The organism is Nitratireductor pacificus pht-3B (genome assembly GCF_000300335.1).
GTDB classification, from domain to species: Bacteria; Pseudomonadota; Alphaproteobacteria; order Rhizobiales; family Rhizobiaceae; genus Nitratireductor; species Nitratireductor pacificus.
In genome coordinates, this window is sequence record NZ_AMRM01000011.1 from 1 (window position 1) to 111,451 (window position 111,451).

105 protein-coding genes, 1 tRNA gene and 2 pseudogenes (1 of these 108 cut by a window edge) are annotated in these 111,451 nt (G+C 66.2%); 54 read left to right on the forward strand and 54 right to left on the reverse strand.

From position 1 onward, the window contains the following. From NA2_RS10975 to NA2_RS10990, 4 genes and pseudogenes are all read left to right on the forward strand, one after another. Nucleotides 1-587 (forward strand): annotated as a pseudogene (locus tag NA2_RS10975) (SAF domain-containing protein); the annotation flags it as partial. 116 nt (nt 588-703) lie between these two features. After that, nucleotides 704-1,738: a thiamine pyrophosphate-dependent dehydrogenase E1 component subunit alpha gene (locus tag NA2_RS10980; RefSeq protein WP_008596888.1), complete on the forward strand. Its 1,035-nt coding sequence runs from the start codon at nt 704-706 to the stop codon at nt 1,736-1,738. A 1-nt stretch (nt 1,739) separates the two neighbouring features. Next, nucleotides 1,740-2,750 carry an alpha-ketoacid dehydrogenase subunit beta gene (locus NA2_RS10985; protein ID WP_008596890.1) on the forward strand — a complete coding sequence of 337 codons (1,011 nt, stop codon included), beginning with the start codon at nt 1,740-1,742 and terminating at the stop codon, nt 2,748-2,750. Between the two features lie 2 nt (nt 2,751-2,752). Beyond that, the gene (locus NA2_RS10990; RefSeq protein ID WP_008596892.1) at nt 2,753-4,069 is read left to right on the forward strand and encodes a pyruvate dehydrogenase complex dihydrolipoamide acetyltransferase; all 1,317 of its coding nucleotides are present in this window, start codon (nt 2,753-2,755) and stop codon (nt 4,067-4,069) included. Between the two features lie 75 nt (nt 4,070-4,144). Here NA2_RS10990 and NA2_RS10995 read toward each other — a convergent pair whose 3' ends face one another. Next, on the reverse strand, nt 4,145-4,831 hold the full coding sequence (locus NA2_RS10995) for an HAD family hydrolase (RefSeq protein WP_008596894.1): 687 nt from the start codon (nt 4,829-4,831) through the stop codon (nt 4,145-4,147). A 48-nt stretch (nt 4,832-4,879) separates the two neighbouring features. Next, the gene (locus NA2_RS11000; protein ID WP_008596896.1) at nt 4,880-5,527 is read right to left on the reverse strand and encodes a hypothetical protein; all 648 of its coding nucleotides are present in this window, start codon (nt 5,525-5,527) and stop codon (nt 4,880-4,882) included. 197 nt (nt 5,528-5,724) lie between these two features. Here NA2_RS11000 and NA2_RS11005 point away from each other — a divergent pair, with 197 nt between their 5' ends. From NA2_RS11005 to ptsP, 5 genes are all read left to right on the forward strand, one after another. Then, on the forward strand, nt 5,725-6,168 hold the full coding sequence (locus NA2_RS11005) for a transcriptional regulator GutM (protein WP_040677532.1): 444 nt from the start codon (nt 5,725-5,727) through the stop codon (nt 6,166-6,168). 77 nt (nt 6,169-6,245) lie between these two features. Continuing rightward, entirely contained in the window at nt 6,246-6,986 is a 741-nt protein-coding gene (gene srlA / locus NA2_RS11010) for a PTS glucitol/sorbitol transporter subunit IIC (RefSeq protein ID WP_008596899.1), read from the forward strand. 13 nt (nt 6,987-6,999) lie between these two features. Further along, a complete protein-coding gene (gene srlE / locus NA2_RS11015; protein WP_008596900.1) occupies nt 7,000-8,004 on the forward strand; it encodes a PTS glucitol/sorbitol transporter subunit IIB in 1,005 nt (334 codons plus the stop codon). 71 nt (nt 8,005-8,075) lie between these two features. Continuing rightward, complete coding sequence (locus NA2_RS11020) at nt 8,076-8,456, forward strand: PTS glucitol/sorbitol transporter subunit IIA (protein ID WP_008596901.1); 381 nt, start codon at nt 8,076-8,078, stop codon at nt 8,454-8,456. A 34-nt stretch (nt 8,457-8,490) separates the two neighbouring features. Beyond that, nucleotides 8,491-10,464 (forward strand): phosphoenolpyruvate--protein phosphotransferase, encoded by a 1,974-nt coding sequence (gene ptsP / locus NA2_RS11025; RefSeq protein ID WP_008596903.1) that lies wholly within the window; start codon nt 8,491-8,493, stop codon nt 10,462-10,464. 37 nt (nt 10,465-10,501) lie between these two features. Here ptsP and NA2_RS11030 read toward each other — a convergent pair whose 3' ends face one another. Then, on the reverse strand, nt 10,502-11,230 hold the full coding sequence (locus tag NA2_RS11030; RefSeq protein ID WP_008596904.1) for a hypothetical protein: 729 nt from the start codon (nt 11,228-11,230) through the stop codon (nt 10,502-10,504). Nucleotides 11,231-11,389: 159 nt separating this feature from the next. Between NA2_RS11030 and NA2_RS11035 the strand changes: the two genes are divergently transcribed. From NA2_RS11035 to amaB, 3 genes are all read left to right on the forward strand, one after another. Next, the gene (locus NA2_RS11035; RefSeq protein WP_008596905.1) at nt 11,390-12,406 is read left to right on the forward strand and encodes a sugar-binding transcriptional regulator; all 1,017 of its coding nucleotides are present in this window, start codon (nt 11,390-11,392) and stop codon (nt 12,404-12,406) included. Nucleotides 12,407-12,486: 80 nt separating this feature from the next. After that, a complete protein-coding gene (locus NA2_RS11040) occupies nt 12,487-13,383 on the forward strand; it encodes a LysR family transcriptional regulator (protein WP_157188205.1) in 897 nt (298 codons plus the stop codon). 185 nt (nt 13,384-13,568) lie between these two features. After that, the gene (gene amaB / locus NA2_RS11045; RefSeq protein ID WP_008596908.1) at nt 13,569-15,083 is read left to right on the forward strand and encodes an L-piperidine-6-carboxylate dehydrogenase; all 1,515 of its coding nucleotides are present in this window, start codon (nt 13,569-13,571) and stop codon (nt 15,081-15,083) included. Between the two features lie 96 nt (nt 15,084-15,179). On the opposite strand, the gene NA2_RS11050 is transcribed toward amaB, so the two are convergent. The 3 genes and pseudogenes from NA2_RS11050 to NA2_RS11055 all read right to left on the reverse strand — a co-directional run. Then, nucleotides 15,180-15,443, reverse strand: a complete 264-nt coding sequence (locus NA2_RS11050) for a DUF2312 domain-containing protein (protein WP_008596910.1) — start codon at nt 15,441-15,443, stop codon at nt 15,180-15,182. A gap of 222 nt (nt 15,444-15,665) precedes the next feature. Further along, the gene (locus tag NA2_RS22300; RefSeq protein ID WP_338009983.1) at nt 15,666-16,031 is read right to left on the reverse strand and encodes a DUF1244 domain-containing protein; all 366 of its coding nucleotides are present in this window, start codon (nt 16,029-16,031) and stop codon (nt 15,666-15,668) included. After that, nucleotides 16,005-16,784 (reverse strand): annotated as a pseudogene (locus NA2_RS11055) (N-formylglutamate amidohydrolase); the annotation flags it as partial. The gene NA2_RS22300 and the pseudogene NA2_RS11055, both read right to left, overlap by 27 nt. Before the next feature lie 207 nt (nt 16,785-16,991). Between NA2_RS11055 and NA2_RS11060 the strand changes: the two are divergent. Together NA2_RS11060 and pyk are read left to right on the forward strand one after the other, a co-directional pair. Beyond that, on the forward strand, nt 16,992-17,465 hold the full coding sequence (locus NA2_RS11060; RefSeq protein ID WP_008596913.1) for a DUF1036 domain-containing protein: 474 nt from the start codon (nt 16,992-16,994) through the stop codon (nt 17,463-17,465). Further along, complete coding sequence (gene pyk / locus NA2_RS11065) at nt 17,462-18,898, forward strand: pyruvate kinase (RefSeq protein ID WP_008596915.1); 1,437 nt, start codon at nt 17,462-17,464, stop codon at nt 18,896-18,898. Before NA2_RS11060 ends, pyk begins: the two co-directional genes overlap by 4 nt. 227 nt (nt 18,899-19,125) lie before the next feature. Here the strand turns inward: pyk and NA2_RS11070 are convergent, their stop codons facing one another. Then, nucleotides 19,126-19,716 (reverse strand): tetratricopeptide repeat protein, encoded by a 591-nt coding sequence (locus NA2_RS11070; RefSeq protein WP_008596916.1) that lies wholly within the window; start codon nt 19,714-19,716, stop codon nt 19,126-19,128. 82 nt (nt 19,717-19,798) lie between these two features. Beyond that, complete coding sequence (gene ykgO / locus NA2_RS11075; protein ID WP_008596917.1) at nt 19,799-19,924, reverse strand: type B 50S ribosomal protein L36; 126 nt, start codon at nt 19,922-19,924, stop codon at nt 19,799-19,801. 248 nt (nt 19,925-20,172) lie between these two features. On the opposite strand from ykgO, the gene NA2_RS11080 reads away from it, so the two are divergent. Continuing rightward, the gene (locus NA2_RS11080) at nt 20,173-20,532 is read left to right on the forward strand and encodes a lysozyme inhibitor LprI family protein (RefSeq protein ID WP_008596919.1); all 360 of its coding nucleotides are present in this window, start codon (nt 20,173-20,175) and stop codon (nt 20,530-20,532) included. A 70-nt stretch (nt 20,533-20,602) separates the two neighbouring features. Here the strand turns inward: NA2_RS11080 and NA2_RS11085 are convergent, their stop codons facing one another. From NA2_RS11085 to NA2_RS11095, 3 genes are all read right to left on the reverse strand, one after another. Then, on the reverse strand, nt 20,603-21,682 hold the full coding sequence (locus NA2_RS11085) for a 5-(carboxyamino)imidazole ribonucleotide synthase (protein ID WP_008596921.1): 1,080 nt from the start codon (nt 21,680-21,682) through the stop codon (nt 20,603-20,605). 2 nt (nt 21,683-21,684) lie between these two features. Further along, complete coding sequence (gene purE, locus NA2_RS11090) at nt 21,685-22,176, reverse strand: 5-(carboxyamino)imidazole ribonucleotide mutase (RefSeq protein ID WP_008596922.1); 492 nt, start codon at nt 22,174-22,176, stop codon at nt 21,685-21,687. A 222-nt stretch (nt 22,177-22,398) separates the two neighbouring features. Continuing rightward, nucleotides 22,399-22,602, reverse strand: coding sequence for a YdcH family protein (locus NA2_RS11095; protein WP_040677569.1), 204 nt, complete (start codon nt 22,600-22,602; stop codon nt 22,399-22,401). 235 nt (nt 22,603-22,837) lie between these two features. On the opposite strand from NA2_RS11095, the gene NA2_RS11100 reads away from it, so the two are divergent. After that, complete coding sequence (locus NA2_RS11100; RefSeq protein WP_008596927.1) at nt 22,838-23,017, forward strand: YdcH family protein; 180 nt, start codon at nt 22,838-22,840, stop codon at nt 23,015-23,017. Nucleotides 23,018-23,153: 136 nt separating this feature from the next. Here the strand turns inward: NA2_RS11100 and NA2_RS11105 are convergent, their stop codons facing one another. Both NA2_RS11105 and NA2_RS11110 read right to left on the reverse strand, forming a co-directional pair. Continuing rightward, on the reverse strand, nt 23,154-24,407 hold the full coding sequence (locus NA2_RS11105; RefSeq protein ID WP_008596928.1) for an MFS transporter: 1,254 nt from the start codon (nt 24,405-24,407) through the stop codon (nt 23,154-23,156). Between the two features lie 230 nt (nt 24,408-24,637). Further along, nucleotides 24,638-24,832 (reverse strand): DUF1192 domain-containing protein, encoded by a 195-nt coding sequence (locus NA2_RS11110; protein WP_008596930.1) that lies wholly within the window; start codon nt 24,830-24,832, stop codon nt 24,638-24,640. 146 nt (nt 24,833-24,978) lie between these two features. On the opposite strand from NA2_RS11110, the gene NA2_RS11115 reads away from it, so the two are divergent. Continuing rightward, complete coding sequence (locus tag NA2_RS11115) at nt 24,979-25,986, forward strand: NAD(P)H-quinone oxidoreductase (protein ID WP_192814175.1); 1,008 nt, start codon at nt 24,979-24,981, stop codon at nt 25,984-25,986. Between the two features lie 59 nt (nt 25,987-26,045). Here NA2_RS11115 and NA2_RS11120 read toward each other — a convergent pair whose 3' ends face one another. After that, the gene (locus NA2_RS11120; protein ID WP_008596933.1) at nt 26,046-28,244 is read right to left on the reverse strand and encodes an esterase-like activity of phytase family protein; all 2,199 of its coding nucleotides are present in this window, start codon (nt 28,242-28,244) and stop codon (nt 26,046-26,048) included. A 322-nt stretch (nt 28,245-28,566) separates the two neighbouring features. On the opposite strand from NA2_RS11120, the gene NA2_RS11125 reads away from it, so the two are divergent. Beyond that, nucleotides 28,567-29,271 (forward strand): DUF1013 domain-containing protein, encoded by a 705-nt coding sequence (locus NA2_RS11125; RefSeq protein WP_008596934.1) that lies wholly within the window; start codon nt 28,567-28,569, stop codon nt 29,269-29,271. Between the two features lie 219 nt (nt 29,272-29,490). Here NA2_RS11125 and NA2_RS11130 read toward each other — a convergent pair whose 3' ends face one another. The 5 genes from NA2_RS11130 to NA2_RS11145 all read right to left on the reverse strand — a co-directional run bounded on the left by NA2_RS11130 (nt 29,491) and on the right by NA2_RS11145 (nt 33,784). Further along, entirely contained in the window at nt 29,491-30,201 is a 711-nt protein-coding gene (locus NA2_RS11130; protein ID WP_008596935.1) for a helix-turn-helix transcriptional regulator, read from the reverse strand. Nucleotides 30,202-30,213: 12 nt separating this feature from the next. Continuing rightward, a complete protein-coding gene (locus NA2_RS11135) occupies nt 30,214-30,588 on the reverse strand; it encodes a VOC family protein (RefSeq protein ID WP_040677571.1) in 375 nt (124 codons plus the stop codon). A 189-nt stretch (nt 30,589-30,777) separates the two neighbouring features. Further along, nucleotides 30,778-30,939: a hypothetical protein gene (locus NA2_RS21940; RefSeq protein ID WP_157188206.1), complete on the reverse strand. Its 162-nt coding sequence runs from the start codon at nt 30,937-30,939 to the stop codon at nt 30,778-30,780. A 61-nt stretch (nt 30,940-31,000) separates the two neighbouring features. After that, a complete protein-coding gene (locus tag NA2_RS11140; protein WP_008596937.1) occupies nt 31,001-31,795 on the reverse strand; it encodes an SDR family NAD(P)-dependent oxidoreductase in 795 nt (264 codons plus the stop codon). An 87-nt stretch (nt 31,796-31,882) separates the two neighbouring features. Continuing rightward, nucleotides 31,883-33,784: a propionyl-CoA synthetase gene (locus NA2_RS11145; RefSeq protein WP_008596938.1), complete on the reverse strand. Its 1,902-nt coding sequence runs from the start codon at nt 33,782-33,784 to the stop codon at nt 31,883-31,885. Nucleotides 33,785-33,936: 152 nt separating this feature from the next. On the opposite strand from NA2_RS11145, the gene NA2_RS22170 reads away from it, so the two are divergent. After that, a complete protein-coding gene (locus tag NA2_RS22170) occupies nt 33,937-34,098 on the forward strand; it encodes a hypothetical protein (protein WP_086005964.1) in 162 nt (53 codons plus the stop codon). 88 nt (nt 34,099-34,186) lie between these two features. Here the strand turns inward: NA2_RS22170 and NA2_RS11150 are convergent, their stop codons facing one another. The 7 genes from NA2_RS11150 to tkt all read right to left on the reverse strand — a co-directional run bounded on the left by NA2_RS11150 (nt 34,187) and on the right by tkt (nt 43,410). Further along, nucleotides 34,187-35,209, reverse strand: coding sequence for a class I fructose-bisphosphate aldolase (locus NA2_RS11150; protein WP_008596941.1), 1,023 nt, complete (start codon nt 35,207-35,209; stop codon nt 34,187-34,189). 149 nt (nt 35,210-35,358) lie between these two features. Then, a complete protein-coding gene (locus tag NA2_RS11155) occupies nt 35,359-36,561 on the reverse strand; it encodes a phosphoglycerate kinase (protein WP_008596943.1) in 1,203 nt (400 codons plus the stop codon). 179 nt (nt 36,562-36,740) lie between these two features. Then, nucleotides 36,741-38,549, reverse strand: a complete 1,809-nt coding sequence (locus NA2_RS11160) for a potassium/proton antiporter (protein WP_008596945.1) — start codon at nt 38,547-38,549, stop codon at nt 36,741-36,743. A 142-nt stretch (nt 38,550-38,691) separates the two neighbouring features. Further along, a complete protein-coding gene (locus tag NA2_RS11165) occupies nt 38,692-39,297 on the reverse strand; it encodes a hypothetical protein (protein ID WP_008596946.1) in 606 nt (201 codons plus the stop codon). Beyond that, on the reverse strand, nt 39,294-40,130 hold the full coding sequence (locus tag NA2_RS11170; RefSeq protein ID WP_008596948.1) for a hypothetical protein: 837 nt from the start codon (nt 40,128-40,130) through the stop codon (nt 39,294-39,296). The genes NA2_RS11165 and NA2_RS11170 overlap by 4 nt, the downstream gene beginning before the upstream one ends. Before the next feature lie 141 nt (nt 40,131-40,271). After that, complete coding sequence (gap, locus tag NA2_RS11175; RefSeq protein ID WP_008596949.1) at nt 40,272-41,279, reverse strand: type I glyceraldehyde-3-phosphate dehydrogenase; 1,008 nt, start codon at nt 41,277-41,279, stop codon at nt 40,272-40,274. A 136-nt stretch (nt 41,280-41,415) separates the two neighbouring features. Next, nucleotides 41,416-43,410, reverse strand: coding sequence for a transketolase (tkt, locus tag NA2_RS11180; RefSeq protein WP_008596950.1), 1,995 nt, complete (start codon nt 43,408-43,410; stop codon nt 41,416-41,418). Between the two features lie 444 nt (nt 43,411-43,854). Between tkt and NA2_RS11185 the strand changes: the two genes are divergently transcribed. The 6 genes from NA2_RS11185 to trmD all read left to right on the forward strand — a co-directional run bounded on the left by NA2_RS11185 (nt 43,855) and on the right by trmD (nt 47,477). Then, nucleotides 43,855-44,127, forward strand: a complete 273-nt coding sequence (locus NA2_RS11185) for a DUF4164 domain-containing protein (protein ID WP_008596952.1) — start codon at nt 43,855-43,857, stop codon at nt 44,125-44,127. 8 nt (nt 44,128-44,135) lie between these two features. Further along, nucleotides 44,136-44,510: a cell division protein ZapA gene (locus tag NA2_RS11190; protein WP_040677537.1), complete on the forward strand. Its 375-nt coding sequence runs from the start codon at nt 44,136-44,138 to the stop codon at nt 44,508-44,510. 174 nt (nt 44,511-44,684) lie between these two features. Then, on the forward strand, nt 44,685-45,713 hold the full coding sequence (locus NA2_RS11195; protein ID WP_008596954.1) for a hypothetical protein: 1,029 nt from the start codon (nt 44,685-44,687) through the stop codon (nt 45,711-45,713). Between the two features lies 1 nt (nt 45,714). Beyond that, nucleotides 45,715-46,194 carry a hypothetical protein gene (locus NA2_RS11200; RefSeq protein ID WP_008596955.1) on the forward strand — a complete coding sequence of 160 codons (480 nt, stop codon included), beginning with the start codon at nt 45,715-45,717 and terminating at the stop codon, nt 46,192-46,194. 12 nt (nt 46,195-46,206) lie between these two features. Then, complete coding sequence (gene rimM, locus NA2_RS11205; RefSeq protein WP_008596957.1) at nt 46,207-46,779, forward strand: ribosome maturation factor RimM; 573 nt, start codon at nt 46,207-46,209, stop codon at nt 46,777-46,779. After that, complete coding sequence (gene trmD, locus NA2_RS11210) at nt 46,776-47,477, forward strand: tRNA (guanosine(37)-N1)-methyltransferase TrmD (protein ID WP_008596958.1); 702 nt, start codon at nt 46,776-46,778, stop codon at nt 47,475-47,477. Before rimM ends, trmD begins: the two co-directional genes overlap by 4 nt. Before the next feature lie 12 nt (nt 47,478-47,489). Here trmD and NA2_RS11215 read toward each other — a convergent pair whose 3' ends face one another. Continuing rightward, a complete protein-coding gene (locus NA2_RS11215) occupies nt 47,490-47,834 on the reverse strand; it encodes a cupin domain-containing protein (RefSeq protein ID WP_008596960.1) in 345 nt (114 codons plus the stop codon). A 387-nt stretch (nt 47,835-48,221) separates the two neighbouring features. Here NA2_RS11215 and rplS point away from each other — a divergent pair, with 387 nt between their 5' ends. Together rplS and NA2_RS11225 are read left to right on the forward strand one after the other, a co-directional pair. Next, nucleotides 48,222-48,746 carry a 50S ribosomal protein L19 gene (gene rplS, locus NA2_RS11220; RefSeq protein WP_008596962.1) on the forward strand — a complete coding sequence of 175 codons (525 nt, stop codon included), beginning with the start codon at nt 48,222-48,224 and terminating at the stop codon, nt 48,744-48,746. A gap of 168 nt (nt 48,747-48,914) precedes the next feature. Next, the gene (locus NA2_RS11225; protein ID WP_244423629.1) at nt 48,915-49,157 is read left to right on the forward strand and encodes a hypothetical protein; all 243 of its coding nucleotides are present in this window, start codon (nt 48,915-48,917) and stop codon (nt 49,155-49,157) included. A gap of 263 nt (nt 49,158-49,420) precedes the next feature. Here NA2_RS11225 and acs read toward each other — a convergent pair whose 3' ends face one another. Further along, nucleotides 49,421-51,376 (reverse strand): acetate--CoA ligase, encoded by a 1,956-nt coding sequence (gene acs / locus NA2_RS11230; protein ID WP_008596966.1) that lies wholly within the window; start codon nt 51,374-51,376, stop codon nt 49,421-49,423. Between the two features lie 295 nt (nt 51,377-51,671). Between acs and NA2_RS11235 the strand changes: the two genes are divergently transcribed. Then, nucleotides 51,672-51,944 (forward strand): usg protein, encoded by a 273-nt coding sequence (locus NA2_RS11235; RefSeq protein ID WP_008596968.1) that lies wholly within the window; start codon nt 51,672-51,674, stop codon nt 51,942-51,944. Between the two features lie 101 nt (nt 51,945-52,045). On the opposite strand, the gene NA2_RS11240 is transcribed toward NA2_RS11235, so the two are convergent. Beyond that, on the reverse strand, nt 52,046-53,080 hold the full coding sequence (locus NA2_RS11240; RefSeq protein ID WP_008596969.1) for an aldo/keto reductase: 1,035 nt from the start codon (nt 53,078-53,080) through the stop codon (nt 52,046-52,048). Between the two features lie 105 nt (nt 53,081-53,185). Then, complete coding sequence (locus tag NA2_RS11245) at nt 53,186-54,373, reverse strand: MFS transporter (protein WP_008596970.1); 1,188 nt, start codon at nt 54,371-54,373, stop codon at nt 53,186-53,188. A 135-nt stretch (nt 54,374-54,508) separates the two neighbouring features. Here NA2_RS11245 and NA2_RS11250 point away from each other — a divergent pair, with 135 nt between their 5' ends. Then, nucleotides 54,509-55,432, forward strand: coding sequence for a LysR family transcriptional regulator (locus NA2_RS11250; RefSeq protein WP_008596971.1), 924 nt, complete (start codon nt 54,509-54,511; stop codon nt 55,430-55,432). A gap of 149 nt (nt 55,433-55,581) precedes the next feature. Then, entirely contained in the window at nt 55,582-55,965 is a 384-nt protein-coding gene (locus NA2_RS11255) for a hypothetical protein (RefSeq protein WP_040677540.1), read from the forward strand. Between the two features lie 12 nt (nt 55,966-55,977). Here NA2_RS11255 and NA2_RS11260 read toward each other — a convergent pair whose 3' ends face one another. Beyond that, nucleotides 55,978-56,640: a YggS family pyridoxal phosphate-dependent enzyme gene (locus NA2_RS11260; RefSeq protein WP_008596974.1), complete on the reverse strand. Its 663-nt coding sequence runs from the start codon at nt 56,638-56,640 to the stop codon at nt 55,978-55,980. Between the two features lie 110 nt (nt 56,641-56,750). Here NA2_RS11260 and leuS point away from each other — a divergent pair, with 110 nt between their 5' ends. The 3 genes from leuS (at nt 56,751) to NA2_RS11275 (ending at nt 61,086) form a co-directional block, all read left to right on the forward strand. After that, entirely contained in the window at nt 56,751-59,369 is a 2,619-nt protein-coding gene (gene leuS, locus NA2_RS11265) for a leucine--tRNA ligase (protein WP_008596975.1), read from the forward strand. Nucleotides 59,370-59,387: 18 nt separating this feature from the next. Then, entirely contained in the window at nt 59,388-59,954 is a 567-nt protein-coding gene (locus NA2_RS11270; RefSeq protein ID WP_008596976.1) for an LPS assembly lipoprotein LptE, read from the forward strand. Nucleotides 59,955-60,177: 223 nt separating this feature from the next. Continuing rightward, complete coding sequence (locus NA2_RS11275) at nt 60,178-61,086, forward strand: GNAT family N-acetyltransferase (RefSeq protein ID WP_008596979.1); 909 nt, start codon at nt 60,178-60,180, stop codon at nt 61,084-61,086. A 216-nt stretch (nt 61,087-61,302) separates the two neighbouring features. Here NA2_RS11275 and fsa read toward each other — a convergent pair whose 3' ends face one another. Further along, nucleotides 61,303-61,956, reverse strand: coding sequence for a fructose-6-phosphate aldolase (gene fsa / locus NA2_RS11280; protein WP_008596980.1), 654 nt, complete (start codon nt 61,954-61,956; stop codon nt 61,303-61,305). Between the two features lie 109 nt (nt 61,957-62,065). On the opposite strand from fsa, the gene NA2_RS11285 reads away from it, so the two are divergent. The 9 genes from NA2_RS11285 (at nt 62,066) to NA2_RS11325 (ending at nt 71,728) form a co-directional block, all read left to right on the forward strand. After that, the gene (locus NA2_RS11285) at nt 62,066-64,264 is read left to right on the forward strand and encodes a primosomal protein N' (RefSeq protein ID WP_008596982.1); all 2,199 of its coding nucleotides are present in this window, start codon (nt 62,066-62,068) and stop codon (nt 64,262-64,264) included. Between the two features lie 80 nt (nt 64,265-64,344). Continuing rightward, complete coding sequence (locus tag NA2_RS11290; protein WP_008596983.1) at nt 64,345-64,770, forward strand: VOC family protein; 426 nt, start codon at nt 64,345-64,347, stop codon at nt 64,768-64,770. Nucleotides 64,771-64,849: 79 nt separating this feature from the next. Beyond that, nucleotides 64,850-65,245: an AGROH133_08824 family phage infection protein gene (locus NA2_RS11295; RefSeq protein WP_040677575.1), complete on the forward strand. Its 396-nt coding sequence runs from the start codon at nt 64,850-64,852 to the stop codon at nt 65,243-65,245. 226 nt (nt 65,246-65,471) lie between these two features. After that, entirely contained in the window at nt 65,472-66,032 is a 561-nt protein-coding gene (locus NA2_RS11300) for a F0F1 ATP synthase subunit delta (protein WP_008596985.1), read from the forward strand. Then, nucleotides 66,032-67,561, forward strand: a complete 1,530-nt coding sequence (gene atpA, locus NA2_RS11305) for a F0F1 ATP synthase subunit alpha (protein ID WP_008596986.1) — start codon at nt 66,032-66,034, stop codon at nt 67,559-67,561. The genes NA2_RS11300 and atpA overlap by 1 nt, the downstream gene beginning before the upstream one ends. Before the next feature lie 12 nt (nt 67,562-67,573). Beyond that, nucleotides 67,574-68,452 carry a F0F1 ATP synthase subunit gamma gene (locus tag NA2_RS11310; protein ID WP_008596987.1) on the forward strand — a complete coding sequence of 293 codons (879 nt, stop codon included), beginning with the start codon at nt 67,574-67,576 and terminating at the stop codon, nt 68,450-68,452. A 78-nt stretch (nt 68,453-68,530) separates the two neighbouring features. Beyond that, nucleotides 68,531-70,105, forward strand: a complete 1,575-nt coding sequence (gene atpD, locus NA2_RS11315; protein ID WP_008596989.1) for a F0F1 ATP synthase subunit beta — start codon at nt 68,531-68,533, stop codon at nt 70,103-70,105. 109 nt (nt 70,106-70,214) lie between these two features. After that, nucleotides 70,215-70,622 carry a F0F1 ATP synthase subunit epsilon gene (locus tag NA2_RS11320; RefSeq protein ID WP_008596990.1) on the forward strand — a complete coding sequence of 136 codons (408 nt, stop codon included), beginning with the start codon at nt 70,215-70,217 and terminating at the stop codon, nt 70,620-70,622. A gap of 98 nt (nt 70,623-70,720) precedes the next feature. Further along, nucleotides 70,721-71,728 carry a M23 family metallopeptidase gene (locus NA2_RS11325; RefSeq protein ID WP_008596991.1) on the forward strand — a complete coding sequence of 336 codons (1,008 nt, stop codon included), beginning with the start codon at nt 70,721-70,723 and terminating at the stop codon, nt 71,726-71,728. Between the two features lie 127 nt (nt 71,729-71,855). On the opposite strand, the gene NA2_RS11330 is transcribed toward NA2_RS11325, so the two are convergent. The 13 genes from NA2_RS11330 to NA2_RS11395 all read right to left on the reverse strand — a co-directional run bounded on the left by NA2_RS11330 (nt 71,856) and on the right by NA2_RS11395 (nt 83,808). Then, a complete protein-coding gene (locus NA2_RS11330; protein ID WP_008596993.1) occupies nt 71,856-72,383 on the reverse strand; it encodes an RNA pyrophosphohydrolase in 528 nt (175 codons plus the stop codon). Beyond that, nucleotides 72,380-73,567, reverse strand: coding sequence for a divergent polysaccharide deacetylase family protein (locus NA2_RS11335; RefSeq protein WP_008596994.1), 1,188 nt, complete (start codon nt 73,565-73,567; stop codon nt 72,380-72,382). The genes NA2_RS11330 and NA2_RS11335 overlap by 4 nt, the downstream gene beginning before the upstream one ends. Before the next feature lie 102 nt (nt 73,568-73,669). After that, nucleotides 73,670-74,995 (reverse strand): S41 family peptidase, encoded by a 1,326-nt coding sequence (locus NA2_RS11340; protein ID WP_008596995.1) that lies wholly within the window; start codon nt 74,993-74,995, stop codon nt 73,670-73,672. Then, nucleotides 74,985-76,298, reverse strand: coding sequence for a peptidoglycan DD-metalloendopeptidase family protein (locus tag NA2_RS11345; protein WP_081582663.1), 1,314 nt, complete (start codon nt 76,296-76,298; stop codon nt 74,985-74,987). Before NA2_RS11345 ends, NA2_RS11340 begins: the two co-directional genes overlap by 11 nt. Before the next feature lie 280 nt (nt 76,299-76,578). Further along, entirely contained in the window at nt 76,579-77,061 is a 483-nt protein-coding gene (rlmH, locus tag NA2_RS11350) for a 23S rRNA (pseudouridine(1915)-N(3))-methyltransferase RlmH (RefSeq protein WP_040677545.1), read from the reverse strand. Nucleotides 77,062-77,118: 57 nt separating this feature from the next. After that, complete coding sequence (gene rsfS, locus NA2_RS11355) at nt 77,119-77,493, reverse strand: ribosome silencing factor (RefSeq protein WP_008596999.1); 375 nt, start codon at nt 77,491-77,493, stop codon at nt 77,119-77,121. A 161-nt stretch (nt 77,494-77,654) separates the two neighbouring features. After that, on the reverse strand, nt 77,655-78,248 hold the full coding sequence (locus NA2_RS11360; protein WP_040677546.1) for a nicotinate-nucleotide adenylyltransferase: 594 nt from the start codon (nt 78,246-78,248) through the stop codon (nt 77,655-77,657). A 50-nt stretch (nt 78,249-78,298) separates the two neighbouring features. Further along, nucleotides 78,299-79,588 (reverse strand): glutamate-5-semialdehyde dehydrogenase, encoded by a 1,290-nt coding sequence (locus tag NA2_RS11365; RefSeq protein ID WP_040677548.1) that lies wholly within the window; start codon nt 79,586-79,588, stop codon nt 78,299-78,301. Continuing rightward, nucleotides 79,589-80,743 (reverse strand): glutamate 5-kinase, encoded by a 1,155-nt coding sequence (gene proB / locus NA2_RS11370; protein WP_008597003.1) that lies wholly within the window; start codon nt 80,741-80,743, stop codon nt 79,589-79,591. Between the two features lie 6 nt (nt 80,744-80,749). After that, complete coding sequence (gene obgE / locus NA2_RS11375) at nt 80,750-81,787, reverse strand: GTPase ObgE (RefSeq protein WP_008597005.1); 1,038 nt, start codon at nt 81,785-81,787, stop codon at nt 80,750-80,752. Between the two features lie 246 nt (nt 81,788-82,033). Next, entirely contained in the window at nt 82,034-82,621 is a 588-nt protein-coding gene (locus NA2_RS11385; RefSeq protein ID WP_008597007.1) for a GNAT family N-acetyltransferase, read from the reverse strand. A gap of 121 nt (nt 82,622-82,742) precedes the next feature. Next, on the reverse strand, nt 82,743-83,012 hold the full coding sequence (rpmA, locus tag NA2_RS11390; RefSeq protein WP_008597008.1) for a 50S ribosomal protein L27: 270 nt from the start codon (nt 83,010-83,012) through the stop codon (nt 82,743-82,745). Between the two features lie 142 nt (nt 83,013-83,154). Next, nucleotides 83,155-83,808, reverse strand: a complete 654-nt coding sequence (locus NA2_RS11395) for a 50S ribosomal protein L21 (RefSeq protein WP_008597010.1) — start codon at nt 83,806-83,808, stop codon at nt 83,155-83,157. Nucleotides 83,809-84,071: 263 nt separating this feature from the next. On the opposite strand from NA2_RS11395, the gene NA2_RS11400 reads away from it, so the two are divergent. The 4 genes from NA2_RS11400 to NA2_RS21265 all read left to right on the forward strand — a co-directional run bounded on the left by NA2_RS11400 (nt 84,072) and on the right by NA2_RS21265 (nt 86,569). Next, nucleotides 84,072-84,161, forward strand: a tRNA-Ser gene (locus NA2_RS11400). Nucleotides 84,162-84,359: 198 nt separating this feature from the next. Then, a complete protein-coding gene (locus tag NA2_RS11405) occupies nt 84,360-85,172 on the forward strand; it encodes an APH(3')-I family aminoglycoside O-phosphotransferase (RefSeq protein ID WP_008597011.1) in 813 nt (270 codons plus the stop codon). A gap of 228 nt (nt 85,173-85,400) precedes the next feature. Next, nucleotides 85,401-86,024, forward strand: coding sequence for a lipase chaperone (locus NA2_RS11410; RefSeq protein WP_008597012.1), 624 nt, complete (start codon nt 85,401-85,403; stop codon nt 86,022-86,024). Continuing rightward, on the forward strand, nt 86,021-86,569 hold the full coding sequence (locus tag NA2_RS21265) for a hypothetical protein (RefSeq protein WP_008597014.1): 549 nt from the start codon (nt 86,021-86,023) through the stop codon (nt 86,567-86,569). Before NA2_RS11410 ends, NA2_RS21265 begins: the two co-directional genes overlap by 4 nt. Before the next feature lie 560 nt (nt 86,570-87,129). Here the strand turns inward: NA2_RS21265 and NA2_RS11420 are convergent. Both NA2_RS11420 and NA2_RS21945 read right to left on the reverse strand, forming a co-directional pair. Further along, nucleotides 87,130-88,437 (reverse strand): hypothetical protein, encoded by a 1,308-nt coding sequence (locus NA2_RS11420; RefSeq protein WP_008597015.1) that lies wholly within the window; start codon nt 88,435-88,437, stop codon nt 87,130-87,132. A gap of 141 nt (nt 88,438-88,578) precedes the next feature. Then, nucleotides 88,579-88,812, reverse strand: a complete 234-nt coding sequence (locus tag NA2_RS21945; RefSeq protein WP_157188209.1) for a hypothetical protein — start codon at nt 88,810-88,812, stop codon at nt 88,579-88,581. Nucleotides 88,813-89,012: 200 nt separating this feature from the next. Between NA2_RS21945 and NA2_RS11425 the strand changes: the two genes are divergently transcribed. Next, entirely contained in the window at nt 89,013-89,327 is a 315-nt protein-coding gene (locus NA2_RS11425) for a hypothetical protein (RefSeq protein ID WP_157188210.1), read from the forward strand. Nucleotides 89,328-89,564: 237 nt separating this feature from the next. Here the strand turns inward: NA2_RS11425 and NA2_RS11430 are convergent, their stop codons facing one another. After that, nucleotides 89,565-90,506, reverse strand: a complete 942-nt coding sequence (locus tag NA2_RS11430) for an alpha/beta fold hydrolase (RefSeq protein ID WP_008597018.1) — start codon at nt 90,504-90,506, stop codon at nt 89,565-89,567. Nucleotides 90,507-90,881: 375 nt separating this feature from the next. Here NA2_RS11430 and NA2_RS11435 point away from each other — a divergent pair, with 375 nt between their 5' ends. Further along, complete coding sequence (locus NA2_RS11435) at nt 90,882-96,347, forward strand: alpha-2-macroglobulin family protein (protein WP_008597019.1); 5,466 nt, start codon at nt 90,882-90,884, stop codon at nt 96,345-96,347. Between the two features lie 223 nt (nt 96,348-96,570). Further along, entirely contained in the window at nt 96,571-98,658 is a 2,088-nt protein-coding gene (gene pbpC / locus NA2_RS11440; RefSeq protein ID WP_008597021.1) for a penicillin-binding protein 1C, read from the forward strand. Between the two features lie 12 nt (nt 98,659-98,670). Here the strand turns inward: pbpC and NA2_RS11445 are convergent, their stop codons facing one another. Together NA2_RS11445 and NA2_RS21270 are read right to left on the reverse strand one after the other, a co-directional pair. Then, nucleotides 98,671-99,594, reverse strand: coding sequence for a sugar kinase (locus NA2_RS11445; RefSeq protein ID WP_008597022.1), 924 nt, complete (start codon nt 99,592-99,594; stop codon nt 98,671-98,673). A gap of 172 nt (nt 99,595-99,766) precedes the next feature. Further along, a complete protein-coding gene (locus NA2_RS21270) occupies nt 99,767-100,999 on the reverse strand; it encodes a sugar transferase (RefSeq protein WP_244423631.1) in 1,233 nt (410 codons plus the stop codon). Nucleotides 101,000-101,443: 444 nt separating this feature from the next. Between NA2_RS21270 and NA2_RS11455 the strand changes: the two genes are divergently transcribed. Then, a complete protein-coding gene (locus NA2_RS11455; protein ID WP_008597025.1) occupies nt 101,444-102,349 on the forward strand; it encodes a DMT family transporter in 906 nt (301 codons plus the stop codon). 81 nt (nt 102,350-102,430) lie between these two features. On the opposite strand, the gene serA is transcribed toward NA2_RS11455, so the two are convergent. Together serA and NA2_RS11465 are read right to left on the reverse strand one after the other, a co-directional pair. Then, nucleotides 102,431-104,029 carry a phosphoglycerate dehydrogenase gene (gene serA / locus NA2_RS11460; RefSeq protein WP_008597026.1) on the reverse strand — a complete coding sequence of 533 codons (1,599 nt, stop codon included), beginning with the start codon at nt 104,027-104,029 and terminating at the stop codon, nt 102,431-102,433. Between the two features lie 71 nt (nt 104,030-104,100). Further along, the gene (locus NA2_RS11465) at nt 104,101-105,276 is read right to left on the reverse strand and encodes a phosphoserine transaminase (RefSeq protein WP_008597027.1); all 1,176 of its coding nucleotides are present in this window, start codon (nt 105,274-105,276) and stop codon (nt 104,101-104,103) included. 236 nt (nt 105,277-105,512) lie between these two features. Between NA2_RS11465 and NA2_RS11470 the strand changes: the two genes are divergently transcribed. Continuing rightward, the gene (locus tag NA2_RS11470; protein WP_008597029.1) at nt 105,513-106,811 is read left to right on the forward strand and encodes an adenylosuccinate synthase; all 1,299 of its coding nucleotides are present in this window, start codon (nt 105,513-105,515) and stop codon (nt 106,809-106,811) included. 73 nt (nt 106,812-106,884) lie between these two features. Next, the gene (locus tag NA2_RS11475) at nt 106,885-108,411 is read left to right on the forward strand and encodes a hypothetical protein (protein WP_008597030.1); all 1,527 of its coding nucleotides are present in this window, start codon (nt 106,885-106,887) and stop codon (nt 108,409-108,411) included. A gap of 87 nt (nt 108,412-108,498) precedes the next feature. On the opposite strand, the gene rpoH is transcribed toward NA2_RS11475, so the two are convergent. Further along, a complete protein-coding gene (gene rpoH, locus NA2_RS11480; RefSeq protein ID WP_008597032.1) occupies nt 108,499-109,422 on the reverse strand; it encodes an RNA polymerase sigma factor RpoH in 924 nt (307 codons plus the stop codon). A 197-nt stretch (nt 109,423-109,619) separates the two neighbouring features. Further along, nucleotides 109,620-110,669 carry an RluA family pseudouridine synthase gene (locus tag NA2_RS11485; protein WP_040677553.1) on the reverse strand — a complete coding sequence of 350 codons (1,050 nt, stop codon included), beginning with the start codon at nt 110,667-110,669 and terminating at the stop codon, nt 109,620-109,622. 28 nt (nt 110,670-110,697) lie between these two features. On the opposite strand from NA2_RS11485, the gene NA2_RS11490 reads away from it, so the two are divergent. Continuing rightward, on the forward strand, nt 110,698-111,069 hold the full coding sequence (locus NA2_RS11490; RefSeq protein WP_008597035.1) for a hypothetical protein: 372 nt from the start codon (nt 110,698-110,700) through the stop codon (nt 111,067-111,069). A 3-nt stretch (nt 111,070-111,072) separates the two neighbouring features. Continuing rightward, nucleotides 111,073-111,451, forward strand: the 5' portion of a protein-coding gene (locus NA2_RS11495; RefSeq protein ID WP_008597037.1) for a VOC family protein. It continues 29 nt past the right edge of the window; 379 of the gene's 408 nt are visible here — the first part of the coding sequence; it begins with the start codon at nt 111,073-111,075; the stop codon falls past the right edge of the window.

Below are 111,451 nucleotides of genomic sequence, written 5' to 3' on the forward strand. Positions count from 1 at the left end.
CCGACAAGCCGGGCATGCACGGCCCCAAGGCGACGCTGGACGAGCTGTCCTCCGTGCTGGTGCCGGAAAAGGATGGCGGCGTGCTGTCGCGCGTCGGCGTGGTGGACTATTCCATCGGCAAGGGCGTTGCGCCCGGCGTCTTCGTCGTCGCCGACATGTCGCATCCGCGCATTTCGGAGCGCATGGAAGACCTGAAGATGGGCAAGGGTCCCTATTTCACCTTCCACCGCCCCTATCACCTGACCTCGCTCGAGGTGCCGCTGACCTGCGCCCGCGTTGTGCTCTACGGCAAGGCGGACATGGTGCCGCTCGACAAGCCGGTCGCCGAGGTCTGCGCCGTCGCCAAGAAGGACATGCAGCCGGGCGAGACGCTCGATGCGATTGGTGAATACTGCTACCGCGCCTGGATCATGACGGTGCCGGAAGCGCGCGCCTCCAGGGCGATCCCCTGCGGCCTGCTTCAGGGCGGCACGGTCACCAAGCCCATCAGGAAGGGCGAACTCATCACGTCCGACAACGCTGCCCCGCCGGCCGGTTCCAAGATCGCCGAGCTGCGCGCGCGTCAGGACAAGCTCGTTTACGGCTAGATCGCCGCGCGTCCGCGCGACGCGCACAGGAACGATCCGATTTATCGAGGGAGCCTCGGACCAACCGGAAACCGGTTTCCACTTTCCGGTCCGAAGCCCCAGACAGGAGCGTGAATATGTCGGCCACGGCCAGGAAGAGCGCCTCGAAAACCGAGGGCGCCAATCAGCCTTTCATCTACAGGCAGTTCGATCAGGACAAGCTGCGCGATGCGCTGCGCAAGATGTATCTGATCCGCCAGTTCGAGGAGGGCGCGGAAGAAAGCTACATGCGCGGCCTGATCCATGGCACGATGCACCTGTCCATCGGCCAGGAGGCGAGCGCCGTCGGCATCTGCCTCGGCCTTTCCGATGAAGACCAGATCACCTCCACGCATCGCGGCCATGGCCACTGCATCGCCAAGGGCGCCGACGTCTCGCGCATGTTCGCCGAGTTCTTCGGCAAGACGACGGGTTATTGCCGCGGCCGCGGCGGCTCCATGCACATCGCCGACGTATCGACGGGCAATCTCGGCGCCAACGGCATCGTCGGTGGCGGCCTGCCGATTGCCGTCGGCGCTGCCCTGACCGCCAAGAAGATGAAGACCGGCAATGTCGTCGTCTGCTTCTTCGGCGACGGCGCGAACAATGAGGGCGCGTTCCACGAGGCGCTCAACATGGCGGCCATCTGGAAGCTGCCGGTCGTCTTCGTCTGCGAGAACAACGGCTACGGCATGTCCACCTCCGTGGCCCGCGCGACGGCGGTTCCCAACATCGCCGACCGCGCCGCCGCCTATGCGATGCCCGGCGTGATCGTCAACGGCAATGTCGTTTCGGATGTGGCCGAGGCAATGCACGAGGCGAGCGAACGCGCCAGGCGCGGCGACGGTCCGACGCTGATCGAGTGCAAGACCTACCGCTATCGCGGCCACTCCAAGAGCGACCGCAACCGCTATCGCAGCAAGGAAGAAATCGAGGAGTGGATGACCGAACGCGATCCGATCGAGGCGTTCGAGGCCGAACTCGTCGAGTTCGGCGTCATCGACGCCGCCGGCATCGAGGCGATCCGCGCCGATGTCGCCCGGGAGATCGCCGCCGGCATCGAGTTCGCCAAGGAAAGCCCGATGCCGGATGTCGCCAACCTCGAAAAATACGTCTACACGGAGCAGGCTTGATATGGATGCGCAGGTCGAGACAGCCACGCGTGAACTGAGCTACGCGCAGGCCATCCAGGAGGCCATGGCCATCGCCATGGAGCGCGACGAGCGCGTGTTCCTGATGGGCGAGGATATCGGCGTCTACGGCGGCGCGTTCCAGGTGACCGGCGACCTCGTCGAGCGGTTCGGCCCCGAGCGGGTCATGGACACGCCGATCTCGGAGCTGGGCGGCGCCGGCATCGCGGTCGGCGCGGCCGTCACCGGCATGCGGCCGGTCTTCGAGTTCCAGTTCTCCGATTTCGCGACGCTCGCCATGGAGCAGATCGTCAACCAGGCCGCCAAGATGCGCTACATGCTGGGCGGCGCCGTTTCGGTTCCTGTCGTCATGCGCTTTCCGGCCGGCTCCGGCACGGGTGCTGCCGCGCAGCACAGCCAGAGCCTGGAAGCCTGGCTCGGCCACGTGCCCGGCCTGAAGGTGATCCAGCCGGCGACGCCGCACGACGCCAAGGGCCTGCTGCTGGCGGCGATCGAAGACCCGGACCCGGTGATGATCTTCGAGCACAAGCTGCTCTACAAGATGAAGGGCGCGGTGCCCGAGGGCTACTACACGGTGCCGATCGGCAAGGCCGATGTGCGCCGCGAGGGCCGGGACCTGACCATCGTCGCCACGTCGATCATGGTGCACAAGGCGTTGGAAGCGGCCGAGACGCTTTCCGGCGAGGGCATCGACATCGAGGTGATCGACCTGCGCACCATCCGTCCGATGGACCGGCAGACGGTGATCGAGAGCGTGCGCAAGACGTCGCGCCTGATGTGCGTCTATGAGGGCGTGAAGACGCTGGGCATCGGCGCCGAGGTTTCGGCGATGATTGCCGAGAGCGAGGCGTTCGACTATCTCGACGCCCCGATCGTGCGGCTGGGCGGCGCGGAGACGCCGATCCCCTACAATCCGGAGCTGGAAAAGGCGACGGTTCCGCAGGTGGACGGAATCGTCAGAGCGGCGCGCGACCTCGTGACGGGAGCGCGCTGACCATGCCCGTCGAAGTCATTCTGCCGAAAGTCGACATGGACATGGCGACGGGCCGGATCTCGGCCTGGCTCGCCGAGGAAGGCGCGACGGTCAAGAAGGGCGACGTGCTGTTCGAGATCGAGACCGACAAGGCGGCGATGGAGATCGACGCGCCGGCAAGCGGCATCCTGCGCAACGTGACCGGCAAGGAAGGCGTCGACATTCCCGTCGGCCAGGCCGTGGCCTGGATCTACGAGGAAGGTGAGGCCGTGGCCGATGCGCCGGCTTCTGCGCCTGCCGAAGCCGTGGCCGAAGCGTCCGCAAAGGCCGAAGCGCCGGCTCCCGTTGAAACCGCAGCGCCTGTCGCGGCTGCTCCGGCGGCAACTGCAGAAGCATCCTCGGGCGTTCGCGCCTCTCCGCTTGCCCGCCGTCTGGCGAAGGAAGCTGGTCTCGATCTTTCCGCCATCGCCGGTTCTGGCCCGAAGGGCCGGATCGTCAAGGCCGATGTGGAAGCCGCCGGCAGAAATGGCGGTGCGCAAGCAGTTGCAGATGCACCGGCAGCAACCACGGTCCCGGTTGCGCCTCAGGCTATGTCCGACGACGCCGTGCTGAAGCTCTTCGAGGAAGGCTCCTACGAGCTGATCCCGCATGACGGCATGCGCAAGACCATCGCCCGCCGTCTGGTCGAGGCGAAGTCCACCATCCCGCATTTCTACCTGACGCTCGATTGCGAGATCGACGCGCTTCTGGCGCTGCGCAAGCAGCTCAACGATGCCGCGCCGATGGTGAAGACCAGGGAAGGGGAAAAGCAGGCCTACAAGCTGTCGGTCAACGACATGGTCATCAAGGCCCATGCCAGGGCGCTAGCCATGGTGCCGGACGCCAATGTGTCCTGGACCGAGAATGCGATGGTGAAGCACAGGCATGCCGATGTGGGCGTCGCCGTGTCGATCCCGGGTGGCCTGATCACGCCGATCATCCGCCGCGCCGACGAGAAGACGCTGTCGGCCATCTCCAACGAGATGAAGGACCTGGCCGCGCGGGCGCGCTCGCGCAAGCTGAAGGCGGAAGAGTATCAGGGCGGCAACACCGCCGTTTCCAATCTCGGCATGTTCGGCATCAAGGATTTCGCCGCCGTCATCAACCCGCCGCATGCGACGATCCTCGCGGTCGGCGCGGGCGAGAGCCGAGCCGTGGTCAAGGATGGCGCGGTGAAAGTTGCAACGGTGATGTCAGTGACCTTGTCGACCGATCACCGGGCAGTGGACGGGGCGCTGGGTGCGGAGCTTCTGGCGGCCTTCAAGCAGGTGATCGAGCACCCGATGGCCATGCTGGTGTAGGCCGTTTCACGGAATACCGTGCAACTCGGCGCTGTCCGCGTTCAGATGTTGGCAGCGCCATTTTTTTGCATGTCGTCAGCCTTCGGCGTGCGCGCCGGCGATGAAGCCGCGCCGCGCCAGTTCGCGCTCGACGCCCGGCCAGTCGGTGCAGATGGCATGCGCGCCAGCTTGCGTCAGTTTCTCTGCATGGCCGGAGTAAGTGTGGCTGCCGCCGGTGAAGCCGATGGCCGTCATGCCGGCTGCGACGGCTCCCTGAACGCCGAAGGGCGAATCCTCGATCACCACCGATGAGGATGGCTCGGAACCAAGCCTCTCGGCGGCGAAGAGGAAGATGTCGGGCGCCGGCTTGCCATGCTTCACCATCGCGGTGCTGAAGACCTCCTCGCCGAAGAAGCTGGCGAGACCGGTCACCTCCAGGCTAAGCGCGATGCGCTTCATCGAGGAGGAGGAGGCGACGCAGCGCGGCCCCCGGAGGCTCTGCAGGAAGGGGAGGATGCCGCGCGTCGGCTCGAGGTCTTCGGCGAACAGCGCCTGCGTCTCCACCCAGAAGTCGCCGGTGGCGTGTTCGGGGAAGGCATGTCCGGTCAGCTCGTGAATCCGGGTGATGATGTCCGCCTGCTTCATGCCGATGCACTGGCCGACGATGTCGGTCGTGATGGTCATGCCGTGCTTGCGGTAGACGCGCTCGAAGGCGATGGCCGCCAGGGGTTCGCTGTCGACGAGAACGCCGTCGCAATCGAAGATGATCAGGGGACGCTGCATGGAGGCTCCGGGTCTGTGAGGCGTTTCGGTAAGCTGGGCCTGCGCCGTTCAGGCGATGGAATCGGGCGTGGCCCGCGGCGATTGCAGGGCGGCGCTGCCGGCTTCGATGGCCCGGCGCATGGCGAGCCGTCCCTCGACCAGATCGGGCGCGACCCAGTTGGGTTCGCCGCCCAGGAAGCGGTCGAGAAAGGCCACGGCGGAGGCCGGCATCTCGCGCGTATTCTCGCGGTAGGACCACCAGGTTCGCAAGTCGTCGGCACAGCGATCGAGCAGCGGCGTCTGGCCGAACTCCTGCTCGAAGATGGCGGCGATCGCGCAGACGCAGTAGTTCGTATAGAGGAAACCCTCCGGCCAGAAGCGGACGATCTCGGAGCTGGCGGCACTGCCGGTGACCGTGCTGCCCGGGCTCACGCTCGCCGGCGCCCGGCGGATCATCTCCTTCAGCGCCAGCCCGGCGGCGTAGACGATGAAATCGGCGCGGTCGAGCCGGGCGAAGTCCTTGCGGGCGTCGATCATCTCGACCCAGTCGAGGAACACGCGGGTGAGCTTTTCCTCGTCGATCTCGAACGCGACGCCGTAATGCGCCGTCACCGCCCGCGCGTTGCCGCGAAAGGTGGCGCGGAACCAGCGCAGCTGCCGCAGCCTGTGGCGCAGGTCGGGCATTACCGCCAGCTCGTTCTTGAAGTCCAGATCCACGTTTGCAGCTCCTTTGCGGGAATCATAGCATGCGGGCGGCAGCTTCCAATCGGATATGCCGGACCGCGGGCCAGCGCCGCTCCCATGAATATACAATTTGACATTTCAAAAAACAAATGTTCTTAATTTCCTGTTCCCGTTGCGCGGATGCTGGCTTCGCAATCACCGGGAACAGGCGGTTTGGGAGGAGTTGCCTGATGGCATTGTGGCAATGGGGGCTTTTGCTCCTGGCTTTGGTCTGGGCGCTGCAGTCCTACGGGGTGTGGCTGCAGATGCGGCACTATTCCGACGTCTTCAAAGGCATCACGCAGAAATTCACAGACGGTTATGTGGGCACGGGCGCGTTTCACGGCCGCTTCCTGAAGAAGGGCGCCATCGCCATCGTGGTCATCGCGCCGGACCTGACGGTGCGCCGCATCCTGACGATGAGCGGCCGCTCGGTCTTCGCGAAGTTCGTCCGCCACGAGGAATTCGAGGGCATGACGCTCGACCGGCTGCGCGCCGAGCCGGCCCTGTTCGGCCCTGACGCGCCGGGCCTGACGGCGGCGATCACCCAGGCGGTGGCGCAGATCGACCGCACGCGGTCGGGCGACGAACCGCCGCTCAGGGAATCGCTGGTGGCGACCAGTCCGCAGACATGAACGGCAAGATCCGGAGCCGGCCGAGAAGCCGGCAGGACCACTGAAGGAGAGGGAGGAAAATGTCAGTCATTTCACTCATGGCGCAACACGCCGACACGGCCATGCAGGGGTTGCATATGGCCGGGTCGTTCGCTGGCGACGCCGCGCTGCATGGCAAGCTCGCCATGAAGGGGGCGTCGCATGATCTCGTCGTCCTCGCGCAGGCGAGCGGCGACATATCGGTCGAGGAGTTCCGCGAGAAGCTGAACACCGTCGCCCAGGAGGAACAGCTCGGCTGGCTCACCGCCGCCGGCAAGTACTTCATCGGCATCTTCCAGAAGGGCGGCGAGGTTTTCGCCGGCTTTGTCACCGGCATCATTCCGACGCTGGTGGTGCTGATGACCGCCTTCTACGCCATCACCGAACTGGTCGGCGAGAAGCGCGTGCACGGTCTCGCGCAGAGCGCCGGCCGCATCGCGCTCACCCGCTACACCGTGCTGCCGGTGCTGGCCGTGTTCTTCCTGACCAACCCGATGGCCTACACCTTCGGCTCGTTCCTCGAGGAGAAGCACAAGCCCGCCTTCTACGATGCGGCGGTCTCCTACGTGCATCCGCCGCTCGGCCTGTTCCCGCACATCAATCCGGGCGAGTACTTCGTCTGGGGCGGCATTCTCGTGGCGCTGCTCGAGCTGGAGCGCACCGGCGCCGTGCCGGGCGGTTATCATATCACCGTGGCGATCTGGTACGCCATCGTCGGCCTCGGCGTGATCCTGCTGAAGGGCATGCTGACCGAGCGGATCACCGCGATCATGGCGCGCCGCCAGGGCGTTGAGCTCTAGGGGAGGGGCGGACATGGCAAATTCATACAAGGCGGTCAGGATTTCCAAGGGCGCGTCCGGCTGGGGCGGCCCGCTGGTGATCGCACCGACGGCCGAACGCAACAAGATCGTCTCCGTCACGGGCGGCGGCATCCACCCGGTGGCCAAGCGCATCGCCGAGATGACGGGCGCGGAAGCGGTCGATGGCTTCAAGAGCCCGCCGCTGGAAAGCGAGATGGCCGTCGTCGTCGTCGATTGCGGCGGCACGGCGCGCTGCGGCGTCTATCCGCGCAAGCGCATCCCGACCGTCAACCTGACCCCTGTCGGCCAGGCCGGGCCGCTGGCGCAGTTCATCACCGAGGACATCTATGTCTCGGGCGTCACGCCGGAGAGCATCGAGATGGCCGACGGGAGCGCTGCCGCGACGGTTGCCGGCGGCGCGGCTTCTTCGGACGGCTTTGCGGCGGCGAATGCGGCCGCTCCGGCGGAGATGCCGAGCGAGGGCGGACTGATCGGCCTGATCAGCAGCGTCGGCCGGGTGATGGGCCGGGTCGTCGGCATCTTCTTCAATGCCGGCCGGCGGACCATCGACCAGGTGGTGCGCAACGTGCTGCCGTTCATGGCCTTCGTGACCATGCTGATCGGCCTCATCCTCTATACGGGCATCGGCGACGTGCTGGCCCAGCCGATGGGACCGCTGGCCAACAACATCATCGGCCTGCTGATCATCTCGGCCATCTGCGGCCTGCCGTTCCTGTCCCCTGTGCTCGGGCCGGGCGCGGTCATCGCGCAGGTGATCGGCGTCGCCATCATCGGTCCGCAGATCGCCAACGGCACGATTTCGCCGGCGATGGCGCTGCCGGCGCTGTTTGCCTACAACACGCAGGTGGGCTGCGACTTCGTGCCCGTCGGCCTGGCGCTGGGCGAGGCGAAGCCGAAGACGATCGAGATCGGCGTCCCGGCCGTGCTGATCAGCCGCCAGATCATGGGCCCGGTCTCGGTGCTCATCGCCTGGCTGGTGAGCCTGGTGGTGCTTTAGGAATCCGGAGGGGCGGCGTTGCTGCCGCCGCCCTTCCAACTGTTTGCATGGTGTTTTCTGGGAGTTTTTGAATGCCGGTGTTTCTCAAGACGCGCATTACCGCGATTGGACCCGAGGTGGCCGAACTGGCCGAGGGCGGCGTGCTGATCCTGTTCGCCGACGGTGCGCCCGAGGAACTCGCCGAGGTTTCGGTCCTGCACGCGACGCAGGAGGGGCCTGCCCCTGACGCGCCGGGCGCCGGCACGCCGGTCCGCGTGGGAACGGTTTCCGCAGAGATCACGGCCATGGGCGACGCCGCCTGGAACAAGGTGCGCGAGATCGGCCATGTGGTGATCAATTTCAACGGCGCCGATGCGGTGGAGCGTCCGGGCGAGATCTGCGCCTCGGAGATCGAGCCGTCCGTTCTGGTCGCCGCGCTTGAGACCGGCGCCGTCATCACCATCGGCGAATAGCGCCGCACGTTCACGCAGAGTATACGAGAAGCCTATGGAACGCTCGACCATCGTCCGAGTGCAGGAAGGCCTGCACGCCCGACCCGCGACCCGCTTCGTGCGGCTTGCCAAGGGTTTCGAGAGCGACGTGGAAATCGTCAAGGGCGGCAAGGCCGTGAGCGCGAAAAGCTCGGTCAAGCTGATGCTGCTCGGCGTGAAGGAGAATGACGAGGTCACCATCCGCGCGGAAGGGGCCGATTCCATCGAGGCGGTCGAAGCCCTGATCGCCTATCTGGACAACCCGCTTTCCGGCGTGGAGGAGGCTCCCGCCGAGGCAGCCGCCGCGCCGGCGGTGGCGCAGCCTGCGCCGGCGGCGCGGCAGGCGGAGCCGGACCTGCCGGGCGGTCTCAGGGGCGTTCCGGCCAGCGCCGGCGTGTCGCTGGGGCCGGTGTTCGCGCATTTCCCGCCGCAGATCACGCCGCGCAACGAAACGCTTGCGCCGGCGCAGATCGGGCCTGAGAAGGCGCTGTTCGAGGATGCGGTGGCGCGTCTGCAGGAGCGGCTCGACCGGTCGCTCGCGGATGACGGCATGCAGGAGAGCGACCGTGCCATCGTCGCGGCGCTGCGCGATATCGCCGCCGATGACGCCCTGCGCGACGAGACGCTGAAGGCCATCGACGGCGGGCTCGACGCCGTTTCGGCGGTCATCGCCGCGTCGTCGCGGCTTGCCGCCGAGTTCCGCGCGCTCGACGACGCCTATCTCAGCGCCCGTGCCGAGGACCTAGACGCGATCGCCCGGCAGATCTGCCTGACGCTGCTTGGCCAGGAAGACGCGCGGCTCGACGACATCGCGGACGGCGCGATCCTGGTCGCCGAGGACATCGGCGCCTGGGACCTGGCGCGTGCGCCGCTGAAGCGCCTGGGTGGCGTGGTCTGCGGCCATGGCGGGGCAACCTCGCATGTGGCGATCATCGCGCGCACCCACGGCATTCCGGCCGTCCTCGGCCTGGGGGACGCCGTGCACGCGCTTCGCGAGGCGGACGAAGCGGCGGTGGACGGAGATGCCGGCCTTGTGTTCGCTGCTCCCGACGGCGCCACGCGCCAGCGCTTCGCCGACATGATCGGTGCGGCCAACAGGGAGAAGGAGGCGCTGAAGGCCTACAGGGACGTGGTGCCGCGCCGGGGCGACGGAACGGTCGTCCATGTGGCGGCCAATCTGGGCGCGCTCGAGGAGATCGAGGCCGCGCAGGCGGCGGGTGCCATGGGCGTCGGCCTGTTCCGCACGGAACTCCTGTTCATGCGACACATGCACCTGCCGTCCGAAGACATGCAGGCCGAGACCTATTCGGCGCTGGCGCAGGCGTTTCCCGACCACCCGGTGATCGTGCGCACGCTCGACATCGGCGGCGACAAGCCGATTGCGGGCGTCGAGTTCCCCGAGGAGGAGAACCCCTTCCTCGGCTGGCGCGGCATCCGCATGTGCCTCGACCGGCCCGACATCTTCAAGGTGCAGCTCCGGGCGCTGCTGCGCGCCGCGGTGCACGGCAATCTGCGGGTCATGCTGCCGATGGTGTCGGATGTGGACGAGGTCCGGCGCACGCGGAGGCTGATCGAGGAATGCGCGGCCGAGCTTTCCGCCGAGGGCGTGGCCCATGCGGCCTTCCCGCTCGGCGTGATGATCGAGACGCCGGCCGCCGTTTTCGGTGCGCGGGCACTGGCGAAGGAAGTCGCCTTCTTCTCCATCGGCACGAATGACCTGACGCAGTATGTGATGGCGGCGGACCGGCTGAACCCGGCCGTGGCCTCGCTCAACGACGCGGCGCATCCGGCTGTGATGGCGGCCGTCGCGCAGGCGGCGCAGGCGGCGGTGGAAGCGGGGATCGAGATCGGCATGTGCGGCGAGGCCGCGGCGCGGGAGGATCTCGTCGCCGAGTTCATCCGCATGGGGCTGACCGAGCTCAGCATGAGCCCGGCATCGGTGCAGCGCGTGAAGAAGCAGCTTTCGGAGCTGTTCGACGCGGGGACGTAGGCCCGGTTCTCCCAGCCCTGGCCTTGACGCGGCCGTGTTAGGGCAGATGCGTCAGCAGGCTGTCGAAGATCGCGGCGAGATCGGCGATGGGCCGATCCGCCTGCAGGCTACGCGCCATGCGCTCGCTGCGGGCAGCGATCGCGAGTGCGGCGATCTCCAGCAGGTCTTCCGGCTCGACGTTTTCGTCGGCCGTCAGGAGCGCCGAGGCTAGGAGGCCCGGCGCGAAGCAGCGGATGCAGGCCTGCCGGCTGGCCGGTGTCGCAGGCGCCCCGTCGAGCGCCTGACGGCAGATTTCCTGAAGCAGTGCGGCCAGCACGCCGGCCATGGCGGCGCGGGCTTCGGCCGACGCCGCGCCGCGCAGCACGAGCAGGCGATGGCCGTGCCGGCGGCGCACGGCGGCGTGGGCGCCGGTGAAGAAGGTTTCGCGGATCATCGGCGGAGAATCAGTCTCCTGCGTTGCCGCCAATCGCCCGGCCACACGGTACATGTGGCGGCGGAAGGCGGTCTCTCCCTCCACCGGGTCCGGCGCGAAATAGCCGGCGAGCGGACGGAGGTCATGCGCGCCGATCCGGGGGCGGGGCAGCACCGCATGCGAGACGGATTCGGCGAGGGTCAGCGTGTCGTCGACGACGCTGACAGCGCGGCCGATGACGCCCTCCACCTCGGACAAGCGCCCCCGCGGCCGAATCGGCAGGCGCTGGTCGTGGCGGTGCGCGCGCAGAAAATCGCGCATGTCGCGCAAGCGGTCCTTAAGATGAACCGCCATCTCTTCTGAAGCGTCTCTAAGCATAAGGTGGCATCCTCAAGTAACCGGTTTTCCGCCAAGCGCCATTGACCGGGAGACCACATCATTGTTTTGGTCTGTCGGGAAATCAAGCGCGGCGGTGGCTGCGGGCAAATACAGGCGGGGGAAGGCCGGGTGAGCATGGCGAAGGATCGAAAGCAGGCGAAGGGCGGGAACGGCTCGGGAGAAATCGCCGTCGCGTCGCCTAGGGGCGGCGTGATCGGCAACAAGGCCGACCGCCTGCGCGTGCGCGCCGCCTGGATGTATTTCGTCGAGCAGAAGACGCAGAACGAGATCGCCGAGATCCTCGGCATCGGCCGGGTCAGCGTGGTGCGCATGCTGGCCGAGGCGCGCTCGCGCAACGAGGTCAAGATCACTATCGAGGGGGATCTGGCGGAGATCACCAGCATCGAGCGGGCGCTCGAGGAGCGTTTCGGCCTGGAACGCGCCGTCGTGGCGCCGCTGTCGCAGGCCGGGGCCGATCCGATCCCGGCCATCAGCGCGGCAACCGGCAGTTTCGTTTCCGACGTCATGGAGGCGGGCATGTCGGTCGGCGTCGGCTGGGGGCGCACCCTGTTCGGCTCGCTGCCCTTCATCCGCGCCCGTCCGCTGGCCGATTTCAAGGTGATCTCGCTGCTCGGCGGCGTCGGCGTGGCGCGGCGGTTCAACCCGGCGGAGTTCGCCTGGCGCTTTGCCCGCGCCTTCCAGGGGGACGGCTACCTGATCCCGGCGCCGGCCGTCGTCGACAGCGTGGAGACGAAGACGGCGCTGATCGAACGCTGCGGCCTGCACGAGATCCTGACGCTCGCCGACACGCTGGACGCCGTGCTGGTCTCGGTCGGCGGCATCGCCTCGGCGACCACCTTCTATCGCGGCGGCTATCTGAGCGAAGGGGTGCGCGAAGCGCTGTCCGGCGAAGGCGCGGTCGGCGACATCCTCTATCATTTCTACGACCGCGACGGCGCGCTGGTGAACCACCCGATCAACGACCGGGTCATGTCGGTCGATGTCGACAGGCTGCGCCGGGCGCGCATGCGCATCCTGACCTCCGGCGGCGCCGACAAGATCGATGCGCTGATCGGCGCGATGAAGCTCGTCGAGCCGACCGTGTTCATCACCGACGAGGAAAGCGCCCGACAGGTCCTGGCGCTGGCCTAGGCGGCCCGGAGGCGGCTATAAGGCTTGGGACATTCTCCGGCTCACCCTGCAGCAAAGGACCCCCCGGGGCGCAAACGATGATGGTGGAAGACAAGTTCGCGCGGCGGTTCCTCCCCTCCTTCTCCGTCCTGCGCAGTTTCGCATCCGCCGCGCGCCACCAGAGCTTCACTCTCGCGGCGGAGGAACTGAACCTGACGCAAAGCGCGGTCAGCCGGCATATCCGCGACATGGAGGCGGCGCTCGGCTTCAGCCTGTTCCGCCGTGTCGGGCGGCGTGTGGTGCTGACCCCGGCGGGCAAGAATCTCGCCGATGCGCTGGAAGACGATCTGGGCCGGATCGCGCAGACGCTGCACCGGGCGATCGCCGCCGGCATGTCGGGAACGGTGCTGAACGTCGCCAGCCTGCCGACCTTCGCCGCGCGCTGGCTGATCCCGCGCCTGCCGGATTTCGAGCGTGCGCATCCCGGCGTCGGCGTCAACCTGACGGCGCGCATCAACCCGTTCGACCTGGCGCATGAGCGTTTCGACGTGGCGATCCATTTCGGCCGGGAGAACTGGCCCGACGCGAAGCTCACCAAGCTGTGCGACGAGGAGATGGTCGCCGTCGCCGCGCCGCGGTTTGTCGAACAACATGGCATCGGCGGCCCGGAAACGCTGTTCGATGCGCCGCTGCTGCACCTGCAGAGCCGGCCGGGCGCCTGGGCCGACTGGATGCGCGAGGCGGGCGTCGGCGCGGTGCCGGCTCTGCCGGGCAAGCAGTTCGACCAGTTCACCATGGTCATCGCCGGCGTGACGGCGGGACTCGGCGCCGGACTGGTGCCAACCTACCTGATCGAGGAGGAGTTGCGTTCGGGCGCGCTGGTCCAGCTTGGTCAGACCGTGCTGAAGACGGCCAACAGCTATTTCCTCGCGCAGCCGCTCGGCGCCGACAACCCCTCGGCGGACGCCTTCGTCTCGTGGGTCGTCAGGCAGGTCTGACACCGGGATTCCTGCGGAAAAGTCGTCGATTCCCGGCAGATGCATGACCGGTCATCATCAATACAGTCCGATTTTCCGTTTCCATTGGGACGGGCCCGCCCCTACATTCCGGCCAAAGGGCGCGCTGCCCGCTTGCGCGGCGCATTGTGTGCCATCGAAGCCAATTTCCAGGGAGCCAAGCACCCATGAGCATCAAGACCGAGACGAGCGACATCCTGAAGCGGCTGGGCGTCGATCCGAAGACCCTGTCCGGCGGCGACCTTGCCGTCCGCACCCCGGTGACGGGCGAGCAGATCGCCGAGATCGCCTCCATCTCCGCCGCCGAGACCGGCGCGGTCATCGACCGGGCGCACGAGGCGTTCAAGGCCTGGCGCGACGTGCCGGCGCCGCGCCGCGGCGAACTGGTGCGCCTTCTGGGCGAGGAACTGCGCGCGGCGAAGGACGATCTCGGCCGCCTCGTTTCGATCGAGGTGGGCAAGGTCCGCTCCGAGGGCCTCGGCGAGGTGCAGGAGATGATCGACATCTGCGACTTCGCCGTCGGCCTGTCGCGCCAGCTCTACGGCCTGACCATCGCCACCGAGCGGCCGGGCCACCGGATGATGGAGACATGGCATCCGCTCGGCGTGATCGGCATCATCTCGGCCTTCAACTTCCCGGTCGCCGTATGGTCGTGGAACGCGGCGCTGGCACTGGTGTGCGGCGACAGCGTGGTGTGGAAGCCTTCGGAGAAGACGCCGCTGACGGCGCTCGCCTGCGCGGCGATCTTCGAGCGCGCCGCCAAGCGCTTCGGCGCCGATGCGCCGGCCAATCTGATGACCGTGATCATCGGCGACCGCGCGGTCGGCGAGGTGCTGGTCGATCACCCCAAGGTGCCGCTGGTTTCTGCCACCGGCTCGACACGGATGGGCCGCGAAGTGGGGCCGCGCCTTGCGAAGCGCTTCGCCCGGGCGGTTCTGGAACTGGGCGGCAACAATGCCGGCATCGTCTGTCCCTCGGCCGATCTCGACATGGCGCTGCGCGCCATCGCCTTCGGTGCCATGGGCACCGCGGGTCAGCGCTGCACGACGCTGCGCCGCCTGTTCGTGCATGATTCTGTCTACGACGCGCTGCTGCCGCGCCTGCGCAAGGCCTATGGCTCCGTTTCCGTCGGCAGCCCGCTGGCGACGGACGCGCTGGTCGGTCCGCTGATCGACAAGGCGGCCTTCGACAACATGCAGAAGGCGCTTCAGGCCGCCAAGGAACTGGGCGGCACGGTCACCGGCGGCGGCCGCTTCGACAGCGGCGATGCCGATGCCTACTACGCCCACCCGGCCCTGGTGGAGATGCCGAAGCAGGATGGCGTGGTGCTCGAGGAGACCTTCGCGCCGATCCTCTACGTGATGAAGTACAGCGATTTCGACGCGGTGCTCGAAGAGCACAATGCCGTGGGCGCCGGCCTCTCGTCGTCGATCTTCACCACCGACATGCGCGAGGCGGAGGAGTTCCTGAGCGCCCGTGGTTCGGATTGCGGCATCGCCAACGTCAACATCGGTACCTCGGGGGCCGAGATCGGCGGCGCGTTCGGGGGCGAGAAGGAGACGGGCGGCGGCCGCGAATCTGGTTCCGACGCATGGAAGGCCTATATGCGCCGCGCCACCAACACGGTGAACTACTCGAAGGCCCTGCCGCTGGCGCAGGGCGTGTCATTCGACATCGAATAGAACCGGCGTCCGAGCCAAACAAAAAAGGGTGGCCATTGGCCGCCCTTTTCCGCGTTTATGCGGATGTCAGGTGATCCCACCCGACTGCAAAACGCTCTATTCCATGCCGAGCGCGGCCATGTAGAGGTCTAGGATTGCCTCTTCTTCCTGGCGCTCGGCCTGATCCTTCTTGCGCAGCCGCACCAGCGTGCGCACCGCCTTGGTGTCGAAGCCATTGCCCTTCATCTCGGCGTAGACTTCCTTGATGTCCTCGGCGATCGTCTTCTTGTCTTCCTCAAGACGCTCGACGCGCTCGATAAAGGCGCGAAGCTGGCCGGCGGCCACGGTCTCTGACGTCTCGGTGGTGATATCGTCGGCCATGCGAAACTCCAGTTCATGGATCGAATACCCGCGACTCGGCGCGCGGGGTGGTTGCAGGTTCGATGCCTCAGCGAGGGCTTAGGGTCAAGGGGCGAAACGGGCGGAGGCCTGCGCTTTCGCGGCTTGGAGCATCGGACCAAAAAGTGGAATCCGGATTTCGTTGTTCCGATGCTCAGTCAATGATGCAGATCGTCCTTTGTGCGTCCGAAAGGACGCGGCCATCTAATGGTCCTTCGGGCGGTTCGCCTCGAAGGATGCCTTCTGGTCGTCGGTCGCCTCGGTCTGGTGCAGCGCGCGCCACTCCTCATAGGGCATGCCGTAGACGATCTCGCGCGATTCGTCCTTGCTCAGCGCGATGCCGTCGGCCTCGGCCGCCTCGCGATACCAGTTCGACAGGCAGTTCCGGCAGAAGCCGGCGAGATTCATCAGGTCGATGTTCTGCACGTCGCTGCGTCCGCGCAGGTGCTCGACCAGGCGGCGAAAGGCGGCCGCCTCCAGGTCGCGTTTCTGGTCGTCGGTCAGCGTCGTCATGATGGGGTCCTCATCCTGTCCGGTCGGTGGCGAGCCGAAGTGTCTCACCTCATGCATATCGGGCCGGGCGTTGAGCGCGTCAAGGATGGGCGCCAGGCGCTCGGCCCAGGCCCGCGCGCCTGCCGGTTCGGCGATCAGGTCCTGCCGGATCTCGATCAGCGCATGCGCCAGCCCGTTCATGGTCGCATGGCGGTGCATCGTGTCGCCGGGGAGGGCGCCGTCATAGGGTTCGTTGTCGCCGATGACCAGGGTTTCGTCGGCGGCGAGCGCGGCGATCAGCGGCGCGACCGCACGGTCGTCGCGGTCCCACAATATCCCGGCATGCCAGGGGCGCGGCCGCCCCTGCATCACGGGGGTGAAGGAATGCACGGAGATGATGAGGGGCGCGGCGCCGCTTTCCCTGGCGACCTCGTCGATCAGCGCCGCAACCGCATCGTGGTAGGGATGGTAGAACAGGTCGAGCCTGCGCCGCCGTTCCTCCGGCGAGATCGGATAGTTCCCCGGCACGATGGTGCCGTCATAAAGCTGCCGGATCAGGGTCGGATCGTTCTCGCTGCGGTTGGGATCGATCAGGAGCCGGGAAAAGCCGCACAGCACCGCCGGGGCGCCGGTCAGCGAAGCAAGCCCGCGCGTCACCGCCTCGACGCCGATGTCATAGGCGATGTGGCGCTCGAACTCCGCATCCGGCAGGCCGAGCTGGCCATAGGATAGCGGCAGGGCGCGCCGGGCGTGATCGGCGATCAGCACGAGGCCGTGGGCGGCATTGCCGGAAATGCGTTCGAACGGGGCTTCGAAGGGGGTAGCATTCATCAGGGGCGGGCTTAAAACGATTGGATCGGGGTTCTGTCGCGGTTGTGTCACCAGTCCTTTCATGAAGTGCGGTCAACCGCAATGCCTGGGTTGAAAACATCAATTGGCCGCGGATGGCGCGTTGACAGGGGGGCGGACATTGCCGAAAAGGAAAATATGCTCAAGTTGCGATCAGGGTGTCGGGAAATGCTTCGTCGGGCGTCGCGCATGAACTGCCGGGGGGCTTTTCTGCTTGCTGCCGTTGGACTGGGGGGCGTGCTCGTTTCGCCAGGTCCGGCGCTCGCCGACTTTCGCGTCTGCAATTCGACGCAGAACCTGGTCGGTGTGGCCATCGGCTACCGGACAGCCAGCGGCTGGGTCAGCGAGGGCTGGTGGCATATTGAGAAATCGAGCTGCAAGACGCTGATCGAGGGATCGCTCGAATCACGCTTCTATTACATCTATGCGGAAGACGCCCAGAGCGGCGGGCGCTGGGAGGGCGAGACCCAGATGTGCATCGCGCTCACGGAATTCAAGATAGCCGGCACCAACGACTGTTTCGCGCGCGGTTTCCAGCGCGCCGGCTTCCAGGAATACGACACGCGGGAGCAGGAAAACTGGATGGTTGATCTGACCGATGGCCCGGCCGATGGCCGCACGATCACGGGTACCAATGCAGGCACCAATGGCGGCGCGCAATGAGGCGTAACCGCAAGGTGAAGATCCTCGCCACGCTCGGTCCGGCCTCTTCGGACGAAGCGATGATCGAGCGCCTGCTGAGGGCGGGCGCGGATGTCTTCCGTATCAATATGAGCCATGCCAGCCACGATCTGATGCGCACGCTGGTCGAGCGCATCCGCTCGGTGGAAAAGAAGGTCGGGCATCCGATCGGTATCCTCGCCGACCTGCAGGGGCCAAAACTGCGCGTCGGCACGTTCGCCGACAAGAGCGCGGCGCTCGAGGTGGGGCAGAAGTTCGTGCTGGACGACAATCCGGCACCGGGCGACGCCAGCCGCGTGCACCTGCCGCACCCTGAAATCCTGAAGTCGGTTGAGCCTGGCCACAGGCTCCTGATCGACGACGGGCGGCTGCAGCTCAAGGCGCTGAAGAACAACGGCAAGTCGATCACCTGCGAGGTGGTGGCAGGCAGCAAGATTTCCGACCGCAAGGGCGTCAGCCTGCCGGACACCGACCTGCCGATGGGCGCGCTGACGGAGAAGGACCGCAAGGACCTCGACGCCGTGCTGGCGGCGAATGTCGACTGGATCGCGCTTTCCTTCATCCAGCGGCCCGAGGACCTTGCCGAGGTGCGCAAGGTGGCGCGCGGGCGGGCGCTGCTGCTCGCCAAGATCGAGAAGCCGCAGGCCGTGAAGCGGCTGGCTGAGATCATCGAGCTTTCCGACGCCCTGATGGTGGCGCGCGGCGATCTCGGCGTCGAGATGCCGCTCGAGGCGGTTCCCGGCATCCAGAAGCAGATCACCCGCGCCTGCCGGCGCGCCGGAAAGCCGGTCGTCGTGGCGACGCAGATGCTCGAATCGATGATCTCGGCGCCGGTTCCGACCCGTGCCGAAGTGTCGGACGTGGCGACTGCGGTGTTCGAGGGCGCCGACGCGATCATGCTGTCGGCGGAGTCCGCGGCGGGCGAATATCCCGCCGAGGCGGTGACGACGATGGACGCCATCGCCACGCAGGTGGAGCGCGACCCGACCTATGGCGGGATCATCAACGGCCAGCGCAGCGAGCCGGAGGCGACAGGCGCCGACGCCATCTCCATGGCGGCGCGGCAGATCGCCGAGACGCTCAACCTCTCGGCCATCATCACCTACACCTCGTCCGGAACGACCGGCCTGCGCGCCGCGCGCGAGCGCCCGCACGTGCCGATCATCGCGCTGTCGCCGGTGGTCGAGACCGCGCGCCGTCTGTCGCTGGTGTGGGGCACGCATTGCGTGGTCACGGCGGATGCCAGCGATCTGGACGACATGGTCGACCGCGCCTGCCGGATCGCCTTCGAGGAGAAGTTCGCGAAGCCTGGCGACCGCGTGATCATCACCGCCGGCGTGCCGCTGCGCACGCCCGGCGCGACCAACATGCTGCGCATCGCCTATATCGGCTCGGACGGGCTGGGCGGAATCTAATGCATGTCGCTTTCAAATGAATTCATTTGAAAGACAACGAACATGCATCATTTCAAAGTGCTACAGCGTCCTTTGCGCGTCTTATAAGACGCGCGGCGCTGTGGGTCTTTGTTTCTCGCGTTTATGCGGTCGTCAGGTGATTCCATCTGATCGCAAAACGCTATGACCGCCTCTTCTATGCGGGTATGCGGGATGCCGGGCGGACCGCCCAGGGCCTGAGCCTGCCTCTATATTCCCTGGCCCGCCAGTTCGTCGGAAAGCTCGGCGACGGCCTTCTGCGCGCTGCGCAGCATCGGGTAGACGTCGAGAACGCGTTCATAGGCGCCCAGTGCCTGTTCACGCCGGCCCGTTGCCTGGAGGATCCGCGCCATGCCCGCCAGCGCGCCGAAATGGCGCGGCTCCAGCTCAAGCGTGCGCGAAATGTCGGCCATGGCGCGCGCATAGTCGTTCATGGTGAAGTGCAGGGTGGCGCGCCGGTTCCACGCTTCCGCGTAGTCGGGATAGAGCAGGACGAGCTGGTCGAGGAAATCGAGGGCGACGGAGACCTTCTTCTCCTTGATCGCCTCGTTGGCCCATTGCATCAGCAGGGCGGCGGTGGCGCTGCCGGGAGTGTTCCAAGCCTCGCCGATGCGCGCGGCGATGCGCCGCGCGGCCTGCTCGTTGCGTTCGTGCTTGAGGTCCTGGAAAAGCGCATCGAGCCTGGAGGGCGTTTCCTGCGCCGTCTGTGCGGGCGGAGGCACCTGCAACGGCTCGTCGGCCCGGTTGGCCGGGACGAAGGCAAGCAATGCCGTGCAGAAAGCTGCGATGAATCGGATCATGGCGCGATCATACGCGCGCGCCGGGATCAGGAAAACTGAATTTCGCGTGAACCGCGCCCCGTCAGGCGGGGCAGGCGGTCGGTCAGCCCTGCCGTGCCTTGAAGCGCGGGTTGGACTTGTTGATGATGTAGATGCGGCCCTTGCGGCGGACCATGCGGTTTTCCCGGTGGCGGCTCTTCAGCGCCTTGAGCGAATTCTTGATCTTCATCGGTCTTGTCCGTGGTTGGGCCATGTGGCCCGGAAATGACAAGGCGCGCCATCCCCGCGCGCCACAAGTTGCCCGGCTCATAGACGAGGATGCTCGTCCGTGTCAACCTTTTGCACCTGTTTGCGCCATGCGCCGTTGCGACAGACCGTCGAATCGGGGTGAACTGACAATTCACGAGAACCCGGAGCAAGAACATGTCCGTTACAAGGTCGTTGCGTTTGACCGCCTGTTGCCTCGCAGGATGGGTCATGACCGCAGCCGGTCCATCCCTCGCCCAGGAAGCGGACTGCCGCGACCCGCAGACGCAGACGGATATGAGCCTCTGCGCGGCGCAGGCCTACAAGAAGGCCGACGAGGCCTTGAACGCGAGCTACCGGAAACTGACGCAGCGCTATGGCGGCGATGACGACGCCAAGGCCGGGCTTCTGGCGGCGCAACGGGCGTGGATCGTCTTCCGCGACGCCGAATGCGATCTGACGGCGCTGGGCGTGAAGGGCGGCTCCGCCTATCCGATGGTGCGGGCCATGTGCCTGGAAGCGCTGACGACGGAGCGGACCGGTCAGCTCGACGACCGCCTGAACTGCGAGGAGGGCGACCTCAGCTGCTAATGCATGTCGCTTTCAAATGCATTCATTTGAAAGACAACGAACATGCATCCTTTCAAAGGACGCTGTAGGATCAGGACCTGCTGATGCGGGTGAAGTGGCCCATCTTGCGGCCTGGCCTGATCTCCGTCTTGCCATAGAGATGCAGCACCAGGTTCGGCTCGCGCAGTAGCTGCGGCGCCCGTAGGACCTCATCGCCGATCAGGTTCTCCATGACGCAGTCCGAGTGCCTGCGGGGATTGCCGAGTGGCAGCCCTGCGACAGCCCGGATATGCTGCTCGAACTGGGAGATGGCGCAGGCCGCCTCCGTCCAGTGGCCGGAATTGTGCACGCGCGGCGCGATCTCGTTGACCAGGACCTCGCCGCTTTTCAGAACGAAGAACTCGACGCCGATGACGCCCACATAGTCGAGCGCGGCGAGAATGTCGGTCGCCGCCCGCCGGACGGCTTCCGTCGTCTGCGGGCCGATCGCCGCGGGTACGGTCGAACTGTGCAGGATCCCGTTCCTGTGCCGGTTCTCGACCGGGTCGTAGACCGCCATTGCGCCATCGGCGGCGCGCGCGGCGATGACCGAGACCTCCCGCTCGAACGGCACCAACCCCTCGAGGATCAGCGGCACGGCGCCCATCTCCCGGTATGCGCCCTCCGGGCTCGACGGCTTGTCGGCGCGGAAAACGCGCTGGCCCTTGCCGTCATACCCCATGCGGCGCGTCTTCAGGACGCCGCTGCCGGCGAAACGCTTGAGGCCGGCCTTCAGCTCATCGTCGCTGTCCACAGAAACGAAGGGGGCTGTGGATATCCCGGCCGCGTTCAGGAAGATCTTCTCCGCCAGGCGGTCCTGCGCGGTCTCCAGCGCGTCCGGCGGCGGAAAGACGGGGCGCTCCTCGGCGAGCGTGCGCGCCGTGGCGACGGGAACGTTCTCGAACTCGTAGGTGATCACGGCGCACAGCGACAGGAGCCGGCGCCGCGCAACCGCATCGTCATAGGGGGCCTTGATGAAGATGTCGGCAAGCTGGGCGGCTGGACTGTCCTCGACAGGATCGAGAACGGCGGTGCGGTAGCCGAGCCTGGCGGCGGCCATCGCCAGCATGCGCCCGAGCTGGCCGCCGCCGAGAATCCCGATCGTCGCGCCGGGGGCGAGTGTATGCTGCATGATCAGTCCACCGGATGCTCGGCCACTTGCGCGGTCTGCGCGGCCCGCCACATGTCCAGGCGCTCCGACAGCGCCTCGTCATGGAGAGCCAGGACGGCTGCCGAAAGGAGCGCGGCGTTGACGGCCCCGGCCCGGCCGATGGCCAGCGTCCCGACCGGGATGCCGGCGGGCATCTGGACGATGGAGAGCAGCGAGTCCTGGCCGGACAGGGCCTTCGATTCCACGGGAACGCCGAACACCGGAAGCGGCGTCAGGGCGGCGGTCATGCCGGGCAAGTGGGCAGCGCCGCCGGCACCGGCGATGATGGTCTTGTAGCCCTCGTCGCGTGCGCTGCGGGCGAATTCATAGAGGCGCTCGGGCGTGCGGTGGGCGGAGACGATCAGCGCTTCGTAGTCGATGCCCAGCGCATCGAGCGTGTCGGCGGCATGGCGCATTGTCGCCCAGTCCGACTGGCTTCCCATGATGATCGCTACCGGTGCGGATCGTTCAACCATGCCGTTCCCCAATCCCTGGCGCCGTCGACGGCCGGTCGACGCTCGGCGGCGCCGATTCCCGTCGGCGTCTCTTGTTCTGTCGCAGAAAAATGCGGATGTCAGACCTTACCGAAGGCAGCGTGTAGTCAAAAGCGCCCGCGGCCGCAAGGCTGGATGGCCACGTGGCATTTCGGACGCACCAGGGACGATCCAAATTATTGATGGCGCATCGGACAGCCGGCATCAGGCGATGATATCGGGGATGATGCGGTCTTCCAGTTCCTGGAGGCGGTCTTTCAGGGCGAGCTTCTTCTTCTTCATGCGCTGGATGCGCAGGGGATCGCAGGCGGTGGCGATCATCGCCTCAATTGCGGCATCGAAATCCGCGTGATCCTGTTTGAGGCGAGCGAATTCAAGACGAATTTCGGCCTGTTCCTGTTCCGATATCACCACGGCCAGCTGATCCATGACTCTGCATTTCCGGCGCAAATCGCCGTGTCGGGCGCGCTGTCGGAGACGTCGGACAGCACCTTCATGAATAGCATATTCACATCGTCCGGGAAATCCTACCAGCTTCTATTCGACAAGCCACAATTGCGGTGGCAGACTGCCTGATGCCGCCGGGAAAACCGGGCGGGTTCGATCCCGGCGCGTATTCGAGGAAGCTAAGGAGATCCAAATCATGTCTCTTGAATCCCATCTTGCGGAGTTGAAGCGTAAACACGGCGAACTGGAGCGCGAACTGGACGATGCCAGGCTCCACCCATCGGTCGACGAGGCCGACATCGCTTTGCTCAAGCGGCGCAAGCTGGCTATCAAGGATGAAATGGAGAAACTGCGGGCGGGCTGGACCCGTCACTGAAGCGGGCATTCCGCTCTTCCATTAATCTGCTGCATTCGCGCCAGTTCGGTAATTTGAGCCGGGCTGAGAAGCGGGTTCGGGCCAGAACGTCAGCGGTTCCTCCGGAGCCGCTGATGTTTTTCCGGCTCCGAAACAATCATTCCTCCGTCTCGCCATCCGTGTCGCTGCGCGGATCGAGCACCGCGGCCTGCGGGGTCGCGGCGCGCTCCGAGGGCAGCGTCTTGAACGCCTCGCGGTCCTCGACCGGCACGGGGGCGCGACGGGTGATGCGCAACAGCGTATAGGCGCCGAGCGCGAAATGCGCGAGCGCCGTGGTCAGGAACAGGCTTTCCGCGTCCATCCGCTCCATCAAGACGCCGCCGGCGAGCGGCCCGAGCATGGTTCCGAAACCGTAGAGGAACAGGAGACCGCTCGAGACCTTGACGAAGTCCTCGGGCGCGGCGTGGTCGTTGGCATGGGCGACGATGATCGAATACAGCGTATAGGCAAAGGCGCCGTAGACCGCCGTCATGACGATGACGACCGTGCCGCTGCGCGGGGCCGTCAGGAGAATGAGCAGGCCGATCAGCCCGGAGCCGAAGGCGGCGGCCGCGATAACGAAACGGCGGTCGATGCGGTCGGAGAGGCGTCCGGCGGGGAGCTGAAGGGCCGCGCCCGCCAGGACGGCCAGGCTCATCATCGTGGCGATCTGAAGGGTCGAGATGCCGATCTCGCCGCCATAGACCGCGCCGAGCGTGCCCCAGGCGCCGTTCGCCACGCCGATCAGGACGCAACCGACGAAGGCCACCGGCGAATTGGCGTAGAGGCCCTTGAGGTCGAGCGAGACCTCGGCCAGGGGCTGCGGGGTGACCGCCTTGGAGACGGCCGTCGGAATGAGGGCCAGGCAGAACAAGATGCCCGTGGTCATGAACAGAATGGTGTTCGACACGTCGCCGAAAGCCACGGCCATCTGGCCGGCGGTCAGGGCCGCGTAGGTGACCATCATGTAGATGCCGAAGACCGTGCCCCGGTTCTCGTTGGTCGATCTCTCGTTGAGCCAGCTCTCGATGACCATGAAGGCGCCGGCCATGATGAAGCCGGTGAAGACGCGCAGCACGATCCAGCCGACGGATTCGATCCACATGCCGCTCAGCAGTGCGATGATGGCGCCGAGCGCGGCGAAGGCGCCGAAGGCCCGCACATGGCCGGCGCGGCGGACAATGCGCGGACCGAGGAAGCAGCCGGCGACGAAGCCGATGGCCCATGCGGTGCCGAGCGCGCCCAGAGCCGCGGTCGAGAAGCCCTCCGCCTGGCCGCGCAGCGGCAGGAGCAGCCCGTGCAGGCCGGAGGCGGTCAGCAGAAACGCGGTTCCGCAGAGAAGGGCGACGATGGAGCCGAGGCGTGACAGCATGGGCAGGTTCCGCGTGGTGGTCGCTTTTCAGCCTGTGGCCGGCGGGCGATTGTTGTGGATTGCCTTCACCTACGTACGGGGCTCAAGCGTGATTCGTCCGGCAGAAGCCGAGTCGTCGTCTGACCGATGAAACGCACTATGCGCAAACAAGCAACGCGATGGTGGCAGAAATCCGCCGTCAAACGTCCGATTTGCGCATGGGACGCGCAAAGGACGCTGTAACACTTTGATCAGTCCCGGCGGAACAGGGCTTCTGCGGCGTTCTTGGTGGCGCCCTTGCTGGCGATCTCCTGCTCCAGCCGGGCGATTTCTTCCTTCATCCGGCCGATACGGCTGTGCAGCTCGTCCACGGAGAGCAGGGACAGGTCCTGGCCGATCCGGTGGCCGCTCCCGGGCTTCGCTTCCTCTTCGTCGAAGATGCTCATGGCGTTTCTCCCGTTGCCTCCCGCCTGCAAGACGATACATAACCATTGGCCAGATCGGCGCGGATCCGCTTCTTGCGGTTCCGTTCCCGCCAATTCCCCGTCCGGCGATGGTGCCGTGGGGCGGACCTCAAATCAACAGGGGCGTCATGAATCAGAAAGCACTTCCCGAGAAGATGACCGCCGTGGCGATTACCGAACCGGGCGGGCCGATGGTCCTGAAGCCGGAGCAGCGGGAGATGCTGCAGCCGGGCGAGGGAGAAATCCTGATCAGGGTGCGCGCCGCAGGGGTCAACCGGCCGGATGTCATCCAGCGCAAGGGACTGTACCCGCCGCCGCCCGGCGCCTCCGACCTGCCCGGCCTGGAAGCGGCGGGCGAGGTGGTCATGGTCGGCGAAGGGGTCAGGCGCTGGCACGTGGGCGACCGGGTCACGGCGCTGACGCCCGGCGGTGGCTACGCCGAATACTGCCTGACGCACGAAACCAACGCGCTGCCCGTGCCACATGGCTTCACCTTCACCGAAGCGGCGGCCATCCCGGAGACCTATTTTACCGTCTGGCACAACGTGTTCCAGCGGGGCGGACTGAAGGAGCGGGAAACGCTTCTCGTGCATGGTGGCTCGTCGGGCATCGGCACGACGGCGATCCAGCTCGGCACGGCGCTCGGCGCGCGGGTGATCGCGACCGCCGGTTCGGCGGAGAAATGCGCCGCCTGCACGGCGCTCGGCGCAGTGCGCGCGGTCAATTACCGCGAGGAGGATTTCGTCGAGGCGGTCCGGGAGGAGACGGACGGCAACGGCGCCGACGTCATCCTCGACATGATCGGCGGTGACTATATCGACCGCAACTACGCGGCGGCGGCGATGGACGGCCGCATCGTGCAGATCGCCTTCCTCAACGGCGCCAAGGCGACGGCGGATTTCTCGCAGGTGATGCGCAAGCGGCTGATCCACACCGGCTCGACGCTCAGGCCGCGTTCCGTGGCCTTCAAGGGACGCATCGCCACCGAGCTCGAGGCGCATATCTGGCCGCTTCTCGCCGCCCGCAAGATCGCTCCCGTGATGGACATGATCTTTCCGCTGAAGGAGGCCTGGCGGGCGCATGAGCGGATGGAGGAAGGCGCGCATATCGGCAAGATCGTTCTCGACGTTTCCTGAATGTGAAAACCCCGGCTTCGAGGAAGCCGGGGTTCTCCGCCCTGGGAGGCTGCGTCAGGTCAGTTCAGGGCGTCGAGCGGGCCGAGATTGACGAAGATCGTTTCGCCGGAGGAATCGTCGACGCCGTCATTGTCGGTGACGAAATAGGCCGTGCCACTCGCATCAATGGCGAAACCCTCAACCTTGTCGACCGCGTAGCCGTTGTTGGCCGAGACCATGTCGGCAAGGATGTCGCGCACGAGCACCTTCCCCACCACCGGCAGGTCGGAACCGAGTGCCGCCGGGCTGAAGCCTTTGAGCGAGACAGTGTAGAGCTTCTTGATCTTCGCCGCGGCGCCGATCTGGTTGTCGCGCTCGACGATGTAGAGCTTGCCGTTGTGCGCCGTGATCTCCGACAGGCCGACCCAGCCCCTTTCACCCGCATCGAGCGGATAGCGGACGGCCGACCATTCCTTTGCAGCGGGCTTGTAGGCGAGAAGCTTCACATGGCCCTTGGGGTCGTCCTTCCATTCGCGCTGAACGGCCATCACCAGCATCTGCTCGTCGCCCTCGCCGGTCACGGTGATGCCTTCCAGGCCGAAGCGGGTTTCGTGCGCCAGAAGCGCGGCAGGGAGGGCGATCTCCTTGCGGATGCGACCTTCGGCATCCACCTGGAACAGGGCATGCGGGGTCAGCTTGTCGCTGTTGCCTTCCGAGGCGAGCCAGAAGCCGCCCTTGCCGTCCGCCGCGATGCCCTCGAGGTCGAGCTTCTGGGCGGGCGCGCCGTCACGCGTCACGACAGTCTTGCGGGTGATGCGGGCCGGCTTCTGCGTTGCGTCGATGGCGAAGATGGCCGGCTGGTTGCCGTAGAAGGAGTCCGAGACGGCATGCAGCATGCCGGGCTCGATCGGGTCGGCGGCCAGGCCCGACAGCGCGCCCCAGCCGAGGGGGAGACCGGCCTCGTCGTCGACGGCGGCGATCGTCGGATAGACGGCAGCGCCTTCGCCAAGTTCATAGACCATGACATGCGAGCGCGCGCCGCCGTCTTCCGCCAGGTCGGTCTCGTTAGCGGTCACCAGAAGGTTGCGCCCGGGGATGGCGACGAGGCCTTCCGGGCCGATGCCCGACGGCAGGACCTGAACGAATTCGGGCGCCGCGCCCGTGTCGCGGTAGACGGCGATCAGGGAGGCGCGCTCGAGCGCGACGAAGATGTACTGCGTGTCGCCGAAGGTGGCGACTTCGAGGCCTTCCGGCTCGACGCCCTTGGCGTCCGAGCGCTTGTCGGGATAGTGGCCGACGGCGGCGGCACGGTGGTCGAGATCGGCGCCCGAATCGAACAGCACCTCGCCCTTCCTGCTGAAGATGGAGAAGCTGCGCGAGCCGCCCTCGTAATCGCCTTCGTTGGCGACGACGAAGCGGTCGTTGTCGAGCCATTTTACGGCGTCCGGCTCGCGCCTGAGATCGGCTGCCGCCTGGTCGAAGGCGATGGCGCCGTTGTCCAGCGTGTCGATCTTCTCCTGGCTGACCGTACCGGCGGAGAAGTGCTCGATCACCGCACCGGTCTTGGCCGAGACGATGGCGATGTGGTTGTTCTCCTGGAGGGTGACGGCAATCTCGCCGGCATCGTTGAAGGCGACGAATTCGGGTTCCGGATCCTCCGGCGCGATCGCGGCGAGGCCGGTCAGGGCGACGGTCTTCATGCTGCCGCAGTCGGGGGTTCCGTCCGTGAGCGTGAAGATCTTCAGGTCGCCGGCGGGCATCTGCGGGATGACGCCGTCATTCAGGTCCTCGTCGCGCTCGTTCTCGATGGCGACGGCAAGAAAACGGCCGTCATTGCTGACGGCAACCGAATCGGGCTGTCCGCCGAGGTCGCAGGACTTCTCGACCGCCTTCGAGGCCATGTCGATCACGACCAGGTTGCCGGAGGGTTTCGTATAGCTTTCGGAGGTATTGACCGCGGCGATGGCCTTCGTTCCGGCGACCGCCACGGAGGTCGGCTCGCCGTCGAGCGGTAATGAGTTGCCGGCCTTCGGCGCCTTCGGGTCGGCGATATCGACGAAGCCGACGCCGCCCAGCGGGCTATCGGAATAGATCAGCGTCATGCCGTCGGGGCTTGCCGCGATGATCTCGGATGAGGTTTCCGTCACCGCATCGGCGTCCGCCGGAAGATTTGCGGCGACCGGGAAGGTGGCGATGCGGTTGAACGTCTTGTCGGCATGCGCCGGCACGATGGCAGCCGCGCTGAACAGCAGGCTGAATAAGAAGGTTCGGTGTCCCATGTGGCAAGCTCCCTCGCGGCCCCCGCGGCGCTGCGCGTCCGGCCGGACGCGCGGTAACGCCGCATCGATTGACCCGGGCATCCTGCTCGAGCGGGACCGCGTCCCGGTCTCGGTCGATGCTCCGGAGGCGGCACCATCCGGAGCGTGCGTTTCAGGTGAATGACGTATCGATGACCGTATCGTGACAGTACACAGGGGCGGGCCTGCGCATTTTGTTGCGCGGCATGCCGATTTGAGTCTATAAAGCCCCATATTCCCAACATCGGTGGCAATGACCACCGCCTGCGCTAGGGACGCGGGCGAAGGAAGAGGATTCATATCTATGGCCAACACGCTTCTCATGCCCAAGGCCACCGCCGTGTGGCTGGTCGACAATACGGCGCTGACCTTCGAGCAGATCGCCGAGTTCTGCCGGCTTCATCCGCTCGAGGTGGGTGCGATCGCCGATGGCGACGCCGCGCAGGGCATCAAGGGCATGGACCCGGTGATGACCGGTCAGCTCACGCGCGAGGAAATCGCCCGCGGCGAGGGCAACCCCAATCACAAGCTGAAGCTCTCGGAACCGAAGGTTCGGGTCCCGGAGACCAAGCGCAAGGGGCCGCGCTACACGCCGCTGTCGAAGCGGCAGGACCGCCCCAATGCGATCCTGTGGCTGGTGCGCAATCATCCCGAGCTGAAGGACGCGCAGATCTCGCGTCTGGTCGGCACGACCAAGTCGACGATCGAGCAGATCCGCGAACGGACCCACTGGAACTCGGCCAATCTGGTGCCGATGGATCCGGTGACGCTCGGCCTGTGCTCGCAGATCGATCTCGATCTGGAAGTGCAGCGCGCCGCGCGCTACCTGCCGGCGGCGCCCGCCGGTGAGACGCTGCTGCCCGCCTCCCAGACGGAGGGGCTTTTGATCGAGGGCCTCGGCGGTTCCGACACGCCGCCGGAAGAAAAGGAGCTCGATGCCGACGCGGTGTTCGCGAAGCTGTCTTCGCTGAAATCGAAAGACGAGAACGAGGACGAAGACGAACACTGATCCGCTCCGCCGGCGCGTTTGCGGGCCGGCGAAACCACGTCATGCTTCGATTGCCTATCCAGCTCCGTGCGTCTTGCGAGACGCACGGAGCTGTCGTGTTTTGAACGAACCGTGCATCAGACCCGCTCAGTGCTTCACAGACACGCTGAGCAGGTCCATCTCTTTGTTTTTTCAGAATAAACGCTACAGGCGCACCGGAAAATCCGGTACGCCTCGGGATCAGCTCGCGTAGGCCCTGCCGATCATCGCCTCGTGCATCTCCATGCGGCGATAGAAATCGGCAAGCTGCTTGCCGCGCTCGAGGCGGAAGGTGCGCCCCGCCGGGCTGATCGTCGCGATGCGGTCGATGCGGAAGGTGCGGAAATCACCCCTGAGCTCGCACCAGGCGACGAGTGTCCAGACCTTGCCCCAGAACCACAGGCCCAGAGGGCGCACGTCGCGCTCCGAACCGCGCCCGGCCTCGTCGCGGTAATCGAGACGCAGCACCTCGCGCGCCTCGACGGCGCGTTCCAATGCGTCGATCGTCTGCCGGTCCATGTCGCTGACGACCCAGCGCGGCGAATGGATCTCGGTGCGGGCGATGCGGTCTCGTTCCTGCTCGGGCAGGACCGTGCCGATCTTGATCAGCGCTTCCTCCGCCGCGCGCGCCATGGCCGCGCCGCCGAAGGCGCGAACCATGCGTCCGCCCGCCACCAGCGCGACGATCTCGTCGCGGGTGAACATCAGCGGCGGCAGCTCGAAGCCCTCGCGCATCAGATAGCCGACGCCGGCCTCGCCATCGATCGGCACGCCGGTCGACTGCAGGTCGGCAATATCGCGATAGATCGTGCGCTCCGACACTTCGAGGCGTTCGCTCAGGAGACGCGCGGTCACCAGGCGTCCGCCCCGCAGGTGCTGGACGATTTGAAAAAGTCGGTCAGCGCGGCGCATGAATTACTTTCCTCACGCAAATAATCCGAAGCTGTTTCCGTCGGGGTCGAGACAATACACGAAACGGCCGGCAGGAATAGTGATAATGGGGGAGACCACTTCACCGCCATTTTCGGCGACGCGCTGCATGGCGTCTTCCAGCGGGGCCGAGACGGCGAGATGGATGGTCGGGCCGGTGCCAGCGGGTGCCGGCTTGCCGGGATAGATGTGCCCGGCAATCGCGTTCTTCGGGTCGCTGCTGGCGAAGACGGCGAAGGGATTGGGGCCATCCTCCTCCAGCCGGAGTTCGTTCTCTACCACGGCGGCATAGAATTTACGGGAACGGTCCATGTCGGTTACGGGGACCTCCGCCCAGACAACGGCGTTCAGCGGCAGAAAGTCGGACATGACGTGATTCTCCATTCGAGGTTTCGAGAATGGCACAGGGCTGCTGACAGCATTCTGTCAGGAGCGATGGCGGGATGCCGGCAGATGAGCCGGCTTTCTTGCAGAGACGCCGCTGCGCCAGGCTTTTCGGGGTGGTTCTCTCTCAGCGTTTATGCGGGCGTCAGGTGATTCACCTGACTGCGAAACCCTCTAATCCCGGTCGTCGCGCGGGTTGCTCCAACCGATGTCGCGTTGCAGTGCGGCGGGCAACTCACTCAGGACCCGCGCGGCGATGATGCGCCTGCGCCGATGTCTTCGGCGCTGAACCCAGCGCTGCAGCATGGAACGGAACTCGGTGTGGCCGGCTGTCATGGCGATTCGCCTCCTGATCGTGTCAGGAGGAGCATGCACCAGCGGTGCTGACAGCATACTGTCAGGAGGTTTCGGGGCGGATGTCCACGGTGTAGTTCAGGGGCAGGCGGCCGCCATCGGCATAGATGGTCTGGCCGGTGATGTAGCTGGCGTCGTCGGAGGCGAGGAAGGCGGCGATGGAGGCGATCTCCGCCGGCTCGCCGACACGCCCGAGCGGCGTGCGCGACAGAAGGCGGCTGCGCGAGGACTGGTCGGTGTTCACATTGGTCAGCATGTCGGTCATGATCGAGCCGGGTCCGATCGCGTTGACCCGTATGCCGTAGGGCGCAAGCGCCAGCGCCATGACACGGGTCAGCTGGCTGACCCCGCCCTTCGAAACGGTGTAGGCAAGCTGCTCGGGGATCGCCAGGACGGCGTTGATCGACGACATGTTGATGATCGTGCCCGCGGCGTCGCCCCGCTCGACCTTCTCCACCATGTAGCGGGCGACCGCCTGGCTGGCCAGGAAGGTTCCCTTCAGATTGGTCTCCAGGACCTGATCGAAATCCTCCTCGCGCAGGTCGAGGAAACCGGCCGCGTGGACGATGCCCGCATTGTTGACGAGGATGTCGACGTCGCCGAAGGCGTCGATGGTCTCCGCAAGGAGATTGTGCACGTCGAGCCGCTTGCCGATGTCCGCCTTGACGAAGCGGACATCGCCCAGCTTCTCCAGGTCCGGAAGCGCCTTCTGCCCCTTCTCGGCGTCGATGTCGGCGGTCATGACCCTGACGCCCTGCCGCAGGAAGCGCTCGGCGATGGCGTAGCCGATGCCGCCGGCAGCGCCCGTCACGATGGCCGTTTTTCCGTCGAGTGCCATGGTCCTGTCCTCATGCCGAAACCGGCCGGACCCTGCGCCGCCCCGCGCGGAAGGTCAAGGGCGGGCGCGCGTTTACGACGGGACCGTTCAGCCCGCAGGTTTCCGCAGGGCTTCGGCGATCTCCTCGAGGATCAGCGGATCGTCGATGGTGGCCGGCATGGTCCACTCCTCGTGATCGGCGATCTTCTGCATGGTCGCGCGCAGGATCTTGCCGGAGCGGGTTTTCGGCAGCCGCTTCACCGGGACCACGCGCTTGAAGGCGGCGACCGGGCCGATGCGCTCGCGCACCATGGCAACGAGTTCCTTCTCGATGGTCGCCATGTCGCCAGAGGCCTTGCCTTGCAGCACGACGAAGCCGCAGGGAACCTGGCCCTTCAGCGCATCGGCAACGCCGATCACTGCGCATTCGGCGACGGCGGGGTGCTCCGCCACCACTTCCTCCATGCCGCCGGTCGACAGCCGGTGGCCGGCGACATTGATGATGTCGTCCGTGCGGGCCATGATGAACAGATAGCTGTCCTCGTCGATCATGCCGGCATCGGCGGTCTTGTAGAAGCCCGGAAACTCGCGGAGATAGGCTTCCACAAAGCGCCTGTCGTCGTTCCAAAGGGTGGGCAGGGAGCCGGGCGCCAGAGGCAGCCGGACGACGACATTGCCGAGCTTTCCTGTCTCGACCTGGTGGCCGGCATCGTCGAGCACCTGCACGTCGTAGCCGGGCATGGGGACGCCCGGCGAGCCGTACTTGACCGGCAGCATGCCCAGGCCGACCGGGTTCTGGCTGATCGGCGCGCCGGTCTCGGTCTGCCACCAGTGGTCGATCACCGGCACGCCGAGGGTCCGTTCCGCCCATTTCACCGTGTCGGGGTCGGCGCGTTCGCCGGCGAGAAACAGCGTGCGGAAGCGCGACAGGTCGTGCGGCGGCAGCAGCGACGCGTCCGGGTCGGCGGTGCGGATGGCACGGAAGGCGGTGGGCGCCGTGAAGAGCGCGGCAACGCCATGCTCGGCGATGACGCGCCAGAACGTGCCCGCATCGGGCGTGCCGACCGGCTTGCCCTCGAACAGCACCGTGGCGCAGCCATGCAGGAGCGGCGCGTAGACGATGTAGGAATGGCCGACCACCCAGCCGACATCGGAGGCGGCCCAGAAGGTCTCGCCCGGCGCGATGCCGAACTCGTTGAACATCGACCATTTGAGCCGCACCATGTGGCCGCCATTGTCGCGCACGACGCCCTTCGGGCGGCCGGTCGTGCCGGAGGTGTAGAGGATGTAGAGCGGTTCGGTCGCCAGAACCGGCACGCAGGGCACCTTCCGCGCCTCGCGCCGCGCCGCGCCGACGAGCTCTGCATAGTCGTGGTCGCGTCCGGCGACCAGTTCACATCCCTGTTCCTCGCGTTGCAGGATCAGGCAGTTCTCCGGCTTGGCGGACGACAGGCGGATCGCCTCGTCGAGCAGCGGCTTGTAGGCGACAATCCGACCCGGCTCGACGCCGCAGGACGCCGAAACGATGGCCTTCGGGGCAGCGTCGTCGATGCGGGCGGCAAGCTCGCGGGCGGCGAAGCCGCCGAACACAACCGAATGCACCGCGCCGATGCGGGCGCAGGCGAGCATCGCGAACACCGCTTCCGGCACCATCGGCATGTAGATGACGACGCGGTCGCCCCTGCCGACGCCGAGGTCCTGGAGAACGGCGGCGAGCGCCGATACCTCTGTCTTCAGCTCCCCGTAGGTGTAGGTCCGCTTCCGCCCAGTGATTGGGCTGTCATAGATGAGGGCCGGCTGGTCCTTCCGTCCACCGTCAACATGCCGGTCGACCGCATTGAAGCAGGTGTTGCACGTCGCCCCGGAAAACCAGCGGCCGTAGATGCCTGCTTCGGGGTCGAACAGCTTCTCCCATGGACTGAACCAGTCGATCTCTTGCGCGGCCTCCTCCCAGAAGGCGCGCGGATCGTCCTGCCAGCTCCGATAGACCTCGCGGTAACGTGACTCCATCCCGCCTCCTCCCTGCGGTTCGTGTCCGTCTCCTCCCATTGATAGCGGATCAGGCACGGGGCGGTAAATCAGACTTGCGGGGGAGGCGGTGCTTTGACAGAGGGCCGGGCGAGCGGGCACAAGGGGAGACCTTTCCTGTTCAGGCCATGCCCATGACGAAAATACTGCTGTTGCTCATCCTGGTGATGATGGTTGCCCATCTCATCCGGCCGCTCGGCCTGCCGGGTCTCAGGAAGCGCAGCGACTTCTGGAAGCTGGCGCTGGTGGCGCTCGGCGCCGTCTCGCTGGTCATCCTGCTACGCGGCGGGGTGTAGTCCTTCCCCACTGTCACGGCAGCCCGGCAAGAAAAACGGCCCGCAAGCGGTGCCTGCGGGCCGGTTCGAGGTTCAAGACGGTGTCCGCTCAGGCGGCTTCGCGTTCTTTATTCCAGTCGCCCTTCGCTGCAAGGCCGTTCATCTTCGCGCGGTGCGCGAAGGCCTGCTGCGCGGCGGCGACGTTTTCCGGCTTGCCGCCCCACGCCTTCAGGCCGGCGGCCTGCAGGGCGCGGCCGTAGGAGAAGGTCAGCGCCCAGGGCATGTCGAAGCCGGCGTTCATGAGCGAAAGATGCGCCGTCGCTTCTTCGTCCGACTGGCCGCCGGAGAGGAAGGCGATGCCCGGCACCGCCGCAGGCACGGTGGCCTTCAGGCAGCGCACGGTCTTCTCGGCCACTTCCTCGCGCGACGCCTTGCGGGCGTTCTTGCCGTCGATGACCATGTTCGGCTTGAGGACCATGCCCTCCAGCGAGACGCGGGCGTCGTAGAGCTCGGCGAAAACGGTCTTCAGGACCCATTCGGTGACGTCGTAGCAGCGGTCGATCGAATGATCGCCCGGCTGGCCGTCCATCAGCACCTCAGGCTCGACGATCGGCACGATGCCGGCTTCCTGACAGAGCGCGGCGTAGCGCGCCAGCGCCTGGGCGTTCTGCTTGACCGCGCCCCAGCTCGGCAGGTCCTTCGAGATGGAGATCACGCCGCGCCACTTGGCGAAACGCGCGCCCAGCCCGTGATATTCGGCGAGCCGCTCGCGCAGGCCGTCGAGGCCTTCGGTGACAGTCTCCCCGGCGAAGCCGGCCAGCGGCTTGGCGCCGCCATCGACCTTGATGCCCGGCACGGCGCCGGCGGCCTTGATCAGATCGACCAGCGGCGTGCCGTCGGCAGCCTTCTGGCGCAGGGTCTCGTCGTAAAGGATGACGCCGGAGATGTGGTTCTTCATGGCGTCTTCGGCGCGGAACATCATCTCGCGATAGTCGCGGCGCGTGTCGGCGGTCGATTCCAGGCCGATCGTGTCGAAGCGCTTCTTGATCGTGCCGGAACTCTCGTCCGCCGCCAGAATCCCCTGTCCCGGGGTCACCATTGCGGCTGCAATATCCTCAAGCCGTTCGCTCATTTCAGGTCTCCTGTCTGTTCCTGTCGGGGCGCATAGCAGATGGCGCGAACAAACGGAATGCGGCCCCGGAAGCCCTAATCGATTGAAGTGACAGCCTGTTCACACATTGCTTAACGGCCGGGCTTAACGACCGGGTTTAACAGTCGGGCTCAACGACCGGTCGCAAGAGCCTCGACGCCCGGCAGCACCTTGCCTTCCATCCATTCGAGGAAGGCACCGCCGGCGGTCGAGACATAGGAGAATTCATCGGCGACGCCGGCATGGTTGAGGGCGGCCACCGTGTCGCCGCCACCGGCGACCGATACCAGCAGACCCTCGCCGGTGCGGTGCGCGGCGTGCCGCGCCGCGGCGACGGTGGCCGCGTCGAAAGGCGCGATTTCGAAGGCACCGAGCGGGCCGTTCCAGACGACCGTGTCGGCACGGTCGAGCCATTCATTGATCTTCACGACGCTCTGCGGGCCGACGTCGAGGATCATCCCATCGGCGGGCACGGCCTCGATGGCGACGATCTCGCTTTCGGCGCCGGCCTTGAACTCGCGGGCAACGACCGCATCGACCGGCAGGATGATGGCGCAGCCGCTCTCGGCGGCCTCGATCATGATCTGCTTGGCCGTGGGCGCCAGATCGTGCTCGCAGAGTGACTTGCCGACCTCCGTGCCGCGCGCGGCGAGGAAGGTGTTGGCCATGCCGCCGCCGATGACCAGCGCATCGACCTTCTTCACCAGGTTCATCAGCAGGTCGATCTTGGTCGAGACCTTGGCGCCGCCGACGATGGCGAGCACCGGGCGTGCCGGGTCGCCGAGACCCTTCTCGAGCGCCTCCAGCTCGGCCTGCATGGTGCGCCCGGCATAGGCGGGCAGCAGATGCGCCAGGCCTTCGGTGGAGGCATGCGCCCGGTGGGCGGCGGAGAAGGCGTCGTTGACATAGATGTCGCCATTGGCCGCCAGCGCCCTGGCGAAGTCCCGGTCGTTCTTCTCCTCGCCGGCATGGAAGCGGGTGTTCTCCAGGAGCAGGATGTCGCCATCGGCCATCTCGGCCACGGCATTCGCAGCCGCATCGCCGATGCAGTCGGCGGCAAAGTGGATGCGCCGGTCGAGCGTCGTCTCGGCGGCGAAGGCGATGGGCTGGAGCGAGGCGGCCGGATCGGGCTTGCCCTTGGGGCGGCCGAAATGCGCGAGCAGGATGACCTTCGCGCCCTTGTCGGAGAGTTCCGTCAGGGTCGGCGCGATGCGCTCGATGCGGGTCGCGTCGGTGACCTGGCCGTCCTTCATCGGAACGTTCAGGTCGACGCGGACCAGCACGCGCTTGCCGGCAATGTCATTCAGATCGTCGAGTGTCTTGAAATCCGGCATGTCGCGCTTTCGCCTCCATAGAGCGTTTTGCAGTCAGGTGGAATCACCTGACGCCCGCATAAACGCGGAAGAACAAAGTGATTGGCTCGCTCTGCGTTTCCGGGAAACGTAGAGCGAGTTCGGAAAAATCGTTGGCGACCATACAGCGCGCCGCGCCGGACGCAAGGTGCGGCGGCACCTTACCCCGGCGTGCCGTTCGTGCCGCGGCGGAACAGCCGGCGCAGGAGATCGCCGGGGCTGAGGAACATCGGCACGCGGACGGTGCTTGCCGGCGGTTCCAGCGACAGGCCGATGGCCGTGATCTTCCCGTCTTCATCGACGTCGCGGACGATCAGTTCGATCGAGCCGAGCGTGGCGCGGTCGCCGTATTCGGCGCGCCCGCCCAGCCGGCCGCGCACGAGGTCGGCAATCGTCATCTGCTGCTCTTCCTCGCTCAGGCCCGGAGCATAGGCCGCCTCGATGTCGGACGCGGGCCGGTCGGGATCGACCGCGAAGGCGCCGAAGAACTCGGCGTCCTCCGGGTCCATGGCGACGGGGCTGGCGAACAGCCGGTCGAGCAGGCGCGGATAGCGGTCCGGCACGAAGATGTAGACGTGATCGCCAGCGGAAAGCCGGCCGGCATACTGGTAGGTCATCGAGCGTCCGTCGCGCACGACGAGCGACGGTTTCGCCCAGCGGGGAATGCGTTGACCGCGCTCCACCGGGCTGCCGGCGACGACGCGGTAGGCGAGCAGTTCGTGGCGCGCCGAACCCGGCAGTTCGAGTTCCACCTTGTTGAGCGGCCCCATGCGGGGCGGCAGTGTCAGCGCGAGGCGACGGGCCAGCGGCCCCACGCTCCAGCCCTGAACGACGAGCGACACGAGCACGATGATGAACACGATGTTGAACAACGGCCGGCCGTTCTCCAGCCCGTCGATCAGCGGCGTGATCGCCAGCAGGATCGACACCGCGCCGCGCAGGCCGACCCAGGAGATGAATGCGTTCTCGGCGGGGGCGAAGCGGAAGGGCAGCAGGCAGAGCATCACGGCAAGCGGCCGGGCGACGAAGATCAGGAACAGGCCGATGAACAGCGCCGGCAGGGCGATCGCTGCGAACTGCGAAGGGGTGGCGAACAGGCCGAGCACGAGGAACATGATGATCTGCGCCAGCCAGGTCACGCCGTCCTGGAAACGCTTCAGCAGAGCGGTCGAGCGCAGGCGGGCGCTGCCGGCGATCAGGCCCGCCACATAGACGGCGAGGAAGCCGGAGCCGCCCATGGCGCCGGCCAGCGCGAAGACCAGCAGCGACAGCGCCAGGACGAAGATCGGCAGCAGGCCCTGCTCCAGCTTCAGCCACATCACCAGCCGCACGATGGCGTAGCCGCCGAGGACGCCGGCAACGAGGCCGATGCCCATCTGCTGGAGAAAACCGAGCGCGATGTCGGTGGCCAGCGTGTCGGCCTGGAGCGCTTCGCCGCTGCTGATCAGGCTGACCAGCGACAGGGTGAGGAAGATGGCGATCGGGTCGTTCGAGCCGGACTCCACCTCCAGCGTCGAGCGGACGCGCTCGCGCACGGAGATGTTGCCGACACGCAGGAGGAAGAACACGGCGGCGGCATCGGTGGAGGCGACGGTGGCGCCCAGGAGGAAGGCCTCGAGCCAGGTGAAGTCGGTGACGTAGTAGGTGGCGACGCCGACCAGACCGGCCGTCATCACAACCCCGATGGTCGCCAGCACCAGCGCGGGCGCGGCGGCCTGGCGAAACGAGCTGAAGGAGGTGCCGAAGCCCGAATCGAAGAGGATGACCGCCAGCGCCAGCGAGCCGATGAAATAGGCGAGCGCCGCGTTGTCGAAATCGAGGCCCAGCCCGTCGGTGCCGGCGGCCAGGCCGATGCCCAGGAAGATGAGAAGCAGTGGGGCACCGAAGCGGAAGGCGATCAGGCTCGAAAACGCGGCAAAGAGCACGAGCGCCGTGCCCACCAGCGTAATGAGATATATGCCCTGATCCATCCGCCTCTCGATCGTGCTGCAGCGCCACAAGTCGCTGTTCTTTTTATAAAAGATGCGGCGGAAGTGAGATGCAAGGGCGAGGCGGAAAGAAAAACGCCCGGCGCGTCATCGCCGGGCGTTTTCACAGAACCGCAGTGCCCGGTCAGTGCAGCTTGATCACCGCCGGAACCCTGCCGTTGTCGGCCCGGTCGTCGAACCGGATAAAGCCGGCAAAGACGTTGTCGCTGGTCAGATGGAACTCGCCCAGCAGGTCGTTGAAGTTCATCTCGATCTTGTCGCCCTTCACGAAGAGCGACGTGGCCGTCCAGCAATTGTCGGTGCTGTTGAAGCTGATGCAGCCATGCTGCGGGGACTTGAACCGTGCCTCGCGCGACCACAGGCCCGAGAGGCCCTGAACGATCTTCTTGTCGGTCGCGGAGGCGTTGCTGTCGATCACCAGCTCGATGTCCACCCGGGTCTTCGACATCATGCTGGTGAAGGCGATCTGCTCACGCACCAGCGGATCCTTGGCCGCCGCGATGCCTTCGCGGATCGCATAGGCGCGGATCGTCGGATTGTCGGAGCAGGACAGTTCCTCGAAGGCGAAGAGACGGTCCAGCGGGTCGGCGCCCGCCTCGACGAGCTTGTCGCGATACTCCTTCATCTCGGCGGTGGACAGGTTCTTGTACTGCTCGCATGCCTGTGCGCCTGCCGCACTCAACAGTACGCCAAGCGCAGCCAGTGTCAGCTGCTTGAAACTCTTCTTCATGCCCTCTTGCCCTCTGCTACGGAAATGATCATTCGTCTGGCCGTGCCAGTGGTCTCTACCGTGCCGATGGCGACCGTGCAGCCGGTCCAGAGTTCGACCGGCGCCTTCAGCGGCAGAATTTTCTCGAAACCCCGGAACCCCGCTCCGGGAACGCTTCTGTTCCGGCTCTTCAGGAGAATTTCGGATCCGGCGCCATCAACGATGAGCTCCGCCGAGAATCCCTTGTGCCCGCACAGATCGAATGTCTGCGCCTCGAAAACGCCGAATACCCTGGCCTCGTCGAGGCCGGGGTCCTCCGGCCGGCGCGCCTCTTCCCCGGGGGGCGCGACGGGAGCCGGCTCGGGCTGCGCGGTTGCCGTGGCGGGGGGCGCTGCAGGCCGGCCGGCTTCGGACATGGCGTCCGGTGCGGCCGGTGGAAGCACGGCTTCCGTGGCGACTGCGGCAACCTCCTCCTCGCGGGGGGCTTCGACAACCATCGATCCCGAGGCCGGTTCCTCCGGCGCGGCGGCGACCGGCTGCGTCTCGGATTGGGATCTCTGGGACTGGGACGTCGGGGGCTGGGGCGCGGGAGCGGCCTGACGCCGTTCCGCCTCCTCGGCGCGGCGCGCGATCTCCTCGAGCTTCCGGTTCAGGTTGGCGACCGCGTCGGTGCTCCTGTCGATGGCCTCGACGCTCTTGGAAAGGTACTCGGTCTGCTGCCGGTCCAGCTCGGCGCGAGCCTTGTTCTCGCTGCTGTTCCACCAATCCTGAAAGATGGACTGGGTAACCATCAGGGCTACCGATCCGAGCGCGGTGACGATTGCCGACGCCTTCAGCCAGTTGCGCAACGCCACCCTTATTCTCCCCAAGTCAGCCCTTGCGGAATTCAGCACAGGAAGGTGCGGGGTTCAACCTTGGAAAGAAGATCTGGCAGAAATGAAAAACCCCCCGCTGGTGCAGCGGGGGGTGGAAACGCTTTTCTTCTTGGGACGGGGTCAGATCGTCTTGCCGAAGGCAATCGCCGTGTCGGCCATCCGGTTCGAGAAACCCCATTCATTGTCGTACCAGGACATGACGCGGACCAGATCGCCTTCGATGACCTTGGTCTGGTCGAGGGCGAAGGTCGAGGATGCCGGGTTGTGGTTCATGTCGATCGAGACGAGCGGCTCATTGGTGTAGGCGAGGATGCCCTTCAGCTTGCCATCGGCTGCGGCGACCAGCGCGTTGTTGATCTCCTCCACGGTGACCTTGCGCTTCGGCACGAACTTGAAGTCGATGACCGAGACGTTCGGGGTCGGCACGCGGATCGAGACGCCGTCGAGCTTGCCGTTGAGTTCCGGCAGCACGAGACCGACCGCCTTGGCCGCACCCGTCGAGGTGGGGATCATCGACATCGCGGCCGCGCGGGCGCGATAGAGGTCCTTGTGCATCGTGTCGAGCGTCGGCTGGTCACCCGTATAGGCATGGATCGTCGTCATGAAGCCCTTCTCGATGCCGAAGGCGTCGTTCAGGACCATGGCGACCGGCGCCAGGCAATTGGTGGTGCAGGAGGCGTTGGAGACGACCAGATGCTCCTTGGCGATCTTGTCGTGGTTGACGCCATAGACGACCGTCAGGTCGGCGCCCGAGGCCGGCGCGGAGACCAGCACGCGCTTGGCGCCTGCCTGGAGATGCAGGGATGCCTTCTCCTTCGAGGTGAAGATGCCGGTGCATTCCATGACGATGTCGACGCCCAGCTCGCCCCAGGGCAGCTTGGCCGGATCGCGCTCGGCGAAGACCTTGAACGTATCGGTGCCGATGCTGATCGTGTCGCCATCGACCTTCACCTCGGAAGGGAAGCGGCCATGCACGCTGTCGTAGCGCAAGAGGTGGGCGTTGGTCTCGACCGGGCCGAGATCGTTGATGGCGACAACGTCGATGTCCTTGCGGCCCGATTCATAGATGGCGCGGACGATGTTGCGGCCGATGCGGCCAAATCCGTTGATGGCTATTTTGACGGTCATGAATTTCCTCCGCGGAGTGGGTGGCCGTGCGCGCGCACGGAAAAGGACGCCGCTTCATAGCGGCGTCGGCTTCAAGAATCCAGATGCGGGGACCAGCAAATGCTGGTCCAGGAACAGGGGCGGGTGCGCCTCGGGATCAAGCCTGCTTCGCGAGGCGCTTCTGCGCGGCGCCGGCCGCCGCCTCGGCGGTGATCCCGAAATGCTGGTAGAGCGCCGGGGCGGGGGCGCTCGCGCCGAAGCCCGTCATGCCGATGAACACGCCGTCCGAGCCGATGATCGCATCCCAGCCCTGGCGGATGCCGGCTTCGATGGCGACCCTGACCGGAGCGTTGCCGATCACCGCCTTGCGGTAGTCGGCGGTCTGTTCCTCGAACAGCTCGAAGCAGGGCACGGAGACGACGCGGGCCGGATGCCCGGCCTTGTCGAGCAGCGCCTTCGCCGCCACGGCGATCTCCACCTCGGAACCGGTGGCGAACAGCGTCACCTCGGCGTCGTCGTCGCTGGAGGCCAGCTCGTAGGCGCCGCGCGCGCAGAGATTGTCTTCCTCGTGCGCGGTGCGGACGGGTGCCAGGTTCTGCCGCGACAGGGCCAGCGTCGAAGGGGTCTCGCGCGAGGCGATGGCAACCTGCCAGCATTCGGCGGTCTCGACCGCGTCGGCCGGGCGGAACACGTAGTGGTTGGGGATGGCACGCAGCGCCGCCAGATGCTCCACCGGCTGGTGCGTCGGGCCGTCTTCGCCGAGGCCGATGGAATCATGCGTCATGACGAAGATCGAGCGGATCCGCATCAGCGAGGCAAGCCGCATGGCCGGGCGGGCATAGTCCGAGAAGGTCAGGAACGTGCCGCCATAGGGGATGATGCCGCCATGCAGCGTCATGCCGTTCATCGCCGCCGCCATGGCGTGCTCGCGGATGCCATAATGCACGTAGCGGCCGGAATAGTCCTTCGCAGAGATCGGCCCGGTCTGGCTGGTCCTGGTGTTGTTTGAGCCGGTCAGGTCGGCGGAGCCGCCGATGGTTTCCGGCAGGCAGGCGTTGATCACCTCGAGCGCCATTTCCGACGACTTGCGGGTCGCGACCTTCGGCGGCTCGGCGGCGAGCTTCTCCTTGTACTCGACGATGGCGGCGTCGAAATTCTCCGGCAGGTCGCCGCGCATGCGGCGCTCGAACTCGCCGCGCATCTCCGCGTCCGCGCCGGCAAGGCGTTCTTCCCAGGCCTTCCGCTCCTTGGTGGAGCGCAACCCGGCAAGGCGCCAGTCGTCGAGGATGTCGGAGGGCACGACGAAGGGCTCTGCGGTCCAGCCAAGCGCCTTGCGGGCGCCGGCGATCTCTTCCTTGCCGAGGGGCGATCCGTGCACCTTGGCGGTGCCGGACTTGGTCGGGGCGCCGAAGCCGATGGTGGTGCGGAAGGCGATCAGGGTCGGCTTGTCGGACTCGCGGGCCGCCGTGATCGCGGCCGCGATGGCTTCGGGATCATGGCCGTCGGCGCGCATCGTGTTCCAGCCGGAGGCGGCGAAACGGGCGCATTGGTCGGTGGAATCGGTCAGCGAGATCGCGCCGTCGATGGAGATCTGGTTGTCGTCGAAGAGGACGATCAGCTTGTTCAGCTTGAGGTGCCCGGCAAGCGTCAGCGCTTCCTGGCTGATGCCTTCCATCAGGCAGCCGTCGCCGGCCAGCACATAGGTGTAGTGGTCGACCAGATCGTCGCCGAAACGGGCATTCAGGATGCGTTCGGCGAGCGCCATGCCGACGGAGTTCGCCAGGCCCTGACCGAGCGGGCCGGTGGTCGTCTCGATGCCGGCGGCGTGACCGAATTCCGGGTGGCCGGCCGTGCACGCGCCGAGCTGGCGGAAGTTCTTGATCTCGTCGATCGTGACGTCCTCGTAGCCGAGGAGGTAGAGCAGCGAATAGAGCAGCATCGAGCCGTGGCCGGCCGACAGGACGAAGCGGTCGCGATCGGGCCAGTGCGGGTTCTTCGGATCCTGGCTCATGAACCGGGTGAACAGCACGGTGGCGATGTCGGCCGCGCCCATCGGGAGGCCGGGATGGCCGGAATTGGCCTTCTCCACGGCGTCCATGGAAAGGAAGCGGATCGCGTTTGCCATCCGGTCGTGTTTGTCGCGTGAGATCATGGTTGCTCGATTGCTCGCTGCAGGCAGTTGATTGAGGACTGGTATCGACAGTCCCGGCCCCTTGAAAAGCAGGCGACACATAGCAGTTGCGGCCTTGAAGTCAACAAAGAGGCGGCGTCGGGGAGCGAGTCCGGCCAGGCATGCGCACACGTTTCGTATCGGAACCGTCGCAGCATTTTGGGGGATTAGCGGATGCGCTTTGTTGACGGGAGGTTCACCCGGCGCCTAATCTTTTCCTTATAAGGTGTTAGTAAGGCCCGCGATTCGCGAGCACGGCCTGACGGGACGGAATGCCGTCCCTGCCGAGAGGGCCGATCTGCGCGAGCGGAAGGGCTGCATGAGAGTAAGCAAGATTGCCTGTGTCACATCGATTGCGGATCGCCACCCGGCGCGCGGCGCTCAGGTGGGCCGATGCCCGCAATCGCAGGACTGGGGTTGGCGGTCATGAGTGGTGAAACGACGCTCAAGGAGGCGATCGGGCGGTTAGGGAAGGCCCTGACCGCGCTCGAGGACGCGGTCGATGCGCGGCTGGAGCACGAGCAGGACTTCGCCGAGTCCGACGCGGAACTGCAGCGCATGAACGCCGACCGTTCCCGCCTCGCCCAGGAGATCGACAAGTCCGAGGCGCGCGCCGAACGGCTTGAGGAAGTGAACCGCGAGGTCTCGCGGCGTTTGGTCACGGCCATGGAGACGATCCGCGCCGTTTTGGATCGATAGGACGTGCGATGGCACAGGTAACAGTCACCATTGACGGCAAGTCCTACCGGATGGCCTGCGACGAGGGGCAGGAAGAGCATCTCATCGACCTGGCGCAGCGTTTCGACCGCTACGTGATGCATCTGAAGGGTTCCTTCGGCGAAATCGGCGATCACCGGCTGAGCGTGATGGCCGGCATCATGGTGATGGACGAGCTGGCGGAGTTGCAGAAGCGCATGAAGGGGATGGAAGGCGAGATCGCCACGCTCCGCAAGACGCGCGACGACGCGCTGAACAAGGCCGACAAGAACGATGCCGCGCTGACCGGCGTGCTCCTGGAGATGGCCGAGCGCATCGAAGCCCTGTCGGGAAAGCTTGCCGGCAGGCCGTCCGGGAATGCCTGAGGGCAGACTCTTGAGGCCGATCCAGGATCGGTGATCCATCAGATTTCGTCTCCGGTGCATTCATCCAGAGGACGAACGTGCATCATACCCTTTCCGTATAGGTTGTTGTAAGCTCCAATTTATTGTTTACTTCTTGCCGTCAGCAGAACAACGACAATATTGGGGGCTGGGCTAATGTATCGTGTGGCCGCTGCTTTGGCGGTTTCTCTGAGCGTGGCGCCCCACGCCACTGCGCAGACGCAATCGCTGTGTGGCCGGATAGCGCAGGCTGAAGCACTCGGAATCGTCGCCGAACCTGGCATGGCGCCCGCTTTGGCCGAGAATTGGCAGATGACCGGCATTCAGGGTCCTGTCGTGACCTATCTCCCCAAGAATGTGCAATCGGGAGATACGGTTGCCGCTCTGGTCGAGAAGGGAGGTTTCCTGCCGGATCGGAACAACATTGCCTTCACGCAGGCGCTCAATCCGGGAAAAACCGATCTGAACACGCTCGGCATCGGCGAAGCTCTCAATGTCCCGTCGATCTCCAGCATGGGCGAGGAGGACACAAGCATAGACGGGTACAAGACTTGGACCGGGTTGCAGGTTGCGCTTTCCGCGGAGACCAGCAAGCAGGAAGCGGTCGCCAAAATAGAGACCGTTGGGGCAAAGCTGGACACGCTCAGCGGCGCCGATTCCGTAACCGGCAGAATTCGGCGCGACATCACTATGATCGGGGACCTCATCAACAGCCCGATGCGCGTGCAGTCGAACGGTGCGATCGGCGTCGATGAGTTCGTGCTGCTCGAACAGAAATCCGGTGCATATCAGGCTGCCGAGTATGTCTCTGGTCTTTTCGAGGCCGATCAGATCGAGTTGTACCCGGCAGAGCAGATCGCTGTGATTACCGATGCGGTGACAGCGCAAGTGGCTGCGCTGGGAATCGGCCGTGCGGAGTTCGTCGTGCGGACTTATTCTCCCACCTACGAGCAACTGACAGGGCTGCGGGTTTACAGGGCTACGGAGGCCAGTCACCGTGCCGGCTGCCAGGACGAGAACAAGATCGAGTTCGACACACGGAGCTTCCAGGCCCGCACGCTGGCACCGGTGGCGAAGTGGTGGTTTTGGGCAGAGGATGCCGCCGGCAGAAAGAGCAAGGCCAGAAGCATCGATCTCCGCTCCGGCGGGAGGGATATGGACTACACGATAGAATGGGCGGACTGAGATGGGTGAGTATGTAAGGGGGTTTCTGGAAATCGCCAACGACCTGCTTGGTCCAAACCTGGTCATTGTCGTCGTTATAGCTCTGCTGGCGGGCATGGCTGCGGGCTTAAAGCTCGGCGGAGCGATGAAGACCTTTCTCGTCACCGCCGCCGTCGCCCTGTATTTCGGCTCCATGAACTGGGTGGCCTTCCCCTATCCATACGACGATGCACGGCCGGACTGGCAGGTGGCCGGCTTTTCCTACACGCCCGACGCTCAAACGATACTCACGGATGATGCACAATTGCAGGACTATTCCCTGCAGAGGCGCAATGCGGAACTCGTCAGTATTTTTGGCGGCGATGTGGAGATGGTGTGGTCGCAACGGTCCTTGTTTCACGCAGGTTTGCTGTTTCAGTTTATTTTTGCCTTTTGTGCGTTTGCGTTGGGAGTCTTGCTGGAGACCGTTGGTGAAAGAGGCTACAAGCTGCTTTCGAAATAGCGGCCGGAATGCATGACCAAGACAGACAGACCGAAGAATCCAGTTCAGCTTGCCGTGATCGGCGCGGCGCAGGGGCTGCGCGGCGAGGTGCGCGTCAAATCGTTCACCGGCGATCCGATGGCGCTCGGCGATTACGGGCCGCTGACGACGGGGGACGGGCGGATGCTGACCGTCCGGCAGCTTCGGCCGGTCAAGAATGTCGTCGTGGCGCAATTCGCCGAGGTGGGCGACCGCAACGCGGCGGAGGCGCTGAACGGCACCGCGCTTTTCGTCGAGCGCGCCGCACTGCCGGCCGAACTGGACGAGGAAGAATATTATCACGCGGACCTGATCGGGCTGGCCGCCGTCGACGAGGCAGGGCAGCGTTTCGGGACGATCGGCGCGCTGCACAATTTCGGCGCCGGGGATATCCTCGAGGTGACCCTGGCGACGGGAGGCTCGGCGCTGGTGCCTTTCACCCGTGCGGCTGTCCCGTCGATCGACCTTGCCGCGAAAGTGGCGCGCTTCGACCGGGCAGCGGCGGGCCTGCTCGAGGACGAAGACGACGAAGCGGGCCCGGAGGAACCGGCGGGGGATTCGGCGTGAGTTTCCGCGCCACCGTTCTCAGCCTCTATCCGGAGATGTTTCCCGGTGCGCTAGACCTCTCGCTGGCGGGAAAGGCGCGCGCCGCGGGACTGTGGTCGCTGGACGCCGTGCAGATCCGCGATTACGCGACCGGCAAGCATCGCAATGTGGACGACACGCCGGCCGGCGGCGGCGCCGGCATGGTGATGCGGGCCGATGTGCTCGCCCGCGCGCTGGACGATGTGGCGGGTCCGGAGGATCCACGCCCGAAACTCCTGATGAGCCCGCGCGGCCGGCCGCTCGACCAGGCGCGCGTGCGGGCGTTGGCGGCTGGGCCCGGCGCGGTGATCCTGTGCGGCCGTTTCGAGGGCATCGACCAGCGCCTCATCGATGCGCGGGCGCTGGAGGAGGTGTCGATCGGCGACTACATCCTGTCCGGCGGTGAACCGGCGGCGCTGGTGCTGCTCGACGCGGTGATCCGCCTGCTGCCCGGGGTGATGGGCAACGAGCAATCGGGCGAGGAAGAGAGTTTCGAGGGCGGTTTGCTCGAGCATCCGCAATATACGCGCCCGCAGACCTTCGAGGGTGAGCCGATTCCCGACGTGCTCCTGTCCGGCAATCACGCGAAGATCGCCGCATGGCGGCGCGGCGAGGCGGAGAAGCTGACGCGCGAGCGGCGCCCGGACCTGTGGGCCGGGCGCGACGCGTCGGAGACGTGACGGCAAGACGCTCTATTCAAGCCACTCGGTGACGAACGCACCGTTCTCGTGGATATCGATGGTGGCGAGCGTGCCGGGGCCGAGATTCTCGAAACGGTGGGGCGTGTCGGCGGGAACGACGAGAATGTCGCCCGGCCCGGCCTCGATCCGCTCCTCGCCGACGACGAACAGGCCGCGGCCGCGGCGGACGACGAAGGTCTCCGGATAGGGATGCCTGTGCAGGCGCGGCCCGGCGCCGATGGTCTCGATCTCGTTGACGATGACGCAGACATTGGCGCCGTGCGCCCCGCCCTGCCATTCGCCGTGGAAGCGGCCGGGATCGGCGAGCCAGTCGCCGGCCTGGGTGACGGGTTTCATGCGCGGTTTCCTCTCCAGATCGTCCCTTGCGGCCCGGCGCGAGAGTGCCGTGCATGGCCTGCCGCGTCAACGAAGCGCTTGCATCCCGCCGGAGCGCAGGGTTCCGACGCCGGGTCAGCAGGGCGGCGAAGCGGTCGGAGTGGGGGGGGCGAGGCGTGTCCGGCAATCGGCCTTCGTCGTTGAGCCGTGCGTGGACTCCTGTTGATTCCCTCTGCGTTCTCGTGTATGTGCCCCGCACACAAACGGCTGCGGCCGGAAGACTCATATCAATGAACGCGTGAATTCGCTCCTGCTTCCTCCCTCGGGAGGGCACTCTTCAGGCGGTTTTCGAAACTGCCCCCCGGGATGAGCGCTCTGACGGTTCGAGAAGAACAAGAGGACAGTGAGATGGACATCATCCGTCAGCTCGAGGCCGAGCAGGCCGAAAAGATCGCAGCCCAGCGCAAGTTTCCCGAATTCCAGCCCGGCGATACGCTGCGCGTTCTCGTGCGCGTCACCGAAGGTACGCGTACCCGCGTGCAGGCCTATGAAGGCGTCTGCATCGCCCGCTCCGGCTCCGGCTTCCAGGAAAACTTCACCGTCCGCAAGATTTCCTACGGCGAAGGCGTGGAGCGTGTCTTCCCGGTCTATTCGCCGCTCGTCGAGGGCGTCGAGGTGGTCCGTCGCGGCCGCGTTCGCCGCGCCAAGCTCTACTATCTGCGTGATCGCCGCGGCAAGTCGGCCCGCATCACCGAGAACACCGGCGTTCGCGCCCGCCGCCTGAACGACGCCGAGCGCCAGGCGCTGGCCGAGGAGAAGGCCCGCGTCGAGGCCGAGAAGATCGCCGCGGCCCAGGCGCTCGCTGCCGAGAAGGCCGCCGAGGAAGCCGCCAAGGCACAGGAAGCCGCCGCCGCCGAGACCAGCGCGGAATAGGCTTCTCGCCGCACGCCCTTCAGCCGGAAGGGCTTCGGAGCGCGGCAGACAGAGACAATCAAAAGCGGTCCCGCCGAACCGGTTCGGCGGGACCGCTTGCGTTTTGCGCCTATGGCAGCCGATAGTCGTTCGATGTGGAGGGGGATTTACATAGGAGCGGCGGCGTTGTTGGCGCTTGCCGGCGATGGTCATGCGCTGGAGGGCATGCAGCGTCTCCAGCCGGCGTCCGACATGCTGCTTGTGCAGAGCAGGCGCGGCGGATGCAAGAGTGTCAGTTCCTGCCGCGAGGCCGTGATCATGTGGTGCAACGGCTATCGTCGCGCCGATGGCGACGGCGATGGCATCCCGTGCGAAAACGTGTGCCCCGACAAGCAGACCGTCGACAGGATCCGGAAGGACATCGGTTGCTGACGCGGTTTTCCGTCGCGTCTCAAAACAAAGGCCGCTCCCGAAGGAACGGCCCCGTGTTTTCTGGTTCGCACGCGGTCGTGCCTGACTTCATCGGTGAAGCCCGGCCGCGTTTCCTGCGCTTCAGCGGAGAGGCTGCTCCCCCTGAAGGCAATCCATCGAGACCACGTTTGAACGGAAATCACTCGACATCGGATCACCTCCTTTCGTTTCGTTGACGTTACCCACAATGTGGAGGCGTCAGCCTCCACATGCAAGGGGAAGGGTCAGCCTTTCTTGTTCTGCCGGTTCTCCACCAGATCGTCGACCACCGCCGGATCGGCCAGCGTCGAGGTGTCGCCGAGCGCGCCGTAATCGTCCTCGGCGATCTTGCGCAGGATGCGGCGCATGATCTTGCCGGAGCGGGTTTTTGGCAGGCCGGGCGCGAACTGGATCTTGTCGGGCGAGGCGATCGGGCCGATCTCGCTGCGCACATGGGCGACGAGTTCCTTCTTCAGCTCCTCGGTTCCCTTCTCGCCGGCCATCAGGGTGACGTAGCAGTAGATGCCCTGGCCCTTGAGGTCGTGCGGATAGCCGACCACCGCGGCCTCGGAGACCTTGTCGTGGCTGACCAGCGCCGATTCCACCTCGGCCGTGCCCATGCGGTGGCCGGAGACGTTGATCACGTCATCGACGCGGCCCGTGATCCAGTAATAGCCGTCCTCGTCGCGGCGGCAGCCGTCGCCGGTGAAGTACTTGCCCTTGTAGGTGGAGAAATAGGTCTGGATGAAGCGCTCGTGGTCGCCATAGACCGAGCGCATCTGGCCGGGCCAGGAATCGGTGATGCACAGATTGCCGCTGACGGCGCCTTCCAGCACCGCGCCCTCGCCATCGACGAGCTGCGGCTGAACGCCGAAGAAGGGGCGCGTGGCCGAACCGGCCTTCAGGTCGGTGGCGCCGGGCAGCGGCGTGATCAGGATGCCGCCGGTCTCGGTCTGCCACCAGGTGTCGACGATGGGCGACTTCTTCTCGCCGACGACCTTGTAGTACCACTCCCAGGCTTCCGGATTGATCGGCTCGCCGACCGTGCCCAGGATGCGCAGCGACTTGCGCGAGGTCCTGTTGACCGGTTCGTCGCCGGCGCCCATCAGGGCGCGGATGGCGGTCGGCGCGGTGTAGAAGGTGTTGACCTTGTGCTTGTCGATCACCTGCCAGAAGCGTGATGTGTCTGGATAGTTCGGCACGCCCTCGAACATCAGCGTGATGGCGCCGTTGGCGAGCGGTCCGTAGACGATGTAGCTGTGGCCCGTGACCCAGCCGACATCGGCGGTGCACCAGTAGACGTCGCCGTCCTGGTAATCGAAGACATATTGATGGGTCATCGAGGTGTAGACGAGATAGCCGCCCGTGGTGTGCAGCACGCCCTTCGGCTTGCCGGTGGAACCGGAGGTGTAGAGGATGAACAGCGGGTCCTCGGCCTTCATCTTCTCCGGCTTGCAGTCGGGCTTCGCCTTCGCGGTTTCCTCGTGATACCAGAGGTCGCGACCGGAAACCCAGTTGATCTTGCCCGCCGTGCGCTGCACGACCAGGACGTGGCGCACCCTGGCGCCAGCCTTCTCGGCGATGGCGACGGCCTTGTCGGTGTTCTCCTTGAGCGGGATCTTCTTGCCGCCGCGCAGGCCCTCGTCGGCGGTGATGACGAAGTCGGACTTGCAGTCCTCGATGCGGCCGGCGAGCGAATCGGGCGAGAAGCCGCCGAAGACGACCGAATGCACCGCGCCGATGCGCGCGCAGGCGAGCATGGCGTAGGCGGCCTCGGGGATCATCGGCATGTAGATGGTGACGCGGTCGCCCTTCTTGACGCCGCGCGTCTTCAGGACGTTGGCGAGCCGGCAGACATGCTCGTAGAGCTCGCGATAGGTGATCTTCTTGTCATCATAGGGATTGTCGCCCTCCCAGATGATGGCGGTCTGGTCGCCGCGCGTCTTCAGGTGGCGGTCGACGCAGTTGTAGGAGGCGTTGGTGAGGCCGTCCTCGAACCACTTGATCGAGACCTTGCCGGTGAAGGAGGTGTTCTTGACCTTGGTGTAGGGCTTGAACCAGTCGATCCGCTTGCCGTGCTTGTTCCAGAACTTCTCCGGGTTCTTGACGCTGTCCTTGTACCACTTGAGATACGTGTCGTTGTCGATCAGCGCGTTCTTCTTCCACGCGGACTTGACACGATGAACATGCACTTCGGACATTTCCACTCCTCCCGGTAGGCAATCGCTGGAGACCGGATGCGCGTCCGGGCGACGCGGGGTCTCTTGGCTCGCGCGCATTATTACCATTCTGCGGTCGGCGACAACATTAGACATTGGACGGCGGCGAAGGCTGCGGCGCGAAAGCGGTTCCTGGTTCGTTAGCACCGGCGTTCTAATGCTGCTAACAATCTGTAATTACACAATAATTTGATATTCTGAGATGTTTTCTGCTGGACGGCCGGGACAACCTCACCGACACTTTCTTCATCCGAGACGTGATTCGGAAAGGCAATGCATGCAGCAAACGCGCGAGTTCGAGCTCATGCTCAAGGGATACGGCCTGACGACGGCGGAGTTCCTGTATCATCTGCCGGATCATCCGCATCTCCTGCAGAGCTTCATCTGGCAGCATTACGATATCGCACCGGATTTCCCGGCGCTGCACCGGTTCATCGATTTCTGGAAGGCCAGGATCGAGGGGCCGCTGCACTCGGTGATCTACACGCATCGCGGGCTGGTCAAGCCGAGCGAATGGCGCAGCGTGACAGGCGAACTGGTGCTTCACTGACCGGTCGGTTGGGGCCGTGGCGGCTTCCGGGCGTGGGTTCTCTCCTTCCCCTCGCCCGGAAGCTCCGCATCGCATGATTTCCAGCCCTGCTCAGGGCATCCCTAAACGGCCGGCGGATTGAGCCGCGCGAACCCCTCCTGACGGCGGTAGGGGAAATAGGGATAGGGCGCATCGACCAGGCTCGCCGCGTCGAGCCTGGCGATTTGATCGTCGGAAAGCGACCAGCCGACGGCGCCGAGATTCTGCCTGAGCTGTTCTTCGTTGCGCGCGCCGATGATGACGGAGGAAACGCTCGGCCGCCGCGTGAGCCAGTTGATGGCGATCTGCGGCACCGACTTGCCGGTCTCGGCGGCGATTTCGTCGAGTGCGTCGACCACCCGGTAGAGCAGGTCGTCGGCGACGGGCGGGCCGAAGCTCGCCGTGTCGTGCAGGCGGCTGCCCTCGGGCAGCGTCTCGCCGCGGCGGAGCTTGCCGGTCAGCCGGCCCCAGCCGAGTGGGCTCCAGACCAGCGCGCCGACGCCCTGGTCGAGGCCAAGCGGCATCAGTTCCCATTCGTAGTCGCGGCCGACCAGCGAGTAGTAGACCTGGTGGGCGACATAGCGCTGCCAGCCGTTGCGGTCGGCGGCGGCAAGCGATTTCATCACCTGCCAGCCGGAGAAGTTCGACACGCCCGTGTAGCGCAGCTTGCCGGCGCGGACGAGATCGTCGAGCGTCGAGAGCACCTCCTCGACCGGTGTGGCGGCGTCGAAGGCGTGCAGCTGCAGGAGGTCGATATGGTCGGTTCCGAGCCGCTTCAACGAGGCTTCCACGGCGCGGATCAGGCGCGCGCGCGAGGAGCCGGCGTCGTTCGGCCCGTCGCCCATCGGCAGGGTGGTCTTGGTGGAGATCAGTACCGCGTCGCGGCGGCCCTTTATGGCTTCCCCGAGAACGGCTTCCGAGGCGCCGTCGGAATAGACGTCGGCGGTGTCGAACAGGTTGAGACCGGCATCGAGGCAGATGTCGATCAGGCGGCGCGCTTCGTCCGCGTCGGTGGTGCCCCAGGCGCCGAACAGCGGCCCGGTGCCGCCGAACGTGCCGGTTCCGAAGCTGAGCACCGGGACGTTGAGGCCCGATGCGCCGAGACGGCGGTGTTCCATGATGTGCTCCTTGGTTGGTGGTGTGGGGTTGGTGGTTCGTGGTGAGGGAAGGGATCGCGGACGCCGCCCGCTGCATCGCCCGGGTCTGCGCCGGAGGACGGCGCTCTAACCCGGCGCCGTCTCGCAGAGCGCGCCGCTTCGGGTCGCCCGGCGGTCGAGGCGCTGGGCGAGGACGGCGATCGCGAGGGCGGCGAGCGGCACGAAGCCGGCCACCCAGATGACGGCGTCGAGACCCGGGCCGTGGTCGATGACCGCGCCGCCGAGCCAGGCGCCGATGGCGTTGCCCAGGTTGAAGGCAGCGATGTTGAAGGAGGAGGCGAGGCCCTGGCCGGCGCCCTCCGCCTTCTGCAGCACCCAGATCTGCAGCGGCGGCACGGTGGCGAAGGCGGCGGCGCCGAACAGGCCGATGGCGAGGACGGCGGCGCGCTTGTCGTGCACGGCGAAGCTCAGGGCAAACAGCACCACGGCGAGGGCGGCGAGCGAGCCGAGCAGCGCCGGCACCAGACGCCGGTCGGCGAGACGGCCGCCGAGGAGGTTGCCGGCGATGAGGCCGGCGCCGAAGACGAGCAGGATCGGCGAGACCGCGCCCTCGGAGAAACCGGTGATGCGGGTCAGGATCGGCGCGATGTAGGTGAAGGCGGCGAAGACGCCGACCCAGCTCAGGACGGTGGTCAGCAGGCCGAGCAGCACCTGCGGCCGGCCAAGCACGGCGAGCGTCCCGCCCGCCTCCTCGCCGGTCTCCCGGCGCTCGTCGCGCGGCACGAGGAGGGCGATGACGAGAAGGGCGACGATGCCGACCAGGGTGACGGCGAGGAAGGTGGACCGCCAGCCGAAGGCCTGGCCGAGCCAGGTGCCGAAGGGAACGCCAAGGATGTTGGCGACGGTCAGGCCGGTGAACATGGCGGCGATGGCGGAGGCCTTGCGGTCGGGAGCGACGAGGCCGGTGGCGACCATCGAGCCGACGCCGAAAAAGGAAGCGTGCGCGAAGGCGGTGAGCACGCGCGCGGCCATCAGGGTGGTGTAGTCGGGCGCCAGCGCACAGGCGAGGTTGCCGAGCGTGAAGACGACCATCAGCCCCATCAGCAGCGTCTTGCGCGACCAGCGTTCGGTGAGCGCGCCGAGGATCGGCGCGCCGGCCACGACGCCGAGCGCATAGCCCGAGATGAGCAGGCCGGCGGCGGAGATCGTCACGCCGAGATCGGCGCTCACCTCGAGCAGCAGGCCCATGATGACGAATTCGGTGACGCCGATCCCGAAGGCACCGGCGGTGAGCGCGTAGAGGGCGAGAGGCATTTGCGGTCCCTTTGCCGTTGTTGGTGGGCCGTTATCGGTGGGCCGCGCGCGAGCGGCTTCAACAGCTAGATGGACCTTTACGTATTGATGAATTAGACTTCAGATCATCAAAATACCTATGAAATGAGTTCACAAATGGCGCGTATCGACGTGAACCGCTCGGCGGAGATGGAAGTCTTCGTGCGGGTCGTGGAGATGCAGAGCTTCTCCGCCGCGGCGCGTGCGCTCCGGATGACGCCTTCGGCGGTCAGCAAGCTGATCGGCCGGCTGGAGGCCCGGCTCGGCACGCGTCTGGTGCGCCGCTCGACGCGGCGCTTGCAGGTGACGCCGGAAGGCAACGCCTTCTACGAGAGCGGCGTGCGCATCCTCGCCGACATGGCGGCAGCGGAACGCGAGGCGGCCGCGGGTGCCGCCCCGCGCGGCCGGCTCAGGATCAACAGCAACGTGCCCTTCGGCCAGCATCGGCTGATCCCGCTGGTGCCGAAGTTCCTGGCGCGGCATCCGGAGGTGGCGGTGGACCTGGTGCTGACCGACCATGTGGTGGACCTGCTCGAGGAGCGCGCCGACCTCGCCATCCGCGCCGGGCCGCTCGCCGATTCGAGCCTGATCGTCCGCAAGCTCGGCCAGACGCGCATGGCCGTCGTGGCGTCGCCGGCCTATCTCGAGGCGCATGGGCGGCCACGGACGCCGGCCGACCTTGCGGCGCACAACCTGCTCGGCTTCTGCTTCTCACGCATCTACGAGGGATGGCCCTTCACGGGCGCGGAGGGGCAAATCGTCACCGTGCCGGCGACCGGGCGCTCGCTGATCAGCGACGGAGAAACCATGCGGCTGATGGCGCTGGCCGGCGCCGGCATCGCCCGACACGCCTTGTGGCATGTGGGTCCGGACATCGCGGCCGGCCGGCTGGTGCCCCTGCTGGAGGAGCACAATCCGGGTGACGAGGAAGCCGTGCACGCCGTCTATGTCGGCCAGGGCAGGTTCCTGCCGGCGCGGGTCAGGGCGTTCCTCGACTTCCTCGCCGAGGCGGTCAATCTCGACGATACGGCGCGCACTTAAACGCCGGCTGATCATCATTCGGCTTATCTTCCTACCCGGGCAGGCATGCCGTATCATGCGGGTCGCCGCCGCGTGGAGCAGCGGGGCTGACGGACCGGGGGAGGTTCGGAACCGGGGGCGCGCGCCCGAGGGGCGCAAAGGGGAGAAGAATGAACGGGTTGGCTAGGATATGCTGGGTCACGGCGCCGATCTACGCCGCGCTCGGGATGATACTGGGTCTGGTCATGGCGGCGTCAGGCGATCATACGCTGGCGCCGGCGCACGGCCATCTGAACCTGCTCGGCTGGGTGACGATCGCGCTCTACGGCGCGTTCTACACGCTGGTGCCGCTTGCGGCCGAGAGCCGACTGGCGCGGCTGCAGGTGCTGCTCGCCGAGATCGGCGTCGTCACCGCCGTGCCAGGCATCGCCATGGCGATCATGGGCATGGGCGAAGGGCTGGCGAAGGTCGGTTCGCTGATCATTCTGGCGGCGATGCTGCTGTTCGTCTTCATCGTGATCCGCACGGTGGGGCAACCGGCCGCGACGGCCTGACGACGACCGTTTTCAGCGCGCCCCGAAGATCGCCGAGCCGACGCGCACGCTGGTGGCGCCGAAGGCAATGGCCTTCTCGTAGTCGCCCGACATGCCCATCGAGCATTTCGCGACGTCCGCCTCGCGCGCCAGCTTCTCCAGCAGGGCGAAATGCGGGCCGGCATTCTCGTCGAAGGGCGGAATGCACATCAGCCCCTCGATGGCGAGGCCGTGCACGTCGCGGCAATGGCTGACGAAGGCCACCGTCTCGCGCGGGTCGATGCCCGCCTTCTGCGGCTCGAGCCCGGTATTGACCTGGACATAAAGACGCGGGCTGCGGCCCTGCTTCTTTATCTCGCCGGCGAGCGCGGCGGCGATCTTCTCGCGGTCGACGCTCTCGATGACGTCGAACAGCGCCACGGCGTCGGCGGCCTTGTTGGATTGCAGCGGTCCGATGAGGCGCAGCTCGATGTCGGGAAACGCCTCCTTCAGCGCCGGCCACTTGCCCTGCGCTTCCTGCACGCGGTTCTCGCCGAAGATGCGCTGGCCGGCCTCGATGACGGGGCGGATGGCGTCGGCGTCGAAGGTCTTCGAGACGGCGACGAGCGACACCGAACCGGTCGCCCGCCCGGCCGCTTTCCCGGCGGCGGCGATGGTATCCCGGACGGCATGCAGGTTCTCGACGGCGTTGCTCATGTCGCTTGATGTCTCCCACACAAGACCGATCCCGGAGTTGACGCTTCGGCGAAACCATGGTGAAGGTCCGCCTTCGACTTTCCCGCTCCTTATCTTGTGAAAATCCGGCCATGGCAACCGAACGTTACAATCCCCGTGTCGCAGAACCCCGCTGGCAAAAGGCCTGGGACGAGGCGAAGCTGTTCGAGGCCAGCAATGACGACGGCCGGCCGAAATACTACGTGCTGGAGATGTTCCCCTATCCGTCGGGGCGCATCCATATCGGCCACACGCGCAACTACACGATGGGCGACGTGGTGGCGCGCTACAAGCGGGCCAAGGGCTACAACGTGCTGCATCCGATGGGCTGGGACGCGTTCGGCATGCCGGCGGAAAACGCCGCGATGCAGAACAAGGTGCATCCCAAGGAGTGGACCTACCAGAACATCGCCGTGATGCGCGACCAGCTGAAGACCTTCGGCCTGTCGCTCGACTGGAGCCGCGAGTTCGCCACCTGCGACGTGGACTACTACCACCGCCAGCAGATGCTGTTCGTCGACTTCTTCGAGAAGGGGCTGGTGACGCGCAAGACCTCCAAGGTCAACTGGGATCCGGTCGATCATACCGTGCTCGCCAACGAGCAGGTGATCGACGGGCGCGGCTGGCGCTCCGGCGCGGAAGTCGAGCAGCGCGAGCTGGCGCAGTGGTTCTTCAAGATCACCGACTACGCGCAGGATCTGTCGGACGCCCTCGACGGGCTGGACCAGTGGCCGGACAAGGTGCGCCTGATGCAGCGCAACTGGATCGGCCGCTCCGAGGGCATGCTGGTCCGCTGGGCGCTGGCGCCAGAAGGAGCGCCGGAAGGCGAAAGCGAGCTGGAGGTCTACACGACCCGGCCCGACACGCTGTTCGGCGCGTCCTTCATGGCGATCGCCGCCGACCATCCGCTGGCGAAGAAGCTGGCCGCCCAGAACCCCGCGCTCGCCGCCTTCTGCGAGGAATGCCGGCGCATCGGTACCTCGGCGGCGGCCCTGGAAACGGCGGAGAAGAAGGGTTTTGACACGGGCATGCGCGTGCGCCATCCGTTCGATCCGGAATGGACGCTGCCGGTCTATGTCGCCAATTTCGTCCTGATGGACTACGGCACGGGCGCCATCTTCGGCTGCCCGTCCGGCGACCAGCGCGACCTGGACTTCGCCAACAAGTACGGCCTGCCGGTGACGCCGGTGGTGATGCCGGCGGATGCCGACGCCGCCACCTTCCAGATCACCGAGGAGGCTTATACGGACGACGGCGTGATGATCAATTCGCGCTTCCTCGACGGCCTGACGCCAAAGGAAGCGTTCGAGGAGGTGGCGAAGCGGCTGTCCGCCGAGACCATCGGCAATCGCCCCGTCGGCGAGCGCAAGGTGAACTTCCGCCTGCGCGACTGGGGCGTCTCGCGCCAGCGCTACTGGGGCTGCCCGATCCCGATGATCCATTGCGAGGCGTGCGGCGTGGTGCCGGTGCCGAAGGCCGACCTGCCGGTGAAGCTGCCGGACGACATCGAGTTCGACCGGCCGGGCAATCCGCTCGACCGGCATCCGAGCTGGAAGCACGTCAACTGCCCGAACTGCGGCGCGGATGCGCGCCGCGAGACGGACACGATGGATACGTTCGTCGATTCGTCCTGGTATTTCGCCCGCTTCACCGCGCCCTGGGAGAACGATCCGACCGACCCGAAAGCGGCCAATGAATGGCTGCCGGTCGACCAGTATATCGGCGGCATCGAGCACGCGATCCTGCACCTGCTCTATTCCCGCTTCTTCACCCGCGCCATGCGCGACACGGAACATCTGGCGCTCGCCGAGCCGTTCAAGGGCCTGTTCACGCAGGGCATGGTGGTGCACGAGACCTACCGCGCCGCGGACGGGCGCTGGCTCGCGCCGAACGAGGTGGAGCTCACCGGCTCGGGCGGCGCGCGCAAGGCCATCGAGATCGCCAATGGCGAACCCGCGACCATCGGCTCGCTGGAGAAGATGTCGAAATCGAAAAAGAACACGGTGAGCCCGGAAGACATCACCCATTCCTTCGGAGCCGACACGGCGCGCTGGTTCATGCTGTCGGATTCGCCGCCCGAGCGCGACGTGGAATGGACCGACGACGGCGCGACGGGCGCGCATCGCTTCGTGCAGCGCGTCTGGCGCCTGGTCTCCGAGACCGCGGAGCATGTGCGCGGCGTGACGCCGAAGGCCGGCGGGGACGGAGCGGCCCTCGTCGCCTCCAAGGCGGCCCACAAGGCGCTCAAGGCGGTGGGCGAGGACATCGAGAAGCTGGCCTTCAACCGTGCCATCGCGCGCGTTCACCAGCTCGTCAACGATCTGCAGGAGCCACTCTCCGCACTGGGCTCCGATGCCGACGAGGCCACGAAGGGCGCGGCGCGCGAGGCGATCGACATCCTCATCCACCTGGTCGCGCCCTTCATGCCGCACTTGGCGGAAGAGTGCTGGGCGGAAATCGGCGGCGAGGGACTGGTGGCTGCGAGCGCGTGGCCGGCGTTCGATCCGGCGCTGGTCGTGGACAACGAAATCGTCCTGCCCGTTCAGATCAACGGCAAGAAGCGCGGCGATTTGACAATTGCGCGCGACGCAGATCAATCTGCCGTCGAAGATGCGGTGCTTCAACTCGATTTCGTCCAGAAGGCGCTGAACGGTTCTGAGCCGCGCAAGGTGATTGTCGTTCCGCAGCGCATCGTCAACATCGTTGCCTGACATCGAGGAACCGGATTGATGCTGTTTGGAAAACAGGGGGAAACCTTGAACCCGACGTTTCGCGTTTCGCTTCTGGCGGGCCTGGCCCTGTCTGTCGCCGTCGCCTCGGGCTGCACCGTGCGTCCCCTGATGGCGACGCCGGACGTCTCGTCCTCCGGCACGGCATCCATGCCGGCGCTCTCCTCCGTCGCCATCGCGCCGGTCGATACGCGCTATGGCCAGCAGGTGCGCAATCATCTGATCTTCCTGCTCAATGGCGGTGCCGGCCAGCCGGCGAACGCGCGCTACACGCTTGACCTGACGGTCACCCGCGCCACCTCGGCCGCCGCGCGCATCCAGGTAATCACCGATAACGAGCCGACCGCCGGCACGCTGACCATGACGGGTCTCTACCGCCTGACGGACAGCCAGACGGGTGCCGTCGTCGCCTCCGGCAAGCGCGAGATGACATCGGCCTACGACGTTCCCCGGCAGGAGTTCGCGGCGATCCGCGCAATACGGGACGCGGAGGACCGCGCGGCGCGCGAACTGGCCGAATTGCTCCGCCTTGCAGTGGGCCAGGACTTGGCGCGGGCCGGAGGATAGTCGTACTATCGCGGCGGCAGGCGATTTGCGCGGGGAACCATTGCCCGCTCATTTGTATTGTACGTCAGTGTCATTGCGTCGTCACAGTGTTCGGTGAAACAACCGCTGAAGCATGATCTTTGATTTGGGTTCCGATTCTCGCCAGAGATCGCGCTTGGATGACAGGATGGGGCAGAATGGCGGTTCGGACGACAGTCGCAATGCTTCAGGGAGCGGTTCGCCCATGGATTTTCACACGACGCTGACTTCGGTCGCCGCGGTGCTGGGAAACCGGGTTCTGGGGCGTGACCTCTATGCCCCCGACACGCCGCATGTGGTCGATCAGCTCATCGCAGAACGCACCACCCACCTTTCGCAGCACATGCTGTGGCCGCTGGCGCAGCCCTTCCTTTACCGATTCCTCCATTATCGCCAGGCGGTGGCGATGGCCGACAAGGTGGCCGAGCTGCCGGGCTGGGAGGCGTTCTCCTATATCAGCGGTCTGCTGTCGCTGGAGATATCCGCCCGCGGCATGGAGAACATTCCGGCCACGGGCGGCTTCATTCTGGCCCCGACTCACCCGACCGGCATCGCCGACGGGATCGCCGTGTTCGACCTGATGCGGGACCACCGGCGCGACCTGGCCTTCTTCGCCAACCGCGACGCACTGCGCGTCAATCCGCGGTTTCGCGATCTGGTCATCCCGGTCGAATGGCGGGCGGGCGAGAAATCGCATGCCAAGAGCCGCGATACGCTGGAGATGACCGCCAAGGCCTTCGGCGCCGGCAAGGCCATCGTGCTGTTCCCGTCGGGACGCATCGCCTACTGGAACAAGGACAAGCTGACCGAGCGGCCATGGCAGCCCTCCGTCGTCGCGCTGGCGCGGCGCTACGAGGTGCCGGTGGTGCCGGTCAACATCACGGCGCGCAATTCCGGGCTGTTCTATCTCCTGTCGCGCTATTCGTCGGAGCTGCGCGACATGACGCTGTTCCACGAGCTCCTGAACAAGAAGGGCCGCGCGATCAGCATGACGATCGGCAAACCGATCGCGCCGGAGGCCCTTGGGGGGGAACCGGCGGACGTCGCCGCCCGCCTTCAGGAACATGCGGTCACGCGGCTTCGCGAGGATCCGCAGGCGACCTTCGAAGGATAACGCGCGGGGTGCGCTTGCGCAGCAGTCGATGGGGCTTCCGCAATTCGTCATCCTCGGGTCAAGCCCGAGGATGACGAATTGCAGAAAAGTTCATATCAGCGGCCAGCGCCGGTGATTGGCGCCAGCCTCACCACCGCTCGTCATCCTCGGGCTTGACCCGAGGAACCATGCCGGAACGCTGCCGGTTGCCGATGGCCGGGCAAATCCGGTTTCCGCTCAGCCGATCTTCTGGCCGGTCTTCGCCCAGTCGGCGAGGAAGGCTTCCAGGCCCTTGTCGGTCAGCGGGTGCTTGACCAGCGCCTTCAGGACCGACGGCGGCACCGTCGAGACGTCGGCGCCGATCAGCGCGGCCTGCTTGACATGGTTGACCGTGCGGATCGAGGCGGCGAGGATTTCCGTGCCGAAATCGTAATTGTCGTAGATCGTGCGGATCTCGGCGATCAGGTCCATCCCGTCGATGCCCATGTCGTCCAGGCGGCCGATGAAGGGCGAGATGAACGTCGCGCCGGCCTTGGCAGCAAGCAGGGCCTGGTTGGCCGAGAAGCACAGCGTGACGTTGACCAGGCGGCCGGAGGAGGTGATCGCCTTGCACGCCTTCAGCCCGTCCATGGTCAGCGGGACCTTGATGCAGATGTTGTCGGCGATCTTCGACAGGATGTCGGCTTCCTTCATCATGCCGGCGAAATCCGTAGCGGTCACCTCCGCAGAGACCGGGCCATCGACGATGCCGCAGATCTCCTTGGTCACTTCCAGAATGTCGCGGCCCGACTTCATGATCAGCGAAGGGTTGGTGGTGACGCCGTCGAGCAGACCCGTGTCGCTCAGTTCGCGGATATCGTTCACGTCAGCCGTGTCGACGAAGAATTTCATGGCAAGCTCCTTTGCGGGATCGGGCGGGCGGACAGGGACAAGAGAGAGGATCCCGACCCTTGATGTTGGGTCTTTGCTCTAATGCAAGAACAGGGCAAGGTCACGCCCGATGACAGAAGATTCGCCCGCAAAAAGCATTCTGCCCCGCGTCGTGCCGGTGATGGTGCCGATGCCGGCGGACCGACCCTATTCCTATGCCGTGCCGGACGGTGCGAAGGCCGTCCCCGGCTCGATCGTGCGCGTGCCACTCGGACCGCGGGAGGTGGCGGGCATCGTCTGGGACGGTGCGGGCGAGGCGCTGTCGGCCAAGCGCCTGCGGCCGATCTCCGAGATTTTCGATTGCCCGCCCGTGGCCGAGGAGATGCGCCGCTTCGTCGACTGGATCGCCGCCTACACGCTGTCGCCGCCCGGGCTGGTGGCGCGCATGCTTTTGCGCGCGCCGGCGGCTTTCGACCCCGAGCCGTGGACCGAAGGCCTGCGGCTGGTCGAGGGTGCCGGCCCGGACAGGATGACGGCGGCGCGCAACCGCGTGCTGGAGATGGCCGGCGACGGTCAGGCCTGGACGCGCGCCGGGCTTGCCCATGCGGCGGGCGTGTCCTCGAGCGTGATCGAGGGCCTGCGCGAACAGGGCGTGTTCGAGACCGTGTCGATCCCGCCGCAGCCGGTGGTGGCGGCGCCCGATGCGGGTTTCGCCAAGGCGGAGCTGACGCCCGATCAGGAAGCGGCGGCGCTGCGGCTGCGCGAAAGGGCGGGCACGGACGCCTTCAGCGTCACCCTGCTCGACGGCGTGACGGGATCGGGCAAGACAGAGGTCTATTTCGAGGCCATCGCCGCCGCGCTGGAGCGCGGAAAGCAGGTGCTGATCCTCATCCCGGAAATCGCGCTGACGCAGGCCTTCCTCGAGCGGTTTCACGATCGCTTCGGCGCGAAGCCCGGCGAGTGGCATTCCGATCTCGCGCCGAAGAAGCGCGAGCGGGTCTGGCGGCAGGTGGCCGAAGGCCAGGTGCGCGTGGTCGCCGGCGCGCGCTCGGCGCTGTTCCTGCCCTTCAAGGAACTCGGCCTGATCGTCATCGACGAGGAGCACGACCCCGCCTACAAGCAGGAGGACCGCGTCTTCTACAATGCGCGCGACATGGGCGTGGTGCGCGGCCATATCGGCGATTTCCCGGTCGTGCTCGCCTCGGCCACGCCATCGCTGGAAAGCCGGGTCAACGCTAATCAGGGACGCTATGAGCGCATCGTCCTGTCGTCGCGCTTCGCCGAAGCGGCATTGCCCGATCTCGCGACCATAGACATGCGCAAGGCGCCGCCCGAGCGCGGCGGATTCCTGTCGCCGGTGCTGATCGATGCGATGCGGAAGACGCTGGCGCGCGGCGAGCAGTCGCTTCTGTTCCTCAACCGGCGGGGCTATGCGCCGCTGACCCTGTGCCGGGTGTGTGGTCACCGCTTCCAGTGTCCCGAGTGCTCGAGCTGGCTGGTCGAGCACCGCTTTCGCGGGCAGCTTGTCTGCCATCATTGCGGCCACAACGAGCCGCGTCCGGAAGCCTGCCCGGAATGCGGCACGCTGGACCACCTTGTTGCCTGCGGGCCGGGGGTCGAGCGCATCGCCGAGGAGGTCGACCGGCATTTCCCCGAGGCGCGCACGATCATGCTGTCGTCCGACATGATGGGCGGCGTGAAGCGGCTGCGGCTCGAGCTGGAGGCGATCGCCAAGGGCGAGGCGGATATCATCGTCGGCACGCAGCTCGTCGCGAAGGGGCACAATTTTCCGGCGATGACGCTGGTCGGCGTCGTCGATGCCGATCTTGGGCTCGCCAATGGCGACCCGCGCGCCGCCGAACGGACGTTCCAGCTCCTCGCGCAGGTGACGGGCCGCGCCGGGCGGACCGGCAGGAAGAGCGTAGGCCTTCTCCAGACCTATCAGCCGGAGCATCCGGTGATGCGGGCCATCGTGACCGGCGATGCGGAAGCCTTCTACGAGCGCGAGATCGCCGAGCGCGAACGCGCCGGCCTGCCGCCCTTTGGCCGGCTGGCGGGCATCATCGTGAGCGCGGCGACGCGACAGGAGGCGGAGAGCCATGCGCGGGGCCTGCGGCAGGCAGCGCCGCGCGCCACCGAGATCGACGTGCTCGGACCGGCGGAGGCGCCCCTGGCGCTGATCGCCGGACGGCATCGGTTCCGCCTGCTGGTGCAGGGCACGCGACGCGCGGACCTGCAGGGCTTCGTGCGGGCGATGCTCGAAAGGGGGCCGAAGCAGCGCGGCTCCGTCCGTGTTCAGGTGGACATCGATCCGCAGAGCTTCCTGTAAGGGTCTGCTTGTCCGCTGCCATGTCCGGGCTGACGAGAGTCCCCGGAGCCTGTTGTTTCTTTGAGGAAAGGTAAGAGACCGTGTTCAGCCATATCACCGTCGGATCAGGAGACCTGGACAGGGCCGGAGCTTTCTACGACGCCGTTCTCCTGCCGCTCGGATTGCAGCCACGGCCTGTCACGCCGGACGGCGGGCCGCGCGCTCTGTGCTGGGTCATGCCTGACCGTTCGCTGCCACGCTTTTATGTCTATCAGCCCTTAAATGGCGAAGCAGCCGGCGCGGGCAATGGTGCGATGGTCGCATTCTCCGCCGGCACGCCGGAGCAGGTGGACCGGGCCTATGCCGCGGGCATGGCGGCCGGCGGCAAGGACGAAGGCGCGCCCGGACCTCGACCGCGCTATGGCGAAGGCTATTACGGCGCATATCTGCGCGATCCCGATGGCAACAAGCTGCACATCGTCTGCCGCGGGGATATCGATTCAGCGGACGGTGGAGAGGCAGGGTAGCGGGCCGTTTCTTCCTTTTCCCGCGATCCGCGTCTCGGTAGAAGGGACGCACCGCAACATCAGAAAAATGGTGGATATGATGGAACTTGCTTTCCCCTGGCCGATGAGTTCCGGCGAATGGCTGGCTTGGTCGGCGGCGGCGGCGACCATCGCCTTCGGCCTGTTCGCCATGTTCATGCCGCGGCTGGCGCTGCGACTGTTTCGGCTGCAGGCTTCAGCGGAGCGCGCCGAGGTGCTGGCCGCGCCGCGCGCAGTGATCGGCGGGTTCCACGTCGGCTTCGGCCTCGCGGCGATGCTGCTGGCGCAGCCGTTCATCTATCTGGCGCTGGGCATCGCCTGGAGCGTGGCTGCTTTCGGCTGCATCATATCGCTGCTTTCCGACGGCGCGCGGGCACTCTACAGCTGGGTCTTCCTGGCGCTGTCACTGGCGCTTTCCGCGCTCCCGCTCGCCTTCGTTCTGGGTTTCGTCTCCTGACCGGACGCGAATGCACTGGATATGCGACAAAACCGCGCCTTAGAGCGCGTGTCTGCGTGTTGCGAGTCTCGGAAGCCTGTGCTAGACGGCAATCGGCTTTCAGCAAGAGGGCGCGCCCGGTGTCTTTTTGCGAGGGGAAAATATCAATCAGGTCAAAGATTTAGCCCGAGTCTCGAACTCCAGCCTCAAATCTTGTGGCCACCAAGGCGTGAGAGAAGACGATTCCGTGGCACAATCTGGCTCGATGATCTCCGGAATGGCAGGGCGGTATGCCGGTTCGCTTTTCGAACTCGCGCGCGATGCCAAGTCGATTTCCACCGTTGAGGCCGATCTCGGCCGCTTCGAGACACTCCTTTCCGAAAGCGCCGATCTTCAGCGCCTGATCAAGAGCCCTGTCTTCTCCGCCGACGATCAGCTGAAGGCGATCAGCGCCGTGCTCGACAAGGCCGGGATCAAGGGCCTGGTCGGCAATTTCCTGTGCGTCGTCGCGCAGAACCGGCGCCTTTTTGCCGTGCCGCAGATGATCGCCGGCTTTCGCCAGATCGCCGCGGCAGAACGTGGCGAGGCTTCGGCCGAAGTCGTTTCGGCGCATGCGCTCACCGCTGCGCAGGAAAAGGAACTGAAGGCCGCTCTCAAGGACGTGGCCGGCAAGGACGTTGCGATCAGCGTTTCCGTTGATCCCTCCATTCTCGGCGGGCTGGTGGTCAAGATGGGCTCGCGCCAGATCGACACATCGCTCAAAACCAAACTCAATTCGCTCAAGCTTGCACTGAAAGAGGTCGGCTGATGGACATCCGCGCAGCGGAAATTTCCGCAATTCTGAAGGATCAGATCAAGAATTTCGGCAAGGAAGCCGAAGTTTCAGAAGTTGGCCAGGTGCTCTCCGTGGGCGACGGCATCGCCCGCATCTACGGTCTGGACAATGTCCAGGCTGGTGAGATGGTGGAATTCCCCGGCGGCATCCGCGGCATGGCGCTGAACCTCGAAGTCGACAATGTCGGCGTCGTGATCTTCGGCAACGACCGCGACATCAAGGAAGGCGACACCGTCAAGCGCACGGGCGCCATCGTGGACGTGCCGGTGGGTCCGGAACTGCTCGGCCGCGTCGTCGACGCACTGGGCAACCCGATCGACGGCAAGGGCCCGATCAAGGCCAAGGAACGCCGCCGCGTCGACGTCAAGGCCCCCGGCATCATCCCCCGCAAGTCGGTGCACGAGCCGATGTCGACCGGCCTCAAGGCCATCGACGCGCTGATCCCGATCGGCCGCGGCCAGCGCGAGCTGGTCATCGGCGACCGCCAGACCGGCAAGACCGCCATCGTCCTCGACACCTTCCTCAACCAGAAGCCGCTCAACGACGGCAATGACGAGAGCCAGAAGCTCTACTGCGTCTATGTCGCCGTCGGCCAGAAGCGCTCCACCGTCGCCCAGCTGGTGAAGGTGCTCGAGGAGCGCGGCGCGCTCGAATACTCGATCATCGTCGCCGCCACCGCTTCCGACGCCGCGCCGATGCAGTTCATCGCGCCGTTCGCCGGCTGCGCCATGGGCGAATATTTCCGCGACAACGGCAAGCATGCCGTGATCGCCTATGACGATCTGTCCAAGCAGGCCGTCGCCTACCGCCAGATGTCGCTGCTGCTGCGTCGCCCGCCGGGCCGCGAAGCTTATCCGGGCGACGTGTTCTACCTGCATTCCCGCCTGCTCGAGCGCGCGGCGAAGATGAACGACGAGCAGGGCGCCGGTTCGCTCACCGCTCTCCCGGTCATCGAGACGCAGGCCAACGACGTGTCGGCCTACATCCCGACCAACGTGATCTCGATCACCGACGGCCAGATCTTCCTTGAGACCAACCTGTTCTTCCAGGGCATCCGTCCTGCTGTGAACGTGGGTCTGTCGGTGTCGCGCGTCGGCTCGGCCGCTCAGGTCAAGGCGATGAAGCAGGTTGCGGGCTCGATCAAGGGCGAGCTCGCGCAGTACCGCGAAATGGCGGCCTTCGCGCAGTTCGGTTCGGACCTCGACGCCTCGACGCAGCGCCTGCTGAATCGCGGCGCGCGCCTGACGGAGCTGCTCAAGCAGCCGCAGTTCTCGCCGCTCAAGACCGAGGAGCAGGTCGCTGTCATCTTCGCCGGCGTCAACGGCTATCTCGACAAGCTGGCGCTGAAGGATGTGACCCGCTTCGAGCAGGGCCTGCTGGCGCATATGCGCGCCGAGGGCAAGGACGTGCTCGACGCGATTCGCAAGGAGAAGGCGCTTTCCGACGATCTGCGCGAGAAGCTCAAGGGCCAGATCGAAGCATTCGCCAAGAATTTCGCCTGAGGCTGGGTATAGATGGCTTCCCTCAAGGACCTTCGCAACCGGATCGCCTCCGTCAAGGCGACGCAGAAGATCACCAAGGCGATGCAGATGGTCGCCGCGGCGAAGCTGAAGCGCGCCCAGGAGGCGGCCGAGGCCGCGCGCCCCTATTCCGAGAGGATGGGGGCGGTTCTGGCCAACATCGCCGGCGCCGTGTCGGGCAGCGATGCCCCGCCGCTGATGGCCGGCACCGGCAAGGACGAAACGCACCTGCTGGTCGTCTGCACGGCCGAGCGCGGCCTTTGCGGCGGCTTCAACAGCCAGATCGCCAAGCTGGCGCGCGAGCACATCCGTTCGCTGCTGGCCAATGGCAAGACGGTAAAGGTGCTGTGCGTCGGCAAGAAGGGCTATGACGTGCTGCGCCGCGACTACGGCCAGCACATCATCGACCGCGTCGATCTGCGTGAAGTGAAGAAAATCGGCTTCGACAATGCCCACGGCATTGCACGGCAGGTGATCGGCCTGTTCGAGAAGGGCGAGTTCGACGTCTGCACGCTGTTCTACTCCGAGTTCCAGTCGGTGATGTCGCAGGTGCCGACGGCACAGCAGATCATCCCGGCGGCGGTTCCGGCGAGCGACGAGGCCGCGCAGGCTTCGGATGCCGCCTATGAGTACGAGCCGGAGGCGGCCGCCATCCTGGCCGATCTGATCCCGCGCAACATCGCCGTGCAGATCTTCCGCGCGCTCCTCGAGAACGCCGCCGGCGAGATGGGCGCCAAGATGACCGCGATGGACAGCGCGACGCGCAATGCGGGCGAGATGATCGACAAGCTGTCGATCACCTACAACCGCCAGCGCCAGGCGCAGATCACCAAGGAACTGATCGAGATCATTTCGGGCGCGGAAGCGCTCTAAACAAGTACCTGCAATCCCGGGCGGAAGACGGCTTCCAGTTTCCGGGACCTGCATCAACGGACCGAAGAGGTTTTAGAAATGGCCAAAGCAGCGACCCCGAAGAAGGCCCCGGCGACCGCCGCCAAAGAGCCCGCCGCGAAGCGGGCGGCTCCGGCGCGTAAGCCGGCCGCAGCCAAGAAGGCTTCCAGCAGCAGCGCGGCTGCTCCGCGCAAGGCGGCAACCGGCGCCCGCGGCGCGATCCGCCAGGTCATCGGCGCCGTCGTCGACGTGCAGTTCGAGGACACCCTGCCGGCGATCCTGAACGCGCTGGAGACCGAGAACCAGGGCAACCGCCTCGTTCTCGAAGTGGCTCAGCATCTCGGCGAGAACACCGTTCGCTGCATCGCTATGGACTCGACCGAAGGTCTGGTGCGCGGCATGGAAGTGCGCGACACGGGCAGCCCGATCGCCGTCCCGGTCGGCGACGCCACGCTCGGCCGCATCATGAACGTTGTCGGCGAAGCGATCGACGAAGCCGGCCCGGTCAAGGGCGACGGTACGCGCGCCATTCACCAGCCGGCCCCGGAATATGTGGAGCAGTCCACGGAAGCTGAGATCCTCGTCACCGGCATCAAGGTCGTCGACCTTCTGGCTCCCTACGCCAAGGGCGGCAAGATCGGCCTGTTCGGCGGCGCCGGCGTCGGCAAGACCGTTCTGATCCAGGAGCTGATCAACAACGTCGCGAAGGCGCATGGCGGTTACTCCGTGTTCGCCGGCGTCGGCGAGCGCACCCGCGAGGGCAACGACCTCTATCACGAGATGATCGAGTCGGGCGTGAACCAGGACCCGGCCAAGAACAACGGCTCGACCGAAGGCTCCAAGTGCGCCCTCGTGTTCGGCCAGATGAACGAGCCGCCCGGCGCCCGCGCCCGCGTCGCGCTGACCGGCCTGACGGTCGCCGAGCACTTCCGCGACCAGGGCCAGGACGTGCTGTTCTTCGTGGACAACATCTTCCGCTTCACCCAGGCGGGTTCGGAAGTGTCGGCTCTGCTCGGCCGCATTCCCTCGGCCGTGGGCTACCAGCCGACGCTGGCGACGGACATGGGCGCCCTGCAGGAGCGCATCACCACGACCACCAAGGGTTCGATTACCTCGGTGCAGGCCATCTACGTGCCCGCCGACGATCTGACCGACCCGGCGCCGGCCACCTCGTTCGCCCACCTGGACGCGACGACCGTGCTCAACCGCGCCATCTCGGAAAAGGGCATCTACCCGGCCGTTGATCCGCTCGATTCGACCTCGCGCATGCTCGACCCGACCATCGTCGGCGAGGAGCACTACAATGTGGCGCGCCAGGTGCAGGAGATTCTCCAGCGCTACAAGTCGCTGCAGGACATCATCGCCATTCTCGGCATGGACGAGCTTTCCGAAGAGGACAAGCTGACTGTTGCCCGCGCCCGCAAGATCGAGCGCTTCCTGTCGCAACCCTTCTTCGTCGCCGAGGTGTTCACCGGCTCGCCGGGTCTCTTCGTCGACCTGGAAGACACGATCCGCTCGTTCAAGGGCCTGTGCAACGGCGAATACGATCACCTGCCGGAAGCCGCCTTCTACATGGTCGGCACGATCGAGCAGGCTGTCGAGAAGGCACAGAAGCTCGCCGCGGAAGCGGCCTGATTCAGAGCGACCAGCGACTAGCGAATAGGGAGTAGCGAATAGGGATTGTCAGAGCGGCCGGTTGCGAATGTCCATTCGCTATTCGCTATTCGCTATTCGCTAAAGAAACATGGCTACTGCTTTCAAATTCGATCTGGTCTCCCCCGAGCGGCTTCTCGTTTCGCAGGACGTCGCATCGGTCGTCATTCCCGGCACCGAGGGTGAGATGACCGTGATGGCCGATCACGCGCCGACCATGACCAGCATCAAGCCGGGCGTGATCACCGTGAATGCCGCCACCGGCGGGGCCGAGCGCTATGTGGTGTTCGGCGGGTTCGCCGACATCCTGCCGGAAGGCTGCACCGTGCTGGCCGAATCGGCCGTCCATGTGGACGAGATCAATCGCGAGGATCTGGCGCGCCGCATCCAGGAAGCGCGCGAGGACGTGGCGGACGCGCAGGATCACGAGACCCGCACCAAGGCGGAAGAGTTCCTTGCCCAGCTCACTACGCTGGAAGGTGCGATCCTGCCCGCATAACGATCGGGGACGACGCACTTCACATGGTGCGAAAACGGCCGGGCTTGCGCCCGGCTTTTTTGTTAGCCTCCGTCCGGCGAACCTCAGGAGCGGGCGAAATGATCATGCGGAAGCTCATAGGAATTCTGGTCTGCCTGAGTGCGATCGCGACCGGGATCGCGAGCGCCGGCGCGGAAGACCCGGATGCGGACACGTTGCGGCTCGGGCGGCACTTCACCGAGCTGTTCCAGAAGGGCGCGGTCGAGGATGTGTGGCAGCGCATGTCGGAGGAGATGCAGAGCGCGCTCGGCGGCCTCGACAAGCTCAGGGCATTTCAGGTCTCCGTCAGCGCGATGTCCGGCCCGCAGGCCGGGATTCTGGACGAAGCGACCGAGCGTCGCGACGGGTTGAGGACCTATCGGCGGCGCGCGGCGCACCGTAACGGAGCAAGCCTGCTCTGGCAGTGGAGCTTTGGCGACGACGACCGCATCGAGGGGTTCTTCGTGCGTGCCGTACCAGAAGAAGCGGAATCGGCGCATCTCGCCTATCAGACCCGGGCCGCGCTGCGGCTGCCGTTCGACGGGCGCTGGTATGTCTTCTGGGGCGGGCGCACGCTGGAACAGAACTACCACGCGGAGAACGAGGCCCAGCGTTTCGCCTATGACTTCGTCGTCCGGGAGAACGGAAAGACCCATACCGGAGATGGCGCTTCGCTCGAGAACTATCACTGCTGGGACCGGCCGATCCTGGCGCCTGCGGACGGAACGGTGGTCTCGCGCATCGATGGCCTGCCGGACCAGCCGATCGGTCAGACGGATACCGAACACCCGGCCGGCAATCACGTGGTGCTCGATCTGGGAGACGGCGAGTTCGTCTTTCTCGCGCATCTGCGCCGTGGCACGGTGACGGTCGGGGTGGGGGACCGGGTTGAAAGCGGCGAAGAGATCGGCCGCTGCGGCAACAGTGGCAACACGTCGGAACCGCATCTTCACATGCACATGCAGACCACGCCGGATCTCCATGCCGGCGAGGGATTGCCGGCGCAGTTCCAGGACTATCTGGCAGACGGAGTGCGGCAGGCGCGGGGCGAGCCCGTGCGCGGGCAGACGGTAGGCGTGGAGAACTGACAAGAGGGCCGCTTCGGTGGCCCGCTCATTTGTGCGGGCCTCGGGTGTTCCACCCGAGCGACTGCATCAACGCGGAAAAACAAAGAGATAGGATCCCTTCAACGTTTCTGTGAAACGGTGAAGGGGTCTAAGGCACCAGATGCCTGAAGGCCGCGACGACGCTGTCGTAGACCGGGCGCTTGAACGGCACGATGAGTTCCGGCAACTCGGTCATGGGCTTCCATTCCCAGGCGTCGAACTCGGCCTCGTGCCCGCCGGGCGGCGGATTGATGGCGATCTCGCTGTCGGCGCCCTCGAAGCGGAAGGCGAACCACTTCTGCTTCTGGCCGCGATACTTGCCCTTCAGCGCCACGCCGACCAGATGCTCCGGCAGTTCGTAGGTGATCCAGTCCGGCGTCTCGGCAAGCAGCGACACCGACTTGATGCCGGTCTCCTCATAGAGTTCGCGATAGGCCGCCTCGCGCGGATCCTCACCCTTGTCGATGCCGCCCTGGGGCATCTGCCAGAGGCGGGTGGCGCCGGACAGTTCGTCCGTGCGGTCCTGCACGATGCGCCGGCCGGCCCAGGCGAGGCCGTCGCCGTTCAGCACCATGATCCCGACGCAGGGGCGATAGGGGAGTGTACGGGAGGAGGTATTCGTCATGGCGCCCTTCATCTGGCTTCGGGGTCGACGGCCACGGCCGACACCGGTACGAGTTCTATGCCGCGCGCCGTGACCTCTCTGGCCCATCCCGCAACCGTGTCGATCGTCTCGTCGAAGGCCGAGCCTGTGCCCAACGCGTATCCCCTGGCGCGGGCGATGCGCTCCAGCTCGTCGAGCCTCTTGAGGATTTCAGCAGGCACGGGCGTCCGCCGGTCGCCCGTCGGATCGATCAGGGCGTCTGCCGCCGCAAAGGGCACGCCCTTCTGCAGCGCCATCGCCTCCGCGACGCTGCGCGCCGACGTGCCGTCATCGACATACATCAGGCCGCGCGCGCCGATTTCCGACATGACCGGCGTCATGTGCCCGGCGTCGGCGGTGAAGCGCGCGCCCATATAGTTCATCACGCCGGTGTAGTTGGTGATGCGCGCCAGCGCCCAGCGCAGGCGGTGCAGGTTCTCGTCCTCGCTGGTGCCGACGGTCAGCGTGTTGCGTCCGGGATTCTCGTTCGGATAGCCGAACGGTTCCATCGGCACCTGGAGGATCACCTCGTGGCCCGCGCGCCGCGCCGTCTGCATCCAGCGGGACAGGCTGTTGCCGCCCGGCGCGAAGGCCAGCGTGATCTCCGGCCGGAGCGCGTCGATGGCGCGCTGCGTCGCCGTCTGCGACAGCCCGAGGCCGCCGATGATGATGGCGATGCGCGCGCCGCGCGTGCCCGACCACGCCCGGGCATAGGCGTCGAACGGCCGCCGCCCGCCGGGTTCGCGCACCGGGAGGGGGCCGGATTCGGACTCCTCGATCAAGGCGCGGTCCGGCAGATGGGCGAGGCGCGGATGCTGGCCGATGGCCGAAGGATCGCGGATCACGATGACGCCCTCGCCACTGTCATCCTCATCCGGATTGACGCGGACAATGGAAGCGCTCGGGGCTCCCTGGGGCCTGGCATCGGGGGAAGGGGCCGGCTGGCTGGCGATCGCGTCCGGGGCTGGCTCGACCGGTTCGGAAACGGCGACCTGCACCGGGACGCGGAACCCGCGGTCGCGCAGGGATATGGCGGCCGATGTGCCGAGAATGGCGATGGCGGCAAGCGCGACAAGCACACGCTCGGCGGTCAGGACGCCGCCGCGGCGCGCCTTTGCCGGGCTCGCGTCCTTCCCCAGAGGGCGGTCTATGTCCCTGTTGCCTGTGATCTTAGCCACCCCGACGATCCATCTGCGACCATAGCACGGGTCACCATCCTGGAACCGCGCCATGACGCCGCGATGTCGCCGCCGGCCGGAAAAGCCGGCAGCGCATCACTCTTACTGGTTCATGACCGCCTTGTCAGGATTGGGCGGGAAGGCGGGGTCGGTCTTCTGGCCGCGCAGCAACTCGAGGGCGGCGGTGAGCTGCATGTCGTCCTTGGCTTCCGGCGGGACATAGGCGATGGAGCCGGAGCCTTCGTCGCTCTCCTCCTCGCCCTTGATGTGGCCGCGCAGATCCGATTCGCCACGGCGCAGGTCGCGCCCCTGCAGCTCTTCGGGAAGCGGCTGGTCGACCTTGATGTCGGGCGTGATGCCCTTGCCCTGGATCGATTCGCCCGACGGCGTGTAGTAGAGCGCCGTGGTCAGCCGCAGCGCGCCGCTCTCGCCGAGCGGAATGATCGTCTGCACGGAACCCTTGCCGAAGGACTGGGTGCCGAGGACGGTGGCGCGGCGATGGTCCTGCAGCGCGCCGGCGACGATCTCCGAGGCGCTGGCCGAACCGCCATTGATCAGAACGATCACCGGCTTGCCGTCGACCACGTCGCCCGGTCGCGAATCGAAGCGCGCGATGTCGTTGGCTTCGCGGCCGCGCGTCGAGACGATCTCGCCCCGGTCGAGGAAGGCGTCCGAAACGCTGACGGCCTGATCCAGAAGGCCGCCCGGGTTGAGGCGCAGGTCGAGCACGTAGCCCTTCAGCTTGTCGCCGGGCAGGTCCTCGCTGATCGCGTCGATCGCGCCGATCAGGTCGTCGAAGGTTTTTTCGGTAAAGGAAGTGATCTTCAGATAGCCGACATCCTCCTCGACGCGATACTTGACCGCTTTCACCTTGATGATGTCGCGGACGATGGTGATCTCGATGGGCTTGTCGGCGCCCTCGCGCAGGATGGTCAGCTTGATCGGCGTGTTGACGAGGCCGCGCATCTTCTCCACGGCGTCGTTGAGCGACATGCCGCGCACTTCCTCGCCGTCGATCTTGGAAATCAGGTCGCCGGACAGGACACCGGCGCGGGAGGCCGGCGTGTCGTCGATGGGCGCGACGACCTTGACCAGCTCGCTCTCCATGGTCACCTCGATGCCGAGGCCGCCGAACTCACCCTTGGTCTGCACCCGCATGTCCTTGGCGGCTTCCGGGTTGAGGTAGGAGGAATGCGGGTCGAGCGAGGTCAGCATGCCGTTGATGGCGCTCTCCACCAGCTTCTGGTCGTCGGGCGGCGTCACATACTGGGCGCGCACACGCTCGAAAATGTCGCCGAAGATCGCTAGCTGGCGGTAGGTGTCCGAGCCGGCGGCGTTCGCCGAGAAACCGTTGCTCCCATGCACGAGCGTGACCGCAGACGCACCCACGAGAGCGCCGGCAAACAATAGCGACAAGTTACGTTTCATTTCCTGTCCTTCCAGAGTGTCCCGGCGCCCACCAGGGATTTGGATCGATCGGCTTCCCGTTCTTCCTGAATTCCACATAGAGTTCCGGCGCGGCGGCTTCGTTCGCCGGTCCGGCAATGCTGGCAAGGCGGGTGTCGCCCATCAGTCCGATCGGTTCGCCCGCCAATACGGCTTGTCCAAGCGATACGCTCACCTTCTGCATTCCCGCAAGCACGATATGATAACCGTCGCCGGCATTCAGTATCAATAGCTGACCGTAAGAGCGGAAGGCCCCCGCATAGAGCACCGTCGCCCCTGCCGGTGCTGTGACGATTGCGCCCGATTGTGTCCTTACAATGTCGCCCTTGAGCCGGCTGCCCGTGTCATCCTCGTCGCCGTATCGGGCGGCGAACTGACCCGAAGCCGGCAGCGCCAACCCGCCGACGCGCTTGCCGAAGGCCGGCGCAGCGCCAAGGCGGTGCTCGGGCGACGCCGGCTCACTGGCGCGGCGGCGACGCTCCTCCTCGGCCTCCCGCAGTGAGGTGATCTCGGTCTCGAGCGAGGCAATCAGCTCCTGCAGGCTGCCGGCGCGCGCGGCGAGGGCCTCGGCCTGACGGCGTTCGTCCGCCATGCGGCCCTCGGCTTCCTCCTGAAGCCGCTTCTTCTCGTCGAGCAGCAGGCTCAGCCGCTTCTTCTCCTCCACCTGGCTGGCGACCGTCTTCTGGAGCTTGTCGCGCTCCGTTTCGATGGACGTGACGATGCGCAGGAGCTCGTTCAGGTCGGAAAGCAGGATTTCCGTCTCGCTGCGCAGTTCCGGCACCACCGCGCCGAGCAGGATGGCGCTGCGCACGGATGCCAGCGCATCCTCCGGACGCACGAGGATCGCCGGCGGCGGGTTGAGGCCCATCCGCTGCAACGCACCCAGCACCTCGGCCAGAACGCCGCGGCGGGCCTGCAGGGATTCGCGCAGATAGCCCTCCTCGCGGCGCAGGCCGGTCAGGTGCAGGGAGATTTCGTCGATGTCCTCGCTGAGCTTGCGCTCGGTCTTTGCCGCCTGGATCAGGGCGGCCGTCAGGGCGGCATTGTCGTCCTTGATGGCAAGAATCTCGGCATTGATCTCGGCAAGGCGCTGCTCGGTCAGCGCGATCTCGCGGCTGATGTCCCGGTATTCGGCCTGCGTCTTGTCGTGCTCGCTCTCGAGGACGCCGACGCCGTCCTGCGCCGGCGAGGGCGACGAGAACGCGAGCGCGGCGAGCATGGCGAACGCCGCGACGCGGAACCGCGGGCGCTTCGGGGTCGCTTGCAAAGGCTGTGCGGACGCCATTCTCATCCTTTGAGAAAACCTCATCGACGGCGGGGGAGCCAAGTCATGCAGACTATGCGGCGGTTCCTTAACGAAGCATCAACCATGAAACGCTGTAGAGGCAATTTACAGTTGCATTTCCGTAGGATGCAATTCCCGTAACCGTGCCGGGGCTTCAGGTTCGCCGTCGCGCGCGATCCTGGACCGGTTCATCGTTTCAGAAAAACGCTGTCCCGTTCCAACATCCTGTTTCTCCGCCTTCATGCGGACATCAGGTGATACCACCCGACTGCAAAACGTTCTAGGCGCGGTGATAGGGGTGTCCGGACAAGATCGTCGCGGCCCGGTAAAGCTGCTCGGCGAGCATCACGCGCACGAGCTGATGCGGCCAGGTCTGCGCGCCGAGGGCGATGGTGCGTTCGGCGGCCTTGCGGAAGGCCGGGTCGTGACCGTCGGGACCGCCGATGACGAGGGTCAGATGGCGGCGCCCCTGGTCGCGCAGATCCGCCAGCTCCCGGCTGAAATCCTCCGATGTGAGGTTGCGGCCGCGCTCGTCGAGAAGAAAAAGGGCGGCGCCCTCCGCCTGCATGTCGGCGATCCTGCGGCTCTCCTCGCGGCGGCGTTCATCGGCGCTCCTGGCGCGGCTTTCGGCGATCTCGCCGACACCGGAGAACTCAAACCCGATCGGCGGCCCGCTCTTTGCGAAGCGGTCGAGATAACGGTCCGCCAAATCCCTCTCGGGGCCGGCTTTCATACGGCCCACGGCGCAAATTCCGATACGCATTCCAGCCTCTCTGCCCCCGCAGGCGGAGCGGTTCAGGCGTGTCCGACCGCTGGCCGGTCAGTGAACCGTTTCATCCTCCAGGTCGGGGGCCTGCCACATCTTCTCGATGTTGTAGAACTCCCTGACCTCGGGGCGGAAGACATGGACGATGATATCGCCCGAATCGATCAGCACCCAGTCGGCCCCCGAAAGCCCTTCGACGCGCGCCGCGCCGAGACCGGCCTCCTTGAGCGCGCGGATCAGGTGGTCGGCGACCGCCGCGACATGGCGATGCGACCTGCCCGACGCCACGATCATGTGGTCGGCAAGGGGGGACTTACCCTGGATGTCGATGGAGACAATGTTTTCCGCCTTGGAGTCTTCGAGACTCGCGATGGCTGTTTCAACGGCTTGGGAAACCAAGTTCTTGCTGGTTCCCGCCGGCGAAGGCATCACGGAAGCCTTCTTCGTCAGTGCTGTTCTCAGCGTCTTTCCTTTCCAATAAGAACAAGCTCACCACGCGGCCGATGCCGCACAGTACTTGATAGATAGGCAGAGTCTCCTAACAGTTTCAAGACACCAGCCCATCACATGTTTGAACCGGTCCGTTTCCTTCAGGCGCCTCCGGCCGCCGCCTTGCGGATTGCGGTCGACGAGAGGGATGAGCGCGGCCCGTGGATGAAGGTCCAGGCGGGCGGCCTGCGGCGTGCCAGAACCGGCGCGTCATCCTCGTCGATGCGGGCGTGATCGAAGGTCTTGGCCATGGTCGAGGACAGGAAGGCCAGCGTGTCGCCCGGCCGGTCGATGACGGCGATGGGAATCGACCGGGCGATCTCCCGCCAGCGCTCCCAGCGGTGGAAGTCGCGCAGGCTGTCGGCGCCCATGATCCAGACGAAATTCACCCCGGGGTTACGGCTCTGCACCAGATCGATCGTGTCGGCGGTGTAGCGGATGCGGTGTCCGGCCTCGAAGGCCGTGACCTTGATGCGGGGGTCCCCGGCGCAGCGCCGCGACAGGTCCACGCGGGTCGAGAGCGGCAGCAGCTCGCGCGTGCTCTTCAGGGGATTGCCGGGTGTCACGATCCACCAGAGCTGGTCCAGCCGGAGACGCCGCAGGGCGATCTCGGCCACCAGCGCATGGCCGGCATGGGGCGGGTTGAACGAACCGCCGAACAGGCCGACCGCCATGCCCTTCTCCGCATGCGGCATACGCAGATAGCGGGCGGGCAGGTCGGCGGGGGGCGTGGAGGGGTGGGGCATCAAACCGGGCGGATCTGGCCTGTGCCGCGGACGCGATACTTGAACGAGGTGAGCTGCTCGACCCCGACCGGACCGCGCGCATGCATCTTGCCGGTGGCGATGCCGATCTCCGCGCCCATGCCGAATTCGCCGCCGTCGGCGAACTGCGTCGAGGCGTTGTGCAGCAGGATGGCCGAATCGATCTCGTTGAAGAAGCGCTCCACCGCCGCCGCATCCTCGGCGACGATCGCCTCCGTGTGATGCGACGACCATGTGCCGATGTGATCGATCGCCCCGCCGATGCCGTCGACCAGCTTCACCGAGATGATGGCGTCGAGATATTCGGTGCGCCAGTCCTCCTCGGTGGCGGGCAGGGCGGCCGGGAACCGGGTGCGGACCTCCGCGTCGCCGCGGATCTCGCAACCGGCCTCGGACAGCGCCTGGAGCACGGGGACGAGCAACTGGTCGGCCGCGGCGCGGTCTACCAGCAGCGTCTCCGCCGCGCCGCAGATGCCGGTGCGGCGCATCTTGGCGTTGACGGCGATGGAGAGCGCCATGCCGCTTTCGGCCGAACGGTCGAGATAGAGGTGGCAGATGCCCTCGAGATGGGCAAAGACCGGCACCCGCGCGTCGTTTTGGACGCGCTCGACGAGGCTGCGGCCGCCGCGCGGCACGATCACGTCGATGTTGCCGCCGAGGCCCTTCAGCATCTCGCCCACGGCGGCGCGGTCGGTGACCGGCACGCGCTGGATGGCGTCTGCGGGCAGGCCGGCCTTCTCCAGCCCCTCGACCAGGCAGGCGTGAATGGCCGCCGAGGAATGGGCCGAATCCGAGCCGCCGCGCAGGATGACGGCATTGCCGGCCTTGAGGCAGAGCGCGCCGGCGTCGGCGGTGACGTTGGGCCGGCTCTCATAGATGACGCCGATGACGCCGAGCGGCGTGCGAACGCGCTCGATGCGCAGCCCGTTGGGCCGGTCCCATTCGGCGATGACGCTGCCCACGGGGTCCTCGAGGGATGCGATGGCGCGGATCCCGTCGGCCATCGCGGCGATGCGGGACGGATCGAGCTTCAGCCGGTCGAGAAGCGCGGCCGAGAGGCCGGCGGCCTCGCCGTTCGCCATGTCCGTCGCATTGGCGGCAAGGATCGCATCCCGGTTGCGCTCCAGCGCGGACGCCATTTCGCCGAGCGCGGCGTTCTTCCGCGCCGGGGTGGCTATGGACAACGGCCCCGCGGCGGCGCGCGCGCGCGTGCCCAGATCGTTCATCAGCGCTGCGATGTCCCCGCCGTCCTGCCGGTTGGCCATCAGCATCTATCCCTCCGTCCTCTCCGCCTGGGCCTGCCGGACGCGCGGCGTCAGCACCAGATCGTCACGATGCACCATCGCGGCGCGCGCCTCGTAGCCCAGCACCCCGGCGATGTCGCCGGTCTTCAGCCCGGCAATCCTTACGGCATCCGCCGCATCATAGGCAATCAGCCCGCGTGCCGCCTCGCGGCCGTCCGGCCCGAGAACCGCCACCGTGTCGCCACGGGCGAAACTGCCGGCGACCCGCGTCACGCCTGCCGGTAGCAGCGATTTTCCGGATGCCAGCGCCCGCACGGCGCCGTCATCGACGTGAATGGTACCGGCCGGCTCCAGCTGGCCGGCGATCCAGGTCTTGTAGGCGCGCACCGGCGTCTTGCTCGGCAGGAACAGGGTGGAGCACGCGCCCTCGTCGATGGCGGAGAGCGGGTTGAGCCGGGTTCCCGACGCGATGATCATCGCGGTGCCGGCCGCCGTGGCGATCCGCCCGGCATCCAGCTTCGTGCGCATGCCGCCGCGCGACAGTTCGGAAGCGGCGGCCCCCGCCATCGCGTCGATCTCCGGGGTGATCGCCTCGACCAGCGGGATGTGCCGCGCGTCGGGATTGCCGGCGGGCGGAGCCGTGTAAAGCCCGTCGATGTCGGACAGGAGCACCAGGAGGTCGGCGCCGAGCATGGTGGCGACGCGGGCGGCGAGCCGGTCGTTGTCGCCATAGCGGATCTCGCTGGTGGCGACGGTGTCGTTCTCGTTGATCACCGGAACCACATCCATCTTCAGAAGGGTGGAGATGGTGGCGCGCACATTCAGGTAGCGGCGGCGTTCTTCCGTGTCGCCCAGCGTCACCAGCACCTGGCCGGACTTGAGGCCGCGCTTGCGCAGCTCTTCGTCCCAAGCCCCGGCCAGCGCGATCTGGCCGACCGACGCCGCGGCCTGGCTCTCCTCGAGGCGCAGGGTGCGTCGCTCGATGCCCAGAATGGTACGGCCGAGCGCGATGGCGCCGGACGACACGACCAGCACCTCCACGCCGCCGGCGCGCAGCGCGGCGATGTCGTCGGCCAGCGCCGCAAGCCAGGCGCGCTTCAGGCCCGTCTTGCGGTCGACCAGGAGCGCCGAGCCGATTTTCACCGTGATGCGGCGGTGTGCCGGGAGCAGGGGACGGGTCATGACGGGTTACTTCTGCCAACGCTCGTCGGGAGTGTCATCGGCCTGTTCCTCGCGGCGGTCGTCCTCGATGATCCGCATCAGGGCCCGCAGCACCTGCTGCACGCCTTCGCCGGTGGCCGACGAAAGCAGGAGCGGTACGCGGCCGGCCGCCTTGGCCAGGGCTGCCTGTTTCTCGGCGCGGGTCTCCTCGTCGAGAAGATCGGCCTGGCTGAGCGCCAGGACCTCTGCCTTCTCCTCCAGCCCGTGGCCATAGGCGGCGAGTTCGGCGCGCACGGTCTCGTAGGCGACGGCCGGGTCGTCCTCGCGCGCCGAGACCAGATGCAGCAGCACCCGCGTGCGCTCGACATGGCCAAGGAACCGGTCGCCGATGCCGACGCCCAGATGCGCGCCCTCGATGAGGCCCGGAATGTCGGCCATGACGAATTCGCGGGCATCGACCCGCACGACCCCGAGATTGGGATGCAGCGTGGTGAAGGGGTAGTCGGCGATCTTCGGCTTGGCCGCCGTCACCGCTGCCAGGAATGTCGACTTGCCGGCATTGGGCAGGCCGACCACGCCGGCGTCGGCGATCAGCTTCAGGCGCAGCCAGATCCAGGCTTCCTCGCCCTCGAGGCCGGGATTGGCACGGCGCGGCGCGCGGTTGGTCGAGGATTTGAAATGCTGGTTGCCGAAGCCGCCATTCCCGCCGGTGGCGAGCCGGAAACGCTGGCCCACTTCGGTCAGGTCGCAGATCAGCGTCTCGTTGTCCTCCTCGAAGACCTGCGTGCCGACCGGCACTTTCAGCACCTTGTCGCCGCCCTTGGCGCCGGTGCGGGTGCGGCCCATGCCGTGATTGCCGGTCTCCGCCTTGAAATGCTGCTGGTAGCGGTAGTCGATCAGCGTGTTCAGGCCGTCGACCGCCTCCACCCAGACATCGCCGCCGCGCCCGCCGTCGCCGCCATCCGGCCCGCCGAACTCGATGAACTTCTCACGGCGGAACGAGACCGAGCCGGCCCCGCCGTCGCCGGAGCGGATATAGACCTTGGCCTGATCGAGAAATTTCATCGGTTTGCCCGTCTTTCATGTCCTGCGGCACCACCGCGCCGGGTGTTTTCCCGATCGCGGAATGCTCCAGCGCCATCGTCTACAGCATCGCGCGCGGAAGTGCGAGAGCGGGCCGCAAGGCGCGGCCCGCTTCTTCCAAAGCGTATCGCGATCTTTCGGATTCGCCGGACACGCTTCAGGTCCTTGCCTTGTCCCATGCCGTCGTCCCGAAACCGGCTCCACTTTCGGGCGACATGCTCGATCGTTTCAGGCGCCCCAGCTGCGCAGGCTGACCCAGGTCTTGCGGTCGAGCTGGTAGCGCTCCACCGGCACCCTGCCGGCGGCCAGCGAATCCGTCATGCCCTGGCCGGCATACTGGAAGCCGCATTTGTGGATGACGCGCCGCGAGGCGGTGTTGGTGACGCGGCAGGAGGCGTTGAGGCGCTCGATGTCGGTGGCGCGGAAGGCCAGGTCGACCAGGGCATGGGCCGCCTCCGTGGCGTAGCCGCGGCCCCAGTAGGGTTCGCCGATCCAGTAGCCCATTTCGAGGCCGCGGGCGCGCGTGTCCATTCCCGCACAGCCGATGAAGGCGCCGCTTCCGGCGAGCGTGATGGCATAGGTGCAGCCGTCCATGACGCCCGTGCGCACACGGGTGAGAAAGGCATCCGCATCGCTGAGGCGATAGGGGTGCGGCATCCGTCCCAGCATCTCGGCCAGACGCCGGTTGTTGGCAAGCTCGACCAGCTCCGTCACGTCATCCTCGCGGGGGGTGCGCAGCACCAGACGCTCGGTGACCAGGACGGGGCAGTCGATCCTTATACTCTCACTCTCAACCTCTTCACTTTCAGCAACCATCTTCTTTCCTCCGGACAAAATAAAAGGGGAGACGGCAACCCATCTCCCCTTTCGAACCTTTTCCGGACTGTCCAGACACCGGTCCCCGAGATGGGTCGCCGGTGTTGGTGAAGCGGACCGGCTACTCCGCTGCTTCCGTAATCGGGTTTACCGACACGTAGGTTCGGCCATTGGCTTTTTTAGCAAAGGACACGGCGCCCTGCTCGAGAGCGAAAAGCGTATGGTCCTTGCCCATGCCGACGTTGACGCCGGGATGCCACTTCGTGCCGCGTTGACGGATGATGATGTTGCCGGCCAGCACCTTCTCGCCGCCGAATTTCTTCACGCCAAGGCGTTTGGATTCTGAATCGCGACCGTTGCGCGACGAACCACCAGCTTTTTTGTGTGCCATCGTGTTACTCCTTCGCGCCCGGAAGAGCGCCTGTATTCCTAATGCGCTGTCGCGCGTTCGTTTTCAACCCGCTTTCGCGGCTCATCTCGTACCTTGGGCAATTCCGGGCGGGAACCATGGTCCCGCCTTTCTTGGGATTGCCTTACTTCGCCAGTTCCTTGGCCTGCTCGCGCCAGTCGGTGATCTGGTCGGCGCTGAACGGCATGGCCTCGTCGATCCTGGCGATGTCCTTGTCCGTGAGCTTCGCCACCTGGGCGAAGGTGGTGATGCCTTGCTCGGCGAGCTGGCCGGCGGCCACGGGACCGATGCCCTTGATCTTGGTCAGATCGTCGGGCTCGCCCTTCGGCGCGGTGAACAGCGGCGCTGCGGCTGCCGGGGCGTCGGCCTTGGCTTCCGCCTTCTTCGGCGCGGCTTCCTTCTTGGCGGGCTTCTCGTCCGCCTTCGCTGCCGGCTTGGCCGCGGCCTTCTTCGAAGGCTTGGCGCCGCCCGTCAGGATCTCGGAGATGCGCACCGTAGTCAGAAGCTGGCGATGGCCGCGCTTGCGGCGCGAATTCTGCCGGCGACGCTTCTTGAACGCGATGACCTTCTTGCCGCGGCCCTGCTCGACGACTTCGGCGGCCACGCTGGCGCCATCGACGAGCGGCGCGCCAAAGGTCACGTCCGCGCCCACGCCGACGGCGAGGACGTCTGCAAACTGGATGATGTCGCCGGGTTCGCCAGCGACGAGCTCGACCTGGAGCAGGTCGTCGGCGGCGACGCGGTACTGCTTGCCACCGGTTTTGATGACTGCGAACATCTTTTTAGCCTTTCAGTGTCCGGTCCGGCTTTGGCGCGCGCCGAAGGGCGGCCTGCCGTCTTTTTGTCAGTCTTTGCGGGTTAATGTACGAACGGCACGAAGACTTTCCCATGCCGCAAGTCGCGTGTGCATAATGGAAGGAGCGGCGAAGGTCAAGACATGCGGGAAACCGGGGCGAACATTGCCGCAGATTGGCCCTTGTAACGGAGGCCTTCACCGGCTATCTAGTGCGCCGCGCCGGCAACGGCCTGCCAGCATCTCGCGGAGAGGTGGCTGAGTGGTTGAAAGCACCGCACTCGAAATGCGGCATACTCGCAAGGGTATCGGGGGTTCGAATCCCTCCCTCTCCGCCAAGCGCCGCCGACTGCCTTCCATAACGCGATAATGTCGCCGATCACCGCATTACACCAAGTGGCGTGGCAGACCGCCACTTCTACGCTGAAGCCCGGTATATCTTGGGCGCCCCATGGCGGCTTGCGACCCCATTGCGGCCGTTTAGTGTGACGGTATTGTCTGCTAAAAGCAGCCTGAGTGTCAGAGGAATTTGAGCAGTGACGGGCGACCCAAAAGAGGTCTACGAGGTGGCGCCGATGCCGGCAGGATTATCGGAAGAGCTTACCGGATATGCGTGGGCGCGAAACACGATCGGTCAGGCCGGCGGCACAGTTTACCGGCTCCATGGCAAGCCTGGCGCACCCGATCTCTTCCTCAAGCACGGCCGTAATACCGTCGCCAATGACCTTGTGGACGAGATGGTCAGATTGCGTTGGTTAGCCGACCATGTCCCCGTACCGATTGTTACGCATTTCGTCAGCACTTCCGACGAAGCTTGGCTTCTCATGACGGCCTTGCCGGGGGAAACCGCCTATCAGGCCATCGAGGCGCATCCGGCCAATAGAGTGGCCATTGTCGATGCGCTGGCAGAGTTTCTTCGGACGCTACATACAATCCCGATTAGCAGTTGCCCCTTCACCAGCAATCATGCCCATAGGCTCGGCTTGGCGCGAAAACGGATCGACGCTGGTCTGGTCGACGAAGATGACTTCGATGACGATCGAGACGGTTGGACGGCTGAACAGGTTTGGCAGGAGATGCAGAAAAATCTGCCGCTCGCGCCCGATCCAGTCGTCACACATGGCGACTTCTCGCTCGACAATCTACTCATCTTGGACGGTAGGGTGACCGGCTGTGTCGATGCAGGACGTGTTGGTATCGCGGACCGCTACCAGGATTTAGCGATACTCTGGAACGGTCTTGGAGAATTCGGGGAACCGCTACAGGAGCGGTTTCTCACCCGGTACGGCATTTCTGAAATGGACCGAGGAAAATTGCTTTTTCATTTGCTGTTGGACGAACTGTTCTAGAATCGGATGGCAGCTATGCCGTCGAACGATACTTAAGCTGCCAGTCCCCTTCCCACCCCATTGGAGCCATTTGCTCGCGCCTCATTCCAGAGGGCTATAGCGTAAACGTAGCTCGCCGTTTCATCGGCTGCAGCCCGCCATAGCTGTTTCGCTCTCCTGAAATTGTCATAAAACAATGCCCCGGTCTTCCAAAACGGGAAATCGCACGCCACGAAACCAGAAGTAGTTGTGCAGCATCCGGGCATCGGTTTCTATGCGCAGATGGTTCGCCATTCACTGCAGTCGACCGTTCATCGAATCTGGGTCCGCATACTCGCCGCGATCGGCATCGCTGCCGCCATCAGCGTTGCCTGGTGGATGAAGGTGGAGGCTGCGCGCGTGCCGGATGCCCCGCCGGAGATCGCCTTTGGCGCGCCCGTCAGCACGGGTCGAGCGGTCTTCACGCCGCGGAAGCTCACCATCGAGACGGCGGCGCCGTCGGCAATGGCCGGCTCGCAGGGCGGCCGGAAAATCGTTCTCGCGGGGCAGCTCGAGAACGTGACGGGCATAAGCCAGGTCGGGGCATTCGGCCCGCCGGACAGGCTGCCCGCGCTCTCCTCGGGCGGCTTGGATTTTCCGCCGCCGCAAATCTATCTGGTCCGTGACGGAGAGCTGCTGGGGCAGATCGAACCGCGCATACGCGTGGATGTCGCCATCGTCTGGGACATTCCGGACACTTGGCGCGAACAGGAGGTGACTGTCGCGTTCAGCGCGCAGCAGTTCAAGCTGAAGGACAATCTTTATGCCAAGGCAAGCTGGCTGTCGTTCCGTCCGTCCGGCATCCTGAGCGCACGGCCGGAGCGCGGCGCATGAGCCATGCCGGCAATCTGGTGGTCTTCGTGCTCGGCGGTGCGATGCTCGGCACGATGATGAACACGCTGCCCGGCTACGACGCCAGCCTCCAGCCCTTCGTCGTGCACGCTGACGAAAACGGGTTCGGACAGGGACGGTCGTTCACGGCTGAGCTGCGCGGCTTCCGGTCGAGCGACGCGATCTCCTATACCAGGTACGGCAAGGATATCGTCCGAGACACTTCGGCCATCTTTCTGGTCGCCGAGCTTTCGATCTCGGCGCGACGGGGCTCGCAGCAGGTCGAGGCGATCTGGCTCGGCGCGACAGGCCGGCAATACAAGGAGTCCACCCGTCTCGACGGCGCTCCCCGCATTCTCGCCTCGGCACGCTTCGAACCGCTGCTGAACGGTCGGTCCCTCGCCGTGTTCGAGCTGCCCGAAGACGAGATCGTCGGCGGTCGGCTTGTGCTGATGGCGCGCGGCAGCGCGGTCCTGGACAGCGCGGTGCACTTTGCCGAGCCCACGACCCTCCCGGAAAGACAGGCCATGCTGAGGCTGGAACCATGAGGCGGGCACGTTGGCTCGGGGCAACGCTCTTGCTGTTCGTCGCCACGCTCGGCCTGAAGGGATGGCCGGATTTCAGGGATCTCGCCCATCAGCGGGAATGGGACGTCACCAGCGCCGATGGTGCCGAGGGAGCACTGGCGGGGGTGCGCGTCGGCGTGCGGGAAGCGCGCGCGGCGGTCGTCGACAGCCAGCCGGATCGTGCGCTCCTTCACGTGCGTCTCGATCTTCAGGGCGCGCCCGAAGCCGCGAACTCATGGATAGACTGCCGCGCCAGCCTGCAAGGGGCAGGTGGCGAGACCTGGCTGCCTCTCCAGGATTATTCGATACGTGGCGCGATCAGGATTCTGGCGCCGGACGGGAAGGACAACGGCAATTGCAGTCCGGGAGCGGTCTCGGAAGCCGGCCCGGCGACGTTCGACCAGATCTATCGCATTCCGGCGTCGGCGCTCGACGATCTGACCCTGCGGGTTTCGGGATACGGAACGCGGCCCTCCGCGCTCGCCTTCGAGATCGAACCGACGGTGCGTGTCTTCAGATCGCAATTATCGCCGGCGCGCCGATCAACTCTGCGGCGCCGGCTCGGGTGCGGTCGCCTGCTGCTGCTGGGCGCGTCCGGCCAGTTCCAGCCCTGCCGCAAGAATGCAGAACTGAACGATCACCACGATCAGCCCATTCTGCGGCTGGCCCGGAACGCCGAACAGGATGTTCAAGGGGGCTTCCAGGAGCCGCCACACCAGCTGATCCTGCGGGCCGAGAATCCTTGTCGCGCCTATCCAGGCCCATCGCCCGAGCCAGTCGGCAAGACGCCAGAGCACGATGACGGAAACCGTCAGCGCCGCGCCGGCCGATGCCGCCAGCATCACCCCGTTGGCGACCGCATGCCACCGCTTTATCGTTCCGCCCCAGAAATATCCGATGAAGTCGGTGAGGGGCTTCGGCAGGCTGGTCCAGCGGTTCAGCACCCGGCCGGTCATTCGTTCGGTCGCGCTGGTCATCATGTTCAGGTCGTGGCCGTAGATGATCGCGCCGAGATTGAACCAGATCAGGGGCAGGGCCGAATACCAGAACAGCGACTTCAGCCACGGCCAAAGCTGGAATTCGGCTGGCCAGTCCACCGGGCGCACCTCCGGGCTGATCACTTCCGCACCGGCTGCGGGGACCAATGACCGGAAGATGTCCTGCGGTGACGGGAAGCGCGCAAGCCATTCGACGAACTGGCCCTGCCAGCCCGAGATCAGGTAAAGGCCAAGCAGGACCCAGGTCGCCTCGCAGGCCACGATGAACAGCGGCCAAAGACGACCGCCGGTCTTCCTGTGCCGTTCCTTCGCTGCCCGGCGCAGCACCCATATGACGAGGACCGCCACGCCAATCCACAGGGAGCTCTCGACCTCCAGCGCCGTGGGGCCGCTGTCGTCGGGGTTCACAAAGTCGATCCGGCTCAGCTGCGCATCGAGGAAAAGTTTCGAATAGTCGCGCAACGTGTTCGAAAGGAAGCCCCAGCCCGCGTAGTAGCCGTAGAAGGGGATGAGAACGGCAAGCAGCGCGCCGGCAAAGAAACCGCGGTCTCGGGTCTCGGGCTCTGTCGTTTCAGCCTTGATGTGTTGGCGCCGTCGCCGCAACAGCGGCAGTCCGTCGCGCAGGACGATGAACATCCCCGCGAAAACGATAAGCTGCAGCAATATGATGGGCGCGAGCGCGATCAGGCCGGCAAAACGGCTCAGGAACCCGATCTCGACTGCGCCGCGCAGCAGCAGGATGTGGAGAAGGTAGCTGCCCATCCAGATGGCGCTCAGCGGGGCACCGAGCCGCACGAGAAGGTTCGCGCTCAAGCGGATGTGAGCGCCGACGATGGAAAAGCTCTCGGGCATGTGCGGTCACGGGCCTCTGGAGAATCGCTGCTTCGTTGCCGAGCCCCCACCCGTCACGGCCCCAATCTAGAGCATCGGGGCGGAAAGTGGAATCCGGTTTTCGGTTGTTCCGATGCTCCATCAATGGATCCTGGTCGCGGATCATTCTCCGGTCAGGTGGATCGCCTGAACTCGAATGAGATTGGAAAAACAAAGAGATAAGACACGCATTGGTGAATTTTCGCCACTCGACAGGAGGGCCGGGCGCAATGGTGGCTGCCCGATCTCGGCTTGCAGGCCGTTCCCGATCCGCGCATGCCGCTTGTCGCGCGCATCAGGGCCGAAGATCACCCGGAGAAGCACGCCTGCCGCCGGTTCTTCGAACGGCGAACACATGCCGGCTCCCGAAGCCCGTCCAGCAGGGCGGCAGGTCAAGGCTGAGCCCTCCAGCAGCGGTGCCCAGTAGCACATCTGTGCGAATTTACTCCCGGACGGCAGCGCCACATTCTGACGGCACAGACGGGCCGTGATCCTTCTGAAATGCACCCCTTGTGGTCAGGTCCGCTGTCAGATCCATTTTCCGGGAGAACTTCCATATGAGACTTATTTCAGTTGCATGCTCAACGGCCCTGGCACTCGGCATCGGGATGGGCGCCGCCTCGGCTTTCCAGCTCAATTTCATCGGGAGCGGCAGCGACAGCCACCATGGCGTCCAGTGCAACAACGGAACCTATTTCGAAATGCGGCAGGTCGGCGTCTACAAGCAGTGGGGGGTCATTTCCGGCTCCACGGTCAACGTGCCGGACTGGAGGAAGTTCGATTCCTGCAGGGGCAATGTGCGTTCCGCGACCCATATCCGCAGCCCGGGCCAGGCGGCCGCCACCCTTTGCGCCTGCGCCGGCTCGAGCTGAGTGGATCGTCAACCCATCCGATCGAATCTGATACAAGGGGCGTCATCAGGTCCAAATGGTCGCCGGAGGCAGCAAGGCCCCCGGCGACTATCCGGCCGCCCTTCGCGGGCTGGCCGGTCTGCAGTATCGGGGATGCCGGGCGCCACCAGAGGTGGGGAGCTATGGCGCCGAGGTCGGTTTTCCTCGCTCTCCGGCCTTTTGCTCGGATGTGGGCAGCATCCGCCCCGACTGCAAACGCTATTCTCCCTTCACGGCCTCGGCCCAGCTCTTCATGCCGCTCTTTCCGTCGAGGAAGGGCAGCGCCGCCCGATACACTTCGGGCGCCATGAAGGTCTCGTAGTGGGTGAGGTCCGGCAGGATGGCGAGGCGGTTGCCTGCCATGTACTCGCGCTGCCAGCCGGCGTCCTTCAGGCCGCCGCCGAGCATCTGGTAGAAGGAGACGATGTGCTCCGGCCGGATCATGTCGCTGTCGCCGTAGACGAGCATCACCGGCATGGTGAGCTTCTTCACTGCGGCCGAGTAGTCGTAGGGGCTGCGCAGCAGCTCACCGACTTCGTCCAGAAGCTTCGGGAACTCGCCGGGCTCCGGCGCGACCGCCAGGTAGGACTGGTACATCGGTGTGTCCTTCATGGCCTCGGCGGCCGCACCGGAAAGCTGCGCCTGCTGGGGCAGCATTTCGGGGAAGAAGCCCTCGCGGGAATAGGGCATGGAGATGAGCACCAGCCGGCGGACGCGCTCCGGCGCCTGCGCGGCCATGTGGAGCCCGGTCCAGGCGCCGAACGAATAGCCCAGCACATCGACCTGGTCGTAGCCGAGCGCGTCGACCAGAACGGCCATGTCCGCGCCGATGTCGGCCATGTCGATCGACCGGTCGCCGAGCTGCGTGCGGCCATGGCCGTGCAGATCGACCGCGATCACCGTGCGGCTCTTCACCAGCATCGGGAGAATCGGCGCGTACATGTCGATCGAGCCAAGGCCGCCGTGGAGCAGCAGGAGCGGCTCGCCCTCGCCGTGGATCTCGTAATAGTAGTCCACGCCGTTGACCGACTGCCGGCCTGTCTTCGTGGCCCGGGAGTCGGACTGCATGGCCGGAGATGTGCTCTCCGCGCGAGCGGCATCGGGCGTTGCGGTGGTGATGACGGCAGCTGCAAGAATTGCGCAAAGCATGAACTTCAGCATCTCATTCTTCCTCTGTTGAGCGGTTTTGCCCGTGCGTGCCGGGTTGACCCGAGGACGCCCGGCGGAGCGGAGAATCGACAGGGCGGCAAGAAAATCTGGCTGGTCGGGCGATGATCCAAGGAGTGTTCGAGCAACGAGACACGGCGCCGGGCCGGGGCTGGCGGCCGGTCGATCCCGCTCTGAATGGACTTCCCGGGGACTGTGCAGCATTCCCCATGGGCAGTCGATTACCCTCCGGGTAAACTCCCGAAGGGCGATGGCGCCCGGTTTGTGAGCGGGACGAGAGCCGGGACGCGGTTTCGTTGCCTGTTGACACAGTTTTGCAAAACTGGGCCAATATCCGGGGACGGTATCGGCAGCTGCTGGAGGAATGCTATGCGTGCGGCACGCGGACTTTCCCTTTTTCTCGCCCTGTTTTTCGGCATCACGCTTTCCGCGGCGGCGCAGGATGCGCGGCGCATCGTGACGAGCGACAATGGCGACTATTTCGGCTTCGACCTGCGGACCGAACAGGACGTCTCGCTCGATCAGTGCAAGGCTGCCTGCCTGGGCGACGCGCAATGCCGGGCCTTCACCTACAACACGCGCGCCGAATGGTGCTTCCTCAAATCCGATTTCAACCGGCTCAACAGCTTCGACGACGCCGTTGCCGGCAAGGTGGTGACGGCGGGCGGCGGAGAGGACATCGGCGCGGCCCCGGAGCTGCGTTTCGTGCCGGAGCATGTGCTGCGGGAGGCGGAGCAGTATCGCGGCGAGGTGATGCGCGACGCGAATGCCGGCGAGGCCGGGTTCGTCTCGCTGGTGTCGGGCGCGGGGCAGGCGCTCGCCAGCGGAAACGCGCGCGGGGCGATGCACGACTATCAGGCGGCGATCGCCGTCGAGCCGGAGAACGCCGCCCTGTGGACCGGCTTGGCGCGCGCCGTGACGGCGATGCAGCTGACCGGCAATGAATCGATCTACGCGTTGCAGCGCGCAGGGACCGGCGCCGGGGTGATCGCCTACGATCTGTCGCGCAGCACCGAGGGGCGGGCCGACGCGCTGGCGGCGCTGGCCGGCGCGCTCGAGCGGCGTAACCTGTTCCGTCCGGCGCTCAGCGCCTACGAGGCGAGCCTGGCGCTGCAGCCGGCGCCGCAGGTGCAGGCTCTCTATGCGGACCTGAAGCGCCGCAAGGGCTTCCGCGTGCTCGACCACACGGTCGATTCCGACAGCGCCAGCCCGCGGGTCTGCGTGCAGTTCTCGGAAGATCTGGTGAAGAGCGGGATCGACTACGCCAAGTACATGACGGTCGAGAACCAGCGGTCCGTCGCCATCGATCAGGGCGACAAGGAGTTGTGCGTCGCCGGGCTGAAGCATGGCGAGCAGTACCGGATCGTCGTCCGGCAGGGGCTGCCGGCTGCCATCGGCGAGGTGATCGCCGAACCGGTTCCCCTGGAGATTTACGTTCGCGACCGCGCGCCATCGCTGCGCTTCACCGGTGACAATTTCGTCCTGCCGTCGAGCGCCCGGCGCGGCATTCCGTTCGTCTCGGTGAACGCGGCGAGCGCGAAGCTCGTGCTTTACCGGGTCGGCGATCGCGGTCTCGCCCGGCTTCTGACGGAATCGAAATTCCTGCGCCAGCTCGACGGCTACGAGGTCGACCAGGTGGCCGACGAGATGGGCGAACCGGTCTGGGAAGGCACAGTCGAGATCGCTTCCGAACTCAACAAGGACGTGGTGACCAGCATCCCGATCGACGAGGCCGTGCCCGAGCGCAGACCCGGCATCTACATGCTGACCGCCGTTCCCGAGGGCGACACCAGCGAGACCTGGAACAGCCGCGCGACGCAATGGTTCCTCGTCTCGGACATCGGGCTTTCCACCTTCACCGGCAATGACGGGCTTTCCGTCTTCGCCCGCTCGCTGGCCTCGGCGGCGCCCGCCGCCGGCCTGAAGCTGAAGCTGCTGGCGCGCAACAACGAGGTGCTCGGCGAGGCCGAGACCGATGCGGACGGCCGCGCGGTGTTTTCGCCGGGCCTGTCGCGCGGCACGGCCGGGCTGGCGCCCGCCGCGATCATCGCCGAGAACGGCGAAGACGACTTCGTCTTCCTGGACATGACGCGCGCCGGCTTCGACCTGTCGGACCGCGGCGTTACGGGCCGGCCTTCGCCCGGTCCGCTCGACGCGTTCGCCTGGACGGAACGCGGCATCTATCGGGCCGGCGAGACCGTCCATGCGTCGGCGCTGCTGCGCGATCCTTCCGCCGACGCGGTGGACGACCTGCCGCTGACCTTCATCTTCCGCCGTCCCGACGGCGTGGAAAGCCGGCGCATCGTTTCGCAGGGCGCGGATCTCGGCGGTCACGGCGTGGATCTGCCGCTGCCCGAAACCGCGATGCGCGGCACCTGGACGCTCAGCATCCACACGGATCCGAAGCAGACGGCGCTTTCGGAGAAGACGTTCCTGGTCGAGGATTTCGTGCCCGACCGGACCGAGTTCGACCTGACGAGCGCCGATGCGGAAATCCCCGTCGGCGGTGCGACGCAGGTGACCCTGGACGGGCGTTATCTCTACGGCGCTCCCGCGACCGGGATGACGCTCGAAGGGCAACTCACCATCGACACGACGCGCGCATGGGAAGCCTTCCCCGGCTATGTCTTCGGCCTGGAGGACGAGGAAGACGTGGACGCCAGCCGCACCGCGCTGACCGGTCTTCCCGAAACGGATGCGGATGGCCGGGCCGTGTTCGACATCTCCGTCGACAACGCGCCGTCCACCACCCAGCTGCTCACGGCGGAGGTCCGCGTGCAGATGCGCGAGGCCGGCGGCCGAGCGGTCGAGCGGGCAATCGACATCGGCATCGCGCCGCAGACGGAGATGATCGGCATCAGACCGGAATTCTCCGGCGGGCAGGTGCCCGAGGGCGGGACCGCGAATTTCCGCGTCATCGCCGTCGATCCCGACGGCAACCGCGTCGCCATGCCCGGCATCAAGTGGTCGCTCCTGAAGGTCGAGCGCCGCTATCAATGGTATCGGAACGAGGGGTCGTGGAACTACGAGCCGATCACCTCCACCAGCCTCGTGCAGGAAGGGACCGTCGCCGCGACGGCCGACAGCGAACCGCAGATCGGCGTTTCGGTCGACTGGGGCCGCTACCGGCTGGAGGTGGAAGGCCCCGAGGCCGACGGCCCGATCTCCAGCGTCGAGTTCACCTCGGGCTGGTATGTGGAAGCAAGCTCGACGGAGACGCCGGACGGGCTGGAAGTGGCGCTCGATCGCGAGGGCTATGCGGTGGGCGACACGGCGAAGCTCAAGATCGCGCCGCGCTTCGCGGGCGAAGTTCTGGTGACGGTGGGGGCGGAGAGCCTGCTGCAGACCTTCACGGCCAGCGTGCCGGAAGAGGGGACGACCCTCGACATTCCCGTGACGGAGGCCTTCGGCGCCGGAGCCTATGTCACGGCGACGCTCTACCGTCCGGGCGATGCGGCGGAGAACCGCCTGCCGATGCGCGCCATCGGCGTGCGCTGGCTGAAGGTCGATCCCGGGGCGCGCAAGCTCGCCCTTGATCTCGCCACCGCCGAGAAGGTCCGGCCCAGTGAAACCCTGACCATTCCGGTCTCGGTCGGCGGGCTGGCCGCCGGCGAGGAGGCCTATGTGACCGTTGCCGCGGTCGATGTCGGCATTCTCAACCTCACGCGCTACGAAGCGCCCGATCCGGATGGCTGGTATTTTGGCCAGCGCATGCTGGGTCTCGAAATGCGCGACATCTACGAGCGGCTGATCGACGGCTCGCTCGGCGCGGCGGGACGGCTGCGCACGGGCGGCGACGGCGGCGGCATGACCGCGACCGGCAGTCCGCCCACCGAAAAGCTGATCGCCTTCCACTCCGGGATCGTCCGCCTGGATGCAGAGGGCAAGGCGGACATCGCCTTCGAGATTCCGCAGTTCAACGGAACGGCGCGGGTGATGGCCGTCGCCTGGTCAAAGAGCGGCGTCGGCAGCGCCGCGAAGGACGTGATCATCCGCGATCCGGTGGTGCTGACGACCAGCCTTCCACGCTTCATGGCGCCCGGAGACGAGGCACGCCTGCTCCTCGAGGTGGCGAACACGGACGGTCCGGCCGGGGACTACGCCCTGACCGTCACCACCGAGGGCGCGGTCGGCGCGGACCTCAGGTCCGTGCCGTCGAGCCTGACGCTCGCCGCCGGCGGCAAGACGAGCCTGTCGCTGCCGCTCTCGGCGCAGGATGCCGGCCCGGCCGGCATCACCGTCGCGCTCAGCCACCCCTCCGGGCTGGCGGTCGAAAAGACGGTCGGCCTGCAGGTGCGGCCCGGCGTGATGCCGGTCGCCAGCAGGCGCGTGGTGGCGCTCGCCGCCAATGGCGGCAGCCTGACGCTGGACGGGGAACTCCTGGCGGACAGTTTTGCCGACGGCGCCTCGGTGTCGGTCAGCGTGTCGCGCGCCGAGGCGTTCGACATTCCGGCGCTGCTGATGTCGCTCGACCGCTATCCCTATGGCTGCGCCGAGCAGACCACCAGCCGCGCCCTGCCGCTGCTTTATGTCAGCGAACTGTCGAAGGCCGCGGGGCTGGAGGACGATCCGGCGATCAAGGAACGCATCGAGGACGCGATCAGGCGCGTGCTGTCCTACCAGTCCTCGTCCGGCAGCTTCGGGATGTGGGGACCGGGATCTGGCGATTTGTGGCTCGACGCCTATGTGACGGATTTCCTGACCCGGGCGCGTGAGCAGGGCTTCCCGGTCGCCGAACAGGCGATGGCGCAGGCGCTGCAGAACCTGCAGAACTCACTTGCCTACGACACGGATGTCCAGTCGCGCGGCGGCGAGATCGCCTACGCGCTTTACGTGATGGCGCGCAACCGCAAGGCTTCGGCAGGCGACCTGCGCTACTATCTCGACACAAGGCTGGACGACTTCGCGACACCGCTGGCCCGCGCGCAGCTCGCCGCCGGCGTGGCGCTCTATGGTGATGCGCAGCGCGCGGAAACCGGTTTCGCCTCGGCCTTCCGGCTGGCGCAGGCGGGACGCGGCGGCTACTCGGCGCGCTCGGACTACGGCTCGCGCCTGCGTGACGGTGCCGCGCTCCTGGCGCTGGCTGCCGAAAGCCGGCCGGAACCGGCGCTGGTCCCGCAGATGATCGGGCTCGTCTCCGACATGCGCGGTGCGACGCGCTATATGAGCACGCAGGACGAAGCGTGGATGCTGCTCGCCGCACGGGCGCTGAGCCAGTCGAGCGACGACATCGCGCTGATCGTCGATGGAACGGCGCATTCGGGGGCGTTCTCGCGGCGGATGTCGGGCGCGGAGGTCTCCTCCACGCCGCTGACCCTCGCCAATCGCGGGACTGACCCGGTCAACGCGGTGATCACGACGGTGGCCGCGCCGCAGCAGCCGCTGCCGGCAGGCGGCGAGGGGTTCACCATCGCGCGCACCTACTACCGCCTCGACGGGACGGAGATGAACGTGTCCGAGGCGCGGCAGAACGAGCGCTACGTGGTGGTGCTGAATGTCACGGAGGCCAATGCATGGCCGTCGCGGATCCTCGTCTCCGATCTGCTGCCCGCCGGCTTCGAGATCGACAATCCCCGGCTGGTCGGCAGCGCCGACCTGGCGAACTTCGAATGGCTGGGCGAGACGAGCGCCGTCCACACGGAATTCCGCGACGACCGGTTCATCGCCGCCTTCGACCGCAACGGCGGCAGCGAGCGTGATTTCCGCCTCGCCTATGTGGTTCGGGCGGTGACGCCCGGCGTGTACACGCATCCGGCGGCGAGCGTCGAGGACATGTACCGGCCGCAGCTTTCGGCACGCACTGCGACCGGGTTTATGGAGGTGCTCGGGCAGTAGTAGGAGCAGGTTGGATGCTGGCGCTCATCGATACCCCCCTCTGGCCTGCTGGCCATCTCCCTCTCAAGGGGGGAGATTGGACTTCATCGATGGTTTCGCCGATCTTCGACCTGACCGGATGGGCTAGATGCGCAGGACCGCTGCTCTCCCCCTTTGAGGGGGAGATGGCCGGCAGGCCAGAGGGGGGTGACGCCGCGCACCCGCCCGAACACGGCACGCCCCCATGATCCGCCGCCCGCCCCTGCGCCTGCTCGCCATCGCCGGTGTCGCCCTGCTGGCGATCGTGGTGATCGGCGGTGTCGCGCTCGACCGTCTCGACCGGGCCTATCCGCCGCCGCTCGCCGAGGCGTCCCTTTCGCCGGAGGTGGTGGATCGCGACGGCGCGCTGCTGCGTGTCTATGCGGCGGCGGACGACCGCTGGCGCCTGCCCCCCGACCTCGACACGCTCGACCCGCAGTTTCTCGCCATGCTCGTCGCCTATGAGGACAAGCGCTTCTGGTCGCATGCGGGCGTCGATGTGCGGGCGCTCGGCAGGGCGGCGCTGCAGCTTGTGCTGAACGGCCGCATCGTCTCCGGCGCCTCGACGCTCTCCATGCAGCTCGCCCGCCTGATCGAGCCGCGCGAGGAGCGCAGCCTCGGCGCGAAGCTGCGGCAGATGGCGCGTGCCGTTCAGATCGAGCGGCGGCTGACCAAGCGCGCGATCCTCGAGCGCTACCTGACCTTGGCGCCCTATGGCGGCAATCTGGAGGGCGTGCGGGCAGCGAGCCTTGCCTGGTTCGGCAAGGAGCCGCACAAGCTCGGGCTGGCCGAGGCGGCGCTGCTGGTCGCCCTGCCGCAATCGCCGGAGGCGCGGCGGCCCGACCGGCACCCGCAGACCGCGCGGAGGGCGCGCGACCGCGTGCTTGCCCGTATGGCCGGCGCCGGGGTGATTGCGGCCGGCGAGGTGGAGCGGGCATCGCTGGCTCCTGTCGCGGCACGACGCCTGCCCATGCCTGCCTACGCGGCGCATCTCGCCGACGCCGTTCGCCGCGACAGGCCCGGCGAGCGCCGGCACCAGCTTCTGATCAGCCGCAGCGCCCAGGCCGGCCTCGAGGCCGTCGCGGCCGAGGGCGCGCGGCGTCTCGGGCCGCGCGTCTCGGTGGCGATGATCCTGACAGATGCGCAGACCGGCGCCGTGCTCGCGCGCGTCGGGTCGGCCGGCTATTTCGATGCGCGGCGGGCCGGCTGGATCGACATGAGCGTTGCCCAGCGTTCCCCCGGCTCGACGCTAAAGCCCTTCATCTTCGGCCTCGCCTTCGAGGAAGGGCTGATCATGCAGGAAACCATGATGGAGGACCGGCCAGGGAATTTTTCCGGTTACCGGCCGCGCAATTTCGATCTCGACTATCAGGGCGACGTGACGGCGCGAACGGCCCTGCAGATGTCGCTCAACGTGCCGGCGATCCGCCTGCTGGACGCGGTCGGCCCGGTGCGGCTCGTCTCCCGCATGCGGCACGCCGGCGCAGCGCCGCTGCTGCCGCCGGGCGAGACGCCCGGCCTCGCCATCGGGCTTGGCGGCGCCGGAATGACGCTGGAAGGGCTGGTGCGGCTCTATGGCGGGCTGGCGAATGGCGGCCGGGTGCGCCCGCTGCGGGTGCTGGCCGACAGCGACGTCGCGCCCGACCCTGCATCGGTGCTGACGCCGCAGGCAGCCTGGCAGATCGCCGACATCCTGTCGGGCGTCGCGCCGCCGCAGGGCGCGCCACGGCTGGGCATCGCCTACAAGACCGGAACGTCCTATGGCTACCGCGACGCCTGGGCCGTGGGTTATGACGGCCGTCATGTGCTCGGCGTGTGGGCCGGGCGGCCGGATGGCGGTTCCGTGCCGGGCCTGACCGGCTATCTCGCCGCCGCGCCGATCCTGTTCGAAGCGTTCTCCCGCTCCGGCCTGGGCACCACACCCCTGCCGCGCGCGCCGGCCGGCGCCGTGCGGCTCGCCGCCTCCGAACTGCCGTTCCCGCTCCGCCGTTTCTCCGGGTCGGGGAATATCCGGGCGGCGGGCGCGCCGAGCGAACCGGCTCCGGAAATCGTCTTCCCGCCGCCGGGCGCGCGGATCGACGTCGGGTTCGCGGGAGGGGAGGGCGCGATGCCTCTGGCGCTGAAGATCAATGGCGGCCGTGCGCCGTTCCGCTGGCTTGCCAACGGCGCGCCGGTTCCGGCCGCGTCACGCCGCCGGACGGCGTCCTGGATGCCGGACAGCAGCGGGGCCTCGACGCTGACCGTCATCGACGCCGCGGGGCGGACGGCCAGCGTGCAGGTCTTCCTCGAATAGAGTGTTTTGCGGTCAGGCGGCGGTTTTGAGCGCCTCGAGCACGCGTTCGCGGACGGGCATCGGCTTGACCGCGCCATAGCCGCAGGTGGACAGGGCGGCCGCGGCATTGGCATAGCGCGCCGCCTCGAAAGGGTCGCCATGGCGATTGAGCTCGGCCAGGAAGTTGCCGTCGAACGTGTCGCCCGCGCCGGTTGCGTCCACCGCATCGACGACGATGCCGGGGACGCGGCGGCGCTCGCTGGCCGTGGCGACGAGGCAGCCCGCCTTGCCCAGCGTCAGCGCGACGATGCCGGCGCCAAGACCCAGATAGTGATCGGCGATGGCGTCGGGGTCGCTGATCCCGATGAGCTGCTCGGCGTCCTCGAGGCCGGGCAGCGCGATGTCGGCCTTGCGCATCGCGGCGTCCGTCAGGGCGCGGGCGCGATCAAGTGGCCACAGCTTGAGGCGCAGATTGGTGTCGAACGAAACCTTCGTGCCGGCGGCGCGTGCAATCTCGATTGCCGCCAGGGCGGCATCGCAGGCCTCCGGGCTGATCGCCATGGAGATGCCGGAAAGATGCAGGATGTCCGCCCGTTCGATCATGCCACGCGGCAGGTCTTCGGGACGCACGCGGCTCGCGGCCGATCCCTTGCGCAGATAGGAGAAGACGTGGCCGCTCTCGCCATGGCTGACGAAGTAGACGCCTGTATGCGCGTCGTCCCGGCGGATGACGGTTGAGGCATCGACGCCGTTCTCCGCCCAGAGCTGCATGAAACTGTCGCCGAACGCGTCGGCGCCGAGCGCGGTGAAGAAGCCGACCGAGGCGCCTGCGCGCGCTGCGGCGATGGCCGCGTTGGAGGTGTCTCCGCCATGGCCGAATAGATAACGTCCGGTATCGTCGGTCTGGTTGAACTCGACCATCGGTTCGCCCATGCAGATGATCTTCGGATCGCTCATGGCTCTCTGTCTCTCCCTCGCTCGGCCGTTCCCGGCGGACCTTCTTTAGACCAGTTCGCCAGCTCATGGAAACGCCGAACCGCTCTGTCTTCCCGTTTCGCGTTTACGAGGACGCCGGGCCTGAGCCGATGATGAACATCCGTCGAGAAAGCTTGTCCGGGCAGGATAGCCGTCAGCGCGCGCCGCGGCCGAAGAGGACCGTGCTGATGGTCGAGATCACGATGAGGATGTCCAGATCGACCGACAGGTGCTTGATGTAGTAGAGATCGTAGGAGAGCTTGTCGATCTCCTCCTTGGTCGTCTCCGCATAGCCGGAATTGACCTGCGCCCAGCCGGTGATGCCGGGCAGGACCAGCGAGCGGTGGATGAATTTTGGCTCGGCTGCCTCGCTCTCCTGTGCCACGTACTCGGCCACGGGCCGCGGTCCGATCAGGCTCATCTCACCGCGCCAGATGTTGAGCAATTGCGGCAGCTCGTCGAGGCGGAGCCGGCGCAGGAACCCGCATCCCTTTATGATCCGGCTGTCCCTCGCGCGGGTCGCGCCGCCGTCCTGACCCTGGTACATGGTGCGGAACTTCAGCATGCTGAACGGCCGCCCGCCATAGCCGCGCCTTGTCTGGATGAAGATGGCTGGCCCGCCGTCGAGCGCGCGGATATAGAGCCAGATCAGGATCCCCAGGGGCGCGGTGATCGGAGCGGAGATCAGCACGGCGATGACGTCGAGTGCGCGCTTGGCCTTCGAATAGTAGATCTGGCTGGGGCTGTAGGCGAGGTGCGACACGTCGAAGGCGTCGACGTCCACGCGTCCCTGCCGCAGCTCGAGAAAGCTGATCCACGGGGTGACCTCGGCGCCGATCATGTGCGCGCGCGTCAGGAAAACCGCCCATTCGGGGTGATGGTGGGTTTCCGCATCGATGAGAACGCGGTCGAAGCCGCTCAGATCGGCGTTCTGGTCACGGATGATGGCGACCTTGCCGCCGAGCAGCGCGCTGACCCTGTGCGCGTCCGGGAAGGCGAGGAGCGCGATGCGGTCCTGCAGCGAGCGCCTCAGCTTCAGATTGGCGGCGATCATGACCACCGTGACGACGGGATAGGCGCAGAGCAGGCCCGTGTAACTGACCGGGATCCGGGCGGCCGAGAGCACCGCCACCGCGGCATTGAAGAAGATGAGCGTGACGAAGACGGCGATGGTGAACGGATACTCCTGCCGGCGCAGGCCCAGAAGCGCGATGGCGATCATCAGGGGCAGGATGAAGAGTACGGCGCAGACGATGAGCAGATTGTCCCAGTCCTGCCGATGCGCATTGAGGATGAACGCCGCATAGACCAGGCATTGCAGGACGCCGGCCACCAGGATTTCCGGCAGCATCCGCGTCAGATAGGACAGGGATCTGTAGCGGCGCACGGATGCGCCATGACCGAGTATGGTGCTCAGATCGGGCGAGGGTTCACTTCTTGGGCGCGCGGAAGCGGGTTTGACGCCATGCTTTCTTGGTGAAGGGCTTTTCTCGCCCTGGTCCCTGGAGGAGCTGGAAACGTTCTTCAATGCAAAGGTCGTCCCGCGAATGACAGCCGGTATCGTTTTGTTTCAGGTTGTAACAATATTTTGCGCAACCTTCGGTTATGCTCTGTACAGACTGATTGGCCTTCCGGCAACTACTCAATTCGAACCCTGCGAACAAGCCTCGTTTGGGACCCTCCGCCGACAGGGTTAGGATAGTCTTGCACCGTTCCGCGGGTTTCGTCACGGATGCGGGAAACGCGGGAGCAAATTGCGCTGCCTGGCATTTACGATTCGCCCGCCAGGCACTACCAAGCGGGTTCCCGATCCCGTCTCGTTCGGTTACCCATGTATCGCAAGGCCTATCTCTTCCTCTGTCTCACGACCCTGTTCTGGGGCGGCAATGCCGTGGCCAGCCGGCTCGCTGTGGGGCATATCTCGCCGCTGCTGCTGACAACGATGCGGTGGGTCATCGGCGTGTCCCTTCTGTATGTCTTCGCCCACGGGCACTTGAGGCGCGACTGGCCGGCGATACGGCGCAAGCTGCCGCTGCTGATGGCGCTCGGAGGGCTGGGCTTCACCGGCTTCAACGCCGTTTTCTACAGCGCGGCGCAGTTCACATCCGCCGTCAATCTCTCCATCGAGCAGGGCGCCATCCCGATGGTGATCTTCCTGGCCAACTTCATCCTGTTCCGCATGCGGGTGACGGTCCTGCAGATCGCCGGCTTCGTGCTGTCGCTGGTCGGCGTGGCGCTGGTCGCCAGCCATGGCGATTTCTCGCGCCTTCTGGAGCTGGACGTGAATTTCGGCGACGCGATGATGCTGGTCGCGGTGGTGCTTTATGCCGGTTACTCGGTCGGTCTGAAGGTCAAGCCCGACATCCACTGGCTGAGCCTGATGTTCATCCTTTCGCTGTTCGCGCTCATCGCTTCCCTGCCGCTGCTCGCCTGGGAGGCTGCGACCGACCGCATGATCGTTCCCGACCTGCAGGGCTGGCTGGTGCTGCTCTATGCGGCGATCTTTCCCTCGGTCCTGGCGCAGACCCTGTTCATTCGCGGCAACGAACTGATCGGCGGCAATCGCGCTGGGCTGTTCATCAATCTGGTGCCGATCTTCGGCACGCTGCTGTCCATCGTGATCCTCGGCGAGGACTTCTTCCTCTATCACGCCTTTGCCCTGATCATGGTGATGGGCGGGATCTGGCTGGCCGAGCAGAGCGGCCGCAAGATGGCGCTGCAAGAGACGGGCCTCTGATCAATCCCTGATGGAAAAAGCCCTCCCCGACCGGGCGGTCGAGGAGGGCTGGAGGCAAGCACCCGCCGACAGCGTAAGCGGTCAGACGGTGACGTCGAAGCTCAGCGGCTTGGCAGACAGGATGGTCGTGTTGGAGCGGAGCTCCTGCAGGACATCCGTCGGGAAGGGCGCGTCGAGATAGAGAAGGGCGATGGCATCGCCGCCCGGCCGGTTGCGGCCGAGCTGGAAGTTGGCGATGTTGACCTCGTGCTTGGCGCAGATGCTGCCCAGCAGGCCGATGATGCCGGGGACGTCGTAATTGGTGGTGTAGAGCATGTGCTCGCCCACCTCGGCGTCCAGGTTGATGCCCTTGATCTGGATGAAGCGCGGCTTGCCGTCGGAGAAGCAGGTGCCGGCGATGGTCCGCGTCTTGGCCGATGTCTTCACCGTCAGCTTGATGTAGCCGTCGAAGACGCCGGACTTGTCGCGCTTGACCTCCGACAGGATGATGCCGCGCTCCTTGGCCATGATCGGCGCCGAGACCATGTTGACGTCAGAGACCTGCGGGCGGATCAGCCCGGCCAGTGCCGCGCTGATCAGCGCCCGGCGGTTCATGTCGGCGGTGGCACCGTCGAACAGGACTTCCACCTCCTCGATCGGCTCGTCCGTCACCTGGCCGACGAAGGCGCCGAGCACTTCCGCAAGCTTGATGAACGGCTTGAGACGCGGCGCTTCCTCGGCGGTGATCGAGGGCATGTTGATCGCGTTGCTGACCGCGCCCTTGACCAGGTAGTCGGACATCTGCTCGGCGATCTGCAGCGCGACGTTCTCCTGCGCCTCCGTGGTCGAGGCGCCGAGATGCGGCGTGCAGACCACGTTCGGCATGTTGAACAGCGGGTTCTCGGTCGCCGGCTCGGTTTCGAACACGTCGATGCCGGCGCCGGCCACCTTGCCCGACTTCAGGCCCTCCACGAGGTCCGCCTCGACGATCAGGCCGCCACGGGCGCAGTTGACGATGCGCACGCCGGGCTTCATGCGGGCGATGGCGTCCTTGTTGATGACGCCGCGTGTCTTGTCGGTCAGCGGCGTGTGCAGGGTGATGAAATCGGCGCGGGCGAGCAGCTCGTCCAGGTCCACCTTCTCGACGCCGAGTTCCGAGGCGCGCTCCGCCGACAGGAAGGGATCGAAGGCGACCACATGCATCCTGAGGCCGATGGCGCGCATGGCGACGACGGAGCCGATGTTGCCGCAGCCGATCACACCCAGCGTCTTGCCGGTGATCTCGACGCCCATGAATCGGTTCTTCTCCCATTTGCCGGCATGGGTCGAGGCATTCGCCTCGGGCAGTTGCCTTGCGACGGCAAACAGCATGGCGATGGCGTGTTCGGCGGTGGTGATCGAATTGCCGAACGGCGTGTTCATGACGATGATGCCGCGCCGCGAGGCGGCCGGGATATCGACATTGTCGACGCCGATGCCGGCGCGGCCGATCACCTTCAGATTGGTGGCGGCGGCGATCAGCTTCTCGGTGGCCTTGGTGGCGGAGCGGATCGCCAGGCCGTCATACTGGTCGATGACGGAAAGGAGCTTTTCCTTGTCCTTGCCGAGATCGGGCAGATAGTCGACCTCGACGCCGCGCTCCTTGAAGATTTCGACGGCGGTGGGCGACAGTTTGTCGGATACGAGTACGCGGGGAGCCATGATGGCCTCCTATGATCGGTATGGAAGAGAGTGGCGGCTCCGGCTGGCGGAGCCGCGGGATATGAGCCGGATCAGGCGGCAGCCTTGAGTGCTGACTTCTGCGTCCGGAACGCCCAGTCGAGCCACGGCATCAGGGCCTCGAGATCCGACGCCTCGACGGTCGCGCCTGCCCAGATGCGCAGTCCGGGGGGTGCGTCGCGATAGTGGCCGATGTCGTTGGCGACGCCCTGCTTCGCGAGCAGGGAGACGACGCCCTTGGCGAAGGCCGCTTGGCCGGAGGCATCCAGCGCGGCGATCTCGGGATCGACGATGGACAGGCAGACCGAGGTGTTGGAGCGCGTCTCCGGCACTTCCGCCAGATGCGCGAGCCAGGCGCTCTCGCCGACAAAACGGTCGATGACCGCGAAGTTGGCGTCGGCGCGGGCGATCAGCCCGTCCAGTCCGCCGACGGACTGCGCCCATTCGAGCGCGTCGATATAGTCCTCGACGCAGAGCATGGAAGGCGTGTTGATCGTCTCGCCCTTGAAGATGCCCTCGATCAGCTTGCCGCCCTTCGTCATGCGGAAGATCTTCGGCAGGGGCCAGGCAGGGCTGTAGCTCTCGAGGCGCTCCACCGCGCGCGGCGAGAGAATGATCATGCCGTGCGCGGCCTCGCCGCCCAGCACCTTCTGCCAGGAGAAGGTGACGACATCGAGCTTGTCGAAGGCGAGCCTCTGGGCAAAAGCGGCCGAGGTGGCGTCGCAGATGGTCAGGCCGCCACGGTCGGCGGGGATGAAGTCGCCGTTCGGGACGCGCACGCCGGATGTCGTGCCGTTCCAGGTGAAGACCACGTCGCGGTCGAAATCGATCTGGCCGAGATCGGGCAGTTCGCCGTAGCCGGCCTCGATGCGGCGCACATCGGGAAGCTTCAGCTGCTTGACCACGTCGGTGACCCAGCCGGAACCGAAGGATTCCCAGGCGACCATGTCGACGCCGCGCGTGCCGAGCAGCGACCAGAGCGCCATTTCCACGGCGCCGGTGTCGGAGGCGGGCACGATGCCGATGCGGTAGCCCGCCGGCACTTCAAGGATTTCGCGGGTGAGATCGATGGCCCGGGCGAGCTTTTCCTTGCCGATGGCCGCGCGATGCGAGCGGCCGAGAGCGGCGTCGGCGAGCGCTTCGAGCGACCAGCCGGGACGTTTGGTGCAGGGACCGGATGAAAAATGGGGATTGGCCGGACGGAGGTCCGGCGTGGGGAGTGTGCTCATGATGTTCCTATCCTCTCAGATAGCACGCCCCTCGGTGGGGAGGGGTGGCCCACGGACGGCGTTACGCCTTCCCGGCTCCGGCGTCAAGTGCGGTGTCGCGATGTGGCGGGCGGTTTTCGCCATGACGCGGCGTCCGTATGGTTCCCACGCGGCGTTTGAGTCTCTATAGAGGCAATCGTTTTCTCAATCATCCGGACGGGGGCTCCCGCCGGGGCGCACGCCGGAAGGAAATTTTCATGGCAAATGTGGTGGTCGTCGGATCGCAGTGGGGCGACGAGGGCAAGGGCAAGATCGTCGACTGGCTGTCGGAGCGCGCCGATGTGGTGGTGCGCTTCCAGGGCGGCCACAATGCCGGCCATACGCTGGTGATCGACGGCGTCAGCTACAAGCTCTCCCTGCTGCCGTCCGGCGTCGTGCGCCCGGGCAAGCTTTCGGTGATCGGCAATGGCGTGGTGTTCGACCCGCATGCCTTCGTCGCCGAACTCGGCCGGCTGGCCGACCAGGGCGTGACGGTGACGCCCGATCGCCTGAAAATCGCCGAAAACACGGCGCTTATCCTCTCATTGCATAGGGAGCTCGATGGTTTTCGCGAAGACGCGGCGTCCAATTCGGGCACGAAGATCGGCACGACGCGACGGGGCATCGGGCCTGCTTACGAGGATAAGGTCGGCCGGCGCGCCGTCAGGGTCATGGATTTGGCGAACATCGACACCTTGCCGGCGAAGGTGGACCGGCTGCTGACGCACCACAATGCGTTGCGGCGCGGCCTCGGTCACGCCGAGGTGACGCATCAGGCGATCATGGACGAGCTGACCTCGGTCGCGGACAGGATCCTGCCCTTCGTCGATCGCGTCTGGAGCATCCTCGAGGATGCCCGCCGGGCCGGCCAGCGCATCCTGTTCGAGGGCGCGCAGGGCACGCTGCTCGACATCGATCACGGCACCTACCCGTTCGTCACCTCGTCCAACACCGTGGCGGGGCAGGCCGCGACGGGCTCGGGCCTTGGGCCGAATTCCATCGACTACGTGCTGGGCATCACCAAGGCCTACACGACCCGCGTCGGGGAGGGGCCGTTCCCGACCGAGCAGGACAACGAGGTGGGTGACTTTCTCGGCACGCAGGGGCACGAGTTCGGCACGGTGACCGGCCGGAAGCGCCGCTGCGGCTGGTTCGACGCGGTGCTGGTGCGCCAGGCGGTCGTCGCCAACGGCATGAACGGCATCGCGCTGACCAAGCTCGACGTGCTCGACGGACTGGACGAGATCAAGATCTGCACGGGCTACCGGCTCGATGGCGCGGTGATCGACTACCTGCCGGCAAGCCAGGGCGCGCAGGCGCGGATCGAGCCGATCTACGAGACGCTGGAAGGCTGGAAGGAAACCACCAGAGGCGCGCGCAAATGGGCGGACCTGCCGGCGCAGGCGATCAAGTATGTGCGTCACGTCGAGGAACTGATCGGCGCGCCGGTGGCGATTCTGTCGACCAGCCCGGAGCGCGAGGACGCAATACTTGTGACTGATCCGTTTCAAGACTAGTTTCGCGGGCTGGAAGGCATGCGTGTCCGCGCTGCGGGCACGCGTTCAAGAAGTAGGACAGGTTTGACAAGGCATGGCGGATTTTTCTGCGGTTCTGAAGAAAACGATCGACGCATTGGCGGAGAACACGCCGGCGGCGCGCGAGAAAATCTATCAGAAGGCCCGGACGACGATCGAAGCCAAGCTGGCCGCGATCACGCCGCCACCGGCGGCCGCGGTTGTCGAACGCCAGCGCAAGCTCCTCGAAGACGCCATCGCCTCGGTCGAGGCGGAACATGCCGAGCCGGAGCCCGAGGAGACATTCGACGGGGATGAGCTGGACCGTGTCTTCGCCGAGCTTGATCCGGACCCGGCCCCCGAACCCCTGAAACCGGCCGCTCCCCTTGCGCCGCCGGCGATGTCGGCACCCGCGGCGAAAGCGACACCTGCAGGCGTGGCGCCCGCTCCCGGAACGCCGATGTCCGACGAGAAGGCCTCCACCGCCGGGACCATGTCCCGGCCCGAAGACGGCGATGCGGATGCGCGGGACGAGATGATTGTCGGTCCGGAAGCGGAGGCCGCCGCGCCGCTGGCGGGTTCGCCGCGCGCCAGACGCAAGGGGCCGTCCGGCCTCACGGTCGGGATTGTCCTGCTCGTCCTGGCGGCGGTGGCCGCCGGGGCATGGTTCTACCGCGACGACATTTCCCGGATGGCGAATCTCGAGAGCCAGCCGCAGGCCGGCCAAACCCCGGTGGCGGGGGACGCTCAGGACGACACGCTGGCGGAAATCGCGACCGACACCGAGCCGACACAGAATGCCACGGACGGTAACGAGGCCGGCAGAGAGCCGGTGGCCCAGCGGCCGGCCAAGTTCACCCAGCGGCTGATGCCCAACGGACAGGAAATCGACGAAGGTCCGGCCGACGGAGAGCCCGGGCTCGGCGAGGGAACTTCTGTCGCCCAGGCAACCGTGCCCGGTTCCAGCGATCCCGCCGCCGGCGCGGCGACGCCGCCCGCCAATGCGGGTTCGAACGGCACCGCGGCAAGCGCCCAGCAGGAGACCCTGCCTGTCGGCCAGAAGGCGATCTTCTACGAGGAGCGGACCAGCAGTTCCGACGGCTCGGCCGATCCGGGCGCTGTGGTCTGGTCGGTCGTGCAGGAATCCCCGGGCAACGACCTGCCGCCCGAACCGGCCATCCGCGCCGAGGCGACCATCCCGGCGAAGGGCCTGCAGCTGAAGATGACCATTCGGCGCAATGCCGACGAGTCGCTGCCGGCAAGCCATATCGTCGAAATCATCTTCCTGACGCCGTCCGATTTCGAGGGCGGCGGCGTCGACAATGTGCTGCGCATATCGATGAAGCGCTCGGAGCAGGATACGGGCAGCCCGCTGCTCGGCATTCCGGCGCGGATCGCCGATGGCTACTTCCTGGTCGCGCTGAGCGACAGCAGGGCGGACATCGAGACGAACACATTGCTGCTGCGGCGCCAGAGCTGGATCGACATACCCGTCGTCTACAAGTCCGGCCGGCGCGCGCTGATCACGATCGAGCGTGGCATTCCCGGCGACAAGATCTTCACCGACGTGCTGAACGCCTGGCAGAACGCCACCAGCGGCTGACGGCGCAGCGCGTCAGACACAAAAAACCGGCGGAAGGGATCCCTTCCGCCGGTTTTTTTGTCGGGTCGCGCGTGCCGACGCTCCGGGTCAGGCGCCTGCCTGGCGGTGCGCTTCGGCGGCCAGTTCGCGGGCGGCGACCGCCTGCTCGCGGGCCGAGTTCTGGACCGCTTCCTGAACCTTCTCGAAGGCGCGCACCTCGATCTGGCGCACACGCTCGCGGCTGATGTCGAACTCGCTCGAAAGCTCTTCCAGCGTCAGAGGGTCTTCCGAAAGGCGGCGTGCCTGGAAGATGCGCTTCTCGCGGTCGTTAAGCACCGTCATGGCGTCGCCGAGCATGCGCCGACGGGTCTCCAGCTCGTCCTGTTCGACCAGGATGTCTTCCTGGCTTTCGCTCTGGTCGACCAGCCAGTCCTGCCACTCGCCGGATTCGCCTTCGGTGGCGCGGATCGGGGCGTTCAGCGAGGCGTCGCCGGAGAGGCGGCGGTTCATCGAGACGACCTCCTCCTCGCTGACGTTGAGCCGCGTCGCGATCTCTGCCACCTGATCGGGCTTCAGATCGCCATCGTCGAGCGCCTGGATCTTGCTCTTGACCTTGCGCAGGTTGAAGAACAGGCGCTTCTGATTGGCGGTCGTGCCCATCTTCACCAGGCTCCACGAGCGCAGGATGTATTCCTGGATCGAGGCCTTGATCCACCACATGGCATAGGTGGCGAGGCGGAAGCCGCGCTCCGGCTCAAATTTCTTGACCGCCTGCATGAGGCCGACATTGCCTTCGGAGATCACCTCACCGATCGGCAGCCCGTAGCCGCGATAGCCCATGGCGATCTTCGCCACGAGGCGCAGATGGCTGGTCACCAGCCGGTGGGCGGCCTGCGTGTCGTCATGCTCCGAATAGCGCTTCGCGAGCATGTACTCCTCTTCGGGCTGCAGCATCGGGAAGCGGCGGATTTCCTCCAGATAGCGGGTCAGGCCGCCTTCGCCCGAGGCGATGCTGGGTAATGTTTGGGCCATGAAGCACCCTCCTTTGCCGGATATGCCCTCATGCGGGGACGCCCTGGGAAGTGGCGTTTGCACAGGTGAGAGACAGCGCGGCCGTATTATGACGCACCGCACCATATCCCATATAGGAACTTTTTCCGACCGTTAAAGCTTCAGTCTGGTGTCAACATTGTGTCACCAGGCTGTGAACGATATTACTGTACCGATTATTACAAAATATTCAGCGCCTCTGTCAATGCCGTCATGTCGGGCGGGGGCGGAGCCTCAAAACGCATCGGCTCGCCGGTGACCGGATGGCGGAACGCCAGAAGGCGCGCGTGCAGAGCCTGGCGGCCAAAAGCGGCCACTATGGGGCGGACCGCATCGGGTAGGCGGTTGACCTTGGTGCGGAAGGCGCGGCCATAATCGAGATCGCCGATCAGCGGATGGCCGATATGCGCCATGTGCACGCGGATCTGATGCGTGCGGCCCGTTTCCAGCCGACATTCGATCAGCGCGGCGAGTGCGCCGCCCTTGCCGTCGGAGCCATAGCGCTTCTGCACCTGGTAATGCGTCACGGCATGTCGGGCATCGGCGCGGCCTTCCGGAACCACTGCGCGCAGGGTGCGGCTGCGCGGATCGCGGCCGAGCGGAGCGTCGACGGTGCCTGCCCAGCGGTCGGGCGCGTCCCAGACCAGCGCGCTGTAAGCGCGTTCCAGGTCACCACTGCGGCCGTGATCGGCGAACGCCTCCGACAGCGCGCGGTGCGCCTGGTCGGTCTTGGCCGCCACCATGACGCCGCTCGTATCGCGGTCGAGCCGGTGGACGATCCCCGGGCGGCGCACGCCGCCAATGCCCGCCAGCGTGTCGCCGCAGTGATACAGGAGCGCGTTGACAAGGGTCCCGGACCAATTGCCGGGGGCGGGATGGACGACGAGCCCGGCCGGCTTGTTGACGACGATCAGCGCATCGTCTTCGCAGAGAATCTCGAGCGGCAGGTTTTCCGGCAGGGGTTCGGCGGGCTCGGCCTCCGGCACGACCAATGCGTATTGCTCGCCGGCCGCCACGCGGTGCTTCGGTTCGGTGACGGGAGAGCCGGCGCGGGTGACGGCGCCGGCGCGGATGAGCGCCTGCAGGCGGCTGCGCGAGACGGCATCGCCCAGCTGCCCGGAGAGCCACAGGTCGAGGCGCGTCCCCTGGGCGTCCGTCCCGACGATCAGTTCTTTCGCGGCTTCCTCGTCTTCCAATCGGTCCAGGTCTTCGCTATCAGGGTCGCCCATCAGGGTGCTTTCAAAAAAACGGTGATATATGGTCAGGCCGGTCGAGCAGGAAAACGATCAACAGGACACGCTGGATCCCGCCGCCGAGAAGGTGCGCCGCAAGCTTGTCCGCTTCATGGGCATCAACCTGGCCATCTTGTTCGCCGCGGTTATGGCCGTGGTGCTGGCCTTTGTCTACAAGTCCGTTCAGCCGACACAGACCACCGAGGAGACGCTGCTCCTGCCCGGCGACGCGACGCATGCCGCGATCGCACTGCCACAGGGCGCGCGGATCGTCTCGCAGGCGCTCGACGGCATGCGCGTCTCGTTGCAATTGCGGCTGGCAGACGGGACCGAGGAGTTGCATGTCTACGACCTGCGCAGCGGCCAACTTCAGGCGCGCGCCACCCTCGGACAATAGATCATGGCGATGCGCCGCATTGCGCTGACCACGCTGGTCGTCCCCGATTACGACGAGGCGCTCATCTGGTACCGCGACAAGCTCGGCTTTCGCGTCGTCGAGGACCGGGAGCTCGGCGGCGGCAAGCGCTGGCTGGTCATGGCGCCCTCGGGGGACGAAACGTCCGGCGGGCTGCTTCTTGCGCGGGCGGACGGCGCGGCGCAGGCCGCCAGCATCGGCAACCAGGCCGGCGGCCGCGTCTTCCTGTTCCTGCACACGGATGATTTCGACGGCGACCATCGTCGCATGCAGGCCGCGGGCGTCCGGTTCCTGGAGGAGCCGCGCCACGAAGACTATGGCACGGTCGCGGTGTTCTGCGACCTCTACGGCAATCGCTGGGACC

What these genes read in the sequence shown, in the direction of transcription:
- NA2_RS11120 (WP_008596933.1), bottom strand. Translation starts at nt 28,244, where the DNA reads ATGGGACACCGAACCTTCTTATTCAGCCTGCTGTTCAGCGCGGCTGCC.
- tkt (WP_008596950.1), bottom strand. Translation starts at nt 43,410, where the DNA reads ATGATCTCACGCGACAAACACGACCGGATGGCAAACGCGATCCGCTTC.
- NA2_RS21945 (WP_157188209.1), bottom strand. Translation starts at nt 88,812, where the DNA reads ATGTGTTCGCCGTTCGAAGAACCGGCGGCAGGCGTGCTTCTCCGGGTG.
- pbpC (WP_008597021.1), top strand. Translation starts at nt 96,571, where the DNA reads ATGATCCGCCGCCCGCCCCTGCGCCTGCTCGCCATCGCCGGTGTCGCC.
- NA2_RS11295 (WP_040677575.1), top strand. Translation starts at nt 64,850, where the DNA reads ATGGAACTTGCTTTCCCCTGGCCGATGAGTTCCGGCGAATGGCTGGCT.
- NA2_RS10985 (WP_008596890.1), top strand. Translation starts at nt 1,740, where the DNA reads ATGGATGCGCAGGTCGAGACAGCCACGCGTGAACTGAGCTACGCGCAG.
- NA2_RS11050 (WP_008596910.1), bottom strand. Translation starts at nt 15,443, where the DNA reads ATGGCCGACGATATCACCACCGAGACGTCAGAGACCGTGGCCGCCGGC.
- NA2_RS11125 (WP_008596934.1), top strand. Translation starts at nt 28,567, where the DNA reads ATGGCCAACACGCTTCTCATGCCCAAGGCCACCGCCGTGTGGCTGGTC.
- NA2_RS21940 (WP_157188206.1), bottom strand. Translation starts at nt 30,939, where the DNA reads ATGACAGCCGGCCACACCGAGTTCCGTTCCATGCTGCAGCGCTGGGTT.
- fsa (WP_008596980.1), bottom strand. Translation starts at nt 61,956, where the DNA reads ATGAAATTCTTCGTCGACACGGCTGACGTGAACGATATCCGCGAACTG.
- NA2_RS11345 (WP_081582663.1), bottom strand. Translation starts at nt 76,298, where the DNA reads ATGGCGTCCGCACAGCCTTTGCAAGCGACCCCGAAGCGCCCGCGGTTC.
- gap (WP_008596949.1), bottom strand. Translation starts at nt 41,279, where the DNA reads ATGACCGTCAAAATAGCCATCAACGGATTTGGCCGCATCGGCCGCAAC.
- NA2_RS11465 (WP_008597027.1), bottom strand. Translation starts at nt 105,276, where the DNA reads ATGAGCACACTCCCCACGCCGGACCTCCGTCCGGCCAATCCCCATTTT.
- rpmA (WP_008597008.1), bottom strand. Translation starts at nt 83,012, where the DNA reads ATGGCACACAAAAAAGCTGGTGGTTCGTCGCGCAACGGTCGCGATTCA.
- NA2_RS11030 (WP_008596904.1), bottom strand. Translation starts at nt 11,230, where the DNA reads ATGGCGGTTCATCTTAAGGACCGCTTGCGCGACATGCGCGATTTTCTG.
- ptsP (WP_008596903.1), top strand. Translation starts at nt 8,491, where the DNA reads ATGGAACGCTCGACCATCGTCCGAGTGCAGGAAGGCCTGCACGCCCGA.
- NA2_RS21265 (WP_008597014.1), top strand. Translation starts at nt 86,021, where the DNA reads ATGAGCCATGCCGGCAATCTGGTGGTCTTCGTGCTCGGCGGTGCGATG.
- NA2_RS11420 (WP_008597015.1), bottom strand. Translation starts at nt 88,437, where the DNA reads ATGCCCGAGAGCTTTTCCATCGTCGGCGCTCACATCCGCTTGAGCGCG.
- NA2_RS11360 (WP_040677546.1), bottom strand. Translation starts at nt 78,248, where the DNA reads ATGCCGCATGCGGAGAAGGGCATGGCGGTCGGCCTGTTCGGCGGTTCG.
- NA2_RS10995 (WP_008596894.1), bottom strand. Translation starts at nt 4,831, where the DNA reads ATGCAGCGTCCCCTGATCATCTTCGATTGCGACGGCGTTCTCGTCGAC.
- rpoH (WP_008597032.1), bottom strand. Translation starts at nt 109,422, where the DNA reads ATGGCCCAAACATTACCCAGCATCGCCTCGGGCGAAGGCGGCCTGACC.
- srlA (WP_008596899.1), top strand. Translation starts at nt 6,246, where the DNA reads ATGGCGCAACACGCCGACACGGCCATGCAGGGGTTGCATATGGCCGGG.
- NA2_RS11110 (WP_008596930.1), bottom strand. Translation starts at nt 24,832, where the DNA reads ATGAGCATCTTCGACGAAGAGGAAGCGAAGCCCGGGAGCGGCCACCGG.
- NA2_RS11105 (WP_008596928.1), bottom strand. Translation starts at nt 24,407, where the DNA reads ATGCTGTCACGCCTCGGCTCCATCGTCGCCCTTCTCTGCGGAACCGCG.
- NA2_RS11270 (WP_008596976.1), top strand. Translation starts at nt 59,388, where the DNA reads ATGCTGTTTGGAAAACAGGGGGAAACCTTGAACCCGACGTTTCGCGTT.
- NA2_RS11435 (WP_008597019.1), top strand. Translation starts at nt 90,882, where the DNA reads ATGCGTGCGGCACGCGGACTTTCCCTTTTTCTCGCCCTGTTTTTCGGC.
- NA2_RS11475 (WP_008597030.1), top strand. Translation starts at nt 106,885, where the DNA reads ATGGCGGATTTTTCTGCGGTTCTGAAGAAAACGATCGACGCATTGGCG.
- acs (WP_008596966.1), bottom strand. Translation starts at nt 51,376, where the DNA reads ATGTCCGAAGTGCATGTTCATCGTGTCAAGTCCGCGTGGAAGAAGAAC.
- NA2_RS11160 (WP_008596945.1), bottom strand. Translation starts at nt 38,549, where the DNA reads ATGGATCAGGGCATATATCTCATTACGCTGGTGGGCACGGCGCTCGTG.
- NA2_RS11490 (WP_008597035.1), top strand. Translation starts at nt 110,698, where the DNA reads ATGGTCAGGCCGGTCGAGCAGGAAAACGATCAACAGGACACGCTGGAT.
- atpA (WP_008596986.1), top strand. Translation starts at nt 66,032, where the DNA reads ATGGACATCCGCGCAGCGGAAATTTCCGCAATTCTGAAGGATCAGATC.
- rplS (WP_008596962.1), top strand. Translation starts at nt 48,222, where the DNA reads ATGGACATCATCCGTCAGCTCGAGGCCGAGCAGGCCGAAAAGATCGCA.
- rimM (WP_008596957.1), top strand. Translation starts at nt 46,207, where the DNA reads ATGACCAAGACAGACAGACCGAAGAATCCAGTTCAGCTTGCCGTGATC.
- NA2_RS22170 (WP_086005964.1), top strand. Translation starts at nt 33,937, where the DNA reads ATGACGAAAATACTGCTGTTGCTCATCCTGGTGATGATGGTTGCCCAT.
- rsfS (WP_008596999.1), bottom strand. Translation starts at nt 77,493, where the DNA reads ATGCCTTCGCCGGCGGGAACCAGCAAGAACTTGGTTTCCCAAGCCGTT.
- NA2_RS11070 (WP_008596916.1), bottom strand. Translation starts at nt 19,716, where the DNA reads ATGATCCGATTCATCGCAGCTTTCTGCACGGCATTGCTTGCCTTCGTC.
- NA2_RS11035 (WP_008596905.1), top strand. Translation starts at nt 11,390, where the DNA reads ATGGCGAAGGATCGAAAGCAGGCGAAGGGCGGGAACGGCTCGGGAGAA.
- ykgO (WP_008596917.1), bottom strand. Translation starts at nt 19,924, where the DNA reads ATGAAGATCAAGAATTCGCTCAAGGCGCTGAAGAGCCGCCACCGGGAA.
- NA2_RS11455 (WP_008597025.1), top strand. Translation starts at nt 101,444, where the DNA reads ATGTATCGCAAGGCCTATCTCTTCCTCTGTCTCACGACCCTGTTCTGG.
- NA2_RS11115 (WP_192814175.1), top strand. Translation starts at nt 24,979, where the DNA reads ATGAATCAGAAAGCACTTCCCGAGAAGATGACCGCCGTGGCGATTACC.
- NA2_RS11320 (WP_008596990.1), top strand. Translation starts at nt 70,215, where the DNA reads ATGGCTACTGCTTTCAAATTCGATCTGGTCTCCCCCGAGCGGCTTCTC.
- NA2_RS11145 (WP_008596938.1), bottom strand. Translation starts at nt 33,784, where the DNA reads ATGGAGTCACGTTACCGCGAGGTCTATCGGAGCTGGCAGGACGATCCG.
- amaB (WP_008596908.1), top strand. Translation starts at nt 13,569, where the DNA reads ATGAGCATCAAGACCGAGACGAGCGACATCCTGAAGCGGCTGGGCGTC.
- NA2_RS11165 (WP_008596946.1), bottom strand. Translation starts at nt 39,297, where the DNA reads ATGAAGAAGAGTTTCAAGCAGCTGACACTGGCTGCGCTTGGCGTACTG.
- proB (WP_008597003.1), bottom strand. Translation starts at nt 80,743, where the DNA reads ATGACCCGTCCCCTGCTCCCGGCACACCGCCGCATCACGGTGAAAATC.
- NA2_RS22300 (WP_338009983.1), bottom strand. Translation starts at nt 16,031, where the DNA reads ATGCATGAGGTGAGACACTTCGGCTCGCCACCGACCGGACAGGATGAG.
- NA2_RS10990 (WP_008596892.1), top strand. Translation starts at nt 2,753, where the DNA reads ATGCCCGTCGAAGTCATTCTGCCGAAAGTCGACATGGACATGGCGACG.
- NA2_RS11135 (WP_040677571.1), bottom strand. Translation starts at nt 30,588, where the DNA reads ATGTCCGACTTTCTGCCGCTGAACGCCGTTGTCTGGGCGGAGGTCCCC.
- NA2_RS11060 (WP_008596913.1), top strand. Translation starts at nt 16,992, where the DNA reads ATGAACTGCCGGGGGGCTTTTCTGCTTGCTGCCGTTGGACTGGGGGGC.
- NA2_RS11215 (WP_008596960.1), bottom strand. Translation starts at nt 47,834, where the DNA reads ATGAAACCCGTCACCCAGGCCGGCGACTGGCTCGCCGATCCCGGCCGC.
- NA2_RS11485 (WP_040677553.1), bottom strand. Translation starts at nt 110,669, where the DNA reads ATGGGCGACCCTGATAGCGAAGACCTGGACCGATTGGAAGACGAGGAA.
- NA2_RS11150 (WP_008596941.1), bottom strand. Translation starts at nt 35,209, where the DNA reads ATGAGCGAACGGCTTGAGGATATTGCAGCCGCAATGGTGACCCCGGGA.
- NA2_RS11395 (WP_008597010.1), bottom strand. Translation starts at nt 83,808, where the DNA reads ATGTTCGCAGTCATCAAAACCGGTGGCAAGCAGTACCGCGTCGCCGCC.
- NA2_RS11040 (WP_157188205.1), top strand. Translation starts at nt 12,487, where the DNA reads ATGGTGGAAGACAAGTTCGCGCGGCGGTTCCTCCCCTCCTTCTCCGTC.
- rlmH (WP_040677545.1), bottom strand. Translation starts at nt 77,061, where the DNA reads ATGCGTATCGGAATTTGCGCCGTGGGCCGTATGAAAGCCGGCCCCGAG.
- atpD (WP_008596989.1), top strand. Translation starts at nt 68,531, where the DNA reads ATGGCCAAAGCAGCGACCCCGAAGAAGGCCCCGGCGACCGCCGCCAAA.
- NA2_RS11385 (WP_008597007.1), bottom strand. Translation starts at nt 82,621, where the DNA reads ATGGTTGCTGAAAGTGAAGAGGTTGAGAGTGAGAGTATAAGGATCGAC.
- NA2_RS11325 (WP_008596991.1), top strand. Translation starts at nt 70,721, where the DNA reads ATGATCATGCGGAAGCTCATAGGAATTCTGGTCTGCCTGAGTGCGATC.
- NA2_RS11140 (WP_008596937.1), bottom strand. Translation starts at nt 31,795, where the DNA reads ATGGCACTCGACGGAAAAACGGCCATCGTGACGGGCGCTGCCGGCGGC.
- NA2_RS11445 (WP_008597022.1), bottom strand. Translation starts at nt 99,594, where the DNA reads ATGAGCGATCCGAAGATCATCTGCATGGGCGAACCGATGGTCGAGTTC.
- NA2_RS11085 (WP_008596921.1), bottom strand. Translation starts at nt 21,682, where the DNA reads ATGCAGCATACACTCGCCCCCGGCGCGACGATCGGGATTCTCGGCGGC.
- NA2_RS11240 (WP_008596969.1), bottom strand. Translation starts at nt 53,080, where the DNA reads ATGGAACACCGCCGTCTCGGCGCATCGGGCCTCAACGTCCCGGTGCTC.
- NA2_RS11130 (WP_008596935.1), bottom strand. Translation starts at nt 30,201, where the DNA reads ATGCGCCGCGCTGACCGACTTTTTCAAATCGTCCAGCACCTGCGGGGC.
- serA (WP_008597026.1), bottom strand. Translation starts at nt 104,029, where the DNA reads ATGGCTCCCCGCGTACTCGTATCCGACAAACTGTCGCCCACCGCCGTC.
- NA2_RS11470 (WP_008597029.1), top strand. Translation starts at nt 105,513, where the DNA reads ATGGCAAATGTGGTGGTCGTCGGATCGCAGTGGGGCGACGAGGGCAAG.
- NA2_RS11260 (WP_008596974.1), bottom strand. Translation starts at nt 56,640, where the DNA reads ATGAGCAACGCCGTCGAGAACCTGCATGCCGTCCGGGATACCATCGCC.
- purE (WP_008596922.1), bottom strand. Translation starts at nt 22,176, where the DNA reads ATGGTTGAACGATCCGCACCGGTAGCGATCATCATGGGAAGCCAGTCG.
- NA2_RS11275 (WP_008596979.1), top strand. Translation starts at nt 60,178, where the DNA reads ATGGATTTTCACACGACGCTGACTTCGGTCGCCGCGGTGCTGGGAAAC.
- pyk (WP_008596915.1), top strand. Translation starts at nt 17,462, where the DNA reads ATGAGGCGTAACCGCAAGGTGAAGATCCTCGCCACGCTCGGTCCGGCC.
- NA2_RS10980 (WP_008596888.1), top strand. Translation starts at nt 704, where the DNA reads ATGTCGGCCACGGCCAGGAAGAGCGCCTCGAAAACCGAGGGCGCCAAT.
- NA2_RS11190 (WP_040677537.1), top strand. Translation starts at nt 44,136, where the DNA reads ATGGCACAGGTAACAGTCACCATTGACGGCAAGTCCTACCGGATGGCC.
- NA2_RS11285 (WP_008596982.1), top strand. Translation starts at nt 62,066, where the DNA reads ATGACAGAAGATTCGCCCGCAAAAAGCATTCTGCCCCGCGTCGTGCCG.
- NA2_RS11365 (WP_040677548.1), bottom strand. Translation starts at nt 79,588, where the DNA reads ATGCTGATGGCCAACCGGCAGGACGGCGGGGACATCGCAGCGCTGATG.
- leuS (WP_008596975.1), top strand. Translation starts at nt 56,751, where the DNA reads ATGGCAACCGAACGTTACAATCCCCGTGTCGCAGAACCCCGCTGGCAA.
- NA2_RS11200 (WP_008596955.1), top strand. Translation starts at nt 45,715, where the DNA reads ATGGGTGAGTATGTAAGGGGGTTTCTGGAAATCGCCAACGACCTGCTT.
- NA2_RS11330 (WP_008596993.1), bottom strand. Translation starts at nt 72,383, where the DNA reads ATGAAGGGCGCCATGACGAATACCTCCTCCCGTACACTCCCCTATCGC.
- NA2_RS11235 (WP_008596968.1), top strand. Translation starts at nt 51,672, where the DNA reads ATGCAGCAAACGCGCGAGTTCGAGCTCATGCTCAAGGGATACGGCCTG.
- NA2_RS11195 (WP_008596954.1), top strand. Translation starts at nt 44,685, where the DNA reads ATGTATCGTGTGGCCGCTGCTTTGGCGGTTTCTCTGAGCGTGGCGCCC.
- NA2_RS11255 (WP_040677540.1), top strand. Translation starts at nt 55,582, where the DNA reads ATGAACGGGTTGGCTAGGATATGCTGGGTCACGGCGCCGATCTACGCC.
- NA2_RS11245 (WP_008596970.1), bottom strand. Translation starts at nt 54,373, where the DNA reads ATGCCTCTCGCCCTCTACGCGCTCACCGCCGGTGCCTTCGGGATCGGC.
- NA2_RS11080 (WP_008596919.1), top strand. Translation starts at nt 20,173, where the DNA reads ATGACCGCAGCCGGTCCATCCCTCGCCCAGGAAGCGGACTGCCGCGAC.
- obgE (WP_008597005.1), bottom strand. Translation starts at nt 81,787, where the DNA reads ATGAAATTTCTCGATCAGGCCAAGGTCTATATCCGCTCCGGCGACGGC.
- NA2_RS11340 (WP_008596995.1), bottom strand. Translation starts at nt 74,995, where the DNA reads ATGAAACGTAACTTGTCGCTATTGTTTGCCGGCGCTCTCGTGGGTGCG.
- NA2_RS11310 (WP_008596987.1), top strand. Translation starts at nt 67,574, where the DNA reads ATGGCTTCCCTCAAGGACCTTCGCAACCGGATCGCCTCCGTCAAGGCG.
- NA2_RS11020 (WP_008596901.1), top strand. Translation starts at nt 8,076, where the DNA reads ATGCCGGTGTTTCTCAAGACGCGCATTACCGCGATTGGACCCGAGGTG.
- NA2_RS11155 (WP_008596943.1), bottom strand. Translation starts at nt 36,561, where the DNA reads ATGCCGGATTTCAAGACACTCGACGATCTGAATGACATTGCCGGCAAG.
- NA2_RS11005 (WP_040677532.1), top strand. Translation starts at nt 5,725, where the DNA reads ATGGCATTGTGGCAATGGGGGCTTTTGCTCCTGGCTTTGGTCTGGGCG.
- NA2_RS11425 (WP_157188210.1), top strand. Translation starts at nt 89,013, where the DNA reads ATGAGACTTATTTCAGTTGCATGCTCAACGGCCCTGGCACTCGGCATC.
- NA2_RS11250 (WP_008596971.1), top strand. Translation starts at nt 54,509, where the DNA reads ATGGCGCGTATCGACGTGAACCGCTCGGCGGAGATGGAAGTCTTCGTG.
- NA2_RS11100 (WP_008596927.1), top strand. Translation starts at nt 22,838, where the DNA reads ATGTCTCTTGAATCCCATCTTGCGGAGTTGAAGCGTAAACACGGCGAA.
- NA2_RS11430 (WP_008597018.1), bottom strand. Translation starts at nt 90,506, where the DNA reads ATGCTGAAGTTCATGCTTTGCGCAATTCTTGCAGCTGCCGTCATCACC.
- NA2_RS11185 (WP_008596952.1), top strand. Translation starts at nt 43,855, where the DNA reads ATGAGTGGTGAAACGACGCTCAAGGAGGCGATCGGGCGGTTAGGGAAG.
- srlE (WP_008596900.1), top strand. Translation starts at nt 7,000, where the DNA reads ATGGCAAATTCATACAAGGCGGTCAGGATTTCCAAGGGCGCGTCCGGC.